The 113901-nt window shown below is 41.3% G+C and carries 122 protein-coding genes (2 of these 122 running past the window's edge); 77 read left to right on the plus strand and 45 right to left on the minus strand.

The window, feature by feature from the left end:
* The 30 genes in view from fusA to rplQ are tightly spaced (at most 44 nt apart) and all read left to right on the plus strand, a layout consistent with a single transcriptional unit that may run on beyond the window.
* Nucleotides 1-823: the 3' end of an elongation factor G gene (gene fusA, locus BM156_RS07080; protein WP_093919133.1), read on the plus strand. 1289 nt of this gene lie to the left of the window's left edge; only the last 823 of its 2112 coding nucleotides appear in the window; the start codon falls outside the window, past its left edge; its stop codon occupies nt 821-823.
* A 21-nt stretch (nt 824-844) separates the two neighbouring features.
* Nucleotides 845-1150, plus strand: a complete 306-nt coding sequence (gene rpsJ / locus BM156_RS07085; RefSeq protein ID WP_027472457.1) for a 30S ribosomal protein S10 — start codon at nt 845-847, stop codon at nt 1148-1150.
* A gap of 21 nt (nt 1151-1171) precedes the next feature.
* A complete protein-coding gene (gene rplC, locus BM156_RS07090) occupies nt 1172-1789 on the plus strand; it encodes a 50S ribosomal protein L3 (RefSeq protein ID WP_093919134.1) in 618 nt (205 codons plus the stop codon).
* Nucleotides 1789-2418 carry a 50S ribosomal protein L4 gene (gene rplD / locus BM156_RS07095; protein ID WP_093919135.1) on the plus strand — a complete coding sequence of 210 codons (630 nt, stop codon included), beginning with the start codon at nt 1789-1791 and terminating at the stop codon, nt 2416-2418. Before rplC ends, rplD begins: the two co-directional genes overlap by 1 nt.
* A 12-nt stretch (nt 2419-2430) precedes the next feature.
* Nucleotides 2431-2721, plus strand: a complete 291-nt coding sequence (rplW, locus tag BM156_RS07100; protein WP_093919136.1) for a 50S ribosomal protein L23 — start codon at nt 2431-2433, stop codon at nt 2719-2721.
* A gap of 9 nt (nt 2722-2730) precedes the next feature.
* Nucleotides 2731-3555: a 50S ribosomal protein L2 gene (gene rplB / locus BM156_RS07105; RefSeq protein ID WP_093919137.1), complete on the plus strand. Its 825-nt coding sequence runs from the start codon at nt 2731-2733 to the stop codon at nt 3553-3555.
* A gap of 15 nt (nt 3556-3570) precedes the next feature.
* Nucleotides 3571-3837, plus strand: coding sequence for a 30S ribosomal protein S19 (gene rpsS / locus BM156_RS07110; RefSeq protein WP_093919138.1), 267 nt, complete (start codon nt 3571-3573; stop codon nt 3835-3837).
* Nucleotides 3838-3873: 36 nt separating this feature from the next.
* Nucleotides 3874-4287 (plus strand): 50S ribosomal protein L22, encoded by a 414-nt coding sequence (gene rplV / locus BM156_RS07115; RefSeq protein ID WP_093919139.1) that lies wholly within the window; start codon nt 3874-3876, stop codon nt 4285-4287.
* 10 nt (nt 4288-4297) lie between these two features.
* Complete coding sequence (gene rpsC / locus BM156_RS07120; protein WP_093919140.1) at nt 4298-5017, plus strand: 30S ribosomal protein S3; 720 nt, start codon at nt 4298-4300, stop codon at nt 5015-5017.
* Nucleotides 5018-5043: 26 nt separating this feature from the next.
* The gene (gene rplP, locus BM156_RS07125; RefSeq protein ID WP_093919141.1) at nt 5044-5478 is read left to right on the plus strand and encodes a 50S ribosomal protein L16; all 435 of its coding nucleotides are present in this window, start codon (nt 5044-5046) and stop codon (nt 5476-5478) included.
* Between the two features lie 2 nt (nt 5479-5480).
* A complete protein-coding gene (gene rpmC / locus BM156_RS07130) occupies nt 5481-5684 on the plus strand; it encodes a 50S ribosomal protein L29 (RefSeq protein ID WP_093919142.1) in 204 nt (67 codons plus the stop codon).
* Between the two features lie 10 nt (nt 5685-5694).
* On the plus strand, nt 5695-5952 hold the full coding sequence (rpsQ, locus tag BM156_RS07135) for a 30S ribosomal protein S17 (RefSeq protein WP_093919143.1): 258 nt from the start codon (nt 5695-5697) through the stop codon (nt 5950-5952).
* Nucleotides 5953-5954: 2 nt separating this feature from the next.
* Nucleotides 5955-6320, plus strand: coding sequence for a 50S ribosomal protein L14 (rplN, locus tag BM156_RS07140; RefSeq protein ID WP_093919144.1), 366 nt, complete (start codon nt 5955-5957; stop codon nt 6318-6320).
* A gap of 17 nt (nt 6321-6337) precedes the next feature.
* Nucleotides 6338-6661, plus strand: coding sequence for a 50S ribosomal protein L24 (gene rplX, locus BM156_RS07145; RefSeq protein ID WP_093919427.1), 324 nt, complete (start codon nt 6338-6340; stop codon nt 6659-6661).
* Nucleotides 6661-7218 (plus strand): 50S ribosomal protein L5, encoded by a 558-nt coding sequence (rplE, locus tag BM156_RS07150; protein ID WP_093919145.1) that lies wholly within the window; start codon nt 6661-6663, stop codon nt 7216-7218. Before rplX ends, rplE begins: the two co-directional genes overlap by 1 nt.
* 3 nt (nt 7219-7221) lie before the next feature.
* Nucleotides 7222-7491, plus strand: coding sequence for a 30S ribosomal protein S14 (gene rpsN / locus BM156_RS07155; RefSeq protein ID WP_093919146.1), 270 nt, complete (start codon nt 7222-7224; stop codon nt 7489-7491).
* Between the two features lie 18 nt (nt 7492-7509).
* Nucleotides 7510-7917 carry a 30S ribosomal protein S8 gene (gene rpsH, locus BM156_RS07160; RefSeq protein WP_093919147.1) on the plus strand — a complete coding sequence of 136 codons (408 nt, stop codon included), beginning with the start codon at nt 7510-7512 and terminating at the stop codon, nt 7915-7917.
* A 15-nt stretch (nt 7918-7932) separates the two neighbouring features.
* Nucleotides 7933-8490 (plus strand): 50S ribosomal protein L6, encoded by a 558-nt coding sequence (gene rplF, locus BM156_RS07165; RefSeq protein ID WP_093919148.1) that lies wholly within the window; start codon nt 7933-7935, stop codon nt 8488-8490.
* A 14-nt stretch (nt 8491-8504) separates the two neighbouring features.
* Nucleotides 8505-8861 (plus strand): 50S ribosomal protein L18, encoded by a 357-nt coding sequence (rplR, locus tag BM156_RS07170; RefSeq protein ID WP_093919149.1) that lies wholly within the window; start codon nt 8505-8507, stop codon nt 8859-8861.
* A 5-nt stretch (nt 8862-8866) separates the two neighbouring features.
* Nucleotides 8867-9382 carry a 30S ribosomal protein S5 gene (gene rpsE / locus BM156_RS07175; RefSeq protein WP_093919428.1) on the plus strand — a complete coding sequence of 172 codons (516 nt, stop codon included), beginning with the start codon at nt 8867-8869 and terminating at the stop codon, nt 9380-9382.
* 5 nt (nt 9383-9387) lie between these two features.
* Nucleotides 9388-9567 (plus strand): 50S ribosomal protein L30, encoded by a 180-nt coding sequence (gene rpmD, locus BM156_RS07180; RefSeq protein ID WP_093919150.1) that lies wholly within the window; start codon nt 9388-9390, stop codon nt 9565-9567.
* Nucleotides 9568-9587: 20 nt separating this feature from the next.
* The gene (gene rplO, locus BM156_RS07185) at nt 9588-10034 is read left to right on the plus strand and encodes a 50S ribosomal protein L15 (RefSeq protein WP_093919151.1); all 447 of its coding nucleotides are present in this window, start codon (nt 9588-9590) and stop codon (nt 10032-10034) included.
* A 4-nt stretch (nt 10035-10038) separates the two neighbouring features.
* On the plus strand, nt 10039-11382 hold the full coding sequence (gene secY, locus BM156_RS07190) for a preprotein translocase subunit SecY (protein WP_093919152.1): 1344 nt from the start codon (nt 10039-10041) through the stop codon (nt 11380-11382).
* 44 nt (nt 11383-11426) lie between these two features.
* A complete protein-coding gene (gene infA, locus BM156_RS07195; protein ID WP_053187509.1) occupies nt 11427-11648 on the plus strand; it encodes a translation initiation factor IF-1 in 222 nt (73 codons plus the stop codon).
* 11 nt (nt 11649-11659) lie between these two features.
* Complete coding sequence (gene ykgO / locus BM156_RS07200; protein ID WP_081782363.1) at nt 11660-11776, plus strand: type B 50S ribosomal protein L36; 117 nt, start codon at nt 11660-11662, stop codon at nt 11774-11776.
* Between the two features lie 27 nt (nt 11777-11803).
* Nucleotides 11804-12181 (plus strand): 30S ribosomal protein S13, encoded by a 378-nt coding sequence (rpsM, locus tag BM156_RS07205; protein ID WP_093919153.1) that lies wholly within the window; start codon nt 11804-11806, stop codon nt 12179-12181.
* Between the two features lie 11 nt (nt 12182-12192).
* A complete protein-coding gene (gene rpsK / locus BM156_RS07210; RefSeq protein ID WP_093919154.1) occupies nt 12193-12582 on the plus strand; it encodes a 30S ribosomal protein S11 in 390 nt (129 codons plus the stop codon).
* 18 nt (nt 12583-12600) lie between these two features.
* On the plus strand, nt 12601-13209 hold the full coding sequence (gene rpsD, locus BM156_RS07215) for a 30S ribosomal protein S4 (protein ID WP_093919155.1): 609 nt from the start codon (nt 12601-12603) through the stop codon (nt 13207-13209).
* 19 nt (nt 13210-13228) lie between these two features.
* A complete protein-coding gene (locus BM156_RS07220; protein ID WP_093919156.1) occupies nt 13229-14221 on the plus strand; it encodes a DNA-directed RNA polymerase subunit alpha in 993 nt (330 codons plus the stop codon).
* Nucleotides 14222-14227: 6 nt separating this feature from the next.
* Complete coding sequence (rplQ, locus tag BM156_RS20925) at nt 14228-14782, plus strand: 50S ribosomal protein L17 (RefSeq protein ID WP_093919157.1); 555 nt, start codon at nt 14228-14230, stop codon at nt 14780-14782.
* A gap of 60 nt (nt 14783-14842) precedes the next feature.
* Here the strand turns inward: rplQ and BM156_RS07230 are convergent, their stop codons facing one another.
* Nucleotides 14843-15991 carry a helix-turn-helix domain-containing protein gene (locus BM156_RS07230; protein WP_093919158.1) on the minus strand — a complete coding sequence of 383 codons (1149 nt, stop codon included), beginning with the start codon at nt 15989-15991 and terminating at the stop codon, nt 14843-14845.
* A 183-nt stretch (nt 15992-16174) separates the two neighbouring features.
* Here BM156_RS07230 and BM156_RS07235 point away from each other — a divergent pair, with 183 nt between their 5' ends.
* The gene (locus tag BM156_RS07235) at nt 16175-16855 is read left to right on the plus strand and encodes a hypothetical protein (protein ID WP_093919159.1); all 681 of its coding nucleotides are present in this window, start codon (nt 16175-16177) and stop codon (nt 16853-16855) included.
* Nucleotides 16856-16926: 71 nt separating this feature from the next.
* On the opposite strand, the gene BM156_RS07240 is transcribed toward BM156_RS07235, so the two are convergent.
* The gene (locus BM156_RS07240) at nt 16927-17292 is read right to left on the minus strand and encodes a response regulator (protein WP_093919160.1); all 366 of its coding nucleotides are present in this window, start codon (nt 17290-17292) and stop codon (nt 16927-16929) included.
* A 138-nt stretch (nt 17293-17430) separates the two neighbouring features.
* Between BM156_RS07240 and ettA the strand changes: the two genes are divergently transcribed.
* A complete protein-coding gene (ettA, locus tag BM156_RS07245) occupies nt 17431-19116 on the plus strand; it encodes an energy-dependent translational throttle protein EttA (protein WP_093919161.1) in 1686 nt (561 codons plus the stop codon).
* A 101-nt stretch (nt 19117-19217) separates the two neighbouring features.
* Here ettA and BM156_RS07250 read toward each other — a convergent pair whose 3' ends face one another.
* The 4 genes from BM156_RS07250 to BM156_RS07265 form a co-directional block, all read right to left on the minus strand.
* Complete coding sequence (locus tag BM156_RS07250) at nt 19218-20864, minus strand: RagB/SusD family nutrient uptake outer membrane protein (RefSeq protein ID WP_093919162.1); 1647 nt, start codon at nt 20862-20864, stop codon at nt 19218-19220.
* 34 nt (nt 20865-20898) lie between these two features.
* On the minus strand, nt 20899-24255 hold the full coding sequence (locus tag BM156_RS07255) for a TonB-dependent receptor (RefSeq protein WP_170846884.1): 3357 nt from the start codon (nt 24253-24255) through the stop codon (nt 20899-20901).
* Between the two features lie 147 nt (nt 24256-24402).
* A complete protein-coding gene (locus BM156_RS07260; protein ID WP_093919164.1) occupies nt 24403-25404 on the minus strand; it encodes a FecR family protein in 1002 nt (333 codons plus the stop codon).
* Between the two features lie 76 nt (nt 25405-25480).
* Entirely contained in the window at nt 25481-26074 is a 594-nt protein-coding gene (locus BM156_RS07265; RefSeq protein ID WP_170846885.1) for an RNA polymerase sigma-70 factor, read from the minus strand.
* A gap of 382 nt (nt 26075-26456) precedes the next feature.
* On the opposite strand from BM156_RS07265, the gene BM156_RS07270 reads away from it, so the two are divergent.
* The 10 genes from BM156_RS07270 to BM156_RS07315 all read left to right on the plus strand — a co-directional run bounded on the left by BM156_RS07270 (nt 26457) and on the right by BM156_RS07315 (nt 39523).
* On the plus strand, nt 26457-27743 hold the full coding sequence (locus BM156_RS07270) for an MgtC/SapB family protein (protein ID WP_093919166.1): 1287 nt from the start codon (nt 26457-26459) through the stop codon (nt 27741-27743).
* Between the two features lie 72 nt (nt 27744-27815).
* A complete protein-coding gene (priA, locus tag BM156_RS07275; RefSeq protein ID WP_093919167.1) occupies nt 27816-30287 on the plus strand; it encodes a replication restart helicase PriA in 2472 nt (823 codons plus the stop codon).
* Nucleotides 30288-30472: 185 nt separating this feature from the next.
* A complete protein-coding gene (locus BM156_RS07280) occupies nt 30473-31474 on the plus strand; it encodes a bifunctional heptose 7-phosphate kinase/heptose 1-phosphate adenyltransferase (RefSeq protein ID WP_093919168.1) in 1002 nt (333 codons plus the stop codon).
* A gap of 117 nt (nt 31475-31591) precedes the next feature.
* Entirely contained in the window at nt 31592-32392 is an 801-nt protein-coding gene (locus tag BM156_RS07285; RefSeq protein WP_093919169.1) for a ParA family protein, read from the plus strand.
* A gap of 15 nt (nt 32393-32407) precedes the next feature.
* Entirely contained in the window at nt 32408-33280 is an 873-nt protein-coding gene (locus tag BM156_RS07290; RefSeq protein ID WP_093919170.1) for a ParB/RepB/Spo0J family partition protein, read from the plus strand.
* A 23-nt stretch (nt 33281-33303) separates the two neighbouring features.
* Entirely contained in the window at nt 33304-33906 is a 603-nt protein-coding gene (locus BM156_RS07295) for a DUF5683 domain-containing protein (RefSeq protein ID WP_093919171.1), read from the plus strand.
* Nucleotides 33907-33909: 3 nt separating this feature from the next.
* Nucleotides 33910-35532, plus strand: a complete 1623-nt coding sequence (locus BM156_RS07300) for a lytic transglycosylase domain-containing protein (RefSeq protein ID WP_093919172.1) — start codon at nt 33910-33912, stop codon at nt 35530-35532.
* A 69-nt stretch (nt 35533-35601) separates the two neighbouring features.
* The gene (locus BM156_RS07305) at nt 35602-36978 is read left to right on the plus strand and encodes an SGNH/GDSL hydrolase family protein (RefSeq protein WP_093919173.1); all 1377 of its coding nucleotides are present in this window, start codon (nt 35602-35604) and stop codon (nt 36976-36978) included.
* A complete protein-coding gene (locus tag BM156_RS07310; protein WP_212733442.1) occupies nt 36950-38470 on the plus strand; it encodes an MBOAT family O-acyltransferase in 1521 nt (506 codons plus the stop codon). The genes BM156_RS07305 and BM156_RS07310 overlap by 29 nt, the downstream gene beginning before the upstream one ends.
* Nucleotides 38471-38608: 138 nt before the next feature.
* On the plus strand, nt 38609-39523 hold the full coding sequence (locus BM156_RS07315; RefSeq protein ID WP_093919175.1) for an MBL fold metallo-hydrolase: 915 nt from the start codon (nt 38609-38611) through the stop codon (nt 39521-39523).
* A 6-nt stretch (nt 39524-39529) separates the two neighbouring features.
* Here the strand turns inward: BM156_RS07315 and BM156_RS07320 are convergent, their stop codons facing one another.
* Nucleotides 39530-39940, minus strand: a complete 411-nt coding sequence (locus tag BM156_RS07320) for a DoxX family protein (RefSeq protein ID WP_093919429.1) — start codon at nt 39938-39940, stop codon at nt 39530-39532.
* Between the two features lie 216 nt (nt 39941-40156).
* A complete protein-coding gene (locus BM156_RS07325; protein WP_093919176.1) occupies nt 40157-40339 on the minus strand; it encodes a hypothetical protein in 183 nt (60 codons plus the stop codon).
* Between the two features lie 173 nt (nt 40340-40512).
* Between BM156_RS07325 and ilvD the strand changes: the two genes are divergently transcribed.
* The 4 genes from ilvD to gap all read left to right on the plus strand — a co-directional run bounded on the left by ilvD (nt 40513) and on the right by gap (nt 45895).
* Nucleotides 40513-42342 (plus strand): dihydroxy-acid dehydratase, encoded by a 1830-nt coding sequence (gene ilvD / locus BM156_RS07330; protein WP_093919177.1) that lies wholly within the window; start codon nt 40513-40515, stop codon nt 42340-42342.
* 24 nt (nt 42343-42366) lie between these two features.
* Nucleotides 42367-44067 (plus strand): biosynthetic-type acetolactate synthase large subunit, encoded by a 1701-nt coding sequence (ilvB, locus tag BM156_RS07335; RefSeq protein ID WP_093919178.1) that lies wholly within the window; start codon nt 42367-42369, stop codon nt 44065-44067.
* A gap of 34 nt (nt 44068-44101) precedes the next feature.
* A complete protein-coding gene (gene ilvN / locus BM156_RS07340; RefSeq protein WP_093919179.1) occupies nt 44102-44644 on the plus strand; it encodes an acetolactate synthase small subunit in 543 nt (180 codons plus the stop codon).
* Nucleotides 44645-44896: 252 nt separating this feature from the next.
* The gene (gene gap, locus BM156_RS07345) at nt 44897-45895 is read left to right on the plus strand and encodes a type I glyceraldehyde-3-phosphate dehydrogenase (RefSeq protein WP_093919180.1); all 999 of its coding nucleotides are present in this window, start codon (nt 44897-44899) and stop codon (nt 45893-45895) included.
* Between the two features lie 77 nt (nt 45896-45972).
* Here the strand turns inward: gap and BM156_RS07350 are convergent, their stop codons facing one another.
* Nucleotides 45973-46965, minus strand: a complete 993-nt coding sequence (locus BM156_RS07350; RefSeq protein WP_093919430.1) for a GlxA family transcriptional regulator — start codon at nt 46963-46965, stop codon at nt 45973-45975.
* A 170-nt stretch (nt 46966-47135) separates the two neighbouring features.
* Here BM156_RS07350 and BM156_RS07355 point away from each other — a divergent pair, with 170 nt between their 5' ends.
* From BM156_RS07355 to BM156_RS07375, 5 genes are all read left to right on the plus strand, one after another.
* Nucleotides 47136-48023 (plus strand): helix-turn-helix domain-containing protein, encoded by an 888-nt coding sequence (locus tag BM156_RS07355; RefSeq protein ID WP_093919181.1) that lies wholly within the window; start codon nt 47136-47138, stop codon nt 48021-48023.
* A 250-nt stretch (nt 48024-48273) separates the two neighbouring features.
* Entirely contained in the window at nt 48274-49749 is a 1476-nt protein-coding gene (ilvC, locus tag BM156_RS07360) for a ketol-acid reductoisomerase (RefSeq protein ID WP_093919182.1), read from the plus strand.
* Nucleotides 49750-50015: 266 nt separating this feature from the next.
* Nucleotides 50016-51116 (plus strand): acyltransferase family protein, encoded by a 1101-nt coding sequence (locus BM156_RS07365; protein ID WP_093919183.1) that lies wholly within the window; start codon nt 50016-50018, stop codon nt 51114-51116.
* Nucleotides 51117-51417: 301 nt separating this feature from the next.
* Entirely contained in the window at nt 51418-52230 is an 813-nt protein-coding gene (locus tag BM156_RS07370; protein ID WP_093919184.1) for a ZIP family metal transporter, read from the plus strand.
* A 234-nt stretch (nt 52231-52464) separates the two neighbouring features.
* Nucleotides 52465-52878: a lipocalin-like domain-containing protein gene (locus tag BM156_RS07375; RefSeq protein ID WP_093919185.1), complete on the plus strand. Its 414-nt coding sequence runs from the start codon at nt 52465-52467 to the stop codon at nt 52876-52878.
* On the opposite strand, the gene BM156_RS07380 is transcribed toward BM156_RS07375, so the two are convergent.
* The 3 genes from BM156_RS07380 to BM156_RS07390 are packed head-to-tail and all read right to left on the minus strand — an operon-like array spanning nt 52868 to nt 54138.
* Entirely contained in the window at nt 52868-53215 is a 348-nt protein-coding gene (locus BM156_RS07380; protein ID WP_093919186.1) for a hypothetical protein, read from the minus strand. The genes BM156_RS07375 and BM156_RS07380 overlap by 11 nt on opposite strands.
* A gap of 1 nt (nt 53216) precedes the next feature.
* Nucleotides 53217-53771 carry an RNA polymerase sigma factor gene (locus tag BM156_RS07385; protein ID WP_093919187.1) on the minus strand — a complete coding sequence of 185 codons (555 nt, stop codon included), beginning with the start codon at nt 53769-53771 and terminating at the stop codon, nt 53217-53219.
* A gap of 10 nt (nt 53772-53781) precedes the next feature.
* On the minus strand, nt 53782-54138 hold the full coding sequence (locus BM156_RS07390) for a DUF6249 domain-containing protein (protein ID WP_093919188.1): 357 nt from the start codon (nt 54136-54138) through the stop codon (nt 53782-53784).
* 603 nt (nt 54139-54741) lie between these two features.
* Here BM156_RS07390 and BM156_RS07395 point away from each other — a divergent pair.
* The 7 genes from BM156_RS07395 (at nt 54742) to BM156_RS07425 (ending at nt 62363) form a co-directional block, all read left to right on the plus strand.
* A complete protein-coding gene (locus tag BM156_RS07395; protein WP_093919189.1) occupies nt 54742-56244 on the plus strand; it encodes a 2-isopropylmalate synthase in 1503 nt (500 codons plus the stop codon).
* Between the two features lie 31 nt (nt 56245-56275).
* Nucleotides 56276-57676 (plus strand): 3-isopropylmalate dehydratase large subunit, encoded by a 1401-nt coding sequence (gene leuC / locus BM156_RS07400; protein ID WP_093919190.1) that lies wholly within the window; start codon nt 56276-56278, stop codon nt 57674-57676.
* Between the two features lie 66 nt (nt 57677-57742).
* Complete coding sequence (locus BM156_RS07405) at nt 57743-58123, plus strand: four helix bundle protein (RefSeq protein ID WP_093919191.1); 381 nt, start codon at nt 57743-57745, stop codon at nt 58121-58123.
* A 45-nt stretch (nt 58124-58168) separates the two neighbouring features.
* Nucleotides 58169-58753: a 3-isopropylmalate dehydratase small subunit gene (leuD, locus tag BM156_RS07410; protein ID WP_093919192.1), complete on the plus strand. Its 585-nt coding sequence runs from the start codon at nt 58169-58171 to the stop codon at nt 58751-58753.
* A 57-nt stretch (nt 58754-58810) separates the two neighbouring features.
* A complete protein-coding gene (locus BM156_RS07415; RefSeq protein WP_093919431.1) occupies nt 58811-60310 on the plus strand; it encodes an alpha-isopropylmalate synthase regulatory domain-containing protein in 1500 nt (499 codons plus the stop codon).
* Nucleotides 60311-60482: 172 nt separating this feature from the next.
* Nucleotides 60483-61547 (plus strand): 3-isopropylmalate dehydrogenase, encoded by a 1065-nt coding sequence (leuB, locus tag BM156_RS07420; protein WP_093919193.1) that lies wholly within the window; start codon nt 60483-60485, stop codon nt 61545-61547.
* A gap of 150 nt (nt 61548-61697) precedes the next feature.
* A complete protein-coding gene (locus BM156_RS07425; protein WP_093919194.1) occupies nt 61698-62363 on the plus strand; it encodes a 3-keto-disaccharide hydrolase in 666 nt (221 codons plus the stop codon).
* A gap of 93 nt (nt 62364-62456) precedes the next feature.
* Here the strand turns inward: BM156_RS07425 and BM156_RS07430 are convergent, their stop codons facing one another.
* Together BM156_RS07430 and rluF are read right to left on the minus strand one after the other, a co-directional pair.
* Nucleotides 62457-62909, minus strand: coding sequence for a cold-shock protein (locus BM156_RS07430; protein ID WP_093919195.1), 453 nt, complete (start codon nt 62907-62909; stop codon nt 62457-62459).
* Between the two features lie 440 nt (nt 62910-63349).
* Nucleotides 63350-64084: a 23S rRNA pseudouridine(2604) synthase RluF gene (rluF, locus tag BM156_RS07435; protein WP_093919432.1), complete on the minus strand. Its 735-nt coding sequence runs from the start codon at nt 64082-64084 to the stop codon at nt 63350-63352.
* Between the two features lie 287 nt (nt 64085-64371).
* On the opposite strand from rluF, the gene BM156_RS07440 reads away from it, so the two are divergent.
* Nucleotides 64372-65250: a creatininase family protein gene (locus BM156_RS07440; RefSeq protein ID WP_093919196.1), complete on the plus strand. Its 879-nt coding sequence runs from the start codon at nt 64372-64374 to the stop codon at nt 65248-65250.
* Nucleotides 65251-65294: 44 nt separating this feature from the next.
* Here the strand turns inward: BM156_RS07440 and BM156_RS07445 are convergent, their stop codons facing one another.
* The 5 genes from BM156_RS07445 to BM156_RS07465 all read right to left on the minus strand — a co-directional run bounded on the left by BM156_RS07445 (nt 65295) and on the right by BM156_RS07465 (nt 68491).
* Complete coding sequence (locus tag BM156_RS07445; protein ID WP_093919197.1) at nt 65295-66104, minus strand: AraC family transcriptional regulator; 810 nt, start codon at nt 66102-66104, stop codon at nt 65295-65297.
* A 51-nt stretch (nt 66105-66155) separates the two neighbouring features.
* Nucleotides 66156-66512 carry a VOC family protein gene (locus BM156_RS07450; RefSeq protein ID WP_093919198.1) on the minus strand — a complete coding sequence of 119 codons (357 nt, stop codon included), beginning with the start codon at nt 66510-66512 and terminating at the stop codon, nt 66156-66158.
* Nucleotides 66513-66602: 90 nt separating this feature from the next.
* On the minus strand, nt 66603-66959 hold the full coding sequence (locus BM156_RS07455; RefSeq protein ID WP_093919199.1) for a VOC family protein: 357 nt from the start codon (nt 66957-66959) through the stop codon (nt 66603-66605).
* A gap of 18 nt (nt 66960-66977) precedes the next feature.
* Complete coding sequence (locus BM156_RS07460) at nt 66978-67745, minus strand: GNAT family N-acetyltransferase (protein ID WP_093919200.1); 768 nt, start codon at nt 67743-67745, stop codon at nt 66978-66980.
* 314 nt (nt 67746-68059) lie between these two features.
* Nucleotides 68060-68491: an MliC family protein gene (locus BM156_RS07465; protein ID WP_093919201.1), complete on the minus strand. Its 432-nt coding sequence runs from the start codon at nt 68489-68491 to the stop codon at nt 68060-68062.
* 322 nt (nt 68492-68813) lie between these two features.
* On the opposite strand from BM156_RS07465, the gene BM156_RS07475 reads away from it, so the two are divergent.
* Nucleotides 68814-71783, plus strand: a complete 2970-nt coding sequence (locus tag BM156_RS07475; RefSeq protein ID WP_170846886.1) for a glycosyltransferase family 117 protein — start codon at nt 68814-68816, stop codon at nt 71781-71783.
* Nucleotides 71784-71842: 59 nt separating this feature from the next.
* Here the strand turns inward: BM156_RS07475 and BM156_RS07480 are convergent, their stop codons facing one another.
* The 3 genes from BM156_RS07480 to BM156_RS20930 are packed head-to-tail and all read right to left on the minus strand — an operon-like array spanning nt 71843 to nt 72989.
* On the minus strand, nt 71843-72199 hold the full coding sequence (locus BM156_RS07480) for a hypothetical protein (RefSeq protein WP_093919204.1): 357 nt from the start codon (nt 72197-72199) through the stop codon (nt 71843-71845).
* A gap of 11 nt (nt 72200-72210) precedes the next feature.
* Nucleotides 72211-72777, minus strand: a complete 567-nt coding sequence (locus tag BM156_RS07485) for an RNA polymerase sigma factor (protein WP_093919205.1) — start codon at nt 72775-72777, stop codon at nt 72211-72213.
* Entirely contained in the window at nt 72753-72989 is a 237-nt protein-coding gene (locus BM156_RS20930) for a DUF3098 domain-containing protein (protein ID WP_139218228.1), read from the minus strand. The genes BM156_RS07485 and BM156_RS20930 overlap by 25 nt, the downstream gene beginning before the upstream one ends.
* A 147-nt stretch (nt 72990-73136) precedes the next feature.
* On the opposite strand from BM156_RS20930, the gene BM156_RS07495 reads away from it, so the two are divergent.
* Nucleotides 73137-73733 carry a hypothetical protein gene (locus BM156_RS07495; RefSeq protein WP_093919207.1) on the plus strand — a complete coding sequence of 199 codons (597 nt, stop codon included), beginning with the start codon at nt 73137-73139 and terminating at the stop codon, nt 73731-73733.
* A 57-nt stretch (nt 73734-73790) separates the two neighbouring features.
* Nucleotides 73791-74759, plus strand: a complete 969-nt coding sequence (locus tag BM156_RS07500) for an isoaspartyl peptidase/L-asparaginase family protein (RefSeq protein ID WP_093919208.1) — start codon at nt 73791-73793, stop codon at nt 74757-74759.
* A 60-nt stretch (nt 74760-74819) separates the two neighbouring features.
* Here the strand turns inward: BM156_RS07500 and BM156_RS07505 are convergent, their stop codons facing one another.
* On the minus strand, nt 74820-77294 hold the full coding sequence (locus tag BM156_RS07505; RefSeq protein WP_093919209.1) for a helix-turn-helix domain-containing protein: 2475 nt from the start codon (nt 77292-77294) through the stop codon (nt 74820-74822).
* A gap of 316 nt (nt 77295-77610) precedes the next feature.
* Here BM156_RS07505 and BM156_RS07510 point away from each other — a divergent pair, with 316 nt between their 5' ends.
* Together BM156_RS07510 and BM156_RS07515 are read left to right on the plus strand one after the other, a co-directional pair.
* Complete coding sequence (locus BM156_RS07510; protein ID WP_093919210.1) at nt 77611-78135, plus strand: TetR/AcrR family transcriptional regulator; 525 nt, start codon at nt 77611-77613, stop codon at nt 78133-78135.
* Between the two features lie 11 nt (nt 78136-78146).
* Complete coding sequence (locus BM156_RS07515; protein WP_170846887.1) at nt 78147-78557, plus strand: nuclear transport factor 2 family protein; 411 nt, start codon at nt 78147-78149, stop codon at nt 78555-78557.
* A gap of 59 nt (nt 78558-78616) precedes the next feature.
* Here the strand turns inward: BM156_RS07515 and BM156_RS07520 are convergent, their stop codons facing one another.
* The 5 genes from BM156_RS07520 to BM156_RS07540 all read right to left on the minus strand — a co-directional run bounded on the left by BM156_RS07520 (nt 78617) and on the right by BM156_RS07540 (nt 82166).
* Nucleotides 78617-79225, minus strand: a complete 609-nt coding sequence (locus BM156_RS07520; RefSeq protein WP_093919212.1) for a copper homeostasis protein CutC — start codon at nt 79223-79225, stop codon at nt 78617-78619.
* 7 nt (nt 79226-79232) lie between these two features.
* Complete coding sequence (locus tag BM156_RS07525; RefSeq protein ID WP_212733444.1) at nt 79233-80549, minus strand: BaiN/RdsA family NAD(P)/FAD-dependent oxidoreductase; 1317 nt, start codon at nt 80547-80549, stop codon at nt 79233-79235.
* Nucleotides 80550-80761: 212 nt separating this feature from the next.
* A complete protein-coding gene (locus BM156_RS07530) occupies nt 80762-81049 on the minus strand; it encodes a GroES family chaperonin (protein WP_093919434.1) in 288 nt (95 codons plus the stop codon).
* A 29-nt stretch (nt 81050-81078) separates the two neighbouring features.
* The gene (locus BM156_RS07535) at nt 81079-81579 is read right to left on the minus strand and encodes a thioredoxin family protein (protein ID WP_212733445.1); all 501 of its coding nucleotides are present in this window, start codon (nt 81577-81579) and stop codon (nt 81079-81081) included.
* Nucleotides 81576-82166 carry a glutaredoxin family protein gene (locus BM156_RS07540; protein WP_093919214.1) on the minus strand — a complete coding sequence of 197 codons (591 nt, stop codon included), beginning with the start codon at nt 82164-82166 and terminating at the stop codon, nt 81576-81578. The genes BM156_RS07535 and BM156_RS07540 overlap by 4 nt, the downstream gene beginning before the upstream one ends.
* A 173-nt stretch (nt 82167-82339) precedes the next feature.
* Here BM156_RS07540 and BM156_RS07545 point away from each other — a divergent pair, with 173 nt between their 5' ends.
* Nucleotides 82340-83020, plus strand: coding sequence for a NigD1/NigD2 family lipoprotein (locus BM156_RS07545; protein ID WP_093919215.1), 681 nt, complete (start codon nt 82340-82342; stop codon nt 83018-83020).
* Between the two features lie 149 nt (nt 83021-83169).
* A complete protein-coding gene (locus BM156_RS07550; protein ID WP_093919216.1) occupies nt 83170-85263 on the plus strand; it encodes a dipeptidyl-peptidase Dpp5 in 2094 nt (697 codons plus the stop codon).
* Nucleotides 85264-85375: 112 nt separating this feature from the next.
* On the opposite strand, the gene BM156_RS07555 is transcribed toward BM156_RS07550, so the two are convergent.
* The 8 genes from BM156_RS07555 to mutY all read right to left on the minus strand — a co-directional run bounded on the left by BM156_RS07555 (nt 85376) and on the right by mutY (nt 94113).
* On the minus strand, nt 85376-87100 hold the full coding sequence (locus BM156_RS07555) for a PAS domain-containing sensor histidine kinase (protein WP_093919217.1): 1725 nt from the start codon (nt 87098-87100) through the stop codon (nt 85376-85378).
* Nucleotides 87101-87596: 496 nt separating this feature from the next.
* Nucleotides 87597-88325: a 6-phosphogluconolactonase gene (gene pgl, locus BM156_RS07560; RefSeq protein ID WP_093919218.1), complete on the minus strand. Its 729-nt coding sequence runs from the start codon at nt 88323-88325 to the stop codon at nt 87597-87599.
* A gap of 32 nt (nt 88326-88357) precedes the next feature.
* Nucleotides 88358-89866, minus strand: a complete 1509-nt coding sequence (gene zwf, locus BM156_RS07565; protein WP_093919219.1) for a glucose-6-phosphate dehydrogenase — start codon at nt 89864-89866, stop codon at nt 88358-88360.
* A gap of 70 nt (nt 89867-89936) precedes the next feature.
* Entirely contained in the window at nt 89937-90563 is a 627-nt protein-coding gene (locus BM156_RS07570; protein ID WP_093919220.1) for a 4'-phosphopantetheinyl transferase family protein, read from the minus strand.
* The gene (gene gldD / locus BM156_RS07575; RefSeq protein ID WP_093919221.1) at nt 90563-91129 is read right to left on the minus strand and encodes a gliding motility lipoprotein GldD; all 567 of its coding nucleotides are present in this window, start codon (nt 91127-91129) and stop codon (nt 90563-90565) included. Before gldD ends, BM156_RS07570 begins: the two co-directional genes overlap by 1 nt.
* A gap of 4 nt (nt 91130-91133) precedes the next feature.
* Nucleotides 91134-92471: a gliding motility-associated protein GldE gene (gldE, locus tag BM156_RS07580; RefSeq protein WP_093919222.1), complete on the minus strand. Its 1338-nt coding sequence runs from the start codon at nt 92469-92471 to the stop codon at nt 91134-91136.
* A gap of 19 nt (nt 92472-92490) precedes the next feature.
* Entirely contained in the window at nt 92491-92934 is a 444-nt protein-coding gene (locus BM156_RS07585; RefSeq protein WP_093919223.1) for a single-stranded DNA-binding protein, read from the minus strand.
* Between the two features lie 129 nt (nt 92935-93063).
* Complete coding sequence (mutY, locus tag BM156_RS07590; protein ID WP_093919224.1) at nt 93064-94113, minus strand: A/G-specific adenine glycosylase; 1050 nt, start codon at nt 94111-94113, stop codon at nt 93064-93066.
* A gap of 143 nt (nt 94114-94256) precedes the next feature.
* On the opposite strand from mutY, the gene BM156_RS07595 reads away from it, so the two are divergent.
* The 3 genes from BM156_RS07595 (at nt 94257) to BM156_RS07605 (ending at nt 98565) form a co-directional block, all read left to right on the plus strand.
* Nucleotides 94257-94544 (plus strand): HU family DNA-binding protein, encoded by a 288-nt coding sequence (locus tag BM156_RS07595; RefSeq protein ID WP_093919225.1) that lies wholly within the window; start codon nt 94257-94259, stop codon nt 94542-94544.
* Nucleotides 94545-94771: 227 nt separating this feature from the next.
* Nucleotides 94772-96322 carry an Rne/Rng family ribonuclease gene (locus BM156_RS07600; protein ID WP_093919226.1) on the plus strand — a complete coding sequence of 517 codons (1551 nt, stop codon included), beginning with the start codon at nt 94772-94774 and terminating at the stop codon, nt 96320-96322.
* A 218-nt stretch (nt 96323-96540) separates the two neighbouring features.
* The gene (locus tag BM156_RS07605) at nt 96541-98565 is read left to right on the plus strand and encodes a protein-disulfide reductase DsbD family protein (RefSeq protein WP_093919227.1); all 2025 of its coding nucleotides are present in this window, start codon (nt 96541-96543) and stop codon (nt 98563-98565) included.
* A gap of 74 nt (nt 98566-98639) precedes the next feature.
* Here the strand turns inward: BM156_RS07605 and BM156_RS07610 are convergent, their stop codons facing one another.
* Nucleotides 98640-98855, minus strand: a complete 216-nt coding sequence (locus tag BM156_RS07610) for a hypothetical protein (RefSeq protein ID WP_139218229.1) — start codon at nt 98853-98855, stop codon at nt 98640-98642.
* A gap of 51 nt (nt 98856-98906) precedes the next feature.
* Here BM156_RS07610 and BM156_RS07615 point away from each other — a divergent pair, with 51 nt between their 5' ends.
* From BM156_RS07615 to BM156_RS07630, 4 genes are all read left to right on the plus strand, one after another.
* Nucleotides 98907-99437 (plus strand): REP-associated tyrosine transposase, encoded by a 531-nt coding sequence (locus BM156_RS07615; RefSeq protein ID WP_093919229.1) that lies wholly within the window; start codon nt 98907-98909, stop codon nt 99435-99437.
* A complete protein-coding gene (locus tag BM156_RS07620; protein ID WP_262987305.1) occupies nt 99437-99868 on the plus strand; it encodes a tail fiber domain-containing protein in 432 nt (143 codons plus the stop codon). Before BM156_RS07615 ends, BM156_RS07620 begins: the two co-directional genes overlap by 1 nt.
* 5 nt (nt 99869-99873) lie before the next feature.
* A complete protein-coding gene (locus BM156_RS07625; protein WP_093919231.1) occupies nt 99874-100677 on the plus strand; it encodes a hypothetical protein in 804 nt (267 codons plus the stop codon).
* A 166-nt stretch (nt 100678-100843) separates the two neighbouring features.
* A complete protein-coding gene (locus BM156_RS07630) occupies nt 100844-101209 on the plus strand; it encodes a hypothetical protein (protein WP_093919232.1) in 366 nt (121 codons plus the stop codon).
* Between the two features lie 425 nt (nt 101210-101634).
* Here BM156_RS07630 and BM156_RS07635 read toward each other — a convergent pair whose 3' ends face one another.
* Genes BM156_RS07635 through BM156_RS07660 form a run of 6 tightly spaced genes read right to left on the minus strand, consistent with a single transcriptional unit; the run spans nt 101635 to nt 104768 of the window.
* Nucleotides 101635-102012: a putative zinc-binding protein gene (locus tag BM156_RS07635; protein WP_093919233.1), complete on the minus strand. Its 378-nt coding sequence runs from the start codon at nt 102010-102012 to the stop codon at nt 101635-101637.
* A gap of 12 nt (nt 102013-102024) precedes the next feature.
* Nucleotides 102025-103047, minus strand: a complete 1023-nt coding sequence (locus BM156_RS07640; RefSeq protein WP_093919234.1) for a permease — start codon at nt 103045-103047, stop codon at nt 102025-102027.
* Nucleotides 103047-103745, minus strand: coding sequence for an aromatic aminobenezylarsenical efflux permease ArsG family transporter (locus BM156_RS07645; protein ID WP_093919235.1), 699 nt, complete (start codon nt 103743-103745; stop codon nt 103047-103049). The genes BM156_RS07640 and BM156_RS07645 overlap by 1 nt, the downstream gene beginning before the upstream one ends.
* A gap of 2 nt (nt 103746-103747) precedes the next feature.
* Entirely contained in the window at nt 103748-104134 is a 387-nt protein-coding gene (locus BM156_RS07650) for a nitrophenyl compound nitroreductase subunit ArsF family protein (RefSeq protein ID WP_093919236.1), read from the minus strand.
* A 40-nt stretch (nt 104135-104174) separates the two neighbouring features.
* Nucleotides 104175-104414 (minus strand): thioredoxin family protein, encoded by a 240-nt coding sequence (locus tag BM156_RS07655; protein ID WP_093919237.1) that lies wholly within the window; start codon nt 104412-104414, stop codon nt 104175-104177.
* A 54-nt stretch (nt 104415-104468) separates the two neighbouring features.
* Entirely contained in the window at nt 104469-104768 is a 300-nt protein-coding gene (locus tag BM156_RS07660) for an ArsR/SmtB family transcription factor (RefSeq protein WP_093919238.1), read from the minus strand.
* A 182-nt stretch (nt 104769-104950) separates the two neighbouring features.
* Between BM156_RS07660 and BM156_RS07665 the strand changes: the two genes are divergently transcribed.
* The 4 genes from BM156_RS07665 to BM156_RS20675 all read left to right on the plus strand — a co-directional run bounded on the left by BM156_RS07665 (nt 104951) and on the right by BM156_RS20675 (nt 110313).
* Nucleotides 104951-106000: a M20 family metallo-hydrolase gene (locus tag BM156_RS07665; RefSeq protein WP_093919239.1), complete on the plus strand. Its 1050-nt coding sequence runs from the start codon at nt 104951-104953 to the stop codon at nt 105998-106000.
* A 105-nt stretch (nt 106001-106105) separates the two neighbouring features.
* Entirely contained in the window at nt 106106-108982 is a 2877-nt protein-coding gene (locus BM156_RS07670; RefSeq protein WP_093919240.1) for a P-loop NTPase family protein, read from the plus strand.
* A gap of 2 nt (nt 108983-108984) precedes the next feature.
* Entirely contained in the window at nt 108985-109971 is a 987-nt protein-coding gene (locus BM156_RS07675; protein WP_093919241.1) for a mechanosensitive ion channel family protein, read from the plus strand.
* 201 nt (nt 109972-110172) lie between these two features.
* The gene (locus BM156_RS20675) at nt 110173-110313 is read left to right on the plus strand and encodes a hypothetical protein (protein ID WP_170846888.1); all 141 of its coding nucleotides are present in this window, start codon (nt 110173-110175) and stop codon (nt 110311-110313) included.
* Nucleotides 110314-110438: 125 nt separating this feature from the next.
* Here the strand turns inward: BM156_RS20675 and BM156_RS07680 are convergent, their stop codons facing one another.
* Together BM156_RS07680 and gltB are read right to left on the minus strand one after the other, a co-directional pair.
* Nucleotides 110439-111857, minus strand: coding sequence for a glutamate synthase subunit beta (locus BM156_RS07680; protein ID WP_093919242.1), 1419 nt, complete (start codon nt 111855-111857; stop codon nt 110439-110441).
* Nucleotides 111858-111903: 46 nt separating this feature from the next.
* A protein-coding gene (gene gltB / locus BM156_RS07685) for a glutamate synthase large subunit (RefSeq protein WP_244525719.1) crosses the window boundary here: on the minus strand, nt 111904-113901 show its 3' portion. 2526 nt of this gene lie beyond the right edge of the window; 1998 of the gene's 4524 nt are visible here — the last part of the coding sequence; the start codon falls outside the window, past its right edge; the stop codon is at nt 111904-111906.

Raw genomic sequence — 113901 nt, forward strand, 5'->3', positions numbered from 1 at the left:
GGGATTGGCTAAGTTGGCCGAAGAAGATCCAACATTCCAGGTTAATACTGATGAAGAATCAGGACAAACGGTTATTCGTGGTATGGGTGAGCTTCACCTGGAGATTATCATCGACCGTTTGAAGCGTGAATTCAAAGTAGAATGTAATCAAGGTAAACCTCAGGTTGCTTATAAGGAAGCTATCGGGCAAGAAGTTCAATTGCGCGAGGTGTTCAAAAAGCAGTCTGGTGGTCGTGGTAAATTCGCAGACATTATTGTAAAAGTAGGTCCGGCAGAAGAAGGAAAAGAAGGATTGACCTTCATTAATAGTGTTACTGGTGGACGTATTCCAAAAGAATTTATCCCATCTGTACAAAAAGGTTTCGAAACTGCAATGTTGAATGGTCCTTTAGCAGGATTCCAGTTGGATAGCCTCCAAGTTGAATTGCTTGATGGTTCGTTCCACGCAGTCGACTCTGACCAATTGTCGTTCGAAATCTGTGCCCGTCAGGCGTTCAAAAGCGCAGCATCGAAAGCATCTCCAAAATTATTGGAGCCTGTAATGAAAGCTGAGATTGTTACTCCTGAAGAATACATGGGTGATATCATTGGTGACTTGAACCGTCGACGCGGACAGGTGGCTGGAATGACCGAGAAAGCCGGAGCAAGAGTTATTAGTGCTTCCGTTCCTCTTTCTGAGATCTTCGGTTATGTAACCGTATTGAGAACACTTTCTTCTGGTCGTGCAACTTCTTCAATGGAGTTCTCTCACTACGAAGAAGTGCCAAAACAATTGGCGATGAAAGTACTTGAGGAAATGCAAGGAAAAGTAGAATTATTATAGTATAATTTATTTTATCTCACTATGAGTCAAAAGATCAGAATTAAGCTGAAATCGTATGATCACAACTTGGTAGACAAGTCGGCTGAAAAGATCGTTAAGACTGTAAAAACAACCGGTGCAGTTGTGAGCGGACCTATCCCGCTTCCAACTCACAAACGGGTGTTCACAGTACTACGTTCAACCTTCGTGAATAAGAAATCACGTGAGCAATTCCAGTTGTCTTCTTACAAACGTTTGATCGACATTTACAGCTCCACAGCTAAAACTATCGACGCCTTAATGAAGCTTGAATTGCCAAGTGGTGTTGAAGTAGAAATTAAAGTTTGATAACCTGTAAAAAAAAATGAAATGGCAGGATTAATCGGTAAAAAAATCGGAATGACATCCGTATTCAGTGTTGAGGGAAAAAACATTCCATGCACTGTGATTGAGGCCGGTCCTTGTGTTGTTACACAAGTGAAAACGGTCGAAACCGATGGCTATGACGCTATTCAGTTAGGGTTTGGTGCTAAGAAAGAAAAGCACACCCCAAAAGCTGAGTTTGGGCATTTCCAGAAAGCTGGAACAGATCCTAAGCGTAAAGTTGTCGAGTTTCAAGACTTCGAAGGTGATTACAAACTTGGTGATACCATTACTGTTGATGTAATCGAAGAGGGAAGTTGGGTTGATGTGACTGGAATTACCAAAGGTAAAGGTTTTCAAGGCGTTGTTAAACGTTACAACTTTGCTGGTGTTGGTGATGCTACACACGGTCAGCATAACCGTCTGAGAGCTCCTGGTTCGTTAGGTGCTTCTTCATACCCTTCTAGAGTATTTAAAGGAATGCGCATGGCTGGTCGTACTGGTGGTGCTCAAAAAACGATCGAGGACTTAAGAGTCTTGAAAGTTATTCCTGAAAGTAACCTATTAGTTGTTAAAGGATCAATTCCTGGAGCAAAAGGATCATTTGTAATAATTAATCAGTAATGGAAGTACAAGTATTAGATAAAACCGGAAAAGAAACCGGAAGAACGGTCGGCTTGCAAGATCAGATTTTCGGTATTGAGCCAAATGACCACGCGATTTATCTGGATGTAAAACAGTACTTGGCGCACAAACGTCAGGGAACCCATTCTGCAACCGAGCGCGGAGACATTACCGGAAGTACAAAAAAGATCAAGCGGCAAAAAGGTACTGGTACTGCTCGTGCTGGTAGCATTAAGTCGCCTATTTTCCGTGGTGGCGGTCGTGTTTTTGGACCTCGTCCAAGAAACTATGGCTTCAAATTGAATAAAAAAGTCAAAGCCTTAGCTCGTAAATCAGCCTTGAGTTACAAAGCTAAAGCAAGCGATGTTTTGGTATTGGAGGATTTTTCTCTGGAAACACCAAGAACAAAGGAGATGGCAGTCGTTAGTAAGAATCTGAAAATTAATGATAAAAAGTCTCTTTTCGTTTTACCAGAAGAAAATAAAAACATATATTTGTCCTCCAGAAATTTACAAGGAGTTTCTGTTGTAACTGCTTCTGAGTTAACTACTTATCAAATTATGAACGCCAGCAAGGTGGTCTTTTTTGAGAGTTCTGTAAGTAAAGTAGAAGAACAGTTTAAGATTTAAGGGGGATAAATAATGGATATTTTGATTAAACCCATAGTAACGGAAAAAATGACGGATCAGGGAGAAAAACTGAACCGTTATGGATTTATCGTTCGTAGAGAAGCGGATAAGGAACAAATCAAAACGGCAGTTGAAGAACTGTACAATGTAAGCGTAGCTTCAGTTAACACCATGGTGTATGGCGGTAAAAATAAAAGCCGTTACACAAAAGCCGGGGTGATTAAAGGGAAAACTACTGCTTATAAAAAAGCAGTGATTACATTGGCCGAAGGAGATACAATTGATTTTTACAGTAATATTTAATCATAGAAAATGGCAGTAAGAAAATTAAAACCAGTTACTCCGGGTCAAAGGCACAAAGTTATTGGCGCATTTGATACCGTTACTGCATCAACGCCTGAGAAATCATTGTTGAAGCCCATGCGGAAGACCGGTGGTCGTAACAGCCAGGGTCGCATGACAATGAGGTATATAGGTGGAGGGCACAAGAAGAGATATCGTGCGATTGATTTCAAACGCGAAAAAGACGGTATCCCTGCACGTGTAGAGTCTATTCAGTACGACCCGAACCGTACAGCCCGTATTGCACTGTTAGTATATGCTGACGGTGAAAAACGGTATATTCTGGCTCCTAACGGATTGCAAGTTGGGCAGACAGTATTGAGCGGTAGCGGTGTTGCTCCTGAAGTAGGAAACTCAGTTCCACTTAAAGAAGTTCCTCTGGGAACAATCGTTCACAACATTGAGCTTCAACCTGGACAAGGTGGCGTTATGGTGCGCAGTGCAGGAACCTATGCACAATTAACCTCTCGTGAAGGAAAGTATGCAATTGTGAAATTGCCTTCTGGTGAATCCCGAATGGTACTCGTCACTTGCCGAGCTACAATTGGTACTGTTGGAAATACAGAACACCTATTGGAAAGATCTGGAAAAGCAGGTCGTTCTCGTTGGTTAGGAAGAAGACCACGCGTACGTGGTGTCGTAATGAACCCGGTTGATCACCCAATGGGTGGTGGTGAAGGCCGTCAGTCAGGAGGACATCCTCGTTCACGTAATGGCTTGTTAGCAAAAGGTTACAAAACCCGTGCTAAGAAGAAAGCTTCCAATAAGTACATTGTAGAAAAACGCAAGAAATAATTAAAGGAGTAGGATATGAGTCGTTCATTAAAAAAAGGCCCTTATATTGCATATAAGCTTGAGAAAAAAGTGGATGCGATGAATGAAGCAGGTAAAAAGTCAGTAATTAAGACTTGGGCCAGAGCATCAGTAATCTCTCCCGACTTTGTAGGGCACACCATTGCAGTGCATAACGGAAATAAATTTATTCCTGTTTATGTTACTGAAAACATGGTTGGCCACAAGCTTGGCGAATTTGCACCTACAAGAACTTTTAGGGGACATGCCGGAAATAAACGCTAAGGCAGAGATTCTCATTAACTATTAAAAGAATTTACGATGGGTGCTAGAAAAAGAAATAGAGCAAATGAGCTGAAAGAGGCTCGGAAATCACAATACTTTGCGGTATTAAAAGACTGCCCTACTTCACCACGAAAAATGCGGTTAGTAGCCGATATGGTTCGTGGCATGGAAGTTAACCAGGCTTTGGATGCCCTGAAGTTTTCGTCAAAAGAAGCTTCTCGCAAAGTTGAAAAACTGTTGATGTCTGCCATCGCAAACTGGCAGGCTAAAAACGAGGGAACTCGTTTGGAGGAAAGCAACTTGTATGTGAAATCAATCGCTGTAGATTCAGGACGTATTTTAAAGCGTCTACGCCCGGCTCCTCAAGGCCGTGCTCACCGGATCCGCAAGCGTTCAAACCACGTTACAATTTGCGTTGATAGTAAAACTGAAGATAACGCTAACGAATAAATAGTAATACATGGGACAGAAAGTTAATCCAATCGCTAATCGCTTAGGGATCATCCGAGGATGGGATTCCAACTGGTTCGGTGGAAACGACTATGGTGACAAGCTGGTTGAAGATAGCAAGATCCGTGAATACTTGAACGCCCGTTTGGCTAAAGCAAGCATTTCCCGAATCATTATCGAAAGAACCCTGAAGCTAATCACGATTACCGTTCACACATCTAGACCTGGTATTATTATTGGTAAAGGCGGTCAAGAAGTTGATAAGTTGAAGGAAGAGTTGAAGAAACTCACCAATAAAGAAGTTCAGATTAATATCTTCGAGATTAAACGACCTGAACTGGATGCACGAATCGTTGCCAACAATGTGGCCCGTCAGATTGAAGGAAAAATTGCTTACCGTCGTGCGGTAAAAATGGCAATTGCTTCAACCATGAGAATGGGAGCACAAGGAATCAAAATTTTAGTTTCCGGACGTTTGAACGGAGCTGAAATGGCACGCTCTGAAATGTATAAAGATGGTCGTACTCCTTTGCACACGCTGAGAGCAGATATTGATTATGCTTTAGCTGAAGCTTTAACTAAAACAGGTTTGTTAGGTGTTAAAGTCTGGATCTGTAAAGGTGAAGTCTACGGAAAACGTGATCTTTCTCCAAACCTAGGTCAAAAAGGCAATCAAGGTGCTGGTGGCCGCGGTGGAAGAAGTGGCGGTTTCAAGAAAAGAAGAAAATAATTGGAAAACCTTTTAATTAAAAAAGGATGTTACAGCCGAAAAAGACAAAATTTAGAAGAGTACAAAAAGGACGAATGAAAGGGAATGCCCAACGGGGTACAGAACTTGCATTCGGTTCTTTCGGTATAAAGTCGTTGCAGAGCTCGTGGCTTACCGGACGCCAAATTGAGGCGGCAAGGGTTGCGGTAACTCGTCATATGCAACGTCAGGGTCAAATTTGGATCCGCATTTTCCCAGATAAACCTATTACCAAAAAACCAGCGGAAGTACGTATGGGTAAAGGTAAAGGTGCTCCTGAAGCATTCGTAGCTCCGGTTACTCCAGGTCGTATCCTGATTGAGGCAGACGGTGTTCCATTCGAAATGGCAAAAGAAGCCCTTCGTTTGGCCGCTCAAAAGCTTCCGGTAACTACGAAGTTTGTTGTTAGACGTGACTATGTTGAATCTACTAAAGAAGATTAACGATGAAAGCATCAGAAATTAAAGAATTAACAGACAAGGAAATCCAAGAAAGAATTCAATTGGAAACAGAAACCTTGGCACGTCTAAATATGAATCATGCAGTTTCTCCGCTGGATAACCCGATGAAAATTAAGGAAGCCCGCAAGAATATTGCACGCCTTCAGACTATCAAGCGTCAGAGGGAATTGAATCAAAATCAGAATTAATTTGTAGTCAATGGAAGCAAGAAATCTGAGAAAAGAGCGTATCGGGGTTGTTGTTAGCGACAGTATGGAGAAAAGTATTGTTGTTGCGGTTAAACGTAAAGAAAAACACCCTATTTACGGAAAGTTCGTAAATAAAACAACAAGACTATACGCCCACGATGAAACAAACACTTGCAGCGTAGGTGATACCGTAAGGATCATGGAAACACGTCCTTTAAGTAAAAGTAAGCGCTGGAGATTAGTTGAAATTATTGAAAGAGCTAAGTAATCATGATACAACAGGAATCAAGATGTTCAGTTGCCGATAACAGTGGTGCCAGAGAGGTACTTTGTATTCGCGTATTAGGCGGTACAAAAAAGCGTTATGCATCACTGGGCGATAAGGTAGTTGTTACTGTTAAAAGTGCAGTTGCCGGTAGTGATATGAAAAAAGGAACTGTGTCTAAAGCCATTGTTGTTCGCACTAAAAAAGAAGTACGTCGTCAGGATGGATCTTATATTCGTTTCGATGACAATGCAGTCGTTTTATTGAACAACGCCGGTGAAATGCGCGGAACCCGTATTTTTGGCCCTGTTGCAAGGGAACTTCGTGATAAAAACATGAAAATTATTTCGCTTGCACCTGAAGTGCTTTAATGCATAAATTAATCAAAATGCAGACAAAATTACACATTAAAAAAGGTGATACCGTTGTTGTTATTGCTGGAAACTATAAAGGACAGCAAGGCAATGTTCTCGAAGTAATTCGGGAGAAAAACAGAGCTATTGTGGAAGGCGTTAACATGGTAAAGAAGCATACTAAGCCAAACGCTGAAAATCCACAAGGTGGTATTGTTGAAAAAGAAGCACCGATCCATGTCTCAAACTTAATGCATGTTGACCCCAAAAATGGTGGAAAGACACGCATGGGGCGTAGAGTGGGAGACAACGGTAAACTAGTACGTTATTCAAAAAAATCTGGAGAGGAGATTAAGTAATGGCTTATACACCAACACTTAAGAAGAAATATTCGGAAGAAATTATTCCTGCCCTTACCAAAGAGTTTGATTACAATTCGGTAATGCAGGTTCCGAAATTGGAGAAAATTGTTCTGAACCAAGGTGTTGGAGCTGCTATCGCGGACAAAAAAATCATTGAAGTTGCTACTGAAGAAATGTCAATGATTGCCGGTCAAAAAGCAGTCCAAACCAAATCAAAGAAGGACATCTCCAACTTTAAACTAAGGAAAAAAATGCCTATCGGTGTTCGCGTAACACTGAGAAAAGAAAGAATGTACGAATTTCTTGAAAGGCTAATCAACATCTCTTTGCCACGTATCCGTGACTTTAGAGGTATTGAGAGTAAAATGGATGGACAAGGAAACTACACCCTTGGTATTCCTGAACAAATTATTTTTCCTGAGATCAATATTGATCAGGTAAACCGTATTAACGGTATGAACATTACTTTTGTGACCTCTGCAAACACTGACGAAGAAGGATTCGCCTTGTTGAAAGAGTTAGGTCTTCCTTTTAAAAACGTTAAAAAGAACTAAGTTATGGCTAAAGAATCAATGAAAGCCCGCGAAGTTAAAAGGGCAAAACTTGTTGAAAAATATGCCGAAAAAAGGGCCCGGCTCAAAGCAGAAGGTGATTACGAAGGTTTGCAAAAACTACCTAAGAACTCTTCAAAGGTACGCATGCACAACCGTTGCAAACTGACCGGCCGTCCTAAAGGCTACATGCGTCAATTCGGAATTAGCAGGATTAACTTCCGTGAAATGGCCTCATCAGGCTTAATTCCGGGTGTGAAAAAAGCAAGTTGGTAAAATTTAATTACAAAAGTAATGAGTAAAGTTACAGACCCGATAGCAGATTATTTGACTCGCTTACGTAATGCTCAATCAGCAAAACACCGCGTAGTCGATATTCCTGCTTCAAACATAAAAAAAGAAATTACCAAAATCCTAAAGGATAAAGGGTACATTTTGAACTACAAGTTTGAAGATGATGTAAACTATCAAGGCAGCATTAAAATTGCCTTGAAATATCATCCTGAAACAAAACAACCAGCCATTAAGTCGATCAAAAGAATTAGTAAGCCTGGTTTGAGACAGTACTGCGACAGCGATAATATTCCTCGCGTATTGAATGGTTTGGGTATTGCAATCCTATCTACTTCAAGAGGTGTGATTTCTGACAAAGAAGCACGCGACATGAATGTAGGTGGTGAAGTTTTATGTTACGTATATTAATAAGGAGGAGTAGTAATGTCAAGGATAGGTAAATTACCAATCGAAATACCAGCCGGAGTTACTGTTAATGTTTCCAAAGACAATGTGGTAAACGTTAAGGGGAAACTAGGCGAACTTTCGCAACAGGTAGACCCGGAAATTGAAGTAGCTGTCGAAGGAACCCAAATCATTGTAAAACGTCCAACTGAGCAAAAAAGACATCGTGCCTTGCACGGACTTTACCGTTCATTGGTAAACAACATGGTGGTTGGTGTTTCAGAAGGCTACGAAATCAAGTTGGAGCTTGTTGGTGTAGGTTATCGTGCCGAGAACCAAGGTCAACTACTAGACCTTGTTTTAGGGTACTCTCACCACACTTTCTTGCAACTTCCTAATGAAGTTAAGGTTGAAGCTGTTACCGATAAAAGAAACAACCCTTCCGTAACATTGAAAAGCTGTGACAAACAGTTAATCGGACAGGTTGCTGCCAAAATACGTTCATTCAGAGCACCAGAGCCATACAAAGGAAAGGGTGTGAAGTTTGTCGGTGAAGAATTAAGACGTAAAGCTGGTAAATCGGCTTCTGCTAAATAGTAAAATTTGAAACCATGGCTTTAACGAAACAACAAAGAAGATATAGAATTAAAAAGAGAATCCGGAAGATCGTTTCCGGTACTTCTGAAAGACCTCGTTTGAGTGTATTTAGAAGTAACAAGCAAATTTATGCTCAACTGGTAAATGACGTTGATGGCACTACTTTGCTTGCAATCTCTTCATTGAATAAGGAAATCAGCGAAAAAGAAGGCAACAAATCAGAAATTGCAGCCCTAGTTGGAAAAGCATTGGCTGAAAAGGCAAAAGCTGCAGGAATTGAAAATGTTGTGTTCGATCGTAACGGATATTTGTATCACGGTAGAGTAAAACAATTAGCTGAAGCTGCCCGTGAAGGTGGCCTTAAATTTTAATGATTATGGCAGGAAGTATTAAGAAAGTCAAAACAACAGACATCGAACTTAAGGACCGTTTGGTTGCAATTAACCGTGTAACCAAAGTGACCAAAGGGGGTAGAACTTTCAGCTTCTCAGCAATTGTTGTTGTAGGAAACGAAGACGGCATTGTAGGCTGGGGACTAGGTAAAGCTAGCGAAGTAACTACCGCGATTGCAAAAGGTGTGGATGCTGCGAAGAAGAATTTAGTGAAAATTCCTATTCACAAAGGAACCATTCCTCATGAGCAAATTGCTAAATTTGGTGGAGCACGTGTTTTCTTGAAACCAGCTACATCAGGTACCGGAGTAAAAGCCGGTGGTGCGATGCGCGCAGTATTGGAGAGTGTTGGAGTTAACGATATCCTTGCAAAATCAAAAGGATCATCAAACCCACACAACTTGGTAAAAGCAACGATGAACGCACTTCTTGAACTAAGAGATGCATATACAGTAGCTGAACACCGGGGAGTTTCTTTAGAAAAAGTTTATAAAGGATAGGAACTATGGCTAAAATTAGAATTACTCAAGTAAAAAGCAAGATTGGTTCCAATAAAGTGCAGAAAGCAACAATTGAAGCACTTGGAATTAAGAAAATGAATCACTCTGTTGAGAAAGAAGCCACTCCTCAAATCTTAGGAATGGTCAGCAAAGTGAGCCATTTGGTGAAAGTTGAAGAAATTTAAAATAGTTTAAGCTAAAAATTATGGATTTAAGTAATCTTAAACCTGCAGCAGGATCCGTAAAAAAAGATAAGCGTATTGGTCGCGGACAGGGTTCCGGTCGTGGTGGTACATCCACTCGCGGTCACAAAGGAGCTCAGTCTAGATCGGGATATAGCCGTACAAGAGGTTTCGAGGGGGGTCAAATGCCTTTGCAACGTGTTGTACCAAAATTCGGATTTAAAAACATTAACAGGGTAGAATATAAAGCAATCAATTTGGATGCGCTACAACAACTGGCAGAAAGCAAAAGCTTAACTGTTATTGATGTGCAAACATTGGTTGAAGCCGGTCTGGCTGCTAAGAACGACCGGGTGAAGATTTTAGGAAACGGCGAATTGAAGTTGAAATTAGAGGTGAAAGCACATGCCTTTTCTAACTCCGCAAAAGCAGCTATCGAAAAACTAGAAGGAACCACAGAAACACTCTAACCTGATGAAAAAATTTATCGAAACCCTAAAGAATATTTATAAGATCGAAGACTTAAGGTCTCGTATAGGAATAACATTATTCTTTCTTTTAATATACCGATTAGGATCGTATGTTGCCCTACCCGGAATTGATCCGGCTCAGTTGGAAGCATTGAAAAGTCAAACCTCAGATGGGTTGCTGGGGCTATTGAATATGTTTTCTGGAGGTGCATTTGCAAACGCATCCATTTTCGCTTTAGGGATTATGCCTTATATTTCAGCTTCGATTGTAATTCAGTTGATGGGAATAGCCGTCCCATATTTTCAACGATTACAAAAAGAAGGTGAATCAGGAAGAAGGAAAATCAACCAGATAACTCGTTATCTGACCGTGTTGATTTTGATCTTCCAGGCGCCTGCGTACTTGGCCAACTTAAACTATCAGTTGCCAGATTCGGCTTTTGCCATTAGTGGTACGATGTTCACCATAACATCAACCATTATTCTGACAGCTGGTTCGATGTTTGTGATGTGGCTTGGAGAACGCATAACCGATAAAGGAATTGGGAATGGTATTTCACTGATTATCATGATTGGAATTATTGCTAACCTACCATTTGCCGTGTTTGCGGAATTTGCTTCTCGTATTGAGGAGCAAGGTGGTGGTATGGTAATGTTCCTGGTAGAGTTTGTTGTGCTCTTTGTGGTGTTTATGCTGACTATTCTGCTGGTACAAGGTACCCGCAGAATACCTGTTCAGTATGCAAAACGCATTGTAGGAAATAAACAATACGGAGGTGTTCGTCAGTACATACCTTTAAAAGTGAATGCTGCCGGAGTTATGCCAATTATCTTCGCGCAAGCGATCATGTTCGTTCCGATTACTATTGCAGGGTTTGCCAATTCTGACAGTGTTAGCGGTTTTGCGGCTGCATTCGCTGACCACACCGGATTTTGGTACAACTTTACTCAATTTGTACTGGTAATATTGTTTACGTATTTTTACACGGCAATTACAATTAACCCAGTGCAGATGGCCGAAGATATGAAGAAGAATGGTGGTTTCATTCCAGGAGTAAAACCAGGGAAGAAAACTGTTGAGTTCTTAGATACGATCATGTCTCGTATTACGTTACCCGGATCTATTTTCCTGGGTCTCGTAACTATTTTGCCGGCTTTTGCTATGATAGCTGGAATTAATACGCAGTTCGCCTACTTTTATGGCGGTACGTCGTTGTTGATTCTGGTTGGTGTTGTTTTAGATACTTTACAACAAATTGAAAGTCACTTGTTGATGCGTCACTACGATGGTTTGATGAAATCAGGCCGGATTAAAGGACGTACCGGAGGAGCCGGTTCAATGATGTAATTAATCGGAAACAAAAGCAATAAGAATTAAAATTAGATTTTTTTATGGCAAAACAGCCTTCTATAGAACAAGACGGAACAATCATTGAAGCATTGTCAAATGCCATGTTCAGGGTAGAACTTGAAAACGGGCATGTGATTACTGCACATATCTCTGGTAAAATGCGCATGCATTATATCAAAATTCTTCCGGGAGATAAGGTTAAAGTAGAAATGTCTCCTTATGACCTGACAAAAGGAAGGATTACTTTTAGATATAAAAATTAAAGTACGAAATAATGAAAGTAAGAGTATCCATCAAAAAACGCAGCGCCGACTGTAAAATTGTACGCAGGAAAGGCCGTTTGTACGTGATCAATAAAAAGAATCCGAAGTTCAAACAGCGTCAGGGATAATTAATTAACTTTGTAAAAATTTGATTTATGGCTCGTATTGTTGGAGTTGATATTCCTAATAATAAAAGAGGAGAAGTTGCATTGACCTACATCTATGGTATTGGACGTAGCCGTGCAAATAAAATCCTTGCCACAGCTGGCGTTGATGCTGATATAAAAGTACAGGATTGGACTGATGACCAATTCGCTGCTATTCGTAAAACCATCAACGAAAACTTTAAGGTTGAAGGAGAACTTCGTTCAGAAAACCAGCTGAACATTAAACGACTGATGGATATCGGTTGTTATCGTGGTATTCGCCACCGTATTGGCCTTCCGGTACGCGGACAAAGTACTAAAAACAATGCCCGTACTCGTAAAGGAAGAAAGAAAACTGTAGCTAATAAGAAAAAAGCCACTAAATAATTAATTGAATTATGGCAAAGAAGACAAGTTCCAGTAGGAAAAGAGTTGTTAACGTTGAAGCTACCGGTCAAGCGCATATTCATTCCTCATTCAATAATATTATTATCTCATTGACCAATAACAACGGAGAAGTTATCTCTTGGTCGTCGGCTGGTAAAAAAGGATTTAGAGGATCTAAAAAGAATACACCTTATGCTGCTCAGGTAGCCTCTGAAGAATGTGCAAAAACTGCATATGATCTAGGTCTTAGAAAAGTTAAAGTATTTGTTAAGGGACCAGGAAATGGTCGCGAATCTGCTATTCGTGCTATTAATAGCGTGGGTATACAAGTAACAGAAATTGTTGATGTAACTCCATTGCCACACAATGGTTGTCGCCCATCAAAAAGAAGACGTGTTTAATATTTTAACGAAAAAGTAATGGCAAGATATAGAGGACCAAAAACAAAGATTGCGCGGAAATTTGGTGAACCAATTTTCGGACCTGATAAAGTACTTGAAAAAAAGAACTACCCACCAGGTATGCATGGGCAATCTGGACGCAGACGTAAAAAGTCTGAATACGGTATTCAGTTAAAAGAAAAGCAAAAGGCGAAATACACTTACGGTATTTTGGAAAAGCAATTCTCAAACCTGTTTAAAAAAGCATCCGCTTCTAAAGGTGTTACCGGTGAAGTGTTGCTTCAGTTGTTGGAATCTCGATTGGACAACGTTGTTTTCCGTTTAGGATTGGCTGCTAGTCGGCCAGCAGCACGCCAGTTGGTGACTCATAAACACATCATGGTTAACGGTGAATTGGTTAATATCCCTTCATACCAGCTTCGTCCAGGCGATATCATTAGCGTTCGCGAAAAGTCTAAATCGTTGGAAGTAATTTCTGATTCATTGACTTCTCACCGCTACAATAAATACGCTTGGTTGGAATGGGATGGAGCTCAGATGAGCGGTAAGTTCTTAAATCGCCCTGAACGGGAAGAAATTCCTGAAAATATCAAAGAACAACTTATTGTAGAGTTGTATTCTAAATAATAAATTACTCAGTATTATTATGGCAATATTAGCGTTCCAAAAACCTGACAAAGTAATAATGGTCGAGTCCGATGAGAAATTTGGTAAATTCGAATTTCGTCCATTGGAGCCCGGTTATGGTATCACAATCGGTAATGCACTCCGTCGGATCCTGTTATCATCTTTGGAAGGTTATGCAATTACAACGCTCAAAATCGAAGGCGTTGACCATGAATTTGCAACCATCAAAGGCGTGATGGAAGATGTTACCGAGATCATCCTGAACCTGAAGCAAATTCGTTTCAAGCGCGAAGTTGAAGATTTTGATAGTGAAAAAGTTTCTATTACGATTAGCGGACAGGAAGAATTTACTGCTGGCGACATCAACAAGTTTATGACTGGTTTCCGGGTGTTGAATCCGGAATTGGTAATTTGCCGAATGGAAGCTGATGTTAAATTGCAGGTGGAATTATCAATCAACAAAGGGCGGGGATACGTTCCCAGCGCTGAAAATAAGCCTGTAGATGCTGAGTTTGGTTTAATTCCGATTGACTCAATCTTCACACCAATTAAAAATGTGAAGTATGCTGTCGAAAACTATCGTGTAGAGCAAAAAACTGACTACGAAAAGTTGGTTTTGGACATCACTACCGATGGTTCCGTTCATCCAAAAGACGCTTTGAAAGAAGCTGCAAAAATTCTGATTTATCACTTCATGCTGTTCTCTGATGAGAAGATTACTCTTGATTCAGACGAGAAATTTGCAAACGAAGAGTTTGATGAAGAAGTACTGCACATGCGTCAGCTATTAAAAACCAAGTTGGTTGACATGGACCTTTCAGTTCGTGCATTAAACTGCTTGAAAGCTGCCGATGTTGAGACGTTGGGCGAATTGGTTACTTACAACCGGAACGATTTGCTGAAGTTCAGAAACTTCGGTAAGAAATCACTGACCGAGTTGGACGACCTGTTGAATGGCATGAACCTGACATTCGGAATGGATATTAGTAAGTATAAACTTGACAAGGAATAAGCAGAAATGAGACATAATAAAAAATTCAACCATCTTGGAAGAAAGAGTGCTCATCGGAAAGCCATGTTGTCAAATATGGCCAATTCTCTGATCTTTCATAAGCGAATTACTACTACGGTAGCTAAAGCGAAAGCACTGAAGATGTTTGTTGAGCCGCTTATTACAAAAGCTAAAAACGATACGACTCATTCTCGTCGTATTGTATTTAGTGTCTTGAAAAGTAAAAGCGCTGTTGCTGAGCTTTTCAGAGATGTAGCTGATAAGGTAGGCGATCGTCCAGGCGGGTACACTCGTATTTTGAAGACTGGAAATCGTTTGGGGGATAACGCTGAAATGTGTATTATCGAACTAGTTGATTATAACGAAAACATGTTGTCAGCTAAAGAAGATAAAAGCAAGAAACGTCGTTCTCGTCGTGGTGGTTCTAAAGCAAAAACAGAAGCTCCTAAAGCTGAAGAGAAAGTTGCAGAACCAAAAGCTGAAGAAGTTGTTGAAGAGCCTAAAAAAGAGGAACCAGCAGCTGAAGAAGCAAAGACTGAAGACGAAAAGAAAGCTGAATAATATTGGTTACCAATATAAGCAAGATAGAAAGAGCTGGCCTGGTAGGTCAGCTCTTTTATTTTATAGTCCTATTGTTTTCTTATATTCCCCTGGAGTTACTCCATAGTATTCTCGAAACCACCTCGCAAACGACTGTGGAGTATTAAATCCACATTGTTCCCCCAGTTCTTTTATTGTCAGTCGATATCCTTCTTGGGAGTTTAGTCGCTTTTTGGCTTCCTTTGTGCGGTATTTATTAATAAACTGGTTGAAGTTTAAGGAAAACTCTTGGTTAATTACCTGTGATAGGTAAGTCCTGTTGGTGCCAACATGCCGAGCTAAGTCTGGAAGGTTAATCTCTGGGTTTAAGTAAAGTTTTTCGTTATCTAATAGCGTAACCAAACGAATCTTAATATCACTTAAATCGGAAGTTTGAATGGAATTTTGATTATCAAGCACGGGGTGATTTAGTGGTGTGGGGTAGATTGTTTTTTGTTTGTGTCCATGGAATCCGATGATCCAAAAGAAGACAGTAAGTGGCAGGAATGGCAACGCCAAAAGCTGCGGATTATCAATAAAAATTTTGCGGTCCAGTGAGTGAAAGAAAATGCCTGCAAAAAGCGTGAAGAAAAAGGAGATATTGTATAAGCGAATCCAATTGATTCTTTTTCCCTCTGTAGATGAAAAGTAGTCATCTAGTTTCGATCGATGCTTTTTTACTCGTTTGTTGCTTAACCAGTAGTAAATTAAACCAAGGATGATGAAACTGTTCTTGGAAATTCTGTCGACTAAGTAGGCGAGTTTTAAATGTCTTGTTTCAGGTAGCTCTCCGGTAATAACCTTTGCAACAAATTGATAATTTTCTTTTTCTGAGAGAAGATAGTAGTGGATATAGGCTGCGGCCAGCGTGGTGAGTAACGGAATAATAAAATGCACTAAAGATTTTCTTTCCCAGCCTTGCTCGCTAGTCAGTGATTTTATATAAACATAAAATGCAGGAAATTGGGACATGGCAAAGAATACAACGGGAACATAGATCAGCTGGTAAAATTTATAGTATTGGCCAAAAAATGCAATTGCAGAAACAAATGCCACCAAACCGCATGTTAAGAAAAAGAGTAATTCCAATTTCTTATTTACTTTTTGATGTTGGCTTGTAGAGATAACTAAAATCCAAAATAGCGTGACAAAAAATGGAGTTAAGAGCACTAATGTTGTTTGATCGAGCATAAGTTAAATGTAAAAATCGTAAATTTTTATATTTATCTGTTTATTAGGTTTTTAGGGTGTGGTAAATTTGACGATCTATACGTATGTATTTTGAGCTGCTTAATATATTTGTTTACTAAGATAACAATTTTGATTTGGTGTTAAGAACTTATTGCTGATGATTTTAACCTTTAATAGACGCTTATGAAAAAGAAGTATTTATTTCTTATTGTATTTATTTTAGCTATTCCTTTTTTGACTGTTGCTCAGTTGGGCAAAAAGACAATTTCTGTAACTGTCGATCCTAAAGATGCCAATATCTATGCAAATGGAGAACTGCTGGGCCAGGGAGCAGTTGAAGTTGTTGTGCGGAAGAATGACTGTGTGAAATTAGAAGTAGGAAAGACGGGTTGGTTATGGCAGTCGGCTAAGTTTTGCCATCAAAAAGGTTATGCCAAACCTCCCAAGTCGAAGTATTTCGAACTACAAAAAGATGATGCCTTTGAAGCGTCAATTAGCGGAACGGATATCTCAAATATTGATATTCCAGTGCGTGTGAAAGATGGCTTGAACGAAAAAGATGCCTGGAGGCAGGTTGCTCAAATTATTACCTCATATTTTGATGTGATTGAAGTAACGGATAGAGAAACCGGCTATTTAAGAACAGCGTGGCACTTGAATAGCTTTAGCCAGTCTAGTATTCGCACTCGGTTATTATTAAAAACAGCATCGAATGATCCACTAACGTTTACCGTAAAGATTGTGAGCGAAAGAGCTAATGGGAAAGGAGTAAGTGCGAAAGCTGATGAGAAATATCAAGAGTGGAGTCGAGTTCTTCGTAAATTTTCAGGAATTGTTGACGAAGTGTTAAGCCGCATGCAATAAAGAACAAAAGAGCTGTCACTAAGGGCAGCTCTTTTATTTTTCACGAATTGCAAATAAGCTTAAGCTACTTGCTAGCTTAAGTAATAATTTAATTTCTCTTTTAATTGATTAACCTGAACGGGTTTCACCAGGTAATCATTAGCCCCGAAACCATAACAACGCTTTTTATCAGCATCAGCATTGCTTGTGGTACAAAAAATAATTGGGGTCGCTCGATTCATATTGCTATCTAAAGATCTGATCTGTCTCGTAATTTCAGCTCCGTCAATCTTCGGCATCCATAAATCCAGAATGATCATATCATATTTCTTGACTAACGTCTTTGTCAGTGCTTCATCTCCATCCTGAGCCATTTCAATGTCATAATCATGCCTTAAGGCATAAAACAAGAACTTCAAATTAATTGGGTTATCATCAACAACAAGGATCTTCAGCATCTATTTAATTTTGTCCATTAAATACCTTTGTAAAGGTAGAGATATAAGTCCTGAAATTCCGTTATTTTTGCTAACTGATAATTGGCTTATGATAGCTGATTGATTGGTTTCGATTTTAAGAATTAAAAACAATAGAATATGACTGAAGACAAGAAGATCATTTTTTCGATGTATCGGGTGAGTAAAACTTTCCCTCCGCAGAAACAGGTACTGAAAGATATTTCATTATCCTTCTTCTTAGGGGCAAAAATCGGTATTATTGGATTAAACGGTTCTGGTAAATCAACCTTGTTGAAAATCATTGCCGGGTTGGAAAAATCCTATCAAGGAGAAGTGGTCTTTTCTCCAGGGTACACGGTTGGTTATTTGGAGCAAGAGCCACATCTGGACCCAACGAAAACTGTAAAAGAGATTGTTGAAGAAGGGGTGCAGGAAGTTGTCGACGTATTGAAGGCTTACGAAGAGGTAAACTTGAAGTTTGGAGAGCCAGAAGTGTTGGAGGATCCAGACAAAATGGAGGCTTTAATTGCCGAACAAAGTAAACTTCAGGAGAAAATTGATCATTTCGATGCTTGGAACCTGGACTCAAAATTGGAGCGGGCAATGGATGCTTTGCGCTGCCCTCCGGGAGATCAGCTTGTTAGTGAGCTATCGGGAGGAGAACAACGACGTGTTGCTTTGTGCCGGTTATTGCTGAAAGAACCTGATGTGTTGTTGCTTGATGAGCCAACCAACCACTTGGATGCTGAATCGGTTCAGTGGCTGGAAATGCACTTACAACAGTACAAGGGAACCGTAATTTGTATTACGCACGATCGTTACTTCCTGGATAATGTTGCCGGATGGATTTTGGAATTGGATCGGGGAGAAGGAATTCCATGGAAAGGAAACTACTCTTCATGGTTGGAGCAAAAATCAAAACGATTGGCCCAGGAAGAAAAGCAACAGTCAAAACGTCAAAAGACACTTGAGCGAGAATTGGATTGGATTCGTATGGCTCCGAAAGCCCGCCATGCCAAGGCCAAGGCACGTTTGAATGCCTATGACAAGTTGATGAACGAAGATGCGAAACAGAAAGAAGAGAAGTTGGAAATCTTCATCCCCAACGGGCCACGTTTGGGAGAAAAGGTTATTGAAGCTCATGGTGTAGCGAAAGGTTTTGGAGAGCGCTTGTTGTTCGAGGAACTGGATTTTGTGTTACCTCCAAACGGCATTGTTGGGGTGATTGGACCAAACGGCGCTGGAAAGACAACTTTATTTAAGTTGATCATGAAGCAGTTCGAAGCGGATAAGGGAACTTTTGAGGTAGGTGATACTGTTAAGATTGCTTATGTCGATCAGTCGCATGAAGCGATCGATCCGGAAAAAACAGTTTTCCAGGTAATTTCTGGAGGAAATGATTTGATGCAAATGGGGAATCGGCAGGTAAATGCTCGGGCTTATGTCTCTCGGTTTAATTTTGCTGGCTCCGACCAGGAAAAGAAATGTGGCGTCTTATCAGGTGGAGAGCGAAATCGCTTGCATTTGGCCATGGCTTTGAAAGAAGAAGGTAACGTGTTATTGCTTGATGAGCCGACCAACGACATTGACGTGAATACTTTGCGTGCGTTGGAAGAAGGCTTGGAGAGCTTTGCTGGATGTGCTGTTGTTATTTCTCACGACCGTTGGTTCCTCGACCGGATTGCCACACATATTCTGGCTTTTGAAGGAGAGTCTCGTGTGCATTTCTTTGAAGGAAGTTACTCGGAATACGAGGAGAACAAGAAAAAGCGTTTGGGCGATGAAGGTCCAAAACGTATAAAGTATAAGAAACTGGTGAAATAGCGGAAGTTATTTTAAGCTTATAAATAGAAAGGCGAAGTATGTTCAGCATACTTCGCCCTTTCTTATAAATACTGTAAAATACAGTCCTTAAATCTTTTAAACTAGTAATTAGGATTTTGGACCATAGCTCCTTGACTCAAGTCCATTTGAGTTTGTGGGATGGGTTGATATTCGTGTTTTCCCGCGACAAATGCAGCATTAGCTAAGTGAGAACGAAGCTGTTTTTCACTTTCAAAATAGCTATTCATGACTTCGCCTGCAATACCCCACCGAACAAGGTCAAAGAACCGGTGCCCTTCGTGCGCAAACTCCAGACGACGCTCTGTGCGCAAAGCCGCTAAAGCTGCATCTTTCGATCCGAATGCAGTTTGATAGCTGTCAATGACATAGTTGGCTGCATCAGCACTGCCATCCATCGTTTTGACATACATCCCATCGCGGGCACGTTCCCGAACCATATTGATATAAGTTCGGCCTGTTTCAAGGTCATTGGTTTCGATAGCTGCCTCAGCACGCCAAAGGAGTACATCTGCATAACGAATGATGTAGTAATTGACAGCTGTGATGTATGGCCAAACAGCCAAGTAATGAGGGGAGTTGGTGGATAGTAACCGTTTTTTTGTAATATGAGGTCCGTATACCGAAGCTTCACGTGGTGTCCAGTCATAAACCTGAATATCAAAAAATGGAATACCGTGGCGCCCTAATGTGTGATCAAGTCTCGGGTCAATTGGATCAGCATCTTCAAGCGTGGTATTGTCGTAAGCTGGCAATCCATTGGCAGTTGTTTTAAAGGCATTGACCAGGTTTTGCGATGGACGAAGGAAGCCATAGCCTGCGTAAGGGCCTCCGGGTGACATTAGGCGGTCGCCAATGGAACCATTGTAGTTGCTCGGAGAACCATCATTAATTGAATACTGGATCGCAAATACAATCTCCGATCCATTGTCATTATCTGGCAAAAAGACATCGCTGAAGTTAGTCATCAGGCTGTACTTTTGAGATTCAATGACATCATCGGTTTCAGTAATCACATCATCCCACTTTTTCTGAAACAGATAACATTTGGCCAAGTATGCTTTTGCAGCCCATTTTACCGGACGTCCTGGCTCTGTTTGCTCTCCGGGAAGTACTTGGGCCGCAGCTTTAAAATCATCTTCAATTTTTGTCCATTGCTGCTCGTTTGTTAAATCAGAATTTGAAAGAGCATAGAAATCTTCCTTGGTAACAACGGTTTCATCAATGTAGCAAATATTGCCATAGATTTTTTTGGCTTCAAAATGATAATGCCCACGTAAAAAGCGCATTTCTGCCAAACGTTGCTCTTTTAATGAAGCGTCAAACTCTTCGCTTTCATTCAAGAGACGAATGGCCAGGTTGGCACGACGAATTCCTTCATAAAGCGCCAACCATTTGCGTTCGATATCTTTAACGGTTGGGTCGGTTGCAAAGATCTCCATTAGGTGAATCTGATTTTGGTCACCAGTACCACCACCACCTTTATAAGCATCATCGGAAACAACATCGCCAAAGCTCCAGTTTGATGCTGGAGAATTGTATGCATTCGAGGCTTCGTCAAATTGTCCATTTAAAACAGAGTAAGCTGAAATAACAGTCTTTTCAACATTCTCTGGTTTTAAAATTTGATCGGGAGAAAGCTCTCCAATTGGGCTTTCCTCCAGGAAGCTATCACTACAACTGCTTACAAGGAATACGCTTAGAATCAGAAAATATATAATTCGTTTCATGATAATTTCTTTTTTATGGTTCACTGATTAAAGATTAAAATCCAAGGTTTACACCAAAGGTGAATGTTCGTGATGGAGGATATAATCCACGGTCAACACCAATATCCAGGTTGCGGTGTTCCGAGCTATAGTTTTGTAGGCCAACCTCCGGATCCAATCCATCGTAGCCGGTGATGGTAAATAGATTTTGGATTTGAACGTAAACACGGAGCTTGCTGCTGTTGATACGTGATGCCAGCTTATCGAATGTGTAGCCAATCGTTAGATTTTTCAGACGGACATACGAAGCATCGGAAATGTAATAGGATGAAGGGCGGATGTTGTTGTTGGTATCATCCAAGGATAAACGAGGAACTGTTCCTCCTGTGTTATCTGTACTCCAGGCATCGTGCACATGGTCCAGTTTGTTGTAAGCTGAAAGGTTGAAGAAATCTCCGTAGTAACGGGTTAAGTCCCAAACTTCGTTGCCAAAGCTACCATTGAAGAACAAAGCAGCATCCAGGTTTTTATACTGGAATCCAAGATTCAATCCTAAAGTAAAATCAGGATGTGGGTTCCCAATAAAACCACGGTCATCACCATCTAGAACACCATTGTCATCGGAATCTTCAAATTTCAGGTCACCAGGCTTGGCATTTGGTTGAACCTTATGAGCATCAATTTCTGCTTGATCTTGGAAAATTCCCAAGCTACGGTAGCCATAGAATGAAGAGATGGGTTGTCCAACTTCAGAACGAGAAGTTTCCTGGTCAAAGTTTACACTGTGCAGGTAGGAACCCGGCAAAGCGATGAAGTCAATGTCATCAGGCAGACTGGTCAATTCATTTTTGATGTGAGCGACATTTAAGCTGGCATTCCATGAGAAATCGTTCTTGCGAACACTTTGGTAGTCGATCAGCAACTCAATTCCCTTGTTTTCCATTTCACCCACATTGTCCCAAACGGTTTGGTTGGTACCGCCAGCAACCGGAGGAAGTGGACGCTCCAAAAGTAAGTCTTTGGTCTTCTTGAAGAAGTAATCAGCGGCAACACTTAAACGGTTATCAAAGAAGCCCAAATCCAATCCAATGTTAGTTTGGGTGGTTGTTTCCCATTTCAGGTCGGCATTTCCGTTCCGACTTTGAGTAAAACCATTGTAAACAGAACTTTGAGCTCCGTCAATCGCATAGTTTGAATGGTAAGCGTTGGTGTAATAACTTTCAATTGTGGCATAAGGAGGAACATCCTGGTTACCGTTTTGTCCCCAGCCCAAACGTAATTTCAGGTTGTTGATGGTACCTTTATTAAAGAAAGCTTCTTCGCTAATTCGCCAGCCGGCAGAAAGTGCAGGAAAGTTTCCCCACTTGTTGTTGCCCAGTTTAGAAGAACCATCACGACGGAAGGTGAAAGAGAAAAGGTAGCGACTGTCGTATGTGTAATCGGCTTTTCCAAAATAGGAGGTCAATGAGGAGTTTAAGCCACTGCCCGAGTTCTTCTGAGTGCCGCCATCTCCGGCATCCAGGTAACGGAAGTTATCTTCTTCATAAGGGAAGCCTTCACGCGAAGCGCTGTTTATTTCGTAAGTTGATTCAATGGCTTCCATCCCCCCTAACAGATCAATTTGGTGCTTGTCGTTAATCCGGGTACTATAAGCAATGGTATTGGTCCAGATCCAATCGAATTTCCAACTGTTGGTTGTCGACAGGGTGCTAATGGTGCTGGGGTTATGTGCTCCTGTTTCCTGGAACTTAGGGCTGAAATTTCTCCGGTAATAATTGGAATAGTCGGCACCAAAGTTTGTCTTTAACTTCAACCCTTTGATGATTTCCAGTTCAGCATAAATGTTTCCAAAGAATTTGAGTCGTTTATGTGTATTGTCCTGGTTGTGGAATAGCTTGGCATACGGATTTCGGATATCACTTAAAAAGGCTCCGGCAAAGTTGCCATCCAAATCATAAACAGGAGCAATTGATGGGTATTTATAAGCATCGTAAACAACACTTCCCAAAACACTGTTTGTTTGCGCTTCGTTAGACCACGAGTGAGACAACGAAAGGTTTTCACCAATTGTCAATCGGTCGAAGAAACGGTATTCAGAATTGTAACGTGCATTTATCCGTTTAAAATCGGTGAATTTAATAACTCCTTCCTGATCGAAATAACCCAAAGAGAATGATTGGTTGGAATTGTCTCTTCCGTTGGAAATATTTAGGTTATAAGATTGAACCAGCGCATTTTGCTGAATTTGGTCTACCCAGTTTATATCGGTTGATGGCACCAGACTGTTTTCATCTAAAAACGTTGGGATTGTTGGTGTAGCGCCCGTTCCGTAAACATCACTTACAGGTGTCTTACCATCATTTTCGTGAGCTTTCCACAGCAGATCGCCATAGTCTTTGGCATTCAGCGGGTTCAATTGCTTGGCTGATGATTGCACTCCCCAGTAAGCATCGAAGCTAACACGAGCATCGCCTTTTTCTCCTTTTTTGGTCGTAATGATGATCACCCCATTGGCAGCCCGCGAACCATAAATAGAGGCAGACGAAGCATCCTTTAGGATTTGAAGTGACTCGATGTCATTGGGATTGATCATGTTAATTCCCGATTCGACGGGGACTCCATCGATAACATACAGCGGGTCATTGTTCCGAATTGTACTGAATCCCCGGACCCGAACGGAGACGCCTCCTCCTGGAGCATAATCTCCAACGACATTAACTCCGGCCATTCGGCCTTGAAGCATCTGGTCAACCCCGGCTACTGGAGTGCCGCTCAAATCTTCAACATCAACGGTTGAAACAGCACCAGTTAAATCAGCTTTTTTGACCGTGCCATAACCAATTGCAACGACTTCTTCAATGCCAATGGTTTCGTCTTGTAAAACAACATTGATTGTGCTGCGTCCGGCTACTGATACTTCTTGCAGCTGCATCCCCACAAAGGAGAAAACCAAAACTGCATCGACCGGAACATTGGGCAATTCGTAAAAACCTTCTCCGTCGGTGATGGTTCCACTTGACGTACCTTTAACGATAACGGTTGCTCCGGGGATGGATTCTCCGGAACTGTTGGTCACCGTCCCTTTTACCGCTTGTTGCTGAACGGTTGTCTTTTCGGTGATAACAACATTCTTACCTACAAATTCAAATTGGTAGCCATTGGGACTTAAAACTTCGTCTAATATTGTTTCTACGGTCGCATTTCTCACTGAAATATTAATATTCCGTTGGTCATTTAAGAGATTGCTGGGAACAAGAAAACCAATGTTGAGTTGATTCTCAATTTCTTCAAAAACCTCCGTCAGACTAACGTTTTCAAAACTCATAGTTAGTTTGGCGGTTTGTGAGTTGCCGGTATTGGCTTTGGCCAACATGGCTGAAATCAAAATTAAAAAGACAACTAAACGCATCATGAGATACCATTTTTTCAAGTAACAACGGGATATTAACCCGTAGAATACAGATTTTTTTTTCATAATTTTGTCCTATTATTTTTATTAAAACTCAAGGGATTGGTAGTCCCTTATTCCAGCGGGCAATATTGGTAGTATTGCCCGTTTTTATTTCAAATAGATTAAGTCGGGCTCTGGGAACCTTTCTTTTCGTTCAACTTCCATTGGAATTGAAATTTTAAGCATTTTGATGACTTCGCCAATAGAGGTCTCCCGGTGTATGGTTCCGGAAAAACGATAGCTATCGGCAAGTGTTGGATTTTGATAGATAAACTGGGCATGGTAGATTTTTTCCAGTTGTTTGGTTATGTTTCCAAGAGTTTCGTCCCTGAAAATTATTTTTCCATCCTTCCAGGCGACATAAAGGTTCGTGTTTACCTCACTTATGGTAACGGTATTTTTTTGCGTATTCAGCTCAAGCATTTGGTTGGGGTGCAGCAGGTATTTTTTTCCTGAATTGGGTTGAAATTCTACTTGCCCTTCAACCAAGGTCGTTTGATAGATTGGTGCTCCCTGTTGAGCCAAAACATTGAACTTGGTTCCAAGCACTTTTATTTGAGCCAGGTCTGTTTTGACGATAAATGGTTTGTCGGATTGCCGGGTAACATCAAAATAAGCTTCTCCGTTGAGTAGCACTTCCCGCTTGTTGGCATTGAATCCATTATCGTAGTCTAGGGTAGAGCCCGGACGCAGATACACTAGAGTTTGATCAGGAAGTGTAACGATTGAGTTGGCATGAGGAGTTGCTCGGATTGAAAAATCCTGCATGGCCATCTGATTTTGCTTTTGGTAGAAGAAGTGCGATCCCCACCAACCAAGGTTTAACACCAGAAACGCAATTGCAGCATACCGGAGAATGGCGGAGGTGTTGAGCCTCTTTGCTTGTGTATTTTTTGTTGTTTGCTGAGTCGCTATTTTTTTCCAGGTATCAGAAAAAGGGACTGCTGGCTTTTTATCAGCTGCTTGCCCAGACCAGGACCAGAGTTTATGAAGATCAGCAAATTCTTGGGCGTTTTGATCATCATCAAGCCATTGATCCAGTTCTTTTAGTTCATCCTGGCTGGCTTGGTGTTGAAAAAAACGTGCTATGATTTCGTGAATATTTCGCATTCGTTGAATGTGTTTGTTATAAAAACACGAACTGGAGGTTGAACCCTACATGGATTTTTAAAGAAAAGTGAATTTTTTATGACAGGCTTAAATAGAATAAAACAGGGAGTTTAGGGGCTGCTTCTTTTGAAATCAAATAAGGAGCGAGTTCTTCCCGGAGCTGCTTGATTGCTCTTGTGATGTTGGCTTCAACAGCTTTGACTGAAATATCCAATACAGCAGCAATTTCTTTGTTGCTTAAATCTTCGAAGCGACTCAATTGAAAGACCTTTTTGCATTGTGGAGTCAAAGCCTGAATGGCTTGTTGTACTTTTTCAAAAAGTTCTTGGTAAAGCAAAATGTCTTCACCAGTCTTTTCAAGCAGTTTATGGCTGATTGAGTTGATTAGGTATTCTGGCTGATCCGTTGTTTGAAATTGTTTTTTTCGTTGTCGAATAACATTCAAACTGCGATTGCGAACGAGAATGAAAAGGTAGTTTTTAATCTCATCGTCGTTTTGCAAGTGGATTTCGTTTTCCCAAAGCTTTATGAAAGCATCTTGAACGACACTTTTGGCATCTTCATCGTGATACAGAAATCGTTGAGCAATGTCATAATAAATGTGGAAGAAACGATTGTAGATCGTTTCAAACTCATTTTTTTGAAGAGGTCTTAGTTTTTTGGTAGCCATATAGCAAGCAATCTTTACAAAGCTATGAAAAATATTATCGTCCTTTTTCTGCTTTTTAACAAGTCTATTGGTTGCAATGCTGAATTCCTGTTCAAGATACCCGTTTTTTGGGTATTTAGTATAACGCCATAACATAAGCAGCACACAAACAATGAACGGTTCAAAACTAAATGTTGAAGTTTGCCTTAAGTTTAAGGCAATGTCAAATCTGTTTCTTGTAAGCATGCAATGAGAATGACCTTGTTTGGGAGTTATGAATTTGAGAAGTAATGAGTAGAAAAGACTTTGCGAGGATGAGCCGGGTAGTTGGATTACATCATATCCTGTATATTTGTTGACTTCATTTTAACGAAACGATATCTTTGTGTAAAGACCATTTTTAATGATGATTGAACAATTTATACCAACGGAGATTATTTACTTCTTTCTTGTCTTAATCTTTTCACTGTTGATTGGCTTAGGTCAACGGCGTCACCATTTAGGGGATGACGAAAGTGTGTTGTTCGGAACCGACCGTACCTTTACGTTTATCGGGCTATTAGGCTATGCGCTTTATATTTCAGATCCGAAAAGTTTGATCCCGTTCCTTACAGGCTTGGTCATTGTTGGGGGTTTACTCGGCGTCCAATACTTTCATAAGATTAAGCAGCAAAAAGATTATGGAGTAACTTCATCGATCTTGGCTTTGTTAACCTACTGTCTCTCCGTTTTGGTTTTTACTCAACCTGTTTGGCTAGTGCTATCCTTTGTGGTTGCAATCTTGGTGCTGACTGAGATGAAGGGCCAGTTTCGATCAATTTCTAAAAAAGCATCGGATGAAGAATTTACTACGCTTGCCAAGTTTATTGCCTTTGCCGGAATCATTTTACCGTTACTTCCGTCTGAGAATATTTCAGAGGTAATACCGATTTCTCCTTATGAATTGTGGTTGGCAATTGTTGTCGTTTCAGGAGTTTCTTACGTTAGTTATTTGGTGAAGAAATTCATTTTTCCAAATTCCGGCATTCTGCTTACGGGTGTTTTGGGCGGAATATACAGTAGCACAGCGACTACGGTGATTTTGGCGCGTCGAGAAAAAGAAGAAGGCACCGGAAAGCATTCAGTATCTGCAATTATGCTTGCCAATGGGATGATGTACCTGCGGGTTTTGGTATTGGCCTATGTGTTTAATCAGTCCATTGGAATGATGCTTACCATTCCATTTTTAATCATGTTTGGAATGGCTTTCGGAATTTCCAGATTGGTCTTACGTTGGGGAGCAGATAAAGAAGATCGCCGAGGTCAGTCTCAGGAAAAAGTCATTAATAAGAATCCTTTGGAACTCAAAACAGCGATTGTTTTTGGATTTTTGTTTGTCGTTTTTGCCCTAATAACCGAAACAGTGATGGGACGCTACGGAAACGAAGGCGTTACCGGATTGGCTTTTCTTATTGGTATTTTCGATGTCGACCCATTTTTAATCTACTTACTTCAGCAAGAGTCCGGGATTCTGCAGCTTACCGTAACCTTGGCAATTATTAACGCGACAAACAGTAACAACTTGATGAAAATGGTTTATGCCTTGTTTTTGGGTAGTAAAGAGTCGCGTAAGTCAATTGCATTTAGTTTTTTGACCTTGATTGCTTCCGGTTTTGTTGTTGCTTTTGTTTTCTATCTTCTTTATCGGTAGTTCCCCGGACGTATGATAAGAAGTAACGGTTCCTGCTTGTAAATGAATAAATTTTCCGAAGTTTGTAGTGCTATGTCAAAACCACTCTTTGCTGACGTAATATTACCCCTGCCGCTACGCGACAAATTTACTTATTTGGTCCCTGCCAGCTTCGAACCCAATATGAAATTGGGGGTTCGGGTTATTGTGCAGTTTGGCGCACGCAAATACTTTTCAGCCTTGGTTTACCGGCTTCATCAAGAGCCTCCTTCTGGCGATTTTGATCTTAAATCAATTGATGCAATTCTGGATAAGGAGCCAATTGTTAATCAAGCGCAGATTATTGCTTGGGAGTGGGTTGCCGACTACTATTGTTGCTCTTTGGGAGAGGTGTTTAAGGCAGCATTGCCCTCTGCATTGAAATTGGAAAGTCAGTCAAATGTTAGCTTCAATCCACATTTCAATATGGAAGAAGAACTAACCGGTGAAGAAGAAGCTTTACTTTTGATGTTACAGGGACGAGGGCAGGCTAACATCAAAGAAATTAACCAATTTCTAGGCAGGAAGTCTTCGTATGCAACCTTGAAAGTTTTGCTGGAAAAAAACGCTATTCTGATTGAAGAAAGGTTGAAGGACAGCTATAAACCCAAGACAATTGGCGTGGTAAAGTTGTCCGATCAATTCAGTACACCTAAAGCTATTGAAAACATCTTTGAAGGAATTGGACGAGCGAAAAAACAACGTGAGCTGCTGGAGTATTTTTTAGCAGAAACTGTTTTTAGTGAGGAATCACAGAATAGCTTAACGAAGAAAGAACTGCTGGAGCAAACAGGAATCTCAGATGCGGTATTAAAGGTGGTTGTTGATAAAGGCATATTAACTATTGAAGAAGTTGAGATTGGCCGATTGATTCAGAATCATACAGAAGAACAATTTTTATACGAGTTGAATGAAGCTCAGGAAAAGGCGCTTGTTCAGGTGAAAGAAGGTTTTCAGACGAAGCGTCCTGTTTTGCTTCATGGCGTGACATCTAGTGGAAAGACAGAGGTTTATATCAAGCTGATTGAGGAAGTTTTGGCTCAAAATAAGCAGGTGCTTTACCTGGTTCCGGAAATTGGATTAACATCTCAGTTAAACAATCGCCTAAAAAGAGCGTTTGGCGATCGGGCCGGTATTTACCATTCAAAATTCAATGATGCTGAACGGGTTGAAATCTGGTTTAATATTCTGGAAGAGAAAGAAGATGCTTACCAAGTGGTTTTGGGCGCTCGCTCAGCGGTGTTTCTTCCATTCAAAAAATTGGGGTTGATTATTGTCGATGAAGAGCATGAAAACAGTTACAAGCAGTTTGACCCGGCTCCTCGCTATCATGCTCGTGACATGGCTGTTGTCTTGGGGCAAATTCATAAAGCACCCGTTTTGCTGGGGACCGCAACGCCTTCGTTCGAAAGCTATTTCAATGCCAAATTGAAGAAGTATGCTTTGGTTGAGTTGAAAGAGCGTTTTCAGGGGATTGAACTCCCAGAGATTGTGGTAGCAGACATCCGTAAAGCAACTCGCCAGCGACAAATGAAATCTTTGCTTACTCCTGAATTGTATGACGAGGTAAAGCAAGCGTTGGAGAAAGAAGAGCAGGTCATCTTGTTTCAGAACAGACGAGGTTTTGCGCCCTACATGCAGTGTACCAGCTGTGGCTGGATTCCAAAATGTCAAAATTGCGATGTTAGCTTGACTTACCACAAATATCGTTCGAGCTTGGTGTGTCATTATTGCGGGCATACGACCAGCTTGCCGGATACTTGCGGCGAATGTCATTCGGATGATATTCGAACCAAGGGATACGGAACCGAACAAATAGAAGAAGAATTGGGAATTCTTTTTCCCGAAGCTCGGGTCGCGCGGATGGATTTGGATACGACACGGGCAAAACGCTCTTTTGATCAACTGATTTACAAGTTTGAAACCAAACAGATTGACATCTTGGTCGGAACTCAGATGGTGACGAAAGGATTGGATTTTGAACATGTTCGGGTGGTGGGCATATTGAATGCGGATCAGATGTTGAACTATCCGGATTTTAGATCTTTTGAGCGTTCTTTCCAGTTGATGGCTCAAGTTAGTGGGCGAGCAGGCCGAAAAAACAAACGGGGAAAAGTAGTCATTCAAACCTCACAGCCGACCCATGAAGTGTTGGCTGAGGTTGCTTCCAACAGTTTCGATCTCTTGTTTAATCGTCAAATGCTGGAACGGAAGTTATTTCGTTATCCTCCGTATTTCAGGTTGGTAAAAATAGTTGTTAAGCATAAAAGCCGGGAGCGCTTGGATCTTGGAGCAAATCAATTGGCTGCAATTTTACGAAAGTTGTTTGTTAACCAGGTATTGGGGCCTGAGTATCCTGTTATTAGTCGTGTCCAAACTTGGTACCAAAAAGAAATTTGGCTCAAGTTGGATAAAAATAAGCAGCTGAGTCCTGCAAAAAAGCAGCTAATGGATGTCATCGGTCAGATAAAGGGTTTACCGAATAACGGCGGATTAATTATATACGCCGATGTTGATCCCATGTAATTACGTGAAAGCTCGAATGTTTTTGATTGAAAGAGGCTTGAGTCATGAGCATCGAAAATTGTTGCACGAATGTTCGTAAGTTTTGATTTCTTGTCTTGCTAAGATTTGCAAGAGCGTGCAGAGATTTATTATTTTTAACGCTTTCAAATTTTACTACTTTTGTACGTCTTAAAACAGAATAGGCAGTGGAGAAACTTAAAGTTGAAGAGGTTTTTAGGAATTTTTCCAACATCAAAGCATTGGTGATTGGAGATGCGATGGTTGATTCGTACAGGTGGGGAGCAGTTGACCGGATATCTGCCGAAGCTCCTATTCCAATTGTTACTGTCAGTCGTCAGGAAAACCGTTTAGGTGGAGCTGCCAATGTATCGTTAAACCTTCAGGCTCTAGGAGCGACACCAGTGCTGGTGTCAATGGTGGGAAACGATATGAAGGGGGATATTTTTATGGAACTCCTTCAAAAACGCCAGTTGAGTGATGCTGGGATTATGCGTTCTGATCGACGTGAAACCACAGTGAAAACAAGAATTTTAAGTGGAACGCAACAAATGGTTCGGGTGGATGAAGAAACAACCGAGCTGATTAATGCTGATGAAGAAGAGTTGGTTTTTCAGCGTATTTTGTCTTTAGTTGACCAGAACAGTTTTGATATTGTTATTTTCGTCGATTATGACAAGGGGATCATTACGAAAACCCTGATTGAACGCGTAACAGAGTTGGCGCAGTCAAAAGGAATTATGATTGCCGTTGATCCTAAAAAACGTAATTTTTATAACTATCCCGGAGTTAACTTATTTAAGCCCAATTTTAAAGAATTTAAGGAAGGCTTGAAACTTCAAATTGCTAAAAATGATTTTGAAGCTATTTTGGAGGCCGCCGAGAAGTTTAAAAAAGAACACAAGCTGGACGTTATTTTTATCACGCTGTCTGAGTTGGGAGTGATTATTAGCAATGGCGTGAAGCAAAATCATTTTCCGGCGGAGATTCGGGATATTGCCGATGTTTCAGGTGCTGGCGATACGGTAATTGCCGTTGCGAGCTTATGCCTTGCTGCTGGATTACCAACCAAGTTTATGGCACAGTTGTCAAATCTTGCAGGAGGTTTGGTGTGCGAAAAGTCAGGCGTTGTTCCGATTGATAGTGAGCGTCTTAAGCACGAAGCGCGAAAGATAAAGATTTCACATTAAAAGCAGCATTTGGGGAATCAGTCCCTTAAGTTGAACCGGATTTAATTTCTTAAATCTTCGATCATTTTATCCATAAAATATTAACTTTGGAACTCAGCGAAAATCAGGAAAAGAACTATGGGAAAAGTAATTGCTCTTGCTAACCAAAAAGGAGGCGTTGGAAAAACAACATCAGCGATTAATTTAGCAGCGAGCCTGGCTGTTTTGGAATATAAGGTATTGATTATTGATGCCGATCCACAGGCCAATGCAACATCTGGTGTTGGGTTTGATGTACGAAATGTAACAACCAGCATCTACGAATGCATTGTTGATGATATTGATCCTCGCAAAATTATATTGAATACAGAAATAGACGGCTTGGATTTGATTCCTTCTCATATTGATTTGGTAGGGGCCGAGATTGAGATGCTCAACCTTCCGAACCGGGAGAAGGTGATGAAAGTGGTTATCGAGAAATTGCGAGACGATTATGATTTTATTTTAATTGATTGTTCTCCTTCCTTAGGCTTGATTACGGTAAACTCATTAACTGCTGCTGATTCTATCATCATTCCAGTTCAGTGTGAATATTTTGCGTTGGAAGGTCTGGGGAAATTGTTGAATACAATTAAGATCATTCAAACACGTTTAAATACTGATCTCGAAATTGAAGGGTTTTTGTTGACCATGTATGACTCTCGCTTGAACTTGTCAAACCAAGTGCTGGAAGAAGTACGGACCCATTTTGGAGATATGGTATTTGATACAGCTGTTTCCCGTAATATTAAGCTGAGCGAAGCGCCTAGTTATGGGAAACCAGTGGTATTGTATGATGCCAGTTCAAGAGGAGCTGAGAACTATATGGATTTGGCGCGGGAGATTTTACAAAAGAATGATCTGACTAAGATTAAGAATTCTGAAAAAGTAATTGAATAATAACTATTCGTAATAATGGCAAAACGAAATGCATTGGGAAGAGGGCTTGGAGCCCTGATTGATGATGCCGACAGAAGTAAAGATCTAAGTTCATCGATTAGTGAGATTGCGATTGAAGATATTGAGGCCAATCCCTTTCAACCCCGGACAAAATTTGATGAAGAAGCGCTACAGGAGTTAGCAGTTTCAATCAAAAAAATTGGCATTATTCAACCGATTACGCTAAGAAAAACAGCCAATAATAAGTATCAGATTATTGCAGGAGAACGTCGTTTTAGAGCCTCTAAAATTGCTGGGCTGGAAACCGTTACTGCTTATGTACGGAATGCTGAGGATGAAGGCATGTTGGAGATGGCTTTGGTTGAAAATATTCAACGGGAAGATCTGGATGCGATTGAAATTGCCTTGTCATACCAACGTTTGATTGAAGAATGTAAATTGACTCAGGAGAGCTTGAGTGATCGCGTTGGTAAAAAGCGGTCGACTGTTTCGAACTACCTGCGCTTGTTGAAATTGCCTGCCTTAATTCAAAAAGGCATTGTGGAAAAAACAATTTCAATGGGACATGCACGCGCTTTGGTCAATATTAAAAATCCGGAAGATCAATTGGCCATTTATGAGCAAATCTTGAAACACGAGCTTTCTGTTCGTAAAGTTGAAGAGTTGGTTCGTCAATTGAATTCAGGAGAAGTACAAGCTGCTCCTGCTGCACCGAAAAAGAAGCATCCTGAAGAGTACGGTGAGCTGAAAGAACATTTAAGTCGTTTCTTTCATACCAAAGTTGACTTTACGCTCAACAATAAAGGTAAAGGAAAGATCGTTATTCCCTTTGGCTCGTCCAAAGATCTGGAACGAATTATGGGAATCCTTGATAAGCTGAAGAGCTAAATCGGTTTCAAAAAGAAAAAGCATTGAATTATATTATAAAAGCCGTATTGTTAATCCTGGTCATTTCGACAGGATTGAAGACATCTGCTCAGAAAATTACTGCTGCTGACAGTGTCATGGTTGCACTAGAGAAACCAGAGCACTCGCCACGCAAAGCAACGATTTATTCGGCCGTTTTGCCTGGATTGGGACAAATTTACAACAAGAAATACTGGAAAGTTCCGTTGGTATATATTGGGTTCGGAACACTGGGGTATTTCATTGATTGGAACAACGATCAATATACTTTATACCGGGAAGCCTATGCGGATATTGCTGATGACGACCCGAATACCAACTCCTTTGAAGAACTGAATTTTGAAGGACGATGGAATCTGGATAACCCGAGAGAACGCAATCAGTTTTCCGAAGCTTTGAATCGAGCCAAAGAGACCGCCAGAAGAAACCGGGATCTGGTGATTATTTCGACTGCGGCGTTTTATGCGCTGAATATTATTGATGCCAGCGTTGATGCGCATCTTTTTAATTTTGACATCAGTGATGATTTAACCATGAAGTGGATGCCCGGCCCAGTTTACTGCTTAGATCAGCGCTTAGTAGGAATCCATTGTAGAATACGATTTTAAAGTATGAAGAACGTCATAGGGGTAGTGTTGGGAGTGTTAGGATTGACTCTGTTTGCAACGCCGGTTGAGGCTAAGCGATGGGGCAAGGATGATTTGAAGCGAGTGCGAACGATTGAGGTGGTGTCGTTGGATAGCCTTCAAGGGTATGAAAAGAAATATGTAACTCCGGATGAAAATCTGAATGACCTGTTTGCAGAGAAAATAGATAGTTTGGTAAACTCGTGGTACATGCAAAATGTATTTGAGATGCCGGTTAGCGAAGTAGGTAGAGATAGTGTTCCTATTGTGTCGCTCCCGGACTCTGTTTACATCGAGCGCTTACAGTCAATCGAGTCTTTTATTGATCTCTCGTATAATAAAACCGTTAAAAATTTCATTGAACTATACACACAGCGGCGGCGTGATCAGGTTGAGATGATGCTGGGACTTGCCAGTTTTTATTTCCCGATTTTCGAAGAGGCCTTGGACAAATATGATATGCCGATGGAATTGAAGTACCTGGCAATTATCGAGTCTGCTCTAAATCCTGCTGCTCGGTCAAGAGCGAATGCCGTTGGGTTATGGCAGTTTATGTATGGTACTGGAAAAATGTTGGGACTTGAGATCGGAACGTTTGTTGATGAGCGCCGAGATCCGGTAAAATCGACAGATGCGGCAGCACGTTACTTGCAAAACTTGTATTCGATATACAAGAACTGGCATTTGGTGATTGCCGCCTACAACTGTGGCCCCGGAAATGTCAATAAGGCAATTCGACGCTCGGGTGGAGCACGTGACTACTGGTCAATTTATTACCGTTTGCCGAGAGAAACCCGTGGCTATGTTCCTGCTTACATTGCAGCTACTTATGTGATGAATTTTTATCAAGAGCATAACCTTCATCCTCGTTATCCAGATTTTCCTATTGTTACTGATACCCTCATGGTGAATAATTACCTGCACTTTGACCAGGTTGAAGCTATTACGGAAGTTCCGGTTGAGGCTTTGCGCGCATTGAACCCTCAATATCGGATGGATATCATTCCTGCCAAGGAAGATAAAAAGTATGCCTTGAAAATCCCAATTGAAGCGGTCGCTGATTTTATCGATTACGAGGAAGATATTTATGCCCATGAGCGCGAAAAATTCTTTCCGAATAATGAAATTATTAACCCTAAGAGCCGAAGTACTTATCATCCGACCGATGTAAAAGGCAAAGACAAATTGATTTATACGGTGAAGTCGGGTGATAATTTGGGATATATTTCAGAGTGGTTTCATGTTCGAACTTCTGATTTGCGCTATTGGAATAACATTCACCGTAATTTAATTCGAGTAGGACAAAAGCTGGTGATATACGTACCAGCAGGGCAAGCCGACTTTTACAGTGGTGTTAATCGAATGTCTTTTGCACAAAAGCAAGCTTTTAAAAAGAAGATACCAGTAACTTCTGCTCGTTCTTCCAGCTCGAAAGTAGTTGTTGACGGAGACTACGTGGTGTATACGGTGAGGAGAGGAGACAATTTGTGGTCAATTGCACGTAAGTTCCCAGGCGTGTCGAATAACGATATTATGCGCTGGAATAATATTGCAAATGCCAGTAAAATACAACCTGGCCAGAAACTACGAATTAAGCCGCGTTCATAAGTCCTTTAATCAGGTATTTGCAGAAGCCCGAATTTAGCTTTACTTTTATTCAGAAGCTAAATTCGGACCATGACACCTGGAAAGGAACTCTTATATTTTCTGACTACTCTTATTGTTTTTATTGCGCTTCTTACCTGGTGGGAGAACGATGAACCCGTGGTTACAGCCCCTGTTGCTCTTCATGATCAAAAGGTGGATTCATCTAGCTTGAAACCTCAGCCAGCTGCTAGTGTTTCTCCCGACACGCTGGTCAAAGCGAATTCTTCTACTCAGGACTCAGGTAGTTTTGTTAAGCGGATTCCTCTGGTCTTTTCTCAAACAGATTCTTTGCATTTGAGTGGTTTGCAGGCTAAGTTGACTCATTTATCCAAGTCAAGTTTGCCTTTGCGGATTGTTTATTTTGGAGATTCTCAGATCGAAAACGACCGAATTACGGGGGCGCTGAGAAAAGAACTTCAAGCTGTATTTGGAGGAAGAGGGCCTGGCTTTATTGCCTTGGATAGCTATTACAGCACCAATCATCAGCTGATTATTGAGACTTCAGACAGCTGGGAAGTCAAGACTTTTCAGGATCCGGATTTTGAGAGCAAAAGTATTTTATTTAAGCATTCGATTTTGACGAAAGATCAAGGCTGGTTTCGTATTCGCCGAATTAAGCGTTTGTCGCCAAAGCCTGATTATTCCTTGATGAAGCTATATTATACGGCAAATGATAGTTGCCATATTGAAGTTCGGGATGGAAAAAAACTTATTTATGAAGGAGTTTTAGCTCCTCATCGTAAGGTTTCAACCCTGGACTTTCGTTTTAACCAAACTCCGGAAGATATTCGTGTTGATTTTGATGTGAAGGATTCGCTGAGCGTAACAGGCTTGTCGCTCGAGTCAGAAACAGGCGTATTGGTCGATAATGTGGCTTTACGTGGTTTGTCGTATCCCGAGTTTTTGAAGTCGGATCAGCAAGTGCTTCAGGAAATGTTTGATCAGGTTGATGTTGGAATGTTTGTGTTGCACTTTGGTGTAAATCTGGTCCCATATCAGTCGAAGGATTATCGACACTTTAAAACACATTTTCAGCAACAGCTTTCGTTTTTAAAGGCGATCAGACCAGAGGTGCCCATCTTGCTTGTTGGTGTTTCGGATATGGCTCAACGGCAAGCAGATCATTTTCAGTCTTATGGAACGATTCCTAAGATAAAAAAAGTACAGCAGGAGCTTGCTTTGGAAAATCATACAGCTTTTTGGGATTTGCAGGCAGTTATGGGAGGCACTGGTGCAATGGTGAAATGGGTGCAAGCCCAACCTGCTTTAGGACGAAAGGATTACGTGCATTTTTCGCGAGAAGGGGCTCGATTGATCGGTAACGAATTGGCACAACTTATACTTAATGAACTAAGTCGGGAGAAAGATACAATAAGTCATGATGAGTCGTTGGCAGCATATCGTTGAGCAGATTTGGATTTATCATCCAGATGAGCCACTTTTTTATACTAGCCTTGCTTTTTGGGGGGTATTTACGGTGCTTTTGGGTGGGTATAGTCTGGTATTTCGAAAGAATGTTGTTCGAAACAGTTATTTGTTGCTGGCCAGTTGGTTCATCTATTATCAAATGAGTGGTACTTTTCTAGCCCTTTTGGTGTTTTCCTGTGCGGTAAACTATGCTTTTGGACTCGCTCTTGCAAAGTATAAATGGAAACAGGCTTGGTTGAGTTTTGCTGTTGGTTTTAACCTGTTAATCTTAGGGTACTTTAAATACACGTATTTTTTTGTAGAGCAAGCAAATTTGTTGTTTCAAACTGATTGGGAGGTTTTTAACTGGGTGGGCTGGGTGCTTAACCAGATTGTAGCCGACATGGTTGATGTGCAGTCAATTTTACTCCCGATAGGAATTTCTTTTTACACATTTCAGGCCATTAGTTATCTAGTCGATCTCTATCGAAATGAAACGAACGTGGTTAAAAATCCGCTGGATTTTAGTTTCTACCTAAGCTTTTTCCCGCAGTTGGTCGCAGGTCCTATTGTGCGGGCGTCATCTTTTATTCCTCAGCTGTACCAACGGTTTCGGTTAAAGCAGAAAGAGTTTAGTCATGCCGTTTTTCTGATTGTTAAGGGGCTATTTAAGAAAGTTGTTATTGCCGATTTTTTGGCCATTAATTTGGTCGATCGTGTGTTTGAGGCTCCCTTGGCCTACTCTGGTGTTGAAAACTTGCTTTCGGTTTATGCCTATTCAATTCAGATTTATTGTGACTTTTCCGGTTATACGGATATTGCCATTGGCTTGGCATTGATATTGGGCTTTAAAATACCGGTCAATTTTAATTCTCCCTATCAGGCCTCCAGCTTAACCGACTTTTGGCATCGTTGGCATATTTCCTTGTCGTTGTGGTTGCGCGACTACTTATACATTCCGTTGGGCGGAAATCGAAAAGGAGCAGTTCGCATGCATATCAATGTGCTTATTACAATGTTGTTGGGAGGCTTATGGCACGGGGCTAATATTCGTTTTTTGTTGTGGGGAGCTATTCATGGGTTAGGGCTGGTTATCGAAAAAATGGCGCGGATCTATTTGAAGCCAATTCGAAGATGGAAGACTTTGCGTAAAGGGCTTGCTGTTTTTGTGACTTTTCAGTTGGTCAGTTTGGCTTGGATCTTTTTTCGAGCTCGTGATTACAGTATTGTTCAGCAATTGTTTTATCAGATGACTCATCATTTTTGGCCTGAAAAAGCATTGGAAGGTTTGTCAGTATATGGCTGGGGGTGGGGCGTGTTTCTTGTGGGAATCCTGTTGATTTGGTTTCCTTCAAGGCAAAAGGAAAAATTACGGGGTAAGTTTGTTGGCCTTCCGGCTTGGGGGCAAATTCCGATTGTTGTCGGTATTTTATTACTTGTTGCTTTAGCTGCTCAGTCTTCTTTATTGCCATTTATCTACTTCCGTTTTTAGCTGTATGCTCGTTGAAAAAAGGAGTTGGCTAATTCACCTTCCTTTTTTGTTGCTGATGAAAACAAACCTGTTATTAAATTGTCTTATATTTGATACTGAATGAAATATGCCGGATTTGTTGGATAAATTATTCGCTGCATGAGATTGTTCTTTTTAGCACTTATTATTGGATTGATTGGAATGCAGAACAGGGGGGCTGCAGAAGAAGGACAGAATCTACCTACCGATGTAAAGGTGACTTATATTGCCAATGCTGGTTTCCTAATTCAGGTGAATAATAAAAAGGTCTTGGTTGATGCACTTTTTAAAGATGTGGAGAATGAATTTTACGACTGTCCATCGACTGAACTGACACAAAGGATTATTGATGGAGAAGGAGAATTTGCAGAAATTAATTTGGTTGCATCAACGCACGAACACATCGATAATTTTGATGAGAAAATTGTGGCTTCGGTATTAGTGAATCATCCGGAAAGTAAATTTTTGAGTTGTTCGAAAACGATTGACCAATTGGGAAATAATAGCCAATATCAGCGGTTCAAAAAGCAACTTGTTTCCATTACCCCCGAGCGGATGATGCATATCGATACAGTGATTAATGGTATTGAAGTTCGAACTTATCGGATTAGTCATGGCCCCTACTATATTGAAGATCCGTTAACGGGACGAAAAACTGACCTTTATAAGTTTGCCGAACACGTGGCTTTCCGGTTTACAATTGATGGCGTAACCGTCTTCCACTGCGGAGATAGTAATTCCAATGCTTTAGCAGAATATGAGCAACTTCGGTTAGATCGGGATGAACTGGATTTTGCTTTCTTGGGACGTGGCTTTTTGTACCAACCACAGGGGCAAGGGGTAGCCATCATGAAAAAGTATATTCAAGCAAAACACTATGTTATCATGCAAATTCAGCATGAAGACAATGAGTATTATAAAGAGGTGGCCGATGCTGTTAAGTCGGAACTCCCGAGTATAAAAGTTTTTGAAAAGGAATCAGAGTCCAGGACTTACAACATCACACCATTACAAGGCGCATTGACCAGCTACTAGATATGCTTAACCTCTTCTGAAAAAACGGCCCAATTCAAACTTCCCTCCGCCAAATACCAAAATTGTAATGTATACAATCAGGTATAATAAAGCCATTTCTTTACGTTGAAAAGGATCTGCTCCATGGACGTAGAAGGCAGCAACGGCCATGGTCGCAATCAGCGGAAGGGAGGCTAACCGAGTACCGATTCCGAGGATTAGCAATACAGAACACAAAAATTCTGCAAAAACAGCTAATATGAGCGAAAGGGTTTGTCCAATTCCCAGAGGGTCGGCAAATTGAGTGCTTCCTTCAACGAGTTTTAAAAACTTTGGAATTCCATGCGTTAGCATAAAGGCTCCTGCAGAAACTCTGAAAAGGAGTAACCAAATATTAACGATGGTATCATTGGTGCGTGGTCCTAATAGTCTTGCCATAATTGAATTTTTTTGCGAAAATAATGAATCACTTTTTTCCAACGATTAAATATTTGAAATAGTTTACAACGAGTGAAAAAAAACATCTTCTTGTTGAAAATTGACTGAATGACTGTCCTATAACAAGTCGTTCAAGCTCTTTTCTGCTTCTATTTTAATGAATAAAGACTGCTAAAACTGCTAATTTTTAGAAATAATTCCGGTTTTGCTTTCAATTTAGTTTTGTGTTTTCGAATTAATTCCTACATTTGCTTCATTAATAATTGAAAACGAATGAAAATTCAGGCTATCATACTTAACGTCATTATTCTTCTCGTGGTCATTTCGCAAGCGAAGTGAGGATGTCGTACGTTGGTATAACCGATAGCCATTCTCATTAGGGGGAATGGCTTTTTTCATTTATAACAATAGCATTTTATGGAACGTTTTTCTTCAATTCACTTGGTCATTCTAGTCGTCATTCTTAGATTTCACTGAGAAAGGCCAGGGATTGTTGAACAAATGATATTCGAAAGCCTTTCTCTACAGAGAAAGGTTTTTTTTTAAGCAAGAACGAAAAAATTGAGATAGAAATGCAGAAGAAACTAAGATCAGCAACAACTACCGAGGGCCGGAAAATGGCAGGAGCCCGAAGCTTATGGCGGGCGAATGGGGTTAAAGAAGAGCAATTTGGCAAACCCATGATTGCCATTGTAAACTCGTTCACGCAGTTTGTTCCGGGGCATGTTCATTTGCATCATATCGGGCAGGAATTAAAAGCCTTGATCGAAAAGAGAGGCTGTTTTGCCGCTGAGTTCAATACCATAGCGATTGATGATGGGATTGCGATGGGGCATGATGGCATGTTGTATTCACTCCCTTCACGCGACGTTATTGCAGATAGTGTTGAGTACATGTGCAATGGACACAAGGTGGATGCGATGGTATGCATTTCAAATTGTGATAAAATTACACCGGGAATGATGATGGCTGCTATGCGGTTAAATATTCCAGCCATTTTTGTGTCTGGTGGCCCGATGGAAGCTGGGAAAATTGATGAGAAATCATATGACTTGGTGGATGCTATGGTGATGGCTGCTGATGACAGTGTTTCAGATGAAACAATTTTGCAGGTAGAGCAGGAAGCTTGTCCTACTTGCGGTTCTTGTTCCGGCATGTTTACGGCAAACTCGATGAACTGTTTGGCTGAAGCCTTGGGATTGGCTTTGCCTGGAAATGGAACGATTGTGGCAACTCATGCCAATCGGAAAAAGTTGTTTGAAGAAGCGGCTGAACGTATTGTGGATATCACTTACGATCATTATCAGAATGGGAACGAGCGTGTTACTCCTCGTGGCATTGCAACTCGTGCGGTTTTTGAGAATGCCATGAAGTTGGATATTGCTATGGGAGGTTCGACCAATACGGTGCTGCATATTTTGGCTATTGCCCGCGAAGCAGGGGTCGATTTCACAATGGCTGATATCGACCAGTTGTCTCGTAAAACACCAAACCTGTGCAAGGTGGCTCCTAACTCTCACTTTCACATTGAAGATGTGAACAGAGCAGGTGGTATTCTTGGAATTTTGGCAGAAATGGATCGGGCAAACCTATTGGATACAACAGTTTCTCGTGTTGATGGAAATAGCCTGGCAGAAGCCATTCAAAAATTTGACGTAACAAAAACGGATGCTTTGGAAGAAGCGATCAAAAAATATAAATCAGCACCGGGTGGAGTTCGGACAACGGTGATGGGTTCGCAGGAAAGCTATTACAAAGAGCTGGACCTCGACCGGGAAAATGGCTGTATCCGTTCGTTTGAACATGCCTATAGCAAGGATGGTGGTTTGGCTGTCTTGTTTGGCAATATTGCTCGTAAAGGATGTATCATCAAAACTGCCGGAGTTGATCCTTCGGTATATACATTCAACGGAACGGCTCGTGTATTTGAATCTCAGGAAGATGCTGTTAACGGAATCTTGGGCGATGCGGTTCAGGCTGGCGATGTGGTAATTATCCGCTATGAAGGACCGAAGGGTGGTCCTGGTATGCAGGAAATGTTGTATCCAACCTCTTACATCAAGTCGATGAAGTTGGATAAAGCTTGTGCATTGATAACTGACGGACGGTTCTCAGGAGGAACCTCGGGCTTGTCAATAGGGCATGTTTCGCCAGAAGCAGCCGGAGGTGGTGAAATCGCATTGATTGAAGATGGAGACCGGATTGAAATAAGCATTCCAGAGCGGAGTATTAACCTGATTGTAACAGACGAAGAGCTTGAGAAAAGACGAGCCAAGCAGGAGGCTCGGGGGAAGGCGGCTTATACGCCTGTGAGCCGTAACCGTCAAGTAAGTCGGGCATTAAAAGCTTATGCCAGCTTGGTCTCATCAGCTGATCAAGGCGCAATTCGATTAATTGATTAACGAAAACTAATAAAACAGATTCATATGGCAACAAAGAGAATTACTGGTTCTGAAGCCGTTATTCTTTCACTTTTAGAAGAAGGCGTTGATACGATCTTTGGGTATCCGGGCGGGGCAATTATGCCTGTTTACGACGCCCTGTATGATTATGACAAAAAAGTAACTCACATCTTGACCCGGCATGAGCAAGGCGCAGTCCATGCGGCTGAGGGATATGCTAAAGTAACTGGAAAAGCAGGGGTCTGCTTTGCAACTTCAGGGCCTGGAGCGACTAACCTGATCACAGGGATTGCGGATGCAATGATTGATTCCATTCCACTCGTGTGTATCACCGGGCAAGTTGCTTCTCCTTTGCTGGGGACAGATGCTTTTCAAGAGTCAGATGTTGTTGGTATCTCGATGCCAATTACCAAGTGGAATTACCAGGTAACAAACGCAGAAGAAATTCCGGAAGCAATTGCCAAGGCTTTCTACATTGCCCAATCTGGCCGCCCTGGACCTGTTTTGTTGGATATTTCTAAAGATGCACAGTTTCAGGAGTTGGAGTTCGAGTATAAGAAGTGTACAAAGATAAGGTCTTATATCCCAGAACAGCCCGTTGATCCTTTTAAGATAAAAGAAGCAGCCGAATTAATTGATCAAGCGAAAAAGCCTCTTTTATTATTTGGACAAGGGATTATTATCGCACAAGCAGAGGATGAGTTGAAGGCATTCATCGAAAAAACGGGCATTCCCGCTGCATGGACTTTGTTAGGCTTATCTGCCTTGCCAACAGATCATCCCTTGAATGTTGGAATGCTTGGAATGCATGGTAACTATGGACCAAACGTTAAAACCAATGAAGCTGATTTGATTATTGCTGTAGGAATGCGTTTCGATGACCGGGTAACGGGTAAGGTGAGTTCCTATGCCAAGAAGGCGAAAGTCGTTCATCTGGAAGTTGACCCAGCGGAGATTGATAAAATCATCAAAACGGATGTTGCCGTGCTGGGTAATGCGAAGAAGTCATTGGCGATGCTGATCAACAATGTGAAAGATAACAAGCATGATGATTGGGTGGCTGAATTCCGGGAGTGTGACAAAGTCGAGCGCGAAAAGGTAATTAACAAAGATGTACATCCGGAGAAAGAGGGTTTAACAATGGGAGAAGCTGTTCGTATTGCTTCGGAGAAAACGCAGCATAACGCAATTTTGGTAACTGATGTAGGGCAGCAGCAAATGATTGCTTCCCGATACTTTAAGTTTACCCAATCAAAAAGCAACGTTACTTCCGGCGGTTTAGGAACGATGGGCTATGCCATTCCCGCTGCGTTAGGGGCTCAACTGGGCGCCAAAGATCGCACGGTATGTTGTTTTGTAGGTGATGGAGGTTTTCAAATGACCTTACAAGAGCTGGGAACAATAGTCCAAAACAAACTTCCGGTGAAAATTATTCTACTGAATAACAACTTCTTGGGAATGGTTCGCCAGTGGCAACAGTTGTTCTTTGAAAAGCGTTATTCGTTTACAGAACTTCAAAACCCTGATTTTATTACTATTGGTAAAGGTTTCGGCATGGCAGGTCATAAAGTCACTAAACGTGAAGAGCTGTCTGATGGGATTCAGAAAATGATTGACCACGATGGACCCTATTTATTAGAAGTAGTGGTTGAGAAAGAAGATAATGTTTTCCCAATGGTTCCAACTGGGGCTTCCGTTTCCGATATTATTTTGGAAGTAAAATAGAGATTGGATAGCAACCAAACTAAAAAATGAAGATATGAAACAGGAATTTATAATCACGATATATTCAGAAAACCATATAGGTTTATTAAACCGGATTACCATCAACTTTACGCGCCGGAAAATCAATATCGAAAGCCTGACCGTTTCTGCGTCAGCAATAAAAGGGGTGTCGAAATTCACCATTGTTGTCAATGAAACAGCCGATCGGGTCAGGAAAGTTGTTGGACAGCTTGAAAAAGTGGTTGACGTATTGAAAGCTTTCTATCACACCAACGATGAAATGGTGTTTCAGGAAATTGCTCTTTACAAAGTACAAACAGACACCTTGTACGATAGTGACCAGGTAGAGCGAATGGTTCGTAAAGCGGGGGCTCGTATTTTGGAGATTACCCGTGAATACACAGTGATTGAAAAAACAGGTCACAAAGAAGAAACGCAGGAGTTGTTTGACGAGTTGAATCAATTTGGCGTCCTTCAGTTTATTCGTTCAGGCCGGGTTGCCATTACGCGTGATCCTATTGAGCGGCTTTCAGAGTTCTTGAAAGAACGAGACAATTTGCTGAGTCAGATAGACTAGAATAGCTTATAATAATTTTAAGCCCGGAGCGTATTTTGGTATGCTCTGGGCTTTTTTATGCCTTTTCGCAAAATTAAATTGGCAGTATTTGTCGGAAATGTGTCATTGCAGACAAATGCTGCTTGCTGTAACTTGCAGCTCTTAAAGAGAATGAAAAATTTGATTTAGGAAGTGGAAACAGAGTGAGTGACTTCACCAGCTTAAAGCAGGTTTTTTAAGATTCAGTTTAAAAATTGGTAAAAACGAAAAGGTATGATTAAAGTAGCAATTAATGGATTCGGCCGGATTGGACGTCTGGCCTTTCGTAAAATTCAAGAGAACGAAAATTTAGAAGTGGTGGCAATCAATGACTTGAGTGATCCAGCCATGTTGGCCTATTTGCTAAAGTATGATTCCATTCAAGGAACATGGCCTCAAAAGGTTGAGGCTACAGACAAAGCCTTGATTGTTGATGGTCAAAAAGTAAGTGTTTACGCTGAACGTGTGCCTGAGAATTTGCCTTGGAAGAAACATGATGTTGATCTTGTGCTTGAGTGTACCGGAATATTTGCATCTGGCGAAAAAGCTTCGGCCCACCTGAAAGCAGGAGCCAAAAAAGTTATTATTTCAGCGCCTGCCGGAGCCGACCTAAAAACAATTGTATTCAATGTTAATCATGATATCTTGAGTGCATCAGATGAAATTATCAGCTGTGCATCGTGTACCACCAACTGCCTCGCTCCAATGGCCGATGTTTTGAATACGAACTTTGGAATTGTTACCGGGCAGATGAGTACAATCCATGCGTATACCAACTCGCAACCACTAATGGATACGCCTGATCCAAAGATAAACTATCGAAAATCAAGAGGAGCGGCCAATAACATTATCCCTTATACAACTGGAGCGGCTAAAGCCATTGGCTTAGTTATTCCTGAATTGAAAGGGAAGCTGGATGGTTCCTCTCAACGCGTTCCGGTTGCATCCGGCTCGGTTGTTGAACTTTATACTGTTTTGGAAAAATCGGTAACACCAGATGTTATTAACATGGTGATGAAAGCAGCGGCAGATGAATCGTTTGGTTATACCGAGGATGAAATCGTTTCAGGCGATGTAATCGGCTTAGCTTATGGTTCCTTGTTCGATGCTTCACAAACCAAAGTGGTTACTGCAGGAACACAACAATTAGTGAAAACAGTTTCCTGGTATGATAACGAAATGTCATTTGTGTCGCAGATGGTTCGCACGTCAGCCTACTTCGGAAATTTGTAAAGAATAAAAAGGAAAAGCTAAATGGCCAGCTGAACTAAAGGTTTAGCTGGCTTTTGCTTTTGTTGGATCGTGTCGGATTAACGCATGCTTGTCTGAAAAGTATGCCGGTAAGTGCTTGGAGTCGTTTTGAGGTGGCGCAGAAACAATCGACGTAAGGTGTCGGCGCTGCCCAATCCACATTCTAATGAGATTTCGTCAAGCGATAAGTTCGACTCTTCCAAGCGTCGTCGAGCCGTTTCCACGCGAAGCTTTTCCAGGTATTTAGCTGGAGTGATTCCCGTTTCGCGTATAAAAACACGGGCGAAGTTTCGAGGACTCATCGAAACTTGATTGGCCAACTTTTCTACTGTTAGTTTATCATTCAGATGCTCAGGAAGCCAGTCGAGTAAATCTTGTATGGGCTGATAATCCACCTTCTGATGTAGCAGAGCTATGCTGAATTGTGATTGGTTTCCCGGACGTTTTAGGTAAAGGACCAGTGTACGTGCTACATTTAAAGCTGTGTCACGACCAAAATCTTCTTCAACCATTGCCAAGGCTAAATCCATTCCGGCAGAAATACCAGCCGATGTATAAATATTGTCATCTTTTACGAAAATTGGATCTGGATCGACCTTTATTTCCGGGTACTGCAGAGCTAATTTTTCGCACAAATTCCAGTGGGTGGTTGCATTTCGTCCATTTAAAAGGCCACTTTCGGCTAATAAAAAAGCACCAGCGCAAACCGAGCCTATCCGGCGTATTTTTTGATGATTTTCGTGTAGCCAACTTATGGGGCGCTTATTCTCAACAACTTCAGGTATGCGAGGATATCCAGCTACTAGGAAGGTGTCAATGGGGTGCTTAAAATCTTCCAAAGTGCACTCGGCAAGTATGGGCAAGCCAGTTGCGGTTTCAATTTTTAAATTTCCGTCGGCAGCTACGACGTGAATTTTGTAGATTTCTGTTGCATTTCTGCTTTTGAGTTGATCAGCTGCCTTTGCAAATACATCCATTGGTCCGGCAATATCCAGTATCGACGTTTTTTGTGTTGCTAAAATAACGATGTGTTTTTCCTTTCTTGAGACCATATGCTTCTTCCTTGAGTGACTTTGTTTTGGTAAAAATAAAGAATATATCTGACAGGTTTGCTTATTTTCCGACAGAAACAGACAACTTGAAAAGTTAGCCTGGTTGTGCTTTTTCAAAAGCGCTGTTTTAGCCAATTTCTTTTTATTTTCGTAAGGAAGCATAATTGTTTATGAAAGAACCTGCGGAACAGTTACCGGTATATAGTTTACACAATTTTAGTTCTCCTGAGCGCAAGAGTCAGCAGTTTCAGATTGAGGTGTTTGATGCGAAGCGACATTTCAGTGTAAAGTATCCTCATCGGCACGATTTTTTTGAGGTTTTGTACTTGATGAAGGGAACCGGCTACCATGTGATTGATAGTAATAAGTACCGGATTGAACCGCCATGCGTGTTTTTTATGTCACCGGGGCAGGCGCATAAAATCGAGTTTTCGCATGATATTGAAGGGTACATCTTTATTTTTACAGCCGACTTTTACTTGGCCAATCGTAGTAATCAAAACAGTTTGATCGAATTTCCTTTCTTTTACAATTTACACCAGGAAAATCCTCCGTTAAAGTTGGAACGACAAGATGATGTCTGTTTCTTGGAACGATTGTTTCAACGCGGAATTTCAGAATTGGAACATAACAATTCGAATCTGCTTGATACACTAAGGTCGCTGTTGGACCTTATTTTAACCACTTGCACATCGCGTTATGTGTTGGGCGAGAACCTGGAGATGAAAGGGAAGGGACATTTATTGGTAAAACAGTTTTATCACTTGGTTGAAGAGAACAATTATCGAAACCTTTCGTTGAAGGAGTATGCAGCCAAGCTTGCAGTTACGCCAAATCACCTTAGCCAGATGGTTAAGCTTCATGCAGGGAAAACAGCAAGCCAAATTGTAAAAGCCAAGCAAGTACTGGAAATAAAGCGTCTGCTGGTTCATAGTGAGTTGAGTGTGGCCGAAATTGCTCAGCAGCTGAACTTTGATGATCAGTCTTATTTCACCAAGTTCTTTAAACGCGAAGCAGGATTATCTCCTTTGCAGTATCGGCAACAAATGAGGAGTTAGTTCGAGGCGATTTCGAGATTGGAAATCGAAGACATTTCGTTTAATTTATTGAAAAAGTACCAATTTGAATGTTTTTATAAGTGGTTGTTTTTGAGGTTTTAAATTTGAATGTTTTTGATAGTATTGTTTGAAATCCATGAAAATTACCATAAAAAACAACTTTTTTACTCAACATTCTGTCGATTATTCTATTGCTTTGTATTGGACGAATTGAATCAACAAATTAGAAACAAATAAAACGACTTTTAAAATGGCAAATTATTTCAACACGCTTCCATTGCGTTTGCAATTGGAACAACTGGGAACCTGCGAATTTATGGATCAGTCTGAATTTGCAGATGGTGTGAAAAAACTGGAAGGAAAAAAAGTGGTAATCGTTGGCTGTGGAGCGCAAGGATTAAACCAAGGACTAAATATGCGTGACTCGGGCTTGGATGTATCTTATACCTTGCGTGAATCAGCAATCAAAGAGCAACGTCAATCGTACAAAAATGCGGTTGAGAATAATTTCAAAGTAGGAACTTACGAAGAAATGCTTCCAACTGCTGACTTGGTGATTAACTTGACTCCGGACAAGCAACACACCAATGTAATCAATGCCGTAATGCCTTTGATGAAGCAGGGAGCTACCTTATCGTATTCACACGGATTCAACATTGTTGAAGAAGGTATGCAGGTTCGCGAAGATCTAACTGTGATTATGGTGGCTCCAAAATCTCCGGGATCTGAAGTCCGTGAAGAATATAAACGTGGATTTGGTGTTCCAACGCTGATCGCTGTTCACCCAGAGAACGACCCTAATGGTGATGGTTTTGAAATTGCTAAAGCTTATGCAGCAGCAACCGGAGGACATAAAGCAGGCGTTTTGCGCTCTTCTTTTGTTGCCGAAGTAAAATCGGACTTGATGGGCGAGCAAACCATTCTTTGTGGTTTGTTGCAAACAGGTTCTATTCTTTCATTCGACAAAATGATTGAAAAAGGTATTGAGCCAGGCTATGCTGCCAAGTTAATTCAGTACGGTTGGGAAGTGATTACCGAAGCTTTAAAGCACGGTGGAATCACGAACATGATGGATCGCTTGTCAAACCCTGCTAAAATTAAGGCGTTTGAGTTAGCTGAAGAATTGAAGGAAATTATGCGTCCGTTGTTTCAAAAACACATGGATGATATCATGTCAGGTCATTTTTCCAAAACAATGATGGAAGATTGGGCTAACGACGATAAAAACTTGTTGACCTGGCGTGCAGCGACCGGTGAAACTGCTTTTGAGAAAACTCCGGTTACAGAAGAGGAAATTAGCGAGCAAGAGTATTTCGACAATGGTGTGTTGTTGGTTGCTTTCGTTAAGTCGGGTGTTGAGCTGGCTTTCGAAACCATGACTGAGGCTGGTATCAAAGAAGAGTCAGCGTACTACGAATCATTGCACGAAACGCCATTGATTGCCAATACCATTGCACGTAAGAAATTATTTGAAATGAATCGGGTGATTTCGGATACTGCAGAATATGGATGCTATTTGTTTGACCACGCTTGTAAACCACTTTTGGCTGACTTCATGAAGAAGATTGATGCTGATGTGATTGGTGAAACTTATGGCGAAGGTTATGACAATAGCGTTGATAACAAACGACTGATTGAAGTGAATGCGCAAATTCGTTACCACGATGTGGAAATCATTGGCGAAGAGTTACGTTCGGCAATGGCTGCAATGAAAGCAATTTACTAAGCAAAGAATAAAGAATAAAGAATAAATAGGAGGCTCCATCAACTGATGGGGCCTTTTTTATGAAAGTATGGATCCGTTGCTTGTGGGAAATTTATTCTGAGGAGATGAATTATTTATTTGCATTTAAAACAGGGCCAACTGAGCTTTTCCAAAAAAATAGAAAAATATGAGATGCAATTATGTGTACGAACACGCATTTTTTATATATTTGATTCAGAATTGATTTGCAGATTCTGTAAATCAATTCTGAAACGAGACCTTTACGAATGGAAAAGAATGAGTTTATAAAGACACGTTTGCTCTCGCTCGATTTTTTTCGGGGAGTTACCATGTTTCTGCTCATCGCGGAGTTCACTCATTTATTTGGTTATTTAATGGCTCCCGAGTTTGAAGGAACTTTTATTCATGCGATTGGTGAGCAGCTGCACCATAAGTCTTGGGAAGGGCTTCATTTTTGGGACTTGATCCAGCCATTTTTCATGTTTATTGTTGGAACTGCGATGCCTCTTTCCTACGCAAAGCGAATTGGAAAAGGGGAGTCGCATCAACATATTTTCAGACACATTCTGAAACGATCTTTACTACTACTTGTCCTGGGCTGGTGGCTTTATTGCATCAATGCCGGGCAAATTGCATTTTTCTTTCAAAATGTTTTAGCACAGCTCGCAGTCACAATTCTCATTTCATTTTTGGTTATGCGAAAATCGACTACTACTCAATTATTGGTGACTGCCGGGCTGCTGCTTTTTCCAGAACTGTTGTACCGTGGTTTTTGGCTTGAAGGTTTTGACCAGCCTTTTGTGCCAAATCACAATTTTGGGACTTGGTTTGATTCCTTGTATGGAGGGGTAGACCTTGGCGGACATTGGGTCTCATTCAATGCAATTCCAACAACGGCACATACCATATGGGGAGTGCTTGCCGGCCGATTATTGATGAGCAATAAGCCTTCGAATGATAAGTTGAAAGCTTTATTTATCGCAGGAGCAGTTGGGCTTATTTTAGGTTATGGTTTAAGTCCGGTTACTCCAATTATTAAACGAATTGCTACAAGTACCTTCGTTTTGGCAAGTGGTGGCTGGGCATTAATTGGTCTTGCCGTGTGCTATTGGCTAATAGATATTCTGAAATGGCAAAAAGGGGTGTTATTCTTTGCCGTCGTCGGTATGAATCCCCTGTTTATTTACCTGTTTGCTCATGTTGGTGGTGCCCAATTGATTAATAAAATTGTTTTTCCATTGACTAATACCTCTTTAACTTGGGCCGGGAGTTTGAGTGTAAACCTGGCTTCAGCGTCCATTACAACCTTCTTATTGTGGTACATCTGCTGCTGGATGTATCAGCAAAAAATCTTCATAAAGATATAGTTGATAGCTTATTTTGCTGATCATTACCGTGTGTTTTTTGTGATTCTCTCAAAATCAAATGAATGGAAATGTTAGACGGTCTTAAAATCCGAGATCTGACGATCGATTATAGCAGGAGCTGTGGTTAATTTCTTATAAATTTATTGATCCATTAAAATGTAGATCACCATTGGAATGTTTTTTTATTGTAATTTCAGCTTGTTTCATGCAGCAATACGCGGGCTTCCAGTTGGATATTTGTGAATAGTTGAAGATATTTGCTGTTTAAATAAATGTTATAACAATCTAAAATCTACCCGAAATGTACACTTGGTTTACTGAGCAAACTCCTGTTATGCAAGCCTTGTTGGCAACTTTATTTACCTGGGGCGTAACTGCTTTGGGAGCGGCAATGGTATTTTTCTTTAAAAAGATTAACCGTAAGGTTCTCGATGGAATGTTGGGCTTTGCTGCAGGCGTGATGATTGCTGCCAGCTTTTGGTCGCTGTTGAATCCGGCTATAGAAATGGCTGAGGAGACGTCCAGTACACCTTGGATCCCGGCGGTTGTTGGCTTTTTGGCTGGTGGCGCTTTTCTTTGGGTTGCTGACCAGTTGATTCCCCACCTTCACCTTGGTTTTCCTCGCGAAGAAGCGGAAGGAGTACCTACCACCTGGCGAAGAAGTGTACTGTTAGTATTGGCCATTACCCTACACAATATTCCGGAAGGTTTGGCAGTTGGTGTTGCTTTTGGTGCTGTAGCTGCTGATATTCCTGCGGCTTCATTGGCTGGAGCGATTGCTTTGGCTATTGGTATTGGTATTCAGAATTTTCCGGAAGGAGCTGCAGTTTCGGTTCCACTTCGAAGGGAGGGGTTTTCGCGCCGAAAAAGTTTCATGTACGGTCAGGCTTCAGGAATTGTAGAGCCAATTGCTGGTGTGATTGGTGCTGCTGCGGTTATCATGATGCGCCCAATTTTGCCATATGCTTTGGCTTTTGCTGCCGGAGCAATGATTTACGTGGTTGTTGAGGAATTGATTCCTGAATCGCAGTTGGAGAAAAACACGGATATTGCAACCATTGGAACCATGCTGGGCTTTGCAGTCATGATGACCCTTGATGTTGCTTTAGGCTAGCTTATTGCTGAGCAAAAAGTGAGCTTTGCTGATTTTCGTTGGCAAATAACCTTTTCATTTAAATATTCTTTCTTTTAGAATGCTTTTTTTGTAATGAGCAATGAATCAAAAAGATGTCATTTGCTTTATTGCTCTTTTCCCTACAGTAAGTATTGTAGGGGGCTTTTTAACATGTTTTTATATTGAACAAATCCATTTATTGAACGTACTACTATCATTTAAAAATTAAAAGTTATGAGTAGTATTGTTGAAGGTACATGGAAGGTTCTTTCGTTTGAGGTTCAGAAAGAGAACGGAGAAGTTGTTCTCCCTTTTGGCGAAAAAGTAATTGGCTATATCAACTACACGCCTTCTGGACATTTCTCCATTCAGTATATGCCCTCAAAGCAGGATGCTAGTGACTTGAAAGGTGTTTCTTACTTTGGGAAGTATGAATACAACCGGGAGAAAGATTACATTGTGCACCATGTTGAGGGCTCCTTATTTCCCAATTCCGAAGGTCTGGATAAAATTCGTCATGCGCGTTTAAGAGGAAAAAGCCTGAAACTGACTTGCCCTCCAATGAACTGGGAAGACGATGAAAAGGCTGTTGCTACCATCAATTTTGAAAAGCAGGAAGAATTACCTCCGGTGACTGTCAATTTTTAGTTTTCTTACGAAAGGTAATTCCTAATAGTCGTTCAAACTGAAAGAGGAAGATTAAAACAATTCCGAATTGGAGACCGATGCCCAGCTTTTTTAATGGAATACCATAGAAGTGCTGATCAAATTGAGCGGTTAAGTTAGTGATGAATAGTCCTAGGAATAATCCCAGGAAAAAGAACAACCAGGCGTAGCGGACATTATTCTTTACAGCTTGATGATGCTTTTTTTCTTGGTGAATTTTGTCCATCAAACGGATTTCAAAGTCCTGAAAAGGAAGCTCTACCCGAGAGTGTTTCATCAGGCTTTTTAATAGTTTATCTTCTTTCTCTAATTGTTCCATTTTAGGTTGTTTGGAATTCTGTTAACATCAATTGTTCAACAATTGCTAGCATATTTTTTCTTCCGCGATGAAGAATCACACGAACATTAGCTTCAGACCATCCAGTTTCGTTTGAGATCGTTTTTGTGTCCTGTTCTTCCAGATAGAATAAGCGAAGCACTAAACTTTCTTTTGAGGAGATACGAGTTAATGCTTCTTGTACCAAGAATATTTGTTCTTCTGAACTTAGGCCTTTCAGCGTATCCTCGACGGCTTCAACTGAGCATTCCTGGAAATCAGTCGTGTACGTATGATGCTTTTTTTCTTCTCGTATTCGTTGAAAGGCTTCGTTGATAACAATACGACAAAACCAGGTTTTAAAACTCGAATGGCCTTTAAATGTATTCAGCTTTCGAAAGGCCTTTATGAACGCTTCCTGGACAACCTCTTCAGCCCAAAACTCATCTTTTACAATAGAGATTGCCACGGAAAAGGCCAGATCTTTATAGTTTTGGATAAAGTACCTGAACCCTTCCGTGTCTCCGTTTAATACCTTTTTAACGTAGAGGTTATCCATTCGACCTTGCTTAGTTTTTAGGCTTGTCGATGAAGTGGGCAATAACCATTGAAATACCTCCAAAAAGCAGGATTAGTGCGACTGGAACCAAACCATCAGTGCGCATAATAAATTTTTCCCAGATGGGGTTAAGCATCAGGGCAACAGTTAAGGTAAAGCCCAAACCACAGCCGGTGATAAGCATACCTAGTTTTAACCAGGGGAAGCGAATTCTGAATTCACGCTTGGCATAAATTTCAGAAACATCTTTATCCCGTTCAATTAGGGCCATTCGTTCTTTCGTTCTGGCTTGAAGGAAGTAGTACCATCCAAAAAAGACACAGGCAAAAAAGCCCAGCCAGACCACTGCTAACATCAAATCTTCCATAATCGTTTGTTTTTGTTTTGCCCCTTTGATGCAAGCTAGTAAGAAATGTTACAAGGAATGACTATTTTTTTGATAGAATTTTTGCAATAACCTTGTTGTCTGCCCATAGCGCTTCCTGCGATATTGAGTATCATTTCAAATTCATGAGTTGATTCCCAAAATAGGAACATTGTTAGGATTGGTTGTTTTGTATGTAATACGCGCAAGGTGCAATTTCATTGCACAAGCTTTGAATAAAAAGTGGCATGAGGGAGTTTCTAAAAGCTTTTCTGAGGAATCGATTGCTAGTGATCGATTTTTCCTTGATTCTTGACATAAATCGGACGATTGAATCTTTTTATTAAGAATCGTAAAATAATTGGCGATTATATTTTCATTTTAAAATTAAATTGTGATATTTGCAGGAAATCATTGAAAAAATGACACGAATTCACTCTATTTCTATTCTCAGTATTCTACTCGGTATTCTTGTTTGGATGCGGAAATGAGAATGGTATGGGGTAACTGATTATAAGGAAATTGACATCAAGCCATTCTCAACAGAGAGTGGCTTTTTTTTTGATAATAAATTTAAAAACCAGATAGAAATTAAAACATTTCATCATGAGCGACAGATTGTACATTTTTGACACCACTTTAAGAGACGGGGAACAGGTTCCTGGGTGTCAGTTAAACACGGTTGAGAAGATTGAAGTGGCCAGAGCATTGGAAGAATTAGGCGTCGATGTTATCGAAGCTGGTTTTCCAATTTCAAGTCCTGGAGACTTTGATTCAGTAGTGGAAATTTCAAAAGCGGTGACTTGGCCAACGATTTGTGCCCTAACCCGCGCAGTAGAAAAAGACATCGATGTTGCTGCCGAGGCTCTAAAATATGCCAAGAAAGGCCGGATTCATACCGGTATCGGAACATCGCCTTACCATATCTACAACAAACTCAACTCAACTCCTGAAGAGATTCTTGAACGTGCTGTTGCTGCTGTGAAATACGCTAAAAAGTATGTGGAAGATGTTGAGTTTTATGCGGAGGATGCCGGACGTTCAGACAATGAATACCTGGCGCGGGTAATTGAAGCGGTTATTAAAGCAGGGGCTACGGTTGTTAATATTCCAGACACCACAGGTTATACCATGCCTCATGAGTTTGGTGAAAAAATCAAGTATTTGGTGGACAATGTTCGTGGAATTGAAAATGCCATTATTTCAACGCACTGTCACAACGACCTGGGGATGGCTACAGCAAATACCATTGCCGGAATTATCAATGGAGCCCGCCAGGCTGAAGTAACAATCAATGGAATTGGTGAACGTGCGGGAAATACGTCGCTGGAAGAAGTTGTAATGACACTAAAGAGCCGTTATCAAGTGTTGAATATCGATACCAACATCAATACTAAAAACATCTATAAAACAAGTCGTTTGGTTTCTACATTGATGAATATGCCGGTACAGCCCAACAAAGCGATTGTTGGCCGTAATGCCTTTGCGCACTCATCAGGTATTCACCAGGATGGAGTGTTGAAAAACCGCGAGAATTACGAGATTATTGACCCAACTGATGTCGGAATCAACGAGTCGTCGATTGTATTGACTGCCCGAAGTGGACGCGCTGCTTTGAAGCACCGTTTGGAAGTAATGGGCTTTGAGTTGGACCAAGCGCAGTTGGATGAGGTGTATGGACGCTTCTTGGATTTAGCTGATAAGAAAAAAGACATTCGGGATGACGATGTGGCCTTGTTGGTTGGTGATGCCGAACGGAAAGAACGTCGTGTGAAACTGGAGTTTTTGCAGGTTGTTACCGGAAAGTCTTTGTTGCCGATGGCCTCTGTTCGTATTGATATTGCGGGAGAGAAATTCGATGCAACAGCGTCTGGAAATGGTCCTGTAGATGCAGCAATCAACGCTGTTAAACAAATCATTCGCAGGCAGGTTACTTTAGAGGAGTTCTTGATTCAGGCGATTACCCGTGGAAGTGATGATGTTGGAAAAGTACATATGGAACTTGACTTTGAAGGAGTGAAATACTTCGGGTTTGGTGCCCATACCGATATTATTACGGCTTCAGCAGAAGCATTTATCGATGCAGTGAATAAAATTCCTGCTCAATAAAAAAGTATAAACTTTTAAAAACGATAATACATTGGAAGCAAAAACATTATTTGATAAAATTTGGGATGCTCATGTGGTGAGACAGGTTGAAGGCGGTCCAAACGTACTTTACATCGATCGCCATTTCATCCACGAAGTAACCAGCCCGGTGGCTTTTCTGGGGCTTAAGAACAGAGGCCTGAAGGTTTTTCGTCCTGATCAGACAACGGCAACGCCGGATCATAATGTGCCAACGCTAAATCAAGAGTTGAGCATCAAGGATGAGTTGTCGCGTAACCAAGTCGAAATGCTAAGAAAAAATTGTGAGGAGCATGGCATTACGCATCATGGCTTAGGCACTGAAGGACATGGTGTGGTACATATTATTGGACCGGAAATGGGCTTGACCCAGCCGGGAATGACCATCGTTTGTGGGGATAGCCACACATCTACGCACGGAGCTTTTGGTGCTATCGCTTTCGGAATTGGAACCAGCGAGGTGGAAATGGTCTTGGCCAGTCAATGCATCATGCAGCCAAAGCCTAAAAAGATGCGAATCACCGTTGATGGTGAGTTGAAAAAAGGTGTGACAGCCAAGGATTTGGTGCTTTACATTATTTCGCAAATTTCTACCAGTGGTGGTACAGGTCACTTTGTTGAGTTTGCAGGTTCTGCGATTCAAAGTCTGAGTATGGAAGGCCGGATGACTGTTTGTAATATGAGCATTGAGTGTGGGGCCCGTGGAGGTATGATTGCACCTGATGATACGACCATCAACTACATCAAAGGTCGTGAGTTCGCACCCAAAGGAGCGGCGTGGGATGAGGCTGTAGCTCATTGGAAAACATTGAAGTCGGATGAAGGAGCCCAGTTCGATACTGAGTATCATTATGATGCTGCAGATATTGAGCCGATGATTACTTACGGTACCAACCCAGGCATGGGAATTGGAGTGACCCAAGCTATTCCTATGGGAGACGATTTGGAAGGAACTGATAAAACAACCTTCATGAAATCATTGAAGTACATGGATTATGCTCCCGGAGATGGCATGAAAGGCAAAAAAGTAGATTACGTATTCCTTGGAAGTTGTACTAATGGTCGTATCGAAGACTTTAGAGCATTTGCCGATTTTGTGAAAGGTAAGAAAAAGGCTGACAACGTGAATGTTTGGTTGGTTCCTGGCTCAAAAGCAGTGGAGAAGCAAATTATCGCAGAAGGTCTGGATCAGATTTTTGAAGAAGCAGGGATGGCACTTCGTCAGCCAGGATGCTCGGCATGTTTGGCCATGAACGATGATAAAATTCCGGAAGGCAAATACGCTGTTTCTACATCAAACAGAAACTTTGAAGGCCGTCAGGGACCCGGTGCACGCACCATGTTGGCTAGCCCACTAACCGCAGCAGCAGTAGCAGTTACCGGAGTAATTACCGACCCTCGGGAACTCATGTAGGTTCGGAGGATTGGAATTTTGGAGTCTTGAAGATTAGAATATCTGAATTCATTTAATAAAAAGAAGATGGCAACAAGTGAGTTAACAGCTTTTAAAGAAAAGATGAAACTTCGAACAAAGAGATTTGCTCATGATTGTGTGAGAATCTCATTGAAGTTTCCTGAGAACATGCTTGGCGATCATATTTGTAAACAATTAATTCGGTGTTCAACTTCTGTCGCTGCAAATTACAGAGCATCATGTGTTGCTCAAACAATTCCTACTGTAATTGCTAAAATTAGTATTGCAATTGAAGAAGCTGATGAAAGTGAATTTTGGATTGAATTTGCTTTAGATGAAAAACTCATTTCGAAAGCACAGTCAGAAGATTTAAAGAGAGAATCCCATGAGATCGCTTCTATTTTAATCAAATCACGTCAGACCCTTCAGCAAAAGAGACTAGCATAAAATCATTCTAATATTTTAAAATTCTGAAACTCTAATATTCAAATAATGGCATACGATAAATTTGTAACATTAAACTCTACGGCAGTGCCGCTGCCGGTAGAGAATGTAGATACCGACCAGATTATTCCTGCTCGTTTTTTAAAAGCGGTTGAGCGCAAGGGGTTTGGCGATAACTTATTTCGCGATTGGCGTTACAATAAAAACAATGAACCGATTGCTGATTTTCCGCTTAACGACAGTCGTTACAGTGGAAGAATCTTGGTTGGCGGGAAAAACTTTGGAAGTGGATCTAGCCGCGAACACGCAGCCTGGGCTATTTACGACTACGGTTTTCGGGTGGTTGTGTCCAGCTTTTTCGCAGATATTTTCAAAGGAAATGCCATAAATAACGGCTTGTTACCTGTAGTTGTGAGCCCTGCCTTTTTGACTAAAATTTTCAATGCAATTGAGAATAATCCAGAGGCACAATTCGAAGTAGATCTGGAAAATCAGAAGTTTACACTGGTTGAAACTGGTGAAAGCGAAGAATTCGAAATCAATCCTTATAAAAAGCATTGCCTCCAGAATGGTTTAGATGATATTGACTTTCTGGTGGATATGAAAGACGAGATTGAGGTTTTTGAAAAATAAAAGATAAACCAAATGACGGGAAAAGTGGTTGAAGTAGAAAACCAAATACTTAGTATCATGGATACGACGCTCCGGGATGGAGAACAAACCTCGGGAGTGTCGTTTACTGATACCGAGAAGTTAAGTGTAGCCAAAGTATTGCTCGAAAGTGTCGGGGTTGATCGTATTGAAATCGCATCAGCCCGGGTTTCGGAAGGTGAATTTGAGGCTGCCCGTCGAATTATGGGGTGGGCGGCAGAGCAAAACTTTCTGAACCGCGTCGAAATTTTGGGTTTTGTTGATGGCAAAGTGTCCTTGGATTGGATTGACCGTGCCGGAGGTAAAGTGATTAACCTGTTGTGTAAGGGTTCATATAAACACGTAACCCAGCAATTACGAAAAACACCCGAAGAGCACTTGGCTGATATTCAGCGATCGGTTGATTACGCTGAAGAATTGGGAATAGCTGTTAATGTTTACCTGGAAGATTGGTCGAATGGAATGCGTAGCTCGAAAGATTACGTTTTTCAGATGGTTGAGGAGCTGAAGAAGATGAATATTCAGCGAATTATGCTGCCCGACACTTTGGGAATTTTGGATCCGGATGAAACTTACGAGTTTTGTAAGGAAATGATCGAACGTTTTCCGGATGTGCAATTTGATTTTCATGCACATAACGATTATGATTTGGCTATTGCCAATGTGTTTCATGCGATAAAAGCCGGAATTCGTTGTGTGCATACAACCGTAAATGGGTTGGGAGAACGTGCGGGGAATGCCCCTCTTTCAAGTGTTATTGCCACAATCAAAGATCATTTAAAAATGGCTACCCGAGTGAACGAAAGTCGCTTGAACCGGGTGTCAAAACTGGTTGAAACCTTTTCCGGAATTCGGATTCCGACCAATAAACCATTGATTGGGGAGTTCGTTTTTACGCAGTGTAGTGGTGTTCATGCCGATGGTGATAACAAGAATAACCTGTATTTCAATGATCTTTTGCCGGAGCGTTTTGGTCGAACTCGAACTTACGCATTAGGGAAAACCTCAGGGAAGGCAAACATTAAGGCCAACTTGGAAGAAATGGGAATTGAGTTGGCGCCAGAAGCATTGAAGATGGTAACTGGTCGGATTATTGAATTGGGCGATCGCAAAGAAACAGTGACTGCGGAGGATTTACCCTACATTGTTGCCGATGTTTTGCAAGAGCGGATTGAGCAAAAAATACTGATTAATAATTATTCGCTATCGCATGCGATGGGATTAAAACCATCAGCAACCGTGAGTATTCAGGTGCAGGGGAAGAATTATGAGGCTACAGCTTCTGGTGATGGTCAGTATGATGCATTTGTTAATGCCTTAAAAGTTATTTATAAAAAGCTGAAAAAGCCATTCCCCAAACTGGTGGACTATAGCGTTACCATTCCTCCGGGAGGTAAAACAGACGCCTTGGTTGAAACAGTTATCATTTGGGAACTTGAGCGGGAGTTTAAAACGCGTGGTCTCGATTTAGACCAAACAGCTGCAGCAATTAAGGCAACAGTTCGCATGCTAAACCTGTTGGAGCATACCAATGCCTAAAAGCAAACTTAATTTGAAAATTTAAAAAGATAATAAACGAATGAAACGAACCTGAATTTTCTTCATTCTAATATACGGACATGAGAATGATTAAAGATTAGGTGAGTTCCTGAATGTATTCTCCCGATAACTATCGGGATTGAACATTCAGAAATCAAAAAATTTTAAGCAGATGAAATTAAATCTAGCTGTTCTTCCCGGCGATGGGATTGGCCCTGAGATTGTTGAACAGGCCATGAAAGCAGTAAAAGCTGTTGCAAACAAATTCAAACACGAATTAACATACGAATATGGGTTGACTGGAGCTATTGCCATCGATGAAGTTGGTGAGCCTTACCCGGAAAAAACACATGAGCTTTGCATGAACTCCGATGCAGTTTTGTTTGGAGCGATTGGCGATCCTCGTTTCGATAATGACCCCAAAGCCAAGGTTCGTCCGGAGCAAGGACTGTTGTTGATGCGTAAAAAGTTGGGCTTGTATGCTAATATCCGCCCGGTAGAGACTTTCGAGTCCTTGTTACATAAATCTCCTTTGCGCCGCGAATTGGTTGAAGGTGCCGACTTTGTCGCAATCCGTGAGCTGACCGGAGGAATTTATTTCGGTGAAAAGGGTAGAAAAGACGGTGGAAACACAGCCTTTGATACCTGTACTTATACCCGCGAAGAAATTGAGCGCATTTTAAAGTTGGGCTATGATTTTGCTATGAAACGGAATAAAAAGCTGACCGTGGTTGACAAGGCCAATGTGTTGGAAAGCTCTCGTTTGTGGCGTGAGGTTGCTCAGGAAATGGCACCAAACTATCCCGAGGTAAAAACAGAATACATGTTTGTTGATAACGCTGCCATGCAGATTATTCAGTGGCCTAAAAACTTCGATGTCATGGTGACTGAAAACATGTTTGGAGATATTTTGACCGATGAGGCGAGTGTAATTACCGGTTCATTGGGATTGCTCCCTTCTGCATCAGTTGGTATTCATACCTCTGTTTTTGAGCCAATTCATGGATCTTATCCTCAAGCTGCAGGTAAAGATATCGCAAATCCAATTGCAACCATTCTTTCGGCAGCCATGATGTTTGAATATGCTTTTAACTTGCCTGAAGAAGGAAAGCTTATTCGGGAAGCTGTTGCCGCATCAATGGCCGAGAAATATGTGACTGAAGATATCGCAGAAGGACAAGCATACAAAACATCACAAGTTGGAGATTGGATTGCTAATTACATTGAGCAGAATTAAAAATATCAGTCTATAACTGAAAGAAAATGAGGCTTCCTGATTAGGGAGCCTCATTTTTGTTTTCACGAATTTATTCCTTTAACATCATTTCTGTTTATTCAACATTTCTTCTTAACTTGTCGGGAACTTAAACCTCTAAATAATAAGACGATGATGAAAAAAATGAAACTGGTGATTCTTTTATCTCTGATAATAGTTGTATCTGCTTTTGGTAAGGGCAAAGGCTGGATTGATTTGTTTAATGGCGGCAATCTGGATGGTTGGGTGCAAAAGAATGGAGAAGCAACTTATTGGGTTGATCATGGTGCAATTGTTGGGAAAACGGCAAAGGGAAGTCCAAACTCTTTTCTTTGCACCGAGAAGGAATACGGAGACTTTGTGTTGGAGTTTGAAGTGAAATTGTATGATAACGAGCTTAATTCAGGGGTGCAAATCCGGTCGACAACGAAAGAGCCGGAGGGAGATGAGCTTGTTGGTCGGGTAAATGGGCCACAAGTTGAAATTGAAGCAAGTGGCGAAAATGGAGCAGAATCTGGCTACTTGTACGGCGAAGCCTGTGGAGGATGGATGACGCCGGAGAAAGATCGGGTACCACATAAAGCGTTTAAAGACGGAGAATGGAATAGCTATAAAATAGTCGCTAAAGGAGCTCGTATTCAAACCTGGGTCAATGGAAAGATGATTTCAGATTTGGTTGATAATAAGAAATATAAAAGCCATCCGAAAGGTTTTATTGGCTTGCAGGTACATGGCGTTGGTGATCGGGGGCCATTTCGTGTAGCCTGGAAAAATCTTAGGATAAAAGAAATGAATTAAACTAAAGGGCATAATGTTTACATACCATGTTAAACATTATGCCCTTTCAATATTTATAAAGATGGCTCACCAGGTTTGCTGTGAGCTGCTTTTTTATCGGACAATTTTCACGTTTACTGCAGCAGGACCTTTTGGTCCCATTTCAACTTCAAAATTAACCAGGTTTCCTTCTTTAATATCTTCTAATACATTATTGACGTGAACAAAAACACTTTCACGAGTCTCGGCATCTCGAATAAAACCATAACCTTTTGATTCATTGAAGAACGAAACGGTCCCTTTTCTTATAGGATCGGCTTGGTCGTTTGGATCAGCTTTAGGTACACTCACCTCAATATCTTCCAATTTTACTTCTTCTTTATCTGTTGGATCTGGTGGTGTGTCAATTATATTGCCGTTTGCATCAACATAGGCAATCATATCATCCAAGCTTCCTGACTTTTCATTTTCTTTTCGGGCAAGCCGCTTTTTTTCTTTTTCTTTTCTCTTTTTTTCCTTTTTGTTGCGTACTTCTTTTTTGTGAAATGATTCTTGAGATCTACCCATAAATTCTATTTGTATTATTTAGTGTTTTATAATTTGTAATCCATATGTCATAATTTCGAAAATCGGGCTATTCTTGAAAATACAGGCAAGTTGCTGCTTGAGTGATTGTTGGCGAATAGCCATTACGAAAAAGGCAACGATTTTGAAAAGGAGCACGAGTAAACTAATGTCATTTCTGAAATCAGTTACAAGGCATCAATTCTTAAATCTGAATCACGGGCTAAGTTACAATTTTATTTCAAGGAATTATAATTCAACTTTTAGTTTTCAGTTGTAAGCTCCAATATTGCCGATTTTCGAGTGTTATATTGGACGGGGATCTGACTAGGGAAAGTTGTTTATAATGTCGGCTTAGCTACTTTTTCGTGCTATTCTTCCAATTTTTATCTTTTAGCGACGTTCTTGTTTCCAATGTTTTACTTCTTTGTTAACATTTCGAACTATTCTCGGTGGATTTTTGAAGAATCAGAAATCAACCGATTGATTTCTTTGATTTCTTTTCGAGTAAGGTCACGCCATTTGCCAACAGGTACATCTAGTTGAATATTCATAATGCGAATTCGTTTGAGTTTGACAACCCGGTAGCCCAGGTATTCACTCATTCTTCTGATTTGCCGATTAAGTCCTTGAGTCAATACAATCCGAAAAGTATTTGCGTTAATTGGAGTGACTTCACATTTTCGGGTAACTGTTCCTAAAATAGGTACTCCACTACTCATTTGTTTGATGAATTTTGGAGTGATGGGTTTGTTTACAGTAACGATGTACTCTTTTTCGTGATTATTTCTGGCGCGAAGGATTTTGTTAACAATGTCGCCATCGTTTGTTAAGAAAATTAGGCCTTCACTGGGTTTGTCTAGTCTACCAATTGGGAAAATTCGCTTGGGATAGTTGATGTAATCAATGATATTATTTTTTTCAACCCGGGTGTCAGTTGTACAAACAATTCCCACAGGTTTATTGAAAGCCAGATAAACCGGTTTTTCTTGGGGAGCGGAGAGCAATCGGCCATCAACTCTAACTTCATCGTTTTGCGAAATTCGTGTTCCTACTTCGGGAACTTTTCCATTAATCGTCACTCGATTTTGTTCGATTAATTTATCCGCTTCGCGCCGCGAGCAATGTCCAACTTCACTCAGAAATTTGTTAATTCTGACTCCTTGCACCTGATTCATTTCGTTGTTTTTTGTATACAACAACCAGGTGGCTGTTGAGGTTGAATTTGGGCATGCAAGTATCAAAAAAAAATGCATACTTGGAGAGTAAATGATCCTAAAACCCATAATTCAGTTTAATTCTTAATAAGGTCATGCTGTATGTGTTGAGGTAGGCTGACTGCGATAAATACCCAATGTGCCTAACAAAGTGGGATTTAGATTTATTAACAGGAATTGTTCAGTGAATTGAATGCAGTTTATAAAAAGAAAAGTACTTTTATAACAATCACTAAATCAATAAACTTATGAAACAAACAATCAGTTTGATCGCACTTTTACTGTTTGCTCTTGTTGGACACACACAAGATTTGCCCTATCGTTTAGAGGAACTAACAGCCCCGGATTATGTCGAGGCAGTGGCTAAATCTTCTGAAACATGCATTTTACCCATTGGCGTTTTTGAAAAACACGGAGCCCATTTGCCATTGGGAACAGATTTATATTTAGCCAGAGAGCTTTCGTTGAGAGCAGCTGGGCAGGAATATACTGTTGTTTTTCCTTGGTACTATTTTAGCCAAATCAATGAGGCTCGCCATCAGCCTGGAACCATTTCCTACAGCCCGGAACTGATTTGGCAAGTGTTGCAGGAAACCTTAAATGAATTAGCAAGAAATGGCTTTAAAAAGATCATCATTGTCAATGGACATGGAGGGAATAATGCTTTTTTGAATTATTTTGGAATGGCTCAGCTATCGGAAAAAAGACCCTATACTTTATACTGGTTTCAGCCAGAGACTAGTCAGAATTTGGTCGAGAAAGTTGAAGCATTAACGCAACATGACCAGTATGATGCGCACGGAGGGAATCGTGAAACATCCATGATGAAAGCAACTAATCCTGAAGTTGTTCACACAGATCGGGCTTCAGAGCAATCGGGAGTTGATCAGGAGAGATTGAAGCATTTGGATCAGCTTTATACCGGAATTTGGTGGTATGCTCGTTATCCGAATCATTATGGTGGTGATGGTAGTAAAGCAAATGCGAAAGCGGGAGAGTTATTGCTTAATTCTCATGTGGAGCAGTTGGTAGAAACCATTCGTAAAATTAAAGCAGATGAAAAAGTCCCAAGCTTGGAGCAACAGTTTCATCAAGAAGCTGAAAATCCGCTGAAAACCAAACAATAGTTAAGTAAATAAAGAATGGCCTTCCTCAATTGAGGTGGGCTTTTTCAGCTAAATAGATCAGAAAAAGGAGAATAGCTTGTAAAATATTGTTTGGGAGTGAGGCCGGTGAGGAGCTTAAACTCATTTGTTAAATGCGCCTGATCGTAGTAGCCGCCAATAAAAGCCAGGTCAGCTATTGACAAGTGCTGGTTTTGCTTTTTGAGGTGAAGCGTTTGTTGAAGCCGAACAGTTTTTAGGTATTGCTTAGGACTTTGTCCAATGAGCTCAGAAAATACACGTTCAAACTGCCTGCGACTAAAACAAGCTTCATGAGCTAGTTCATCGATGCTGACTTGTCCTTGTTTGTGCAGAATTTGTTTAATAACGTGACTAATTCTAGGAAAATTGGGAGTTGTAGCATGATGGTGCAGTTGCTGAATGAGGAAATGCTCAACTATTTTTACTCTTTCATGGAATGAGTTGGCGTCAGTTAATCGGGGAAGTAATTCTTTGGAGAGTTTGGGAGCGACTTGGGCTAACGAAACATGTTGATTGTATAGTTCTGTTAAAGGTAATTGAAGGAATCTCATCAAGCCTTGTGGGTGAAAAACAATGCCGAAAATAGTCATCTCATTGTCAATTATCAGGTCTTCAAATTGTTTTTGATGTCCACTTACAATGAAATTTGAATCAATGCTTTTGGATGAATCATTGATTTTAGGTTTTCCGCCGAAGTAAAACATAAATTCGGTTAAGCCTGAGGGAATGGTTCGGAAGGTGTATGGAACATCTCCGGGAAGAGTTGTCTTGATCGTCCAATACTGTTTGATGTAAGGAGATAGTATTGGAGAAGGAAATGCTATTCGTTCGCTCATTGTGCAAAAATAAATTTGAAGGAGTTGAATAAAACAACTCCTTCGTTTTCATTAGTTTCCGTACAGTCCTATTTTGTTTCCTTCGCAATCGAGGCAAATGGCAAAAAACGCTCGGTTTTCAACTTCAATCTTCGTTTTTCCTTGAATGATTTTACCTCCGTTTTCAACAAGACGATTCATGGTTTTCTCTATATTGTCAGGAGCTTCAAAGCTGACAAAGACCCCCTGATTGGCCGGAGAAAAACCGGGTGCAGCAACAATTGCTCCTTCTCCCGATTCAAAGCAGGCCATTTTTTCATTTCCAAAATCCTCTTTGTTTAGTTTTTGCAGAAAGACTTTTTCATAAAAAGTGACTGCTCGATCAAATTCTTGCGTTGGGATTTCCACCCAAGATACAAATTTTCCCATGTTCTTTTTTTGTTTGGTTTAACATTGAATTCACGATTCAAAATTAGCTCGGACGAACTGGGAAATATTGGAAAAATGAGACATTCTACATCAGTTGAGATAAGCAATGGAAACACCATTGGGATCTTCAAAATGAATTCCTTTTTTCCCTCCCGGGAGATCAAATTGGGAGAAAGGGTAACCATTCCCTTTTAGTAAGTTGATTTGTTGTTTCAGATCATCTGTTTTAAATGACAGGATAATGGCAGATTGCTGATTATCAACCTGCGATTGATCATGTCGACAAACCAGTTGAATCATAAAACTATTTGCGTTTTCAATCAGGGCCAATTCCGTTTTTCTTGACGGACTTAATTTGTTCTTTAGCTTGAATCCCAGAAAGCCACAGTAAAAGTTCAAGGATTCAACGATGGATCGAACTCTAATTGTGACAAAACTTTTTGGCATGGTGAATTGATTTGGGGATTAGGTTTTGTTAATTAGTTTGTCAAATCGTGAATCCATACAGATGCTAAGGTCTGTAGTTATAAAACGTCCGTCTTTAAAAAGACTGAATATGGTTGCTGGACTGGGGGCATTTTGGGCAGCCTGTGCCGTTTCTAGCTTGACAATCGTAAGTGGTAGATTTCTTTTCGCAGCCGTTTCTTTTAGCGAGGTACTGACATGGTACTCGGTAAACGGACAGCGATTGGAATAATAGACCACAAGTCCTTTCTCATTAGCCGGCTTTCCGTGGTGAGCCGCCTGATTAAAGGAAGGAAGTTCTGCTGATTCTGAAAACTGCAGTGCTAAAAGACTGAAGCCAGAGGGGAGCTGTTCAATGGTAATAAATCCTTGCTTTAATAACCATTTGGTGTCACTCATAAAATGGAACTTTTTGGTTCCAACAACCGTCACCAAGCCAGCTTTCTGTTGGGCCTTTGCATCGTCAATGGCTTGTTGCAACAGTGCTTTGCCATAGCCTTGTCGTTTGTATTTCCCGGAAACCCAAAAGCAGTTAATCAGTAAATAGTTTGGTGCATGAATGGGAGCCCAACCTGTTTCTGCCGGGCCATATTCGATGAATACTTTTGCACGTTGGTCAATTCGTCGAAAAACATAACCTTGCTCAAACTCTTGCTTAAGCCACTCTTTTTTCAGGGCGTAACCTTCTTGGCATTTTTTATCCGAAAAGGCGCAGCAGATGTGTTCTTGGTCAATATTGTCAGGGCTAAGTTGAAGGAGCTTTTCCATTGTTTTGTGGCTTTGTATTTATAGGTCTTTAAACGATTTCGTTCATTCCAAATTCGAGTCGTTTGTGTTTCTTTCTATATCCGTTATGCAACAAATGTTGTTGAAGGGTGGTGCATATTGAGAGCAATAAGATAACCAGCCCATGGATTATGCTGTTAATTTAAGCCATATTCTTTACTTATTAAAGTTTTTTGAGGATGTTATTATAAATATTAATCGAACTTATGATTATAATGATTTTGCCTTTTATTTTGGGCTTCTAAATAGAGTTTCCCTCTTCCTGGACTATCTGATGTTAATGAGCACGAGTTAGCCTAGTTAACCTCTTTGCAGCCAGAATAGATGATTTCATCATTTTTCATGATCATGCATTCATCGCCTTTAGTCCAGTAGACATATTGCTTGTCGGACGAATCGTACTTGGCACCGCTAGCTGATATGGAGTGAATCCCTGAAAACTGAATAATTTCAGCTCCTTGTTGTAAGATGCTGACTTGGACAAAATCCTGCTCAATGAGCCGAACTTTAATTTGAGTACTGTCGGAACAAGCATAGCTTATTTGTTTTTCATTCGGCTCGCTTGATGCTGTTTTTTCGATTACACAAATGGGATACTCTCCGGGATTTACGCCACCGCCCAAATCCAGACAAATATCTAGGTAAAGCTGCTTTTGCCACCACATCCCAGCAGAGAAAGAGGCGCCTAGAAGAGCAATACCGATAATAAGAAAAAGGATACGTTTCATCTGTTTAAAAGTTTTTGATTTCTGCCTATTCAACCCCGATAGTTATTGGGAGAATACATTGAGGAAGCCAAATTAATTTTTTTATCAGGCTTTTCGAACCTGCCATGACAAAATTAATGTTTGTTTCATCATTCCTAGTTTGTGAAGATAACTCTGGTGTAGCCTGATTATTGTATAAAAAATGGTTTTGTTTGTGAGTTTGGTTAATGAACCTTTTCTTTTGAAGGTGTATAAGTAGGCAAATCATGTGACTCAATCGTTGCAAGAGCGACGGATGAATCCTGGTTTCCAATTCTTGATTTGCATACATAACAGAACGACTATGTCTTTTCAACGTCAAAAAAATTTGCTGGGATGGATTGCGTTTTCCATTTCCTTGTTGGTTTACGTGTTAACCTTGGAGCCAACAACTAGTTTGTGGGATTGCAGTGAGTTTTTGGTGTCTGCTTATAAGTTACAGATTTGTCATGCGCCCGGAGCTCCGTTGTTTCTATTGTTAGGGCGTGTTTTTTCCTTGCTTAGTTTTGGAAATGTTGAATACGTGGCGGTCATGATTAATTTGGTGTCAGCTTTAGCAAGTGCCGCCACCGTTATGTTTTTGTTTTGGATTGCTGTGTGGCTGATGGAAAAGGTCGCAGGAGAGCAGCGTTGGCCCATTTTGCTGTCTGCATTTATTGGCGCTTTAGCTTTCGCCTTTACCGATTCCTTTTGGTTTTCGGCCGTTGAAGCAGAAGTGTATGCTCTTTCCGCTTTATTTATGGCAGCGGTGTTATGGGCAGCAACCAAATGGGAGCGAGAGGCGGACAAGGATGGTGCCAATCGCTGGATTTTGTTGATTTTCTTTTTGACTGGGCTGGCAATAGGTGTGCATTTACTTAATTTATTGGTGCTGCCAACCGTGGGGCTCATCATCTATTTTAAAATAAGAAAGCCAACTTTACTGGGGGGACTAACGGTGTTAGCTGCTTCCGGAGTTTTTGTGCTTGTGTTGATGAAAGTTTTTATTCCCGGTGTGTTTTCGCTGGCTGGCCCCTTGGAGCTGTTGGCTGTTAATCAACTGGGCTTACCGGTTAATTCCGGATTTTATGCCTACCTCTTAATTTGGATTGTTGCATTAACCGCTGGCTTGGTTTATTCCCACCGAAAACAGCTGCCTAAGCTTAATTTCGCTTTACTTGCATTGGTTTTCCTGATGTTGGGCTACACCACTTACCTGGTTCCATTTATCCGGTCGGCAGCCAACCCGCCCGTGGATCAGGGCAATCCTGAAACGACTTTTGAACTGATTAACTACCTGAAGCGAGAGAATTATGGCAGTCGTCCGCTTTTGTATGGTGAGACTTTTGGTTCGGTGCCGGAAAGTTATGTCGAACGTAAAAGCTACCGGTATGATGGCGAAGGCTATGTCCCAATTCGCTTGAACCCCAAGGTTCTTTTTGCAGAAGGCACAACAAGCTTGCTGCCACGGATGAATAGTCGAGAGCCTGAGCATATAAAAGCATATGCCAGTTGGGTATACCTGAAAGGGAAGAAAGTTGGTTACCAAACCAAGGAGGGCCGAAGTGGGGAAACAACAATTCCGACCCTAAGCGAAAATCTGTCCTATTTCTGGAATTACCAATTGGGGCACATGTATTGGCGTTACCTGATGTGGAATTTTGTTGGACGCCAAAACGATATTCAGGGAATGGGAGGCCCGGAGAATGGGAATTGGCTTTCGGGAATTGACTGGCTTGATCGTGCACGCTTGGGTGATGTTGCTGAATGGCCCAGTGATTTACGTCATAATTTTGGCTATAATCGGTATTTTTTTCTGCCTTTCTTGTTGGGGCTTATCGGCCTAATTTTTCAATATAGAAGAGAAAAACAAGGATTTTGGAGCCTACTTGTTTTGTTTGGAATTATGAGTGTTGGTTTGGTATTCTACATCAACGAAATTCCGGTAACTCCTCGTGAGCGCGATTACGTATTTGTCGGTTCATTTTTTGTGTTTGCGTTGTGGATGGCCTTTGGGGTTTTGGCTTTATTTGATTGGTTGGAGAACTTCTCAACTCCAAGAATCGCTTTGGTATTTACGGGAGTATTGGCGGGACTAGCCGGACCTGGAATCCTGTTGCACCAGAACTACGATGATCATGATCGTTCTGATCGGTATTCAGCTCGGGAGTTGGCCCGCAATTACCTGATGTGCTGTGAACCTAACGCCATTCTGTTTACACGTGCCGATAATGATACCTATCCTTTGTGGTACTGTCAGGAGGTTGAAGGAATCCGGCAAGATGTCCGGATTGTTGTGATGCCTTATTTGAATGCCAGCTGGTATTTGCCACAGATTAATCAGAAAATATACGATAATGAAGGTGTCCGTTTAACCATTCCGGTGGAGAAATATGCTGAAGGCGATTTAGATTACCTTCCGGTTGTTCCTAAGCTTGATCGACAACCAGATTTGAAAGAAGTGCTGCAATTTGTTGCCAGCGATAGTTCAAAAACAACGGTGAGCTTGCAAACGGGAGAAAAGATGAAGTTTGTTCCGGTCAATCAAATGTATTTGAATCTGAATGGAAAGTCTATTCCTATAGAATTAGAGAACAATTACATCATGCGAAATGAATTGGCTTTTTGGGACATTTTGAACTCGAATGCCAACGAACGCCCCATCTGCTTTACGGCTTATTCCGATGCTCAAGCGTATGGCTTAGCTGATTATCTCCGGTATGATGGTTTGGTGTATCGTTTGGTTAGTGAGCCGCAAAAAAGCGAATCACCGCTTGAACGGGGACAAGTTGATACGGAACGTTTGTTCGAGAACCTAATGAATCAGTGTCGTTGGGAAAGTTTGAAAGATCGTTCGGTTTATTTTGATTGGCACCATCGTCGTTTGTTTGCTTCGGCGCAAATTCGCCCGGCCTTTTACCGCTTGGCAAAAGCTTTGGTGCAAACCAAACAGTTTGAGCGAGCACAATTGGTGTTACAGGAAGCGGAGAAAGTTATGCCGTTTCGAAACTGGCCTTTGGATTATTATTCGGTCATGATGAGTGAGCTTTATTTTGAAATAGGAAATGGGACGCAAGGTGAACAACAGCTTGTTTACTTAAGTGAAAACCTGGATGAGTGGATCAACTATTATCTGAATCTGGAAGACTTAACCGGTAAAGTGAGCTTGAATGAATTGGAAAAGCAGTTGTTTTATTATCAGAAACTGGCGGCTATTGCCGATGCCAATAAGTTGGAGTTAGCCGATTTGTTGAATGACAAGCTGGGAGGATATTTGAAAATGCTCAATTCATGAAGCGGAGGTATCTGTAAGTCTGAAAATCTAAGGATCTGTTATCTGCACTTATAGCTCTTTTATTGATTGATGTTGCGTACGCTGTCAGTTGTTGAAAAATTGAGCTGAAAGAGCGTTGTGTCTGGAGCTTGTGTTTGCTGAATGTAGGTGGAATCGGCCAGTGGTTGCGAACCGGACGGGCCTTGCAAAGCTGGATGAGCTAGAAACAATGCCACAAGAAGTGAAGCAGCGAGGGTTTTGATGCCAATAGCTTTGGCTGAGAACAACCAGCCTGCAAATCCTGCAAACGAATTCTGCCTGGTTTCCTGACGTGCAGACTTTAACAGAAAGGCGTAGTTCAAACGATCGTGAACCTGCGGATCTGGATTCCCCACGTGATCTTGCTGTAGCAGTTTATGTAATTGTTTGTCATTCATAACCATCAATTTTAAAGTTCAATTTCATCTTTTAAGTATTGAAACTTTTTGGCCAGGTAATTTCGAGTTGTGTAAAGTCTCGACTTTACAGTGCCGGGGGCAACATCGAGCATATTGGCAATTTCTTTAATCGCAAAACCTTCGCGGTAATGCAGCAAAAAAACAGATCGGTGCTCGGCGCTTAGCTCTTCCAGACTGTCAAAAATGCGATTGAGCAATTCTTCCTTAGACACGGCTTGAGGAAGTATCGGATCAATCTGAGCATTCAGGTTAGGAGTGGTTTTTCTTACTTCACGTCGGCGATATTCATTCTTACACAAGTTACAGGCAATGGAAAACAACCAGGTTTTAAATGAATAGTTAGGATTGAAGCGCTCTGGCTTTTCGATGATCTTTAGGAAAACATCTTGTAAAAAATCATTCGCCAGACTTTCCGAATTGCCAAGCATCCGGTAGAAATAATAATACAGGCGATCTTTGTAACGGTCATACAGTTGGTTGAAAGCCTCCTGATTGCCATGACTCAGTTGCTGCATTAAATGCTCGTCTGTTGTTATTTTCTTTTTCCTTCCGAACATATTTTTTTCGGTCGCTTCAAAATAAGAATGATCAAGCTGATGTAAGTTCCAATTAGTAGCAGTGGGGCCAAGGTAATTCGTCGAAAGCTAAAAATACTTTCATCGAACTCGTTGGCTGCCTCGTGCTTAGGACCACTCATCAGCATAAAAGCCAAAGTTAATAAAAGCAAGGCAGTTAGAAGCCCCAGATATTTTTTTTGATTAAAGAGCATTTTGCTTTTTTCATTCAGTACACGCAAGGATTAAAAGGTTCATTTTTTTGACTGTTTTTTTCGAACTACTATTGGTAGATTCTTGACATTTAGGTCGATATGCTCTAATTTTAATCAACGCTCTTTTTAACAAAACAGAATCAACTTATGGGATCAATCATCGGACTTTCTTTGTGGGTTGCCTTGGCAACCGTCATTCCAGGAATGGTAACCATTGCAGTGGTTTGGCTGGCCTTTGTCATTGCTAACGGAGGTGATCTATCAACGCTGCCATTCAATTTTGATCAAACAAGTGACTGGATTGTAACCAGCATTGCAGTAACGGTGATGGTCATGACACAAGCTTTGGGAATAATTCTTGAAAAAATGATGATTCAATGGAAGTGGTACGGAACAAGGAAAAAGGAAGAGCTTGCTAAAATGGATTCGGAGCCGATGGGATGGTATGATGCCTATAAAAAGTTGTATCCTCAATTGGCCCGCTTGAAGGAGTCGGATGATGCAAAAGGGCATTTGGAACGGGCAATTGCCCAGTTTTTTATGACCAACAATACCTTGGTTTCTTTTTCCGTGGGATTAGTTACTTCCGTTATCCTATTAGGACAAGGGCCTGGCAATCCTGTTGGGCTTTGGTGGTATGCCGGTGCTTTAGTCCTGTGTCTAGCTGTTACTTATCGGGTTGCTGTGAGTCGTTTTCGTATTCTTGGCGAGAGCTTCTTGGCGGTTTATCAGGATCAATCTTAACCAGAGGCTGCTGAAAAATTCCTATCTTTCCGCGCTATTACTACAAAAACTCAAGATATGCTTAATAGACGTCAATTTTTACAGCGAGGTGCTGCCGCATCAGTTTTGACAGTTCCTTTTATAAAAGAAGTAGGTGCGATGAATGCACCGGTGAAGAAACCTGTCGTGATTTCAACTTGGAATCATGGAATTCCGGCCAATGAAGCGGCCTGGAAAGTATTGAAAGCCGGAGGGCGTGCACTCGATGCGGTGGAGCAGGGTGTACGGGTTCCCGAAGGTGATCCAACAGAAATGAGTGTTGGGTATGGTGGCCGTCCTGACCGCGATGGACATGTTACCTTGGATGCTTGTATCATGGACGACAAAGGGAATGCCGGTTCAGTTTGTTTTTTGGAGCACATCAAACACCCCATTTCGGTAGCTCGTATGGTGATGGAGAAAACTCCCCACGTGATGCTGGCTGGTGAAGGTGCTTTGACTTTTGCTCTGCAAAACGGATTTAAAAAGGAGAATTTGCTTACCGATGAAGCCCGCAAACAATGGGAAAAGTGGACGAAGAATTCAGACTATCATCCAGAGGTGAATATTGAAAACCACGATACCATCTCGCAGTTAGCGTTGGACATGGATGGCAACCTGAGTGGTGCTTGCACAACTTCGGGAATGGCCTATAAAATGCGTGGTAGAGTTGGTGATTCACCAATTATTGGTGCCGGAATGTTTTGTGATAATGAAGTTGGAGCTGCCGCTGCCACCGGACATGGTGAATGGGTGATGCGTACTTTGGGAAGCTTTTTGGTGGTTGAGCTGATGCGAAATGGAAGATCGCCTCAGGAAGCTTGTGAAGAAGCTGTGTTGCGTATCGTTAAGCTGAAGCCAAACTTCAATGAAGTACAAATTGGCTATATTGCAATCAACAAAGCTGGTGAAACCGGAGCTTACTGTTTGCACCCCGGATTTAATTATGCGCTTTACGAAGATGATAAGAATGTATTGTACGATGCAAAAGCTTATCTGAAAAAATAAACAGATCTGGAAGCCGTAGCCGGCAAGAGGCTATGGCTTCTTATTTTCTTTCCTTAATTCCTACTTCTTATTTTTTGCATTGAAGTAAGCTAATACAAAACGTATTTCTGAATAGCTAAACTGATCTCCCATTGCAGACTTTAGCGCACTCATGCTTGGAGCTTTACTCTTCTTTAGTTGCTTTAGAATAGCTTGCTGTTTGTCCTCTTCAACCAACCCTTTCAATGATAACTCGCCTTGAGCAACAAAGTGGTTGAGGTGTCCTTCAATCGTGCTGGACGAAAGCTTTCGCTCCCGCGCAATGTCGGTGATTGACTTACCGGCTTTAAACAAGGCATAGCTCATGTGCTTGGAGTCGAGCATCGCTTTGATGGGTTCCTGATCAGCATTTTCAGGCAGTTCCATTTGGTGCTTTTTCCGGTAAGCGATCGTCATTTCCAATAAGTCTTTTCCGTGCTGCTGCATTTTCTTTCCACCCATCCCTTTTATTTCTTGCAAGTCAACTTGGGTTGCAGGAAGCTCATTGGCAATTGTCAGTAAGGTTTTTTGCGGTAAGATACGCGAAATGGTTGTCGAGTCTTTTTCGGCTTTTAAGGATCGCCAAGCCAATAGTTCACGCAAGAAGTCAGGATGTTCAGAAGCTATTGTCTGACTTGTGCCTCTGGCTGCTGTTTTCCCTTTCAGGTCTAGCGAGGCATGTGCTTTCACCTCTAGGTATTTTTTTACTTGAAAGCCCTCTTGACTACATTCCAGTACTTTTTGTTTACTATCCAATTCGCGGTGCAGCTTTTCAAAACCATCTCGAAAGCTTTTTCGAACGGCCTTGTTATCGGTTTCAAAACCTGCAGACTCCAAGGGTTGAAGTAAAACTTCTTTTAACTTTTCAAGGTAATATTGGCAAGCTCTCTTTACGCGTTGTTGCAAAAGTTCATTGCTCTCAGCATCGGGCGACTGAGCAAGTAATTGCTGAATTTGCCTTTCAAACTTGGAGGAAACCGCGAGTAATTCTGCATCCAGGCGTGGAAGAATTGCCAGTAATTTTGATCGTAAATCCCCAATGAGCAGCGCACCGTGTTCATCACATAATTTGATTAAGTATTGCAATTGCCAGCGAATGGGTTTGAAATCGAAGAGCTCGGTGAGCAAATGCTTCTGATATTGCTTTTTGGCTTGTTGAAGTTCAGTATCTCCCGGGGCATCTTGTTCAACTTTTTCTGAAAAGGAACTGACGGTTGCATCATTCTTAATGCTTTGGTGATCGATGGGCGTACTCAAGACCAAGCCTTCCAGCGATTTGCAACGACTTAAAGCGACATAAACCTGACCGTGTGCAAAAGACTGCCGCGCGTTGATGATGGCTTTTTCGAAGGTGAGTCCCTGACTTTTATGGATGGTAATGGCCCAGGCCAGTTTAAGCGGAAACTGCTCAAAGCTCCCAATCACTTCTTCATCAATCTCCTGTGTTTCTTTGTTGATGGTGTATTTTGCATTTAGCCATTTGTCTCGCTCTACAACAATTGGAGCTGCATCGCCTCGGCAAGTTACTTCAATGTAATCTTCATCCATTTGGGTAATCTTCCCAATTTTCCCATTGTAATAAAGCTTTTCAGGCGAACTGTCGTTTTTTACAAACATGACCTGTGCTCCGGTTTTTAGAACCAATTGAAAATCGGTGGGGTATAAGAATTCGGGGAAATCATCATACACATTGGCTTCAAAGGATTGAGCCGGGGCTCTTAATGCTTTGAGCTTGGTTTGATTGAGTTGCTGGGCTTGATAGTTATGGGTTGTTAAGGTGATGTATTCTTCATCATTGTCGGGCTCAAAATTTGGACGATGACGCTGGTTGAGCTTAGCCAAGGTTGATGAGTCAGCCTTATTTTCTCTAATCTGGTTGAGTAAGTCAATAAACTCCTGATCACTTTGCCGATAAATGTGCTTCAATTCAATACTTGTGAATGAGGCCTGTTGCAAAGCTCTACTGCTAAAAAAGTAACAGGTTTTGTAATAGCTTTTTAGTAATTGCCATTCGTCTTCTTTCACAACAGGGGCCAATTGTTGAATGTCGCCAATCATTAAAAGCTGTACGCCCCCAAAAGGTTGATGCCGATTTCGGAAACGACGCAAAACCTCATCAATCCCATCCAACAAATCGGCCCGAACCATACTGATCTCATCAATAACCAGTAAATCCATGCTCCGGATAATGTTGATTTTTTCCTTACTGTAGCGCTTAATGGCTGTTGGGGCATTGAGCCCTGCGGGATTGCTAATGGATAAGGATGGATTGGTTTGTGGAATTTGCGGACCAAACGACATCTGAAAGAAGGAGTGAATGGTCACTCCACCGGCATTGATTGCAGCCACACCTGTTGGTGCAACAACCACCATCCGCTTGGGCGATTCATGTTTCAGGTTACGCAGAAAGGTGGTTTTTCCTGTTCCTGCCTTTCCTGTCAGAAATACATTCTGATTGGTATAGCGAATGAAATCAAGAGCTAGTTGTAATTGTGGATTATCGGGATGCGATGTCATGAGCCGTATTGTTTAAAGGGATTCAGGGCGATTCAACTAAACAAAATTAAGAAAAATCAAGGGGGAAAGAAAGAGAATTGCATTATCAGGAGAAATAGGCTAGAGGAAAATTCATTCAAATAAAAAATATCAGGCAAAACTGAAAGAAAATGGGATTCATATTGGCGTATTTGAAGTCACTGTTTGTGAGCTTTTTAGAGTTATTGGATGCTGTTTTCGTAATGTCTATCTTCAGATTTTTATAAAAAATAAAAATAGACAGACTTGTCTGTCTATTTTTTCTTACTTACATTTGCAAGCATAAAAGATAACACATATGAATACTCCGAAAGACAGAATTATCAATACAGCATCTGGCCTATTTCACCAACAAGGCTATAATAGCACGGGAATTAATCAGATCATTAAAGAAGCCAAAGTTGCTAAAGCTAGTTTTTACCAACACTTTAAGTCTAAAGATGATTTATGTGTCGAATTTCTCAATGCGCGACACAACTATTGGTGTGATGAGTTGACAAAATATGTCTCCAAAAAGTTAACGACGAAGGAGAAAGTAAGCGCTGCTTTTGATTTCATCATACATATGAATGCTAAGGAGAACTTTAGAGGTTGCAGCTTTTTAAATATTTTATCCGAAATCTCAGCAGATCAAAATAATATTCTTGCTGTGATACAAGCTCACAAGAATAGCTTGCGTAGCTTTTTCAAAGAGGAAATTGAGGATGAGCTGTTGGCTGCTCATGTGTACTTGCTTTTTGAAAGTTCGATTATTGAAAGTCAACTTTTTAAATCAAACGAGTTTGTTGAAAAATCAAAAGAAATTATAAACAATTTATTATAAATGTCAGAATTATGGAACAGAAACACCCATTACCCCCATTTACTTTAGAAACTGCAAAACAAAAAATTCAGTTGGCTGAAGATGCCTGGAACTCTCAAAGCCCGGAAAAAGTTGCGATGGCCTATACAATTGATAGTGAATGGCGGAATCGAGATCGGTTTGTTAACGGGCGCGAAGAAATTGTGAAGTTTTTAGCGACTAAATGGAATAACGAATTGGATTATAAACTGAAGAAAGAGTACTGGGCGCATGCCGAAAACAGAATTGCCGTGAGGTTTGAATATGAGTACCGAACCAAAGAAGGGAAATGGTTTAGAGCTTATGGAAATGAAAATTGGGAATTTGACGAAAATGGCCTGATGCAAAAGCGCTATGCGAGTATCAACGATATGGAAATACAAGAAGAAGAAAGATACCTGTAACCTAGAAATTAACCTGGAATAAAGGCAATAGCAGTTTTGATGCTATTGCCTTTATTTTTTTAGACAATTGCTTTGCCATGAAATTCAGTCGTTTGGATTGCTTGGCTTAAGTCTGCAAGGTTGTCGCGCGTGACTTTTCCTGCAGCAACAATGGTCAATTTGCCATTGGCTCGCTCAATCAACTGGTTTAGAATTTTAGTTCCTTCTTTTGCGGTTGCTTTAGTTCCGGAGGTCAGAAGCCGGTCAACACCAAGTTCAACCAAGGTGTCAATTCCTGCCAGCGGATTGGCTAATTCATCAAATGCTTTGTGGAACGTAACTTGCATTGGTCTTGCGCGCTCTACAAGCATGCGTGTATTGGCTACATCAATTTCGCCATCAGCAGTTAATAAGCCAAACACAACAGCTGGTACTCTCAACTCTTTACAGCGATCGATGTCTTCTTGCATGATTTCCAGTTCTTCAGCCGAGTAGGTGAAGTCTCCTCCGCGGGGGCGAATCATCACAAATGGAGGAATCTCCAGTTTTTCCATACAGGCTTTTATGGTTCCGTACGATGGCGTTGTGCCACCTACAGCCAGGTTTTCGCATAATTCAACACGGTCAGCTCCTGCTTGTTGAGCTGCAAGTGCTTGTGTGAAGTTTTCAATACAGGCTTCTTTTATCATCTCGTTTCTATTTTGTTGTATGGTTCTCGATATTCAGTTTTATGAAAGCGTTTGCTGCCAGCCAAGCCGTTGAGTAGGCAATCTGCAAGTTGTACCCACCGGTATTGGCATCCAGATCGAGGATTTCTCCTGCAAAGTATAGATTTTTAACCAGTTTTGATTGCATCGTTTTTCCATCAATTTCGCTGGTATTGATGCCGCCAGCAGTAATAATTGCCTCGCTATAACCGCGGTTGTCTGTTACTTCAAACTCAAAGTTTTTCATCAAAAGCATGATTTGTCTTCGCTCTTTTCCGGTAACCTGGTGGCCTTGTTTCTTGCCATCAAGTTGAAGTTGCTCCAAAAACACCGGGATAAGTTTAGAGGGAAGCCAGCCTTTGAAAATATTTTCAAGTTGTTTTTTCCCATTGGCATCCAAGTCCCGAATGAGTCGTGCATCCAGCTTGTTTTCGTCAAGGGCCGGTTTTAGGTCAATACTGATTTTTACCTTGTTTTTTTGAAGGAGTCCATCAACTGCCTGCCGACTAAGCGTTAGGATGATTGGGCCGGTTAAACCATAATGGGCAAACAACATTTCTCCGAATTCATCTTTCACTTTTTTGTTGTTTATCCAAAGGCTTGCCGATACGTTCTTTAAACTTAAGCCTTGTAATTGAGCAGCTAAAGAGCCGGAAGTAATGAGAGGGACCAAGGCCGGGCGAGTTTGTACCAAGCTGTGTCCAAGTTGCTGAGCCAATAAATAACCTTCGCCCGTTGAACCCGTTGCTGGGTAGGACTTTCCTCCGGTGCACAAAACAACTCCTTTCGCTTCCAGGGGCTCTTTCTGTCCGTTGCGCTCAGTTATAATTCCGGTTATCTGCCCTTGCTGGACCAACAATTCAATAACCCGAGAATTGCAGCTTAGTTCTACCCGTTGCTTCTTTACCCAACTCATCAGGGCATTCAGAACTTCCAAAGCACTGTTGCTGGTTGGAAATATCCGACCTCCGCGTTCAACAGTTGTTTCAACGCCTTCCTGCGTTAGCAGATTTACAATGTCTTTCGAGAAAAAGGCTCCAAAAGCAGGTTTGAGGTATTTTCCATTGGGAAAGATATTCTTAAAAAAGGCTGACTGGTAGGCATCATTGGAGACGTTGCAGCGCCCTTTTCCGGTGATCAGTAATTTGCGTCCTGCCGATTTCATTTTTTCCACCAGCAATACCCGTGCTCCCTGGCTGGCTGCTCTTCCTGCTGCAATTAAGCCAGCTGGCCCGGCGCCAACTACGATCAGGTCGTATTTGTTATTCAAGTTGTTGTGTCCCATTCCGTTTTTTTGTGCTGCCAAAAGTACGCTTTTTAACGAACTTTTTGAATGAAACAGAAAAGCAGAAGAAATAACAACTGATTTGCAAAGAGGATAGAGCAGAGAGTAAGAGGGAGCACAGAGTTTCGGATGAAAAAATAGGAAACTAAAAAAGCAACCCGAAGGTTGCTTTCTTTGTCAATTTGTTGTCTATTCTAATTTTTAATTGTTGGTAGAACTGTTAAGTTGATTGTTTAAATTGCTTCGGTTTCAACGACTTTGGAAAGGATGTCGGTGTAAGGAATCAATAGGTAGTGTTTGCCTTCAAAATCAATTTGAGTCCCTGAGTATTCTTTGTAGAGAACAACATCTCCAATCGCTACTTCAGCATTTTCAATGGCACTTAAGGCCACTACCTTCGCCGTTTTTTGTGACCCTTTGGCCGAATCAGGAATAATAATTCCGGCGGCAGTCTTTTGCTCCGATTTATCTTCGGTGAGTTCGAGTAAAACCTGTTGATTAATTGGTTGTAATTCTTTCATTTGCTTAAAAATTTCAAACAAGGACTTTTTTACTTCTCCGTTAGCAGGTATTTTTTGATGTTATCAACAAACATCTGCTTTGTTTCAGCATTTGAACGTCCAATTCCTGCCATCATTACAGGCTTGCCTTCCAATGGAATGTAAAGGAATGCTGGAATACTTTGGATTCCGAAAACACTGGCCAGCTCACGCTCTTTTTGGGTGTCAATCTTGTAAACATCAACTTTGCCGGCATACTCCTGTGAAACTTCGTCCAGAATTGGAGAAGCAATGCGGCAAGGACCACACCAATCTGCATAAAAGTCGATGATGGCAGGCTTGTCACCCAGAAATTTCCACTCATCGGGCGAGTCCTGGTAATTCCATACGTTAGATAAAAACTGGTCTTTTGAAATGAGCGTGGTGCCTCCTTCTTTGTCTTGAGCCACGGTTGTTTTTTTCGATGATTCTTTGTTTTCTGATGTGTTTCCATTTGCACAGCCAGCTGTTGCTATTGCTGCTAATGCAATCATTGCTAATAATTTTCTCATGGTATTTTTATTAATTGATTATTTAATAATTGGTCGATTCTCGTTCGGTCAAAACCGATAATAATTTGTCCATTAATGTCAGTTTGTGGCACTCCTTGTTGTCCGCTTCGTTGCACCATTTGGGCTGCCATTTTTTCATCCCGGCTAACATCAATCTCACTAAAAGTCACTTGATGACTACGTAAGTAGCTTTTAAGTGTGTTACACCAGCTACAGGTTGGCGTGGTATAAACGATAACTCTGGCCGGGGCGTTTTGTTCGTTCCTGCTGGTGGGAGTAGGTGTTTTTCCTCCGATTAGCTGAGAATAGTAAGCCGGTGTTTGAGTTCCTTTAATTACTTGCGCTAAACGCTTGCCCTGGAAAACTAAAAAAGCAGGCGCTGTATTAATTTCATACTGCAAATGGACATCTCGAACTTGTGCTACATCGCATAAATAAACTGGTGTACCTTCGGAGATATCTGCTGTTTTCAAATTTAGCAGTGCTTCCTCGCTGAGTGAAGATCCTTTCTTGTAAAGCAACAAAAAGCTTGAATTGTGCTGTGTTAAAAGCGAAGCCAGTTCTTGATATGATGCAATGTTTCTCATGTTTAAATATAGAAATTCAAATATATAGAAAATTATATATCAATGAGCATGCCAAAACGGGAATCTGTTTTTTTTGGCAGAAAGCAAATTTTTTTTTAATCGAACGCAACCTTTCATACCCCCTGTAAATCTATAGGATGTACTATTAAATTTTTTTAGAAAAGGAGAGAACAATGAAAAGGTTTTTGAAATTTGGATTAATCGGGTTACTAGCAGTCACACTGTTTAGTTGCGATTTTGACGATGATGGTTATTCGTTGGATAATTTTTGGGTTGGTTTTGGGATTATCAATGCTGAAAGCGGCTCAGGTTATACGATTAAAATGGATGATGGATCGGAGCTTTTCCCGGTTGCAGGTTATCCTTACTGGGATGATTTGGAGGACAGTACACGAGTACTTGTAAATTTCACAATTCTGGATGATAAAACAGTCGATGAGGAACATGAACAGTACTATGTGCGTGTCAATTCGGTCAAAGATATTTTATTTAAGGGAGTTCTGGATATCACAGAAGCAATTGAAGACAGTATCGGTAACGATCCGGTTCATGTTGATGATATCTGGGCAACCAACAACATGCTGACTTTCGAGCTGGATTATTTTGGAAGTGGCGGTATTCACTACGTAAACTTAGTGAAGCAGCCCGGTGATATTACGCCTGATGATGAGCCAATTCAGTTGGAGTTACGTCATAATGACCGGGACGATCAGCCAATCTACAGGATGTCAGCATTTGTAACCTTTGACCTCAGTTCGCTGCAAATTGCAGGGCAGGACAGTGTTCAATATACGGTTACTGGAAAAGATTATGAAGGAGAAGTTTTTGAATACGACGGCGTTTATCGATATTGATGGGTGATTGCATCAATTGGTTAAGATGATAGCGCTTGTCTCTTTGTGAGACAGGCGCTTTTTCATTGATATTCGTAACTAACTTGCTGGAATCATTTTATTATTCTTTTCAAAGCTGTATTTTTCGGATTCTGAAAAATAAACAACACATGAAGAAATTAGTTATTTTACCTGTTTTGGCCTTATTACTAAGTGTTGGAACAAAACAAAAATCTATGGCAGAAGAAAATAAAACCTATGTGCCGGATACTCCAAAGCTCAGTTCTGATGTAATGACTCCGGAAGTGCTGTGGTCATTTGGTCGCATTGGGAATACGGAGCTATCGCCAGATGGAAAAACGGTACTGTTTGGCGTAACGTATTATCATATTGATGAAAACAAACCTTATCGCGAGCTTTATACCGTTCCGGTAAAAGGTGGAGATGTTAAGCAAATTACGAATACGGCTTTAAATGAGTCAGGAGCACAATGGCGTCCAGACGGGAAAAAAATAGGGTACTTATTTGCCAAAGATGGCGACATGCAACTTTGGGAAATGAATCCGGATGGATCAAATCCGACTCAAATTAGTGCTATCGAAGGCGGAATTAGTGGGTTTAAGTATTCGCCGGATCAAAAGCACATTCTTTATGTGAAAGCGATAAAACTGGATGAGACCATCAATGATCTGTTTCCTGATATGCCAAAAGCCAATGCCAGGCTTGAAAATGACCTGATGTATCGTCATTGGGATAGTTGGCATGATTATACTTACAACCATCCTTTTATTGCGGCTTATGGTGAAGGAATGATCACTGCCGGTACGGATTTATTGGAGGGAAAAAGATACGATAGCCCTGGTAAACCTTTTGATGGGATTGAGGAACTCGCATGGAGTCCCGATGGCAAGCAAGTGGTTTATTCGTGCAAGAAGATGACCGGAAAAGCTTATTCTTTGTCCACCAACTCTGATTTGTATTTGTATGATTTGGCTTCGAAAAAGACAGTCAATCTGACCGAGGAAAACAAGGGCTACGATAAAAGTCCAACCTTCTCGCCCGATGGATCGAAACTGGCATGGACAAGCATGGAGCGCGATGGCTATGAAGCTGATCAAACCCGCGTGTTTGTTCGCGATATGAAAACAGGTAAAACAACAAATTATTCAAAAGACTGGGAACAGCATGCTGCGCATTTGAGTTGGTCCAGAGATGGTCAGTCAATCTTTTTCATTAGTGATATTCACGCTACCGATGAAATTTACCAATTGGATTTGGCAAGTGGAAAGATTGATCGTTTGACCGATGGTGTACACAATTACCAGACAGTGGTTGAAACAGCAGACGGACAATTGGTTGCTCAAAAAGTATCCATGTCTCAGCCAGCTGAGTTGTATGTGGTTAATCCCAAAAACGGGAAAGATGAGCCATTAACAGCTGTCAACAAAGGAACTCTGGATCAGCTGGAAATGGGGAAAGTTGAAGAACGCTGGGTAAAAACAGTTGATGATAAGGAGATGTTGGTGTGGGTGATTTATCCTCCTCATTTCGACCCAAATAAGAAATACCCGACACTTTTGTATTGCCAAGGTGGGCCACAAGGAACGGTTAGCCAATTTTGGTCGTATCGCTGGAATTTCCAAATGATGGCTGCTAATGATTACATCATTGTTGCTCCTAACCGCCGTGGTTTACCAGGCTTTGGCATGGAATGGCTGGAGCAAATCAGTAAAGACTATGGTGGTTTGAATATTCAGGATTATTTCTCGGCAATTGATGCTTTGGCCAAAGAACCATTTGTAGATGAAAATCGCTTAGGTGCTGTTGGCGCAAGCTATGGTGGCTTTTCTGTGAACTACCTGGCAGGGCATCACGAAGGACGCTTCAAAGCATTTATTTCGCACTGTGGAATCTTCAATTTTGACCAGATGTATGTTACTACCGAAGAGATGTGGTTTGAAAACTGGGATATTGGCGGCCCGTATTGGGATAAGAGCAACCAAGTTGCCCAACGTTCCTATTCTTTCTCTCCGCACTTGTTTGTCGAAAAGTGGGATACGCCAATCTTGGTTATTCATGGCGAAAAAGATTTCCGTATTCCTTACACACAAGGTATGGGAGCATTTAATGCTGCGGTATTGCGGGATGTTCCTGCTCAGTTCTTGTACTTTCCAGAGGAAAGCCACTGGGTAACTTCAGCGCAAAATGGAATTGTTTGGCAGCGTGTTTTTAAAAACTGGCTTGATAAGTGGTTGAAAAAATAGTACTACAAATAGCTGACTAAGCAAATGAAATGGGAATAAAGGTGTAGCATTTATTCCCATTTTTCTTTTTAGATGTGAATTGGTATGAAGTGATTGTGTTGGGTCTCTTTTTTTAGCGAATAATATTTTGGGTTGAATTTACTGCCTTTTCCGCATGGCGAACAATCTCAATAGGAATTGATAAAATAAAGGTGCTACCTTCATTTTGAATCGATTGTACCGTAAGATCTCCGCCTAGAATTTTTGTGATTCTTTTAGAAATAGCTAAGCCCACTCCAATACCATTGTAGGCTCTTGTCGAAGAGTCGTCAGCTTGCCGGAAGAAGTCAAAAATGAGTTGTTGCTGATGTTGCGCAATGCCAATTCCTGTATCTTTAATTTTAAATGAAAGCTTTTTGTTCGTAAGTTCAGCCTGATATTCAATACTTCCTGATTTGGTAAACTTGATGGCATTTTTCAACAAATTGACGATAATTTGATTGATTTTACTGGTATCAACCAGAAATTGAGCATTGGAGAAAGCAGGAGAGGACTTGTAAACTAATTTGATGTTTTTAGCTTTGTCCGAAGATCGAAGCATCTCATCCAACAAGGTTTTGTGCTGCATGAAGATATCATTTCCCCCAATCTTTTCCTTTCGAACCTGCACATAGGACTCATCGGCCAAAGCCAGATTGAGAATATCTTCAATGATAAGAAGTAGGTTTTTCCCGCTTTTATAAATTTTATCCGCAAAAGAACTCACTTCTTGTGGCGGAATTTTATTCATCCGCAACAACTCGCTGAATCCCAGGATGTGATGTAGTGGGGTTCTTAGTTCGTGGTTGATTGTTGCTAAAAAGGCCGACTTTATTTGGTCGCTCTCTTCTGCTTTTTCTTTAGCCTTAACTAATACTTCCTGATGAATTTTGGCATTAAATGCATTGGCAATTGTATGGGCCACCGTTTTGATCAGGTGAATATCTGCCTCGGGCCATTCTTTTTCTTTGCGGACGGAATCGAAACCGATAAAGCCCATCAGATTCTTCTGAAAATGGATAGGAACAACCAATAAGGAGGTGATGTCTTGCTGCAGTAAAACTTCTTTTTCAGCAACTGCATCACGTGGCATATCCTTGACTTGCTTAATATAGATGTGTTGCAGTTTATTGAGCCTTTTCATCCACCAGGCAAACAAAGATGTTGGCAAATCTTGCAAATGCTCCATTTCTGATTGGATACCAGAACCACACCACTCATGGGTGTTAAACATGATGGAGTTATGTTTTCGAAATTGAAAAACATAGCATCGATCGATATTCAGAAATTGGCCAACCTTTTTTAAGGCTTGATTGATAACTTTGTCTGTTTCATGAATTTGGATGCCAACAAAATCCGAAGATATTCCTGATACCAGTTGCTCGATTTCGTAGCGGTAGTGTAGATCTTTTTTTGACTGGTATAACTCAGAGACATCGGTTAGCGTTCCGCTTAGAGCTTTGGTGTAACCTAAAGAATCGGCTTCTGATACCCCTCCATTAATTTGTGTCCACACCCAGCTGCCATCCTTATGTTTGAGTCGCATGCGGAAGGTGAAATGCTTTTTGCCAGCTTGAGTTGCAGCGTAAAGGCTGTCGGCCATAAGCCGTTGGTCTTCCGGGTGGCAAAGCTTGAACCATTGTTGAAAAGTAAGTGTGATCAATTCGTCAGAGGAGTGACCAATAATTTGAGCCCACGTGTCATTGACAGTAACTTCATTACTTTCGGTGTCGAGATGCCAAATACCTATCTGAGCGGTATCAAAAGCACTTTGGAGGATGCTTTCGCGTGTTTGTACTATTTTTTGTCTTTGTTCCAACTATCTCTGTTTTGGCTTGCGAAATTACAAATCAATTTGCTGTCTCTTCTGATTATTATCAGGTTTTAACATTTATTAGTACCGAACAGAACAATCAATAAAACACTGAGTTGAGCTATTTGAATTGGTGGCTATACTGTTTGGCCGACTAGCTCAGGCTTCTCTATTAAAATTACGAATTTCACCTAATCAAAAACTAAAGGTGAAAAAAATCTTATTCACACGAAATTAACAATTGAATTGTTGCCAAACCACTTTTAGCCCAAACGGACTTGAAAATCCTGTAAGCTTTGTTATATATAGGATATAGCTATGTGTTACGCTCTTTCTTTTCGTGTGGCTATTTTCAGGTAAGAAAAAGTATGTTAGCCTTTTGTATGAATTTTTAAGCGTTGTAGTCTAATATTTTTGCTGAACAAACGTCAGATTTTATTGGGACTCTTGCCGTAATTCATTAAAATTCACCAGTTATTTGTTCAATAACTGGTGCCCGATATTAAGGCAATTTAGATCCTGCTTCTTCATCCAAAAAGAAAATAGTTTCTCCGTTAACGGGTTCAATGTGATAGCTAGGTAGTTTTTGTCCCTCAGCAGAATCACTCATAATTTCAGCTAATCTTTGGGCCTTGGCTTGTCCAGAAATTAGAAAATGCACTCGGTTGGCATTATTTAGAACTTTCCCGGTAAGGCTTACTCGTTTTTGTCCACTGACAGGATGTGTTGCCACTTCACAAATTTTATCTGAGTTAAGTAATTGCATTTCGTGTGGGAAAATGGAAGCTGTATGCCCATCATCTCCCATGCCAAGAATGATAAGGTCAAAATTTGGCCAGCCATCTCTGTCGTTGAGTTGACTTTTAATCTCATCACTGTACAGTGTCGCAGCTTTTGCTGGATCAAGTTCTCCTTTTACGCGATGGATTTGACTTTCATCAATGGTAATTTTTGAAAACAGGTGCTGCTTGGTCATGCCGTAGTTGCTATCAGCATCGGTAGGGGGAACACAGCGTTCATCTCCCCACCAAAAATGAATTCTTTCCCACGGGAATTTTTCAGCATACTCGCTGGCTAATACATCAAACAAAAGCTTTGGTGTACTACCGCCAGAGAGCGCAATGTCAAAGCGTTGGCGATTACTTTGAGTCATTTGAAATAACTCAAACGCAAATGATTCTGCCAGTTCCTGAGCATCGGTATAGATCTTTATTTCTTTGTTGCTAGCCATGATTCTTTTGTTTTTTGTTTATGAGTTAAACCCTAGAGTTCACAATAAGTTCCGTCATTCGACAGATTTTTGCAGGGATAACGCCACTTTCCGTCTTCAACAAGCTGATCGACTACATCAGGTCCCCAGGTTCCGGCCGGATAGCCATAAATCGGAATGTCAGGATTGTTGTTCCAGGCATTGATAATTGGCTGCACGAAGTCCCATGCCTTTTCTACAGCATCACCGCGTGAGTAAAGTGTTGCATCACCTTGCATCGAATCGAGCAACAGCCGTTCATAGGCTGCAGGTAGATGAACATTGGCTAGATCATCGTAGTGGAAATCCATGTTAACCGTTTGCACTCGGAAGCCTGCACCTGGAACTTTCATGCCAAACTTCAGCAGAATTCCTTCATCGGGTTGAATGCGAATAACCAGTTGGTTGGCCGTTTGCTCTGTATTGATTTGGTTGCCGAACAAATGGTGTGGAGTCTTCTTGAAGTGAATGACGACCTCGGTAACGCGTGTTGGCAATTTTTTTCCAGTTCGAATATAAAAAGGAACTCCTGCCCATCGCCAGTTGTCGATAAAGAATTTCATGGCCATGAAGGTTTCTGTTCTACTTTCTGGGTTAACTCCGTCTTCCTGACGATAGCCTTTGACCAGATTTCCTTTAATATGTGATTCGATGTATTGTCCTCGGATAACATAGTTTGCAACCTCATCTTCCAGGATAGGCCGAAGTGATTGAAAAACTTTCAATACTTCGTTTCGAATGGCATCAGCTTCAATAATAACAGGAGGTTCCATGGCAACCATCCCCACCAACTGCAACAAGTGGTTTTGAACCATATCGCGCATGGCTCCGGAGTGATCGTAATAGCCTCCACGGTTTTCAACTCCTAAACTTTCAGCCGAGGTTATTTCAACGTGATGAATGAAATTGTGGTTCCAAATTGGTTCGAAGATCCCATTGGAAAAACGGGTGACCAATAGGTTCTGCACGGTTTCTTTTCCCAGGTAATGATCGATGCGGTAAATCTGCTCTTCTTTAAAATAGTCCAGCAAATTACGATTCAATTCTTTGGCCGACTCCAAATCAGTACCAAATGGCTTTTCCACAATCAAACGTCTAAAACCATCATCAGCCTGATTTAGCTCAACACTTGCCAGATTCTTCGGAATGATTTCGTAAAGCGAGGGTGGGGTGGATAGGTAAAAAATAAAGTTCTCAGGAATATTATTTTCCTTGGCAATTGTAAAAAGCCGGTCGCGCAGTACCGGATAATCGTACGCATCTGCTGTTGAAATTGCTTGATAATAGAGTCGATTAAGGAATTTTTCGATGAGCTCAGAAGAAACATCTTTTGGCAAGAATTCTGTCATTCTAGATCTGAAAACTTCATCGGAAAGTTCGGTTCTGCTTACTCCTAATACCGCAAATTGGTCGGGGAGTAGATTTTGTTTTTCCAATTCGAGCAAAGCCGGAATTAGTTTACGTTTGGTAAGGTCTCCGGATGCTCCAAATATGACGAGTATATGTGATTCGGCTTGTTTCATGATCTCTTTGTTTTTTCAGGGATAAACAAGTTTCAAAGCTACGAAGTTTTGGGAAAAGCTTACTTTTTATTTAACCGGACTTATGTGAAACACTGAAAACAATTAGTTGATCCTTGTACTTGAGGTAATTAAGACAGAAAGACTGTTGTTGCTCCAAAACGCTTAATCGAGCTGTTAGCTGATTGTTAGCAGGCTCGCTGAGGGCGATTTGTTCGGCAAAGTGAATGCCGGCAACTCCCGCCATCTTATAGATGGCTTCTTTGGCACACCAAAATAGGCAGTGATAATCCGGATGTTTTCGTGTCAACTCAACTTCTTGTTCTGAAAGGTACTTGCGCTCAATCGCTTTAAAATTGCGTTCAATGCTTTCGATATCCAAGCCTATTTGTTGTGTCTTGTGCAGAAGAATTCCGGCCAGTTGATTGGAATGGCTGATGCTTACACTCTTGTAGAGCGGATGAGCAATTTCTGGCTGGCCTTTGGTATTATAGGAAATACTGAGATTGGTGCACCCAATGTGTTTAAGTAACATTTTTATGGCTAACCATTCGCGTTTACGCTTTTCATTGCGAAGTTTCAGGAACGCCGGATCGCTTTCGATGCCAGGTAATTGCTCTTTAAACCAGCTTACTGCTTCCGTCAGTTCCCAGAGTAGCAGTAAAGCCCCTTTATTGGTTATTTCTTTTACTAAAGGCATTAATTCCAGTGAGTTGTTTCAATTAAACGAATAATGTCAGGACGGAGAAATTCAATGACTGGGCGTATTGAGTCGATGTTGGGAATTTCCCGAATGTAAAGTGAACCGCGTAAAAAATTGCTGGTGCTGTCAGTCAGGAAAAATTGAATGGGAGAAGCGGCATTGCCTTCGATGTTGTATATCGTCCCATAAACCTGATTTTCTGGGTTGATAAACAAGCGTTCTTCAATGGCGTCCGCTTTTATCGAATGGTCATAAGCTAATCGACGACTTTCTTCGATGTATTGAGGTAAATCGTTTTTTAGCCGGGCATAACTAATATGCAAATCAGCTTTATTCGCAGGTGTACTAATTGTAATCCAATCAGCTTGGGCGTTGGCTGCTTTTACCAAGCGTGGTTTTGAGTAGTCTGCAATCTCAAAAGAATAGGGGAGATCCATTTCCAGTTTATGGTAGTTTTTTTCAGGGAAGTCAATCCTGAAATAACCACGCGGTTTGGGCGTGTATTCTTTTTGGCAGCCACATAAGGCAGCTAATAAGGCGATCAACAAAATCCGGGTATGCATAGTATTATGATTTGCTGGCTTCGTCTTCAATTTCAACTTTGATTTTTTTAATTCGGCGGTTATCAACCGATTCTATTGAAAAAACGAAGTTCTCGCATTTTAATTTTTCATGGGCAGGAGGAATTTCTCCTTTCAACTCAAGAATCAGGCCTGCAAGGGTATCTGCGTCACCTTTGTAGTCATCAAATACATGATCATTGGTTCCTGTAATTTTGTAAAAGTCGTGAAGCAGTATTTTTCCATCAAACAAGTACTTGTTTTCGGCAATTTTGGTGAAATAGTTTTCGTCTTCATCAAATTCATCGGCAATTTCACCTACAATTTCTTCCAACACATCTTCCAAGGTAACAATGCCTGAGCTTCCACCATACTCATCCACCACAATTGCCATGTGGACTTTGTTTTTCTGAAACTCTTCGAGTAGGTCGTCAATTTTTTTGGTCTCAGGAACGTAGAACGGTGGCCTGATGATGGTCTGCCATTTAAAATTTTCCTTCTTGTGAATATGGGGCAGTAAGTCTTTGATGTAAAGAATTCCTTTGATGTTGTCAAACGATCCGTCATAAACAGGAATGCGGGAATAGCCTGAGTCGTTAATAAGGTTGATAACTTTGGAGTACGAGTCTTTAAATTCAAGCGCTTCAACATCAACTCTGGAGCGCATGATTTCAACAACATTTTTATTGCCAAATTTTACAATGCCTTCCAGTATTTCTTTGTCTTCGGTATGGTCGTTTTCCAAGGTTAACTCCAAGGCTTGAGAAAGCTCGTCCACCGAAATATTTTGAGGTTGCTTATGAAAGCGCTTGTTAACAAACGAAGTTGATGAAATGAGAATCGAATTAATCGGACGAAATAATTGCTCCAATACGCGGAGTGGAACGGCCATAAAACGGGCAAAGCCTAAGGAGTGGCGCGTTGCATATACCTTGGGAATAATTTCTCCAAAAAGCAAAAGAACAAAAGTGATGACAATTACTTGAAAAATAAAACCCAGGGTTGGGGCTGCAGTAAAGTTAACAAGCTTGCCAGTTGTGTATGCCGACAAGATAACAACGCCGACATTAACAAAGTTATTGGCCACAAGGATGGTAGCCAATAACTTTTCAGGGTTGTTCAAATTATGTAGTATCGTATTATTCTGCTTGCTTTTTGAGGATTTTAGTTTCTCACGATCTTGCGGGCTTAGCGAAAAGTAAGCAACTTCGGAGCCTGAGATCAGTGCTGAAAAAAAGAGCAGTAATAAAACTAAAACAAGACTAAGAATTACAGCAGGGGTTAATGGGTAAAATTCAATATCCCAGTTGATTGCTGTGAGTATCGGTAAAGGGTCTGTTTCCAATTAGAATTAATTTTGGTTACTAAAATGGTAGATCGTCTTCTTCATTCGGATCAAAATCAGGTTCGTTGACTTGATTCTGATTTTCATTTTGAGGGGCTTGGTGCGTTGGTGTGCTGCCTCCTCCTTGTTGGTTGCGAGAGCCTCCAAGCATTTCCATGTTATCACCATAAATTTCGGTGGTGTAACGCTTGTTGCCTTCTTTGTCTTCCCACGAGCGGGTACGGATACGCCCTTCAATATACAAGCGGTCTCCTTTTTTTACGTATTGCTCAACAACTTTAGCCAAGCCTCGCCAAATAACAATATTGTGCCATTCGGTAGTGGTTACTTTTTCTCCGTTTTTTGCTGTGTAGCTTTCAGAGGTCGCAAGAGGGAAGTTGGCAACAGCCACATCCTTATCCAAATAACGGACTTCAGGATCACGACCAACATTTCCGACTAGAATTACTTTGTTTACTGACATAATTAGGGTTTTTAGAATTAAACAATAATAAATTTACAAAATTCTTTCCTCTGAAAGTTTATTTTAGTTAAGAAATTTCTTTTTTCGAATGTTTGTGTTGACTTTGTTAACACATTAACAATGAATGTGTCATTGCCAATTCGTTTTCTCCAGTTCTTTCTCTATTGGTTTGGGAACTGCAAAGTTAAAAATATCTTTTTTATTCACCTTAACTAAAGTAGCTGGGATATCGCTTTTACGTTCAATTTTGAGGTAAATAAAGCGATAAAAAATGTGTTGGTGGCTAAGCACTTGCTTTTTCCAACTTGTTTCGTCTGTAATGTATAGGCTACTTGCAGTTTGAGGAGTTTCGAAAAACTGTTCTAGAACTGCTTCGCTTGTGACCTCTTTTTCGGTTTCAACCAGCGGAAATTCATAAAGGTTCTTCCAAATATCATTTTGTGTCCTTTTTTGAAGGAAGGTGGAGCTATCACTTACAATAACCAGGTAGTTGAAATAACGTTTTCGGATTTTTACCTTCCCTTTTTTTACCGGAAGCTTATTAATTGTATTGCTCAGGTAAGCTTGGCAAGACTGTTTGAATGGGCAAATGGTACAATCCGGATTTCGGGGAGTACATTGAATTGCGCCAAACTCCATTACTGCTTGGTTAAAGTTGCCAGGATGTTGATGATCGATGAGTTCGTTGGCCAGTTGGGTAAACGCTTTTTTCCCCTGCCCAGTGTCAATCGGTAAATCAATTCCAAATAAACGGGATAGTACCCGGTATACATTTCCGTCGACAGCGGCGTGTGGCAAGTTAAATGCAATTGACGCAATGGCTGCAGCGGTATATTCGCCAACTCCTTTTAATTGCATCAACTCCTTATAACTCGCCGGAAATTCTCCCTGAAACTGTGAAACAATGGTTTTGGCAGTGGTGTGCATATTGCGTGCGCGAGAGTAATAACCCAAGCCTTGCCACATTTTTAGTACTTCATCCTCTGTAGCATTAGCAAAATCGATAACACAGGGGAAACGTTCGATAAATTTTAAATAATAATTTAACCCTTGATCGATTCTGGTTTGCTGTAAAATGATTTCAGACAGCCAGATAGCGTATGGGTCAGTGGTTTCGCGCCAAGGGAGATCGCGCTTGTTTTGCTTGTACCAAGCTAAAAACTGGGGGGTATATGACATGATTTTCCTCATAACTGCTTTAAAATCTAGGTGAATTGCAAAAATAATTCATTTGAGGTGTTTAAAGTTTTTAAATAATTTCTATTTTTGCAGACCGATTAGCTAGAATTATATAATTTATTGAAAACTAAATATTTTAAGAGATGACTAAAGCAGATATTGTTAATGAAATTAGCAAGAACACAGGAATTGAAAAAGTAACTGTGCAAAAGACTGTTGAGGCTTTTATGGAAACTGTAAAGGACTCGTTGACTGAAGGTAAAAATGTTTATCTTCGTGGTTTTGGTAGCTTTATCGTGAAAAAGAGAGCAGAAAAAACAGCACGAAATATTTCAAAAAATACAACAATAATTATTCCTGAGCACTTCATTCCTGCTTTCAAACCAGCGAAAACGTTTGTTGCTCAAGTAAAAGATCAAGTTAAAAAATAAGAATTATGCCAAGCGGAAAAAAAAGAAAAAGACATAAGATGGCTACGCATAAGCGCAAAAAAAGATTGCGCAAAAACAGACATAAGAAGAAGAAATAGTCTGGCACTTTTTGCAGTAGCTTAAAAAAGAAATTTATGATTAAACCTAAAGTGCTGAGGTGCTTTAGGTTTAATCCGTTTAATAACTAGCGTAAAAAGAGAAATTATAATTAAAATCAGAATAACGTTGTGAGTAGCGATCTAATTATTGATGTCTCTCCCTCTGAAGTCGTTATTGCCTTATTAGAAAATAAACGCTTAGTTGAACTTACCAGGGAAAAAAGCGGAGCAAAATTTGCTGTAGGCGATATTTATTTAGCCAAGGTGAAAAAAATTATGCCGAGCTTGAACGCTGCATTCATCGACGTTGGTTACGAAAAAGATGCATTTTTGCATTATCTCGACATGGGACCCCAATTTTCAACACTGAACAAGTTTATGAAAATTGCCAGTTCCAAGAAGAACCGTATTTCTTCACTCTCTAAAATTCACTCCTTACCCGATATTAATAAAGAGGGTAAAGTGACAGAAGTATTGAAAGCTGGCCAGAATATTTTGGTTCAAATTGCCAAAGAACCTATTTCCACCAAAGGGCCCCGATTAACTTCAGAGCTTTCAATAGCTGGACGAAATTTAGTGTTGATGCCTTTTAGTGACAAAGTGAGTGTGTCACAAAAGATTAGCTCAACCGAAGAAAAAAATAGGCTGAAAAAACTAATTCAAAGTATTAGGCCGAAGAAATATGGTGTGATTGTCCGTACTGTTGCCGAAGGTAAAAGGGTAGCAGAGCTCGACCAGGAATTGAAAAGACTGGTCGCCAAATTTGAAACAACTTTCCAAAAACTAAAAAAGGCTACCACCCCGTCTTTGATTGTAGGAGAGATTGACCGGACAACAGCATTACTGCGAGATATTTATACTCCAACTTTTAACAGCATCATTGTGAATGATGCGTCCGTAGCTGATGATGTTGCTGATTATATTGCAACCATCGCTCCTGAAAAACGGAAAATTGTTAAAACGTATACTGGAGGTCAACCCATTTTTGAACACTTTGGGGTTGACAAGCAAATTAAAGCATCATTCGGAAAAACCGTTTCATTTAAAAACGGAGCATACCTGATTATTGAGCATACCGAGGCTTTTCATGTGATTGACGTTAACAGCGGCAATCGTTCAAAAGCAGGAGTAGATCAGGAAACCAACGCATTGGAAGTCAACTTGGCAGCCGCTGATGAGATAGCAAGGCAGCTAAGACTGAGAGACATGGGAGGTATCATTGTTATCGATTTTATCGATATGCATGAAAACGCAAACCGTCAAAAGGTTTATGAACGAATGAAAGAGGCGATGGGGGTTGATCGTACCAAGCATAACATACTGCCGTTAAGTAAGTTTTGTTTGATGCAAATCACCCGTCAACGGGTAAGACCGGAAGAACATGTGGATACCGCAGAAGTGTGTCCTTCATGTAAAGGCACCGGAAAAGTAACGCCTACAATTCTCTTTACTGATGAACTGAGTAGCAAAGTAAGCTACATCTTTAAAGACTTAAATAAGAAGAGTCTGACTCTGAAAGTTCATCCTTATGTGGCCGCTTTTTTAACCAAAGGAATTCATTCCATAAAAAGAAGGTGGGCCTTTAAGTATTTCAGAAAAATAAATATTGAAGGAGTGAACTCCTACAGTTTTCTGGAATATCATTTTTTCGACGATAATCTAGAAGAAATCATTCTTTGATAAAGTAAAAATCCCGGGTTTACAATCCGGGATTTTTTTATTTGAAAACATTAACAATCGTTCAGTTTTTGTTTATAGACATTAAAATATGTTGATATTAAAATATTTATAACTCCTTCGCCCCACAAAAGAGGCTCATTCTTGCCAATTTGCTATTTTCAGAAGAATCTTTTACTCCTTATCTTTGTGGCTTTCAATAAAAAACTAATTATAAGGAGATGACAACTAAAAGAAGTATTCTTTCAATCTTTTTTCTGCTGTTTGCTTTTCACAGCTTTGCGCAGATACTGGAACCGGTCAAATGGTCGTTTGACTCGAAACAGAACGGTAACGAAGTAAAGTTGATTTTTAAAGCAACTATTGAGGATGACTGGCACCTTTACGACACCTCGTTACCTGATGGCGGACCTGTCCCAACGTCAATCAATTTTGAAGATACCTCAAAATTTGAATTGGTTGGGGAGCTGGAGAAAAAGCCAAAACCCACGGAGAAGTTTGATCAAACCTTTCAGATGGATTTACGCTACTTTGATGGCCAGGCAGAGCTGATTCAAACCATTCGTTTAAAAACGGATGAGCCCTTGACAATTGCAGGTTACGTAGAGTTTATGTGTTGTAACGATGAAACGTGTTTGCCTCCAACAGAAGCTGATTTTTCTTTTTCGCTGAATGGCGCGGATGACGCGAAGGCGGAAGCTCCAGCAGCAGAGCAAGCCGAATCGGATAAAACAACAAAGGTGTTGACCGATAAAGGGAAAGAAGGATCGACTGAAACTTTGTGGTTGTTTTTCTTTTTCTCCTTTTTAGCAGGCTTGGCAGCCATTCTTACCCCTTGCGTTTTCCCGATGATTCCGATGACGGTTTCGTTCTTTATGCACAGTGGCGAATCGAAGATAAAGGCGCGGTTACACGCAGCTTTCTATGGGTTTTCAATCATTGCTATTTATACCATTGTTGGAACCTTAGTGGCCGTTCTTTTTGGACCTGATGCTGCTAACTGGTTAAGTACACACTGGTTACCCAATACGCTATTCTTCATCATCTTTATGGTGTTTGCATTCTCTTTCTTCGGAATGTTTGAGATTGTCTTGCCAAGTTGGTTGGTTAATAAGTCCGACAAACAAGTTGATAAAGGTGGATTCTTGGGGTCGTTCTTTATGGCCCTGACCTTGGTGTTGGTTTCGTTCTCATGTACCGGGCCAATTGTCGGTGCGATTTTGGTTGAATCGGCTGGCGGAGAAGTCTTGAAACCCATTATTGGAATGTTCGGATTTGCCTTGGCTTTTGCACTTCCTTTTACGTTGTTTGCCTTATTCCCCGGATGGTTGAGCAACCTGCCAAAGTCCGGTGGTTGGTTAAACTCCGTAAAAGTGGTATTGGGATTTTTGGAACTGGCGCTTGGATTGAAATTCCTGAGTATTGCCGATCAGACTTACCACTGGGGAATTCTGGACCGGGAGGTTTACCTGGCTTTGTGGATCGTTATTTTCACTTTGATGGGCTTCTACCTTTTAGGAAAACTGAAATTCTCGCACGATAGTGAAACCAAGTTTGTGTCTGTGCCACGTTTGATGATGGCTATTGCTACATTCTCCTTTGTGATTTATTTGGTTCCCGGGATGTTTGGAGCTCCGTTGAAAGCGATCTCTGGTTACCTGCCACCACAAACGACACACGATTTTGACCTGCATAAAATAATTCGCGATGAGGTAAAACTGGTTAGCTCAACGGGTGGGGCAATCAATCATTTTGATGATAATGAACTCTGCGAAGAGCCTAAGTTTGGCGAATTCCTGCACTTGCCTCATGGCTTGGAAGGTTACTTCGATTTTGAGCAAGGCATGGCTTGTGCCAAAGCATTGAATAAACCCGTGTTCATCGATTTTACGGGGCACGGCTGTGTAAATTGCCGGGAAATGGAAGCGGCCGTTTGGTCAGATCCTCGCGTGTTGGAGCGATTGAAAAATGACTTTGTCATCATTGCACTTTATGTAGATGATAAGTCCAAGCTTCCGGAAGAGGAGTGGGTGACTTCCTCTTACGATGGAAAAGTGAAAAAGACCTTGGGGAAAAAATATGCTGATTTTCAGATTACCCGTTTCGGTGTAAACGCACAACCTTACTATGTGTTGATGGATACAAACGAAGACCTGTTGGTTGAGCCAAAAGCTTACGACTTGAATCCAGATAATTTTGTTCGCTTCCTGGATGAAGCGTTGGAAGAGTTTAAGAAACGGCAATAATCTCTATTGTCATTGACGAAAAAGCGGCTGAAGCAAATTGCACCATGCAATGCTTTAGCCGCTTTTTTTGTTGCTTAGTTTGATTTGAGGGCCTTGCCTATCCGGCAGCAAGCTTCTTCAATATTCTTCGGGTTAGCAGGAGTTTCTCCCTTGATAAAACTCTTGCTGGCGCTGGTCTTTGACCCGTGCCCTGCTTTGCAAAAGCAAAAGTTTGCCTTGATGGACAAGACACCGATTGCAAATTTGCAATACCGCGTGATTTTATCGCCAACGATGAAATAGTATTTCATGTTTGCCCGTTTCAAAAAACTCTTTATATTTTTGATTAAGCGATAATTATAATGAGTCGGAAATATAAATTTCATAATCCTGACGGGGTGTATTTTGTTTCTTTTGCTGTTTTGGGCTGGGTGGATGTCTTTACCCGGAATGAATACAAAAATATTCTTGTAGAAAACCTGGCTTATTGCCAAGCCCATAAGGGCCTTGAGATTTTTGCTTGGTGCATTATGACCAATCATGTACATTTGATCGCAAGGGCCAAGGAAGGCTTTTTGTTACAGGATATTCTCCGGGATTTCAAGAAGTTTACCAGTAAAGCAGTTATTAAGGCTATTGTTGAAAATCAAGGAGAAAGTCGCAAAGAATGGTTGCTGGAGCAATTTAAAACAGCAGAAGGTTACCGCTTTTGGAGAAATGACAACAAACCTGTCGAACTTTGGAGTAATGCAGTTATTGACCAAAAGCTGAATTATCTCCATCAAAATCCGGTTGAAGAAGGTTTAGTCTTTCAGGCAGAACATTATATGTACAGTAGTGCAATTGATTATTCCGGAGAAAACGGGATGCTTAACGTTATCGTGATTACATAATCACGGCACGCTTTACAAAAGCGCGCCAGCGAGGGGTTTTACTTACATCTGATGAACGATTTAAAGATAATGTTAAACCTCTTGGGAAAAAGCTTGATAAACTGAAGAAGTTAAAAGGTGTGAGCTATAAGTATAAAAATAAAGATAGAGTTCCCTACAACACCAATAGTAATTTAAGTGAGAAAGAGCAGGCTGATATTGACCTTATGGGCAATATGAAGAAGGAGGACCGCACAAGAATCGGATTTTTGGCACAGGATGTGGGATCGTTATTCCCGGAATTGGTAGAAGAAGACAAGGCTGGTAATAAATATGTTGATTATGTAGGGCTAATCCCGGTTTTAGTTGAGTCGGTAAAAGAACAACAGGAGCAAATTGATGAGCTCTTAAAGTTGGCCGCGAAAAAAGGATTAATTACCAATAAAAACTAAACGTTATGAAACAACTATTATTGATAATTACAATTGTGTTTTTTGCATTGCAAGTAAAAGCACAATACTTTTATAATGAGTATGATGAAATCATTCCATATTCATTGACAGAAAAGTATAAAGATATCGTGCGAACTGACACGATTCACTCCTTGGTATTGCCTTCGTTTGATAATGACTCCTTATTCTTTAAATACAACGATGTAAAAACGTATCAGGAAGTAGGTAGCAACTTTGCTTGTGGTTTTATCATTGATTCTTTGCTAAATTTCCAGGATTATGCAAAACGAATTGAAATAGAAGAAGGAACTTTATGGATTATGACCATTGAAAGTGAAACTGCTCAAGCAATAGGTATTAAAATTAATAAGTTTGATTTGCCAGAACATGTTTATTTATCAATTTATCCGGGAACTATCCCGTATATAATTCAGAGTGCAGAACCTGAATTTAAGAAGGATTTTGATAATGAGCGCATAAGAAAACGTGGATTATATGATTTAGTGCATGATAAAAAAATGGTTATTGAATTTTTTGTCCCCAGGGGGGTCAATTTTACCCCAAGCTATCTCATTAATAAAGTAACATACGATTATCATGGACTTGGACGGCCGGGAAATAGAATTGATTTTGAAAAATACAAAGAAGAATATGAAGACCAAAGTTCAGGGATGATTTTAAAAAGTGGCGGGCATACAAATACTCCGGCTTTACCATGCCAACAAGATGTTGTTTGTCCTGATGTAATTCAATGGTCAAATGAAGCTAAGTCTGTTGTTTTCATTCGCCTTGCTGGCGCGGGTCTATGACCCGTGCCTTGCTTTGCAAAAGCAAAAGTTTGGCCTGCTGGACAAGGCACCGATTGCAAATCGGCGCCAGCTAGGGGGATGTTGGTTATACTCAATGGCAAACAAAGACATATGTCATCCCAACTGTTCCATGGATTGGCTTGCTAATTAATCAATACTAATAATTATGCGCACAAGTGTTAAGATTTTATTTACGGTTATATCTTTAATAATAGTAATCATACTGGTAAATATTTTTGGACCAAATTATGATGAAATTAGAAATCAAGCATATAAATCGTTAAAGTTCGATTTATATGATGGAATTATTGTTGAGAAATATTTAGATAAGGACAATCACAATTATCCGACCATGAAAATTAATACTACGAAGGGATTACAAGTTGTCCGTCTTCCATTAGATAAGAGTGGTTTGTTTGAGTTTGTAGAAATTAAGGACTCAATTTTTAAAGACTATGGAAGCTACAATGTTGAGGTTTATCGTAATAATGAAGTTTACAATTTTATTCTTGATTATGGAATTGAACATTAATTTTGAATACTTCTTATTTTCTCTGTTCGGAAGATAAGCTATAGTATGAAGCCCAAATAGTTTAAAGAGCTGTCCGCTACTGCCGGATGGCTCCACTTACCCCTCGTCTTAGCGTTAGCGGTGACGAGGGGTAAGCTGATGGTCGTTTGTAACGACAATACACAGCCGTATTGCATTGAAAAGCATTTCTTAATACCTTTCAATTAAAAATGTCTGCCGACAACTATTTTATCCCCTTGCTGGCGCTGGTCTGTGCCCCGTGCCTTGCTTTGTAAAAGCAAAAGTTTGCCCTGCTGGGCAAGACACCGATTGCAAATCGGCGTCAGCGGAAGAGTTTAAGAAACAGCAATAATCTCTATTGTCATTGACGAAAAAGCGGCTAAAGCAAATTGCGCCATGCAATGCTTTAGCCGCTTTTTTGTTGCTTAGTTTGATTTGAGGGCCTTGCGTATCCGGCAGTAAGCTTCTTCAACATGCTTTGGGTTAGCAGGAGTTTCTCCCTTGATAAAACCCAAGTCAGTTAGCCGGATATGGGTGTAGTTGGTTAATTGGTTGCGTTCCATGGTGAGTTTGCCACAGTCGAGCGGGCAACCATCAATAATTAACATGTCTGAGTCCCGAACCGAATTGATCATGGAGTCGATGCCGGCACCAATAAATGCCAGGCATTTCATTTGGCGATCACCTTGCAGGTGCATTCTGCGAGCTACCAAGTCCGAAAGTTGACCCAAGTCAGCGGCACCTGAGCAGGCAAAAACGGTTTGGGAAGTTTGATTGTCGCATGAGCATTTTCCTTCATTCATGCTTTTGGTTTTTTAGGTAAAAATGAGGTAGTTGAATGTGAATCCAACTAAAACAATTCCTAAAGCCACCACGCCAACAAAAACGGCAATCAGCTGCCATTTGAGAACCTTCTTTAGAATGATGATTTCAGGTAGTGAGAGGCCGATGACTGACATCATAAAGGCCAGTGCCGTTCCCAGTGAAACTCCTTTTTCGAGGAGCACACTAACGATGGGGATAATTCCGGCGGCATTGGAATAAAGAGGGATGCCAACCACAATTGCAAGTGGAACAGAATACCAGTTTTGACTTCCTAAGGCTTCCGATAAAAAGTTGTCGGGAACATAGCCATGAGCACCGGCTCCAATGGCAATTCCTATGATTACGTAGATCCAGATTTTGCCAACAATTTCTTTGACTGAGTTCCATCCGGCTTGAATGCGTTGCTCCGCTGTTGGTGCTTTCTCTTCGATCTGTTGTTGGCCCGACTTTACTTGGTAAACCCAATCAGCAACATAGTGTTGAAGTTGTAGCTTTTCGATGATAAAACCAGCCAGTATGGCCACGATCAACCCGGTAATAACGTAGATGACAGCCACTTTCCAGCCGACTAAGCCAATCAGCAATACCAGGGCAACTTCGTTAATGATAGGGGCGGCAATCAAAAAGGAGAACGTTACACCAATAGGGATTCCTGCTTCAACAAAACCCAGAAAAAGCGGAATTGCGGAGCAGGAGCAAAATGGGGTAACAATTCCCAATAAGGCAGCCATGATATTGCCCGTGAAAAGAGATTTGCCTTCCAGTGCCTTTCGGGTTTTTTCGGCTGAAAAATAGCTTCGTACAATCCCAATGATAAAGATGATGAGTACTAAAAGCAGCATCACTTTGGGGACTTCAAAAACAAAGAAGTTGAGTGACTGAGCAAAATGGCTATCCGGGTTCAGGTTCAATACACCATAGGTTAGCCAGTCGGCTATTGGCTGCAGGTTTAAATAGGTGATTACCCATATTGGCAGCAATAGCAACAAGAGGAGTAAGTTCGACTTTTTCATTAAAACCAAGTAATTATTACGTAATAAACTCCTACGCCAACAAAAAGCGTAGCGATAATTTTTCTAAACCAAATTTCGATTGTTTTCAGTCCGCTGTAAATTGCTCCTACTTTGGAAACGGCAAAGGCTATTATCCATGCAAAAAGGATAACAGGAAGTGCTGTTGCAATTGCAAAGATGATCGGGAGTATTAATCCTGATGTGGATTGAATGGTCAGCGGAATGAGCATACCGAAAAATAGGACGGCACTGTAGGGACAAAAAGCCAGGGCAAATAGAACTCCCAGAAGAAATACGTCCAGAAAGCTTTTGCGCTCTTGCTGTTCAAAGTGTTTGGCCAACTTGTTTAAGCCAGGAAGCTTCAGTGGAATAATTCCCAACATAACCAGCCCGATGAAAATGAGCAGGGGGCCTAGAATCTTTTCACCATATTGCTGAAAAAGCAGGGAAATTTGAAACTGATCCGCTCCCAGGAAAAGAATCGTTGCCAAGGAGGTGTAGGCAAAAGCGCGGCCCAAAGTATAGATCAGGCCATTGGTAAACACCCGGCTGCGTGAACTGATATCTTTTCCCAAAAAGCCGATAGCAGTGATGTTGGTTGCCATTGGGCAGGGACTTAGTGCAGTCATCAACCCTAAAATGAGGGCTGAAAGTGCAGTGTATTGTGTGTTCTCCAGTATGGTTTGCAGAAAATCCATGCTTACTGAGCTTGTAATTCCTTAACCGCTTTCTGAATGGCTTCTTTCAGTTTGTCCGGATTGCTTCGGGCATACATAAAACCTTTGCTGGTCAGATCAATGGATTTGGTCCCATTGGATAGAATCAGGGCTTGTCCGGCAGCTCCCACCTTTTGGGCAAGCGATTTGTTTGCGTCTTCTTCAATATTTAAGGATTTGAGCTGAATGTCAAGTGTTTTTAAGGCTTCCTGCGATACGGCTTCTACAGCTTTGCAGGTCGCACATCTACGGGTGTTGTGGAAATAGTAAGCTTCAATTTTGTCTGTTGCTTTTGGGGCTGTAGCTGCCTCTTTTTGAGCGGTAGCGCTGATGCCAACAAGTAGGAGCAGGCAAAGGATTGTTGTTTTCATGATACGGTGATTTTGGTTTTTTAGTTTGGTGAATGGTGGTTTACTTGTTCGAATTGATTAGTTCTATAACTTCTTTTTTTGAAGGGGCTTGTCCGCTCATGACCACTTGTTCGTTGATGACAATGGCAGGTGTGCGCATAACACCATACTGCATAATCTTTAACATGTCTTCAACTTTTTCAATCTTAGCTTCAATTCCCATCTCTTGTACAGCTTCTTGTACTGTTTTTTCAACTGTTTTGCATTTGCTGCAACCGGTTCCTAATACTTTTATATCCATGGTTTTTACTTTATTCGTTGTTCGTAGAAATACGAACTTGTTGATCAAAATTTTTTATATTCCGTAAAATGTTTGAAACAATTGTTTGGCCTTGGCCCAATTTTCACGATTGATACAATACTTAATTTTGGGAGCTTCAATTTCTCCCTGAATTAGGCCAGCATCTTTTAATTCTTTCAAATGTTGCGAGAGGGTCGATTTTGCAATGGGCAAAATCTCGGAAAGGTCGCCACTGTAACAGCACGCTTGCTTGGTCAGCAATTCAAGAATGTACATCCTGATCGGATGTCCCATGGCTTTGGCGTAGCGGGCTGCCATGCGTTGTTCTTCGGTTATAATGTCTTTTATTGGCATCGCTGTTCGTTAAATTACGAACAAAGATATTAATTTATCGTGTATCCGTTTTTCATATTTCCGTTTTTTTCACGAGTCAGGCCAAAAAAAGTTTATTTTTAATGAGCATTAAAGAACATGTGACGCTTTGGAAACGTTAGGAAACGTGGAATTCAGGAACTTTAAACACGAAACTAAAAAACATGGACGCATATATTGAGCTTTTAAAGCAATTGATACAAACACAATCATTTAGTAAAGAAGAGGAACCCGCTGCAGAACTTGTTCGGAACGTGTTGCGTAGTCACAACATTCCATTCGAAACAAAGAAGAATAATACCTGGGCCAGAAACCAAAACTGGCAAGAAGGCTTGCCGGTGGTTCTGCTGAATTCACATGTCGATACGGTTCGTCCTGGAAAGAACTGGACCAAAGATCCGTTTGGGGCTTTGTTGGAAGGAGATTACTTGTACGGGCTGGGAAGTAACGATGCCGGTGCTTCACTGGTGACTTTGCTGGCGGTATTTATTCATTTTAATTCGCAGGATAAGCTTCCCTATAACCTGATTTATGCCGCTTCGGCCGAAGAGGAAATTTCCGGACCAAACGGAATGGAAAGCTTGATTGACGAACTTGGGGACATTGATTTGGCCCTTGTGGGTGAGCCTACGCAAATGCAAATGGCCATTGCCGAAAAAGGCTTGATGGTGTTGGACTGTGTGGCTCATGGAAAAACGGGGCATGCAGCTCGTAACGAAGGCGAAAGTGCTTTGTACAAGGGCATTGAGGATATTCAGAAACTGCGTGATTACCAGTTTGAAAAGACCTCAGAAGTTTTGGGTGAAGTGAAGCTTTCCATAACACAAATCAATGCGGGCTACCAGCACAATGTGGTGCCGGACCAGTGCTCGTTTGTGGTGGATGTGCGTACCAATGAGCATTATTCGAATCAGAAAGCTTTTGAGATTATTGATTCGTTGATTGGTTCAGAAGTGAAGGCACGCTCATTCCGATTAAACTCTTCTGGGATTGAACTTGACCACCCGATTGTCAAAAGAGGCATGGATTTGGGATTGACTTATTATGGTTCGCCAACCACTTCAGATCAAGCGGTGATGCCATTCCGATCCATTAAAATTGGTCCCGGAGATAGTGCCCGTTCTCATACAGCTGATGAATATATTCTGATTTCAGAATTGAAAGAAGGGTTTAAGACATACGTGTCGCTGCTTGACGGGCTTAGGTTAAGATGAGCAACAAGTTTTGGAATGCTTTGTGGAGATGAGTTGCTGAAAATACATTAACAAACCGTAGCTTTTAGTTTTGTTTGATTGTTTGAAAAGTGATAGATAAAAAATATGACGACTAACTCTCCTCAGAAATATCAGTCAGTGAAAGCTAGCCTGATGAAGTCGCTTCATCTTGAAGAGGCTTTGTTAGAGCGCTTTGGGAAAAATCCGCTTGCTGATGGTGATCTTTCCATTTATGCCGAATATACTTCGCAACTGAGCAATTTGTTGAATAATGAATTGAATCAGATGCATCCGAATTCGGGAGAACTGCCTGAAGATCAAATTTTAGAACTGCAGGCAAATTTGGTGGGCTTTGAGCAACTAAAGGTTGAAACGCAGGAGGCAGAACGCTTTTATGCTCAAAAAGGCAATTCGTCAAAGGTGCGTTTGCTGAAGATGGGAAAACGTTGGTTGTTAAAGCTGGATTGGCTGACAATTGCTGCAACAAATCTTTTCAGGAAGGAGAAGAGAGCGAAAACTTACTGGAAGCATGTGCTTGAGGAAGCCGCTTTGGCCGATTACGTTTACCTGACTTTGTTTTATGAGCGACTGCTTCCGTTTTACGAGCAGTTATTGCAGAACCGGGAAATTCGAATCCGCCAGTTGTATGTGCTGGATCGTGAGTTGGAGAAGTTTCGTTTTCTGAAAGGGGAGGCGGTTAATTTTGAGGTGACCGTGGCTCAGGTTCGGGAGGATTTAAAGGCAGACCAGACTGATATTGAAAGGTTTTTTGCCACGGTTGAGGCCGAGATGGATGAGGAGTTTGAGGTACATCGTAAAATAGCGGGAACGATCGAGTTTCCAAAGGCTAAACTCAAGATTAAAAGGACGAAAAAGCTTCAGCAGAAAGTTCTTCATCGGCTGGCTCAATTGTCAGTAGGTCAACAGTTGGTGTTTTTTGCCTTGGGGGAGCATTGGCGTTTGAAGCTCCATAATCGTACGTTGATTTTTAAGCTGAAAGAGCAGGCTGAGTCACAGGGCGGAGCTCTGAAGCAACAGCTTGATCAGGGACTAAAGCCTGCTTTTATTGAACTGAAGAAGCAGCTTACCATATTTGCCAACCGCAATGAGAAGGAGTGGGAAGAGGCTGAGAAGGTTCAGGAAATCCGCTCGTTTGTTAGCCAGAAGGTGCCGGAACTCACCCAGCTGGTTTTTCAAAGTAAGCTCGATGCGCTTTTTATGCGTCCGATGATTGAATTGGAGCAAGCCATTGGTTCTGGCCCTGAATTACATCAGTTTGCCGCACCGGTTTTTGATGGGAAAAGAATTAGCTCGAATTCATTTCATCCGGTTCAAACTCGTGTACTGTTGCAGGGCAGTGTTTTAGCGCCGCTGAAGGACGAATTTGCGACACACCAAAAAGATTTGATGCGCTTGCTGCAAAAGTTGACCACTAGCCTGGAGGAAATCAAGTATGCAGCCGATTACAGTGTTGATTTTTATTTTTCGCATAAGCAGGACGAGAAAGCCGCAGAAGAGTTAACGGAAGGTCTTAAGCGAACGGTAAAAAAGTCGGATGAAGCTCTTGGTGTGCTGGCTTCCATGGGGCAGTTAACGCGAGAATCGTTTGCAGGGATGGGGCAGGTTTTTGCCGAGTTGGTGTTGCAATACTTTGAGCCACACCGCTTACATCAGTCGGAAAAGAATAATCAGCGGCGGGCACTTATTGCCAGGCGTAAAGCTCAGGCAAAAGAGGCACTGGATGTGTCTCTGAAGAAGATGAAGCACTCATTTAAGTGGTTAAAGTCGTTCTATGCTGCGTCTTATAGTCGCTATTTCAACCTACGAAACTTACTGGGTATTTCTTATGAGAAGGCGCCCATCAGTACGGAGTTGTCCAATTATCTTTCAGAAACCCGACAGGCCATTGCGCGTTTGCCGCTCATGTACCAAAAGCTGTTTGAAAATGTCCCCTTGACAGAAGAGCGATTTTATCTGCCACGGCGAGCAGAGGTTAAGCGCTTGGAGGACGCTTTTTCGAGCTGGCAAACCGGGCGTTTCTCACCTGTTTGCATTGTGGGTGAGCAGGGGAGTGGAACAACAACGATCTTGAATTTCTTTGAGAAATCAATTCAAAATAAACTTCCGGTAAAACGCTTGGCTATTCGAGCGAATTTGTTGGATGAGAAAGCCATGTTGAGCTTTTTTCGGAATGCTTTTCCATCGATCAATTTTAGTTCTGTTGACGATTTAATTCGTGAGATTCTGAATAAAGAAGAGCCTCAGATTGTCGTGCTTGAAAATATTCATAAGTTGTTTTTGCGGAGCAGTGGTGACTTTGGAAATTTAATGCAGCTGTTTAAGCTGGTGAGTCAAACCAATAGCAAGCTGTTTTGGATCACCAGTTGTTACCGATACAGCTGGAAATTGCTGGATTATACCAACAGTATTTCGGGCTATTTTGCCTACGTGATTGAGTTTGGAGATGTTCCTTCCGACTTGCTGCGCGAAGCAATTTTAAAACGTCACCAATTGAGTGGCTTTTCTTTGAAGTTTTTGCCGCCAGATCACTTTGTGCCTAAGCGAAATTATCAGAAAATGAGTGAAGAGGAGCAACAGGAAGTTTTGAAAGCTTACTTTTTTGAAAATTTATGGCAACATGCGCAATCCAATTTAAGCCTGGCCTTTATTTATTGGCTGAGGGGGATTCGGGAAGTGGAAGACGGTGTAATCACCATTCAGCAGAAACGCTTGAATTTTAGTTTTTTGAATTCGCTAAAAACTCCGGAGATAACCAGCCTGCACAGTATTCTGATTCATGGTGGGCTTGGCCTTGATGAGCATTCGCGTATTTTTAGGTGCTCCAAGGAGGAGAGTTTTCGCATGCTCATGGTGTTGACTGATGATGGCTTGTTGGAGAAGCAGGGCGAAATATATGTGGTTAACCCCTTGGTTTATCGTATGCTGGTGAGTCAATTAAAGTCATTAAACTTTATTTATTAGTTATGTGCAAGAAAATTGGAATCTTGATTAGTTTGGTGATGCTTGTGGCTTTTTGCAGTTGGGCAGAAGCTGCTGATACAACTTCGCAGGTTTTGCAATTGCCGGATACCTTGCAGGTAACGGTTCAGCAGGCAGCTCCAGCAGTTGCTGATACGATTGAAAGTGGAGACAGCCGCTTGAAAAAGACCATTGAAAGTATTCCTGCTGTTGAGCTGAAGGAGATTTTTTCATTCGCCAAATTGTTTTGGGCAGGCGTCTTTTTTCTTGTGGCTTATTTTGTTATCCGGTTTTTGTCGCGGAGCATCGAAGCCTGGAGCGAGAAAAATGCCGAACGGCGGATCAAAGGAAAGGCCATTTTGCCGATTGTTAAAATTGTTAGCTGGCTGATTGTGAGTTATATTATCATCCGCGGTATTTTCAATCCTCCGGTGCAGTCGCTCATTGCCTTTGGGGCTTCTATTGGGGTGGCTGTTGGTTTTGCTGCTCAAGACTTGTTGAAGAATATTTTTGGGGGTTTCGTTATTCTGATTGATCGTCCGTTTAAGGTGGGAGATAAAATTGAAGTGGGGAGTGTTTACGGAGAAGTGCTGGACATGTCCTTGCGGTCAACGCGTATTCAAACGGCTGACGACTCGTTGGTGACCTTGCCTAACGGAGAACTGCTTAATCAGCCGATTTCCAATGCCAACTCCGGAGAATCCAATTGCCAGGTGGTGGCTGAAATCTATCTTCCGATCACCATTGATACCGTTAAGGTTCGGGAGATTGCCATGGAAGCGGCGCAAACCTCCAAGTTTGTTTACCTCGCCAAGCCAATCGCTGTTCTGTTTTTCAACGAAATTAAGCACGATAAGCTTTGTTATAAAATGCGGCTGAAGGCTTACGTGATGGATATTCGGTATGAGTTTCTTTTTAAGAGTGAGATGACTGAGATCGTTATCCGTGATTTGCTTCAGGCTGGTATTCTCGATCCCGAAATTTCAATTTAGAAAAATGCTTAAGATTCGATTCAAAAACGAAAATCATCCAAAAGTATAACATAAGAGTCCGATTACTTAAATTATGGGGAATTTTTAGAAGTCCCCGTAAGCCTTCCTTTATTTTGTTGTCACTGGTGGCAGATCTATTGCTTCAGGTCATTTTTTCAGGCTCGGGTAGGTAGTGCCCGTTTTTTCTAAAAAATGATGTAATTGGTTGATTATTGGGTTGCTGCAGCCGTGCAGCAAGCCAGAAACTTTTGTGGTTTGCTTCCCGCAGCCGTGCGGCAGGCAGGAAATTTTCGTCGCTTGCTTGCCGCAGCCATGCAGCAAGGGAAAAATCTTGGAGGCTAGGCTGTTGCAGGCTTCAGGCAAGGCCATCGCTCCTTGGCACGATGCCTGGATAACGATTGATGCTAAAAACAAAAGCCCCGCAAAATTTTGCGAGGCCTTTAGTGGATATTACGAGTTAAGTAATTTTAGCTTAAATATTCATCGATGGCAGCTGCGGCATCTTTTCCGCACTGGATGGCATGAACCACCAAGCTGGCACCACGCTCAACATCACCGGCAGCAAATACCTTGTCAATCGAACTTTGTTTGTTCTTGCCAACTTTTACATTGCCACGAGCATCGTATTCTACGCCCAGGTTTTCTAGTAAGCCTTGATGCACCGGCTGGGTGAATCCCATAGATAATAAAACCAATTCGGCTTTGATGATCTTTTCGGTGCCAGGAACTTCGTTCATTAACCAACGTCCGTTCTTGTCTTTGTCCCAGGTTACCTCAATTACTTCAGCTTCTTTTACCTGGCCGTTTTCACCAATCAGGCGTTTGGTTGAAAGCGCCCATCTCCGTTCGCAGCCTTCCATGTGTGAGCTGGACGTGCGAAGAGTGGTTGGCCAGTAAGGCCAAGGGTTATCTTCGGAACGGGTTTCGGCAGGTTTCGGCATAATCTCAATTTGAGTTACGCTGGCTGCTTTCTGGCGAATTGAAGTACCAACACAGTCGGATCCTGTATCACCACCACCAATCACTAGTACATGCTTGCCTTCGGCAGAAATACGATCTTTGGCTGCGACTTTCTTGCCGGAAACAACTCTATTCTGTTGAGTTAGGAACTCCATGGCAAAATGAACACCTTTTAGCTCGCGTCCTTCCGTTGCCAAGTCGCGTGGTTGTTCTGCTCCCATAGCTAAAAGAACAGCATCGTAGTTGGCCAACAAGTCTTTTTCCGAAATGTCTTTACCAACCGTAGTGCTTGGTTTGAAAATGATTCCTTCTTCGAGGAAAATTCCTAAACGACGGTCAATAATTCCTTTGTTTAGTTTGAAATCGGGAATACCATAACGTAACAAACCGCCAATGGCATCACTTTTTTCAAAGACAGTAACTTCGTGTCCGGCTTTGTTCAGGCGATCGGCTGCTGATAGACCAGCTGGCCCAGAACCTACGACGGCCACTTTTTTCCCGGTCCGAACTGTTGGTGGGTTGGCCGTGACCAAGCCCAGTTCAAAAGCTTTTTCAACCGTTGAAGCTTCATTCTCACGAATGGTAACCGCTTCGTTGTGGATTGCCAGTACGCATGATTTCTCGCAAGGAGCTGGACAAACGCGTCCAGTCATTTCCGGGAAGCTGTTGGTAGAATTCAGAATTTCGTAAGCTTCAGCATAGTTCCGATTGTAGATGGCATCCTGCCACTCCGGAATTTTGCTTCCCACCGGGCATCCCCAGTGGCAGAATGGTACGCCGCAATCCATACAGCGCGAAGCTTGCTCCCTTCTGTCCTCTTCGTTCAGGGTCTGCTCAACTTCCCCGTAGTCATATATTCTTTCGTTTAGAGCGCGGTAGCCGCTCTCTTTACGTTGTACTTTTATAAAACCTCTTGGATCTCCCATAATCTTCTAAATCTTTTCTTGTTTTTCAAATTGTTCTTTGTTTTCCTTATTCGTGACGTGAAGGATCGTCTTCGGTTAACTGTAATTTGCGTTCCAGTTCCTTCAGTTTCATTTCTTCCAATACTTTCTTGTATTCGAAAGGAATGACTTTTACGAATCGTGGCAGGTACTCTTCCCAATTGGTCAGAATTTTTGCCGCCAAAGAACTTTGTGTATATAAGAGATGCTTGCTGATCATTTCCTGTAGTTCGTCAATATCGGTTCTGTCCTCTACTGCCGACAGTTCAACCAGCCCTTTGTTGCAGTAGTAGTCAAAGTCGCCATCAACATCGAGCACGTAGGCAATACCGCCGCTCATACCAGCTGCAAAGTTCCGTCCTGTTTTTCCGAGAACGACAACGCGGCCTCCGGTCATGTATTCGCAGCAGTGGTCACCCGTGCCTTCAACAACCGTTTGGGCTCCCGAGTTACGCACGCAGAAGCGCTCGCCAGCAACTCCGCGGATGTAGCCTTCACCGCTGGTCGCTCCATAGAAGGTGGTGTTTCCAATGATGATGTTTTCTTCGGGTTTGAATGTTGATCCTGTTGGTGGGACCACCACCAGTTTACCACCCGATAAGCCTTTTCCAATGTAGTCATTGGCATCACCTTCCAAGCGGAAAGTTACTCCTTTGACCAAAAAGGCCCCGAAACTTTGTCCGGCAGTGCCGTGGAAAGTACAGCTGATGGTATCTTCAGGCAAGGCTTCTTCGCCATAGCGCTTGGATATTTCACCTGAAAGCATGGCGCCTGTGGTTCGGTCGGTATTGATGATTGGATGTGAAATCCAGACCTTTTCTTTGCCTTTGATGGCCTTGTTGGCATCGCGAATCAGCTTGTGATCCAAATGATCTTCAATCGACTTCAAGTTCGGATGCGTGTTCCGGATATCGTACTCTTTTGCTTCTTTTGGCAAGTAGAGTAATTCCGAGAAATCGATGTTTTTCATTTTCCAGTTGGTCGCTGTTTCATCAACTTCCAATAGGTCGCTCCGTCCAACAATGTCCTCAAATTTCGAGAAGCCCATTTCGGCCAGGTGCTCCCGGATTTCTTCAGCAACAAAACGGAAATAGTTAATGACAAATTCCGCTTTACCGATGAATCGTTTTCTCAAGTCTTTGTCCTGAGTGGCAATTCCGGCAGGGCAGGTATTCATGTGGCATTTACGCATCATGATACATCCCATGGTAATCAGTGCTGAAGTGGAGAAACCGAATTCTTCACCACCCAAGCAGGCTACTGAAACAACATCGGTTCCGGTTTTTAGCTGTCCGTCAACCTGTAGCTTTACACGTCCGCGCAGGTTGTTCATTACCAGTGTTTGTTGAGTTTCAGCGATTCCCATTTCAACGGGAAGTCCGGCATGTTTGATTGAGCTGGCCGGGCTGGCTCCCGTGCCACCTTCACCTCCGGAAATAATAATTAGGTCAGAAAAGGCTTTTGCAACACCTGCGGCAACGGTTCCTACACCGTTTTCAGCAACGAGTTTTACTGAAACTTTAGCCGAAGGGTTCGTAACTTTTAGGTCATAGATTAGTTGAGCCAAATCTTCGATTGAGTAAATGTCGTGATGTGGCGGTGGTGAGATTAGTGTAATTCCTGGAGTTGAGTTCCGGGTTTTGGCAATAATTTTATTGACCTTAAATCCTGGAAGCTGTCCTCCTTCACCAGGTTTGGCTCCCTGGCATACTTTAATTTGAAGTTCGTTTGCATTGGTCAGGTAGTTATTGGTAACCCCGAAACGTCCGGAAGCAATTTGCTTGATCGAACTTTGTTTAAGGGTGCCAAAACGTTCTGGATTTTCACCACCTTCACCGGTGTTGCTTCGTCCACCAATGGTGTTCATGGCAATGGCCAGGGCTTCATGGGCTTCTTTGCTGATTGAGCCATAGGACATGGCTCCGGTAACAAAGCGCTTCATGATGTTTTCAGCCGGTTCCACTTGGTCTAGTGGAATTGGATTGCGCTTAAACTTGAAGCATCCACGAATAAATCCAGGCTTTTT

The organism is Sunxiuqinia elliptica, from assembly GCF_900113005.1.
Classification (GTDB): domain Bacteria; phylum Bacteroidota; class Bacteroidia; order Bacteroidales; family Prolixibacteraceae; genus Sunxiuqinia; species Sunxiuqinia elliptica.

Excerpts from the sequence above, each read along its gene's own strand:
- BM156_RS07405 (WP_093919191.1), top strand. The coding sequence starts at position 57,743 with ATGGCAACAAGTGAGTTAACAGCTTTTAAAGAAAAGATGAAACTTCGA.
- BM156_RS07550 (WP_093919216.1), top strand. The coding sequence starts at position 83,170 with ATGAAGAAATTAGTTATTTTACCTGTTTTGGCCTTATTACTAAGTGTT.
- ilvN (WP_093919179.1), top strand. The coding sequence starts at position 44,102 with ATGAAACAGGAATTTATAATCACGATATATTCAGAAAACCATATAGGT.
- BM156_RS07480 (WP_093919204.1), bottom strand. The coding sequence starts at position 72,199 with ATGAATGACAAACAATTACATAAACTGCTACAGCAAGATCACGTGGGG.
- rpsQ (WP_093919143.1), top strand. The coding sequence starts at position 5,695 with ATGGAAGCAAGAAATCTGAGAAAAGAGCGTATCGGGGTTGTTGTTAGC.
- rplO (WP_093919151.1), top strand. The coding sequence starts at position 9,588 with ATGGATTTAAGTAATCTTAAACCTGCAGCAGGATCCGTAAAAAAAGAT.
- BM156_RS07365 (WP_093919183.1), top strand. The coding sequence starts at position 50,016 with ATGGAAAAGAATGAGTTTATAAAGACACGTTTGCTCTCGCTCGATTTT.
- BM156_RS07650 (WP_093919236.1), bottom strand. The coding sequence starts at position 104,134 with ATGAAAACAACAATCCTTTGCCTGCTCCTACTTGTTGGCATCAGCGCT.
- BM156_RS07235 (WP_093919159.1), top strand. The coding sequence starts at position 16,175 with ATGAAAAAGAAGTATTTATTTCTTATTGTATTTATTTTAGCTATTCCT.
- BM156_RS07495 (WP_093919207.1), top strand. The coding sequence starts at position 73,137 with ATGGGATCAATCATCGGACTTTCTTTGTGGGTTGCCTTGGCAACCGTC.
- BM156_RS07385 (WP_093919187.1), bottom strand. The coding sequence starts at position 53,771 with ATGGATAACCTCTACGTTAAAAAGGTATTAAACGGAGACACGGAAGGG.
- BM156_RS07380 (WP_093919186.1), bottom strand. The coding sequence starts at position 53,215 with ATGGAACAATTAGAGAAAGAAGATAAACTATTAAAAAGCCTGATGAAA.
- BM156_RS20930 (WP_139218228.1), bottom strand. The coding sequence starts at position 72,989 with ATGCTCTTTAATCAAAAAAAATATCTGGGGCTTCTAACTGCCTTGCTT.
- ettA (WP_093919161.1), top strand. The coding sequence starts at position 17,431 with ATGACTGAAGACAAGAAGATCATTTTTTCGATGTATCGGGTGAGTAAA.
- gldD (WP_093919221.1), bottom strand. The coding sequence starts at position 91,129 with ATGCATACCCGGATTTTGTTGATCGCCTTATTAGCTGCCTTATGTGGC.
- BM156_RS07610 (WP_139218229.1), bottom strand. The coding sequence starts at position 98,855 with ATGAAATACTATTTCATCGTTGGCGATAAAATCACGCGGTATTGCAAA.
- ilvB (WP_093919178.1), top strand. The coding sequence starts at position 42,367 with ATGGCAACAAAGAGAATTACTGGTTCTGAAGCCGTTATTCTTTCACTT.
- rpsS (WP_093919138.1), top strand. The coding sequence starts at position 3,571 with ATGAGTCGTTCATTAAAAAAAGGCCCTTATATTGCATATAAGCTTGAG.
- pgl (WP_093919218.1), bottom strand. The coding sequence starts at position 88,325 with ATGGCTAGCAACAAAGAAATAAAGATCTATACCGATGCTCAGGAACTG.
- rpsJ (WP_027472457.1), top strand. The coding sequence starts at position 845 with ATGAGTCAAAAGATCAGAATTAAGCTGAAATCGTATGATCACAACTTG.
- rplP (WP_093919141.1), top strand. The coding sequence starts at position 5,044 with ATGTTACAGCCGAAAAAGACAAAATTTAGAAGAGTACAAAAAGGACGA.
- ykgO (WP_081782363.1), top strand. The coding sequence starts at position 11,660 with ATGAAAGTAAGAGTATCCATCAAAAAACGCAGCGCCGACTGTAAAATT.
- BM156_RS07355 (WP_093919181.1), top strand. The coding sequence starts at position 47,136 with ATGAAAGAACCTGCGGAACAGTTACCGGTATATAGTTTACACAATTTT.
- BM156_RS07415 (WP_093919431.1), top strand. The coding sequence starts at position 58,811 with ATGGATACGACGCTCCGGGATGGAGAACAAACCTCGGGAGTGTCGTTT.
- BM156_RS07460 (WP_093919200.1), bottom strand. The coding sequence starts at position 67,745 with ATGGAAAAGCTCCTTCAACTTAGCCCTGACAATATTGACCAAGAACAC.
- BM156_RS07240 (WP_093919160.1), bottom strand. The coding sequence starts at position 17,292 with ATGCTGAAGATCCTTGTTGTTGATGATAACCCAATTAATTTGAAGTTC.
- rplX (WP_093919427.1), top strand. The coding sequence starts at position 6,338 with ATGCAGACAAAATTACACATTAAAAAAGGTGATACCGTTGTTGTTATT.
- BM156_RS07320 (WP_093919429.1), bottom strand. The coding sequence starts at position 39,940 with ATGGCAAGACTATTAGGACCACGCACCAATGATACCATCGTTAATATT.
- leuB (WP_093919193.1), top strand. The coding sequence starts at position 60,483 with ATGAAATTAAATCTAGCTGTTCTTCCCGGCGATGGGATTGGCCCTGAG.
- secY (WP_093919152.1), top strand. The coding sequence starts at position 10,039 with ATGAAAAAATTTATCGAAACCCTAAAGAATATTTATAAGATCGAAGAC.
- BM156_RS07660 (WP_093919238.1), bottom strand. The coding sequence starts at position 104,768 with ATGCCAATAAAAGACATTATAACCGAAGAACAACGCATGGCAGCCCGC.
- BM156_RS07375 (WP_093919185.1), top strand. The coding sequence starts at position 52,465 with ATGAGTAGTATTGTTGAAGGTACATGGAAGGTTCTTTCGTTTGAGGTT.
- leuD (WP_093919192.1), top strand. The coding sequence starts at position 58,169 with ATGGCATACGATAAATTTGTAACATTAAACTCTACGGCAGTGCCGCTG.
- zwf (WP_093919219.1), bottom strand. The coding sequence starts at position 89,866 with ATGAAACAAGCCGAATCACATATACTCGTCATATTTGGAGCATCCGGA.
- BM156_RS07285 (WP_093919169.1), top strand. The coding sequence starts at position 31,592 with ATGGGAAAAGTAATTGCTCTTGCTAACCAAAAAGGAGGCGTTGGAAAA.
- rpsN (WP_093919146.1), top strand. The coding sequence starts at position 7,222 with ATGGCTAAAGAATCAATGAAAGCCCGCGAAGTTAAAAGGGCAAAACTT.
- BM156_RS07640 (WP_093919234.1), bottom strand. The coding sequence starts at position 103,047 with ATGAAAAAGTCGAACTTACTCCTCTTGTTGCTATTGCTGCCAATATGG.
- rplR (WP_093919149.1), top strand. The coding sequence starts at position 8,505 with ATGGCTTTAACGAAACAACAAAGAAGATATAGAATTAAAAAGAGAATC.
- priA (WP_093919167.1), top strand. The coding sequence starts at position 27,816 with ATGTCAAAACCACTCTTTGCTGACGTAATATTACCCCTGCCGCTACGC.
- rplN (WP_093919144.1), top strand. The coding sequence starts at position 5,955 with ATGATACAACAGGAATCAAGATGTTCAGTTGCCGATAACAGTGGTGCC.
- BM156_RS07450 (WP_093919198.1), bottom strand. The coding sequence starts at position 66,512 with ATGGGAAAATTTGTATCTTGGGTGGAAATCCCAACGCAAGAATTTGAT.
- rplE (WP_093919145.1), top strand. The coding sequence starts at position 6,661 with ATGGCTTATACACCAACACTTAAGAAGAAATATTCGGAAGAAATTATT.
- BM156_RS07670 (WP_093919240.1), top strand. The coding sequence starts at position 106,106 with ATGACGACTAACTCTCCTCAGAAATATCAGTCAGTGAAAGCTAGCCTG.
- rpmD (WP_093919150.1), top strand. The coding sequence starts at position 9,388 with ATGGCTAAAATTAGAATTACTCAAGTAAAAAGCAAGATTGGTTCCAAT.
- rplC (WP_093919134.1), top strand. The coding sequence starts at position 1,172 with ATGGCAGGATTAATCGGTAAAAAAATCGGAATGACATCCGTATTCAGT.
- BM156_RS07510 (WP_093919210.1), top strand. The coding sequence starts at position 77,611 with ATGAATACTCCGAAAGACAGAATTATCAATACAGCATCTGGCCTATTT.
- rplF (WP_093919148.1), top strand. The coding sequence starts at position 7,933 with ATGTCAAGGATAGGTAAATTACCAATCGAAATACCAGCCGGAGTTACT.
- BM156_RS07540 (WP_093919214.1), bottom strand. The coding sequence starts at position 82,166 with ATGAGAAACATTGCATCATATCAAGAACTGGCTTCGCTTTTAACACAG.
- rpsH (WP_093919147.1), top strand. The coding sequence starts at position 7,510 with ATGAGTAAAGTTACAGACCCGATAGCAGATTATTTGACTCGCTTACGT.
- rpsE (WP_093919428.1), top strand. The coding sequence starts at position 8,867 with ATGGCAGGAAGTATTAAGAAAGTCAAAACAACAGACATCGAACTTAAG.
- BM156_RS07220 (WP_093919156.1), top strand. The coding sequence starts at position 13,229 with ATGGCAATATTAGCGTTCCAAAAACCTGACAAAGTAATAATGGTCGAG.
- BM156_RS07655 (WP_093919237.1), bottom strand. The coding sequence starts at position 104,414 with ATGGATATAAAAGTATTAGGAACCGGTTGCAGCAAATGCAAAACAGTT.
- rpsD (WP_093919155.1), top strand. The coding sequence starts at position 12,601 with ATGGCAAGATATAGAGGACCAAAAACAAAGATTGCGCGGAAATTTGGT.
- BM156_RS07270 (WP_093919166.1), top strand. The coding sequence starts at position 26,457 with ATGATGATTGAACAATTTATACCAACGGAGATTATTTACTTCTTTCTT.
- rpmC (WP_093919142.1), top strand. The coding sequence starts at position 5,481 with ATGAAAGCATCAGAAATTAAAGAATTAACAGACAAGGAAATCCAAGAA.
- BM156_RS07290 (WP_093919170.1), top strand. The coding sequence starts at position 32,408 with ATGGCAAAACGAAATGCATTGGGAAGAGGGCTTGGAGCCCTGATTGAT.
- BM156_RS07370 (WP_093919184.1), top strand. The coding sequence starts at position 51,418 with ATGTACACTTGGTTTACTGAGCAAACTCCTGTTATGCAAGCCTTGTTG.
- rpsK (WP_093919154.1), top strand. The coding sequence starts at position 12,193 with ATGGCAAAGAAGACAAGTTCCAGTAGGAAAAGAGTTGTTAACGTTGAA.
- BM156_RS07425 (WP_093919194.1), top strand. The coding sequence starts at position 61,698 with ATGATGAAAAAAATGAAACTGGTGATTCTTTTATCTCTGATAATAGTT.
- gap (WP_093919180.1), top strand. The coding sequence starts at position 44,897 with ATGATTAAAGTAGCAATTAATGGATTCGGCCGGATTGGACGTCTGGCC.
- BM156_RS07605 (WP_093919227.1), top strand. The coding sequence starts at position 96,541 with ATGACAACTAAAAGAAGTATTCTTTCAATCTTTTTTCTGCTGTTTGCT.
- BM156_RS07615 (WP_093919229.1), top strand. The coding sequence starts at position 98,907 with ATGAGTCGGAAATATAAATTTCATAATCCTGACGGGGTGTATTTTGTT.
- BM156_RS07310 (WP_212733442.1), top strand. The coding sequence starts at position 36,950 with ATGATGAGTCGTTGGCAGCATATCGTTGAGCAGATTTGGATTTATCAT.
- BM156_RS07570 (WP_093919220.1), bottom strand. The coding sequence starts at position 90,563 with ATGCCTTTAGTAAAAGAAATAACCAATAAAGGGGCTTTACTGCTACTC.
- BM156_RS07325 (WP_093919176.1), bottom strand. The coding sequence starts at position 40,339 with ATGAAAAAAGCCATTCCCCCTAATGAGAATGGCTATCGGTTATACCAA.
- rplW (WP_093919136.1), top strand. The coding sequence starts at position 2,431 with ATGGATATTTTGATTAAACCCATAGTAACGGAAAAAATGACGGATCAG.
- BM156_RS07255 (WP_170846884.1), bottom strand. The coding sequence starts at position 24,255 with ATGATGCGTTTAGTTGTCTTTTTAATTTTGATTTCAGCCATGTTGGCC.
- BM156_RS07520 (WP_093919212.1), bottom strand. The coding sequence starts at position 79,225 with ATGATAAAAGAAGCCTGTATTGAAAACTTCACACAAGCACTTGCAGCT.
- BM156_RS07635 (WP_093919233.1), bottom strand. The coding sequence starts at position 102,012 with ATGAATGAAGGAAAATGCTCATGCGACAATCAAACTTCCCAAACCGTT.
- BM156_RS07350 (WP_093919430.1), bottom strand. The coding sequence starts at position 46,965 with ATGGTCTCAAGAAAGGAAAAACACATCGTTATTTTAGCAACACAAAAA.
- BM156_RS07260 (WP_093919164.1), bottom strand. The coding sequence starts at position 25,404 with ATGCGAAATATTCACGAAATCATAGCACGTTTTTTTCAACACCAAGCC.
- rluF (WP_093919432.1), bottom strand. The coding sequence starts at position 64,084 with ATGAATCAGGTGCAAGGAGTCAGAATTAACAAATTTCTGAGTGAAGTT.
- BM156_RS07300 (WP_093919172.1), top strand. The coding sequence starts at position 33,910 with ATGAAGAACGTCATAGGGGTAGTGTTGGGAGTGTTAGGATTGACTCTG.
- rplD (WP_093919135.1), top strand. The coding sequence starts at position 1,789 with ATGGAAGTACAAGTATTAGATAAAACCGGAAAAGAAACCGGAAGAACG.
- BM156_RS07535 (WP_212733445.1), bottom strand. The coding sequence starts at position 81,579 with ATGAGAAAATTATTAGCAATGATTGCATTAGCAGCAATAGCAACAGCT.
- infA (WP_053187509.1), top strand. The coding sequence starts at position 11,427 with ATGGCAAAACAGCCTTCTATAGAACAAGACGGAACAATCATTGAAGCA.
- BM156_RS07595 (WP_093919225.1), top strand. The coding sequence starts at position 94,257 with ATGACTAAAGCAGATATTGTTAATGAAATTAGCAAGAACACAGGAATT.
- ilvD (WP_093919177.1), top strand. The coding sequence starts at position 40,513 with ATGCAGAAGAAACTAAGATCAGCAACAACTACCGAGGGCCGGAAAATG.
- BM156_RS07305 (WP_093919173.1), top strand. The coding sequence starts at position 35,602 with ATGACACCTGGAAAGGAACTCTTATATTTTCTGACTACTCTTATTGTT.
- BM156_RS07530 (WP_093919434.1), bottom strand. The coding sequence starts at position 81,049 with ATGAAAGAATTACAACCAATTAATCAACAGGTTTTACTCGAACTCACC.
- BM156_RS07545 (WP_093919215.1), top strand. The coding sequence starts at position 82,340 with ATGAAAAGGTTTTTGAAATTTGGATTAATCGGGTTACTAGCAGTCACA.
- mutY (WP_093919224.1), bottom strand. The coding sequence starts at position 94,113 with ATGTCATATACCCCCCAGTTTTTAGCTTGGTACAAGCAAAACAAGCGC.
- ilvC (WP_093919182.1), top strand. The coding sequence starts at position 48,274 with ATGGCAAATTATTTCAACACGCTTCCATTGCGTTTGCAATTGGAACAA.
- BM156_RS07585 (WP_093919223.1), bottom strand. The coding sequence starts at position 92,934 with ATGTCAGTAAACAAAGTAATTCTAGTCGGAAATGTTGGTCGTGATCCT.
- BM156_RS07445 (WP_093919197.1), bottom strand. The coding sequence starts at position 66,104 with ATGAGCGAACGAATAGCATTTCCTTCTCCAATACTATCTCCTTACATC.
- rplV (WP_093919139.1), top strand. The coding sequence starts at position 3,874 with ATGGGTGCTAGAAAAAGAAATAGAGCAAATGAGCTGAAAGAGGCTCGG.
- BM156_RS07665 (WP_093919239.1), top strand. The coding sequence starts at position 104,951 with ATGGACGCATATATTGAGCTTTTAAAGCAATTGATACAAACACAATCA.
- BM156_RS07515 (WP_170846887.1), top strand. The coding sequence starts at position 78,147 with ATGGAACAGAAACACCCATTACCCCCATTTACTTTAGAAACTGCAAAA.
- BM156_RS07315 (WP_093919175.1), top strand. The coding sequence starts at position 38,609 with ATGAGATTGTTCTTTTTAGCACTTATTATTGGATTGATTGGAATGCAG.
- BM156_RS07440 (WP_093919196.1), top strand. The coding sequence starts at position 64,372 with ATGAAACAAACAATCAGTTTGATCGCACTTTTACTGTTTGCTCTTGTT.
- BM156_RS07230 (WP_093919158.1), bottom strand. The coding sequence starts at position 15,991 with ATGCTCGATCAAACAACATTAGTGCTCTTAACTCCATTTTTTGTCACG.
- BM156_RS07250 (WP_093919162.1), bottom strand. The coding sequence starts at position 20,864 with ATGAAACGAATTATATATTTTCTGATTCTAAGCGTATTCCTTGTAAGC.
- BM156_RS07630 (WP_093919232.1), top strand. The coding sequence starts at position 100,844 with ATGCGCACAAGTGTTAAGATTTTATTTACGGTTATATCTTTAATAATA.
- BM156_RS07465 (WP_093919201.1), bottom strand. The coding sequence starts at position 68,491 with ATGAAACGTATCCTTTTTCTTATTATCGGTATTGCTCTTCTAGGCGCC.
- BM156_RS07455 (WP_093919199.1), bottom strand. The coding sequence starts at position 66,959 with ATGCCAAAAAGTTTTGTCACAATTAGAGTTCGATCCATCGTTGAATCC.
- rpsM (WP_093919153.1), top strand. The coding sequence starts at position 11,804 with ATGGCTCGTATTGTTGGAGTTGATATTCCTAATAATAAAAGAGGAGAA.
- BM156_RS07485 (WP_093919205.1), bottom strand. The coding sequence starts at position 72,777 with ATGTTCGGAAGGAAAAAGAAAATAACAACAGACGAGCATTTAATGCAG.
- BM156_RS07505 (WP_093919209.1), bottom strand. The coding sequence starts at position 77,294 with ATGACATCGCATCCCGATAATCCACAATTACAACTAGCTCTTGATTTC.
- BM156_RS07395 (WP_093919189.1), top strand. The coding sequence starts at position 54,742 with ATGAGCGACAGATTGTACATTTTTGACACCACTTTAAGAGACGGGGAA.
- BM156_RS07645 (WP_093919235.1), bottom strand. The coding sequence starts at position 103,745 with ATGGATTTTCTGCAAACCATACTGGAGAACACACAATACACTGCACTT.
- BM156_RS07500 (WP_093919208.1), top strand. The coding sequence starts at position 73,791 with ATGCTTAATAGACGTCAATTTTTACAGCGAGGTGCTGCCGCATCAGTT.
- rplB (WP_093919137.1), top strand. The coding sequence starts at position 2,731 with ATGGCAGTAAGAAAATTAAAACCAGTTACTCCGGGTCAAAGGCACAAA.
- BM156_RS07625 (WP_093919231.1), top strand. The coding sequence starts at position 99,874 with ATGAAACAACTATTATTGATAATTACAATTGTGTTTTTTGCATTGCAA.
- rpsC (WP_093919140.1), top strand. The coding sequence starts at position 4,298 with ATGGGACAGAAAGTTAATCCAATCGCTAATCGCTTAGGGATCATCCGA.
- BM156_RS07390 (WP_093919188.1), bottom strand. The coding sequence starts at position 54,138 with ATGGAAGATTTGATGTTAGCAGTGGTCTGGCTGGGCTTTTTTGCCTGT.
- BM156_RS07475 (WP_170846886.1), top strand. The coding sequence starts at position 68,814 with ATGTCTTTTCAACGTCAAAAAAATTTGCTGGGATGGATTGCGTTTTCC.
- BM156_RS07265 (WP_170846885.1), bottom strand. The coding sequence starts at position 26,074 with ATGGCTACCAAAAAACTAAGACCTCTTCAAAAAAATGAGTTTGAAACG.
- BM156_RS07680 (WP_093919242.1), bottom strand. The coding sequence starts at position 111,857 with ATGGGAGATCCAAGAGGTTTTATAAAAGTACAACGTAAAGAGAGCGGC.
- BM156_RS07675 (WP_093919241.1), top strand. The coding sequence starts at position 108,985 with ATGTGCAAGAAAATTGGAATCTTGATTAGTTTGGTGATGCTTGTGGCT.
- rplQ (WP_093919157.1), top strand. The coding sequence starts at position 14,228 with ATGAGACATAATAAAAAATTCAACCATCTTGGAAGAAAGAGTGCTCAT.
- BM156_RS07430 (WP_093919195.1), bottom strand. The coding sequence starts at position 62,909 with ATGGGTAGATCTCAAGAATCATTTCACAAAAAAGAAGTACGCAACAAA.